This is a genomic window from Nostoc sp. JL23 (assembly GCF_017115065.1).
Classification (GTDB): Bacteria; Cyanobacteriota; Cyanobacteriia; order Cyanobacteriales; family Nostocaceae; genus Nostoc; species Nostoc punctiforme_A.
The window spans coordinates 1-99,978 of record NZ_JABXKN010000037.1 but is presented as its reverse complement, the minus strand read 5'-3'; the positions used below and the strand labels follow the sequence as shown (position 1 = coordinate 99,978).

The window sequence follows — 99,978 nt, the reverse complement described above, 5'->3', positions numbered from 1 at the left end:
TTATTGTCGAAGTAGTGTTCTAAGGAAATAACCTTCAAGTCATCGGTAACTTTTGCAATGCTCATGCCGATAATTTCTATTGTCTCTCCAGTAGGTGCATGGCCTTTATATTCTCCGTTAAAATGTCCCCAATGCCGCCATTTAAATGTGACATTTGGGGGCCCTGAGAAAACTTCCAAAACTTCCCAAGGAAATCCTTGGGGGAATGTTGTGTGGAAGACTTTTGCGGATGATTCAAAGGTTTCTTCTGAAGCTTTGTAATGCTCTGAATCAGGCATAAATAGATTGTAAGTACCTTGGGCTGATACATCTGCTGCGGTATACTCTACTCCACCATTGGTACTGACGCGAAACTGTTCATTCACAATAGATAACCACTCTTGCGGGTTAGCTTTGAAGGATACCTCCATCTCAAAGGTTCTCACTAAGTTTTGGACGATCGCTTCCAGTGTACCTTCAAGGTGATTGTGGATACTTTCTTGGGCAAGATTCTCATTTGAACGGGAATAATCAGGCGGTGTCTGATAGCGCCACTCGACATCAGTGCTTTCTGCCATCACTTTATCTCTATTCTGTACCCAAAGTGGCAGGTTGTTAGACTCTGTTGCGCTCATAGAAGTTTTTGCTGAAGATTTGATCCCAATTTCTAGATTTCGCAGTGACAACCCCTCTTTTAAAATGCAGGAGTGGGGGGCAGGGGGCAGGGGGAGAATTCGTAACTCCTAACTCTTCACTCAGCACTCGGAACTGTTTTGCCCAATGCCCAATGCCCCATGCCCTATGCCCCATTCTCCCTTATAGCTTGCTTCATCTCGCGGACTGCCCTTTCTATACCTACTAATGCTGCCCGACTGATGATGGTATGACCAATGTTCAGTTCTTCCATGCCTGGAAGCGCAGCTACCGGATAGACGTTCCAATAGGTGAGTCCATGACCAGCGTTAACTCGCAATCCGGCTTGAATCGCTTGCTCACACCCCTTAGCTAATATGGCTAATTCTCGCTGGCGATTTGTTTCATTCTTAGCCTCAGCATATTGTCCGGTGTGCAATTCAATAAACTGCGCCTGTATCTTGACAGATGCTTCAATTTGTGCTGCTTCGGCATCGATAAATAAACTAACTGGAATGCTAGCGCTTTGCAATTTATCGACTATTTCACCTATTCTAGCAATTTGGCCGATAATATCTAGTCCGCCTTCTGTTGTAACTTCTTCGCGCTTTTCGGGGACTAAAGTCACGTAATCTGGTTTGATATCGAGAGCGATCGCTAGCATTTCATCTGTAGCGGCCATTTCTAAATTAAGATGCGATCGCACTGTTTGCCGTAATATCCGCACATCCCGATCTTGGATATGTCGCCGATCTTCACGCAGATGCACCGTAATTCCATCTGCACCTGCTAATTCTGCCAGTACCGCCGCCGCTACTGGATCTGGTTCCACCGTCCGACGCGCTTGCCGGATAGTGGCGATGTGGTCAATGTTAACGCCAAGTGTAGGCACCCCAAGTTTCTCCCAAATCCACAGTCTTCAGAACTTGATTTTACCGGAAATAGCGGTAGTTTTGCTTAATAAGCTACAGACAGATTACACATGTAAAATGCGATGCCTACGACGGGCTTTTCGGTGTTCCCCAAAAGAAAACTGAGTTAGCAAAAGCTGATCTTTGGGCAAACTACTTTAAATAAGTAGCTGATTTAACAAGAGTTGATGAAGTATGAATACAGCAGTTGAGCCGATGGACAAGCTTTTAAACTATCGAATTAGCGAACAACTTTATGCAGGCTCTAGAACCTTAGTTTATCGTGCTATTCGAGAGTCCGATCAACTTCCAGTGGTCATCAAACTGCTCCAGCAGGAGTATCCTACCTTCAATGAACTGCTGCTATTTTGTAATCAGTACACGATTGCTAAAAATCTCGATCTACCCGGTATTGTTCATCCCTACAGCCTGGAACCTTACCGCAACAGCTATGCTTTGGTGATGGAGGATTTTGGTGGTATTTCTCTCAGAGATTGGCTCAACAAAAAAATGGCAAGCAACCAATATACTCTGGCAGAGTTCTTGGATATTGCGATCGCTCTGAGCAATATTCTTGACGGACTTTATCGCCATCGAATTATCCACAAAGATATCAAGCCTGCCAACATCCTCATCAACCCGGAAACTAAGCAAGTCAAGTTGATTGACTTTAGTATTGCCTCTCTTTTACCTAGAGAAACCCAGGAAATTCACAGTCCTAATATCTTAGAAGGTACTCTCGCCTACCTTTCTCCAGAACAAACCGGACGCATGAATCGCGGAATCGACTATCGCAGTGATTACTATTCCCTCGGCGTTACGTTCTATGAATTGCTGGCTGGACACCTACCCTTTGAGTCTAACGATCCGATGGAGTTAGTTCACTGTCATATTGCCAAGCAACCAAATCAATTCAAAATTCAAAATTCAAAATTCAAAAATGAAGAACCTATTCCCGAAGTTCTTTGTGGGATTGTGATGAAGTTGATGGCGAAAAATGCTGAAGACCGCTATCAGAGTGCATTAGGGCTGAAATTTGATTTAGAAAAATGTTTGTCTCAATTGCAGGAAATTGGCTCGATTAAATCTTTTGAATTAGGTGAACGGGATATTTGCGATCGCTTTATCATCCCAGAAAAACTTTACGGTCGCCAAACTGAAGTTAAAAGCTTGCTGGATGCCTTTGAGAGAGTCAGTCAGGGAAGCACTGAAATTATGTTGGTAGCAGGCTTCTCTGGTATTGGCAAAACTGCTGTGGTGAACGAAGTCTACAAGCCAATTGTGCGACAACGGGGTTATTTCATTAAAGGTAAATTTGACCAGTTCCAGCGCAACATCCCTTTCTCTGCCTTTGTGCAAGCTTTTCGAGACTTAATCGGGCAACTGCTGAGTGAAACTGACGCCCAATTCGAGCAGTGGAAGTCCAAAATTCTCTCTGCTTTGGGTGAGAACGGACAAGTGATGATTGAGGTGATTCCAGAACTGGAAAGTATGATTGGTAAACAGCCGCCTGCGCCGGAACTCTCTGGTAGTGCGGCACAAAATCGCTTCAATTTGCTGTTTTTGAAGTTCACTCAAGTCTTCACTGCATCAGAACATCCATTGGCGATCTTTATTGACGATCTGCAATGGGCAGATTCTGCTTCTTTAAACTTAATGCACTTGTTAATGAGTGAAGCTGACATCGGCTATTTATTGTTAATTGGTGCTTATCGAGATAACGAAGTCAACCCAGTACATCCGTTGATGCTGACTTTGGAAGAGATTCAGAAATTAGATGCCACAGTCAATAAAATTACCTTATTACCCCTCGTTCGGGTTTCTATCAATTATTTGGTTGCAGATACATTGAGTTGCTCTTTAGCTTTAGCCACACCCTTAACAGAATTAGTATTCAGCAAAACTAAAGGGAATCCTTTCTTCAGTAACCAGTTTCTCAAAGCGCTATATCAAGATCAATTAATTACATTTAATTTTGATGGTGGTTATTGGGAATGTGATATTGCTCAGGTGCGATCGCTCACTCTTACTGATGATGTAGTAGAGTTTATGGCAATTCAGCTTGAAAAGTTGTCAATAGAAACTCAAGAAATTTTGAAATTAGCGGCTTGTGTAGGAAACTCTTTTGATTTAGCCACATTAGCGATCGTCTATGAACAGTCTGAGGCAACAAGGGCAGATGAATTATGGAAAGCACTCCAAGAAGGATTGATCATTCCTACCAGTGATGTTTACAAGTTTTATCAACAGCATTCTTTGGTAAATAGCCAGAATGACTATGGACAAATAACCATCACCTACAAATTTCTTCACGATCGCATTCAGCAAGCTGCCTATTCACTAATTCCTGACAATCAAAAGCAAGTTACTCACCTGCACATTGGGCGTTTGCTGCAACAAACCACGACTGCAAATGAACGTGATGAGAAAATTTTTGCGATCGTCAACCACCTCAATCAAGGGGCCGCTTTGATTAGTGATGAGTTGGAGCAACAGGAACTCGCGCAGTTAAACTTGGCGGCTGGACATAAAGCCAAGAGTGCAACAGCTTATGCAGCAGCTTTAGACTATTTCAACACAGGTATTGCCATGCTGACGAGTAATTGCTGGCACAGCCAATACAATCTCGCCCTGATCTTGTATGAAGGAGCAACAGAATCAGCTTACCTCTGCACCGATTTTGAACAGATGGAACAGTTAGCTGATGTGGTACTGAATCATGCCCAATCATGGCTGGAGCGGGTAAATATCTACAGTATTAAAATCCAGGCTTGCATGGCACAACATCAGCAGCTAGAAGCCTTGCAATCTAGCACGAAAAATCCTCAAGCATCTGGGAGTACATTTGCCGGAACAACTCACCCCAGCAGACATCCAACAGGCACTGAGACACACCCAAACCTTGCTCAATGGTAGGTCAATCGAATCTTTGTTGGAATTACCGCAAATAGCCGCACCGGATAAAAAAGCGGCAATGGTTATTTTATCCAGCATTATTTCTGCCGCCTATCAAGCTGCTCCCGATCTTTTGCCCCTGGTGATCTTTGCCGAATTCGATTTATCAGTAGAATACGGCAATGCTCCAGAATCGACTCATAGCTACGTAATGTATGGGTTGACCTTGGCTGCCATATTGGGAGATATTGACGCAGGCTATCGGTTTGGGCAACTGGGGATGAATCTTATGCAACGCATTCATGCCCCCAAGTTAACTGCTAAAACCATTTTTGCCTTTAACTGCTTCCTTAGACATTGGCAAGAACCAGCAAAATATACCTTGGAAGGATATTTGCAAGCCTACTCCAGTGGGCTAGAAATCGGTGATATCGAGTATGTCGCTCTCAGCTTGATGTGTTATTGCTACACAGCTTACTGGAGTGGTCAAGAACTATCTGCCTTAAGACAAACGATAGAAGCTCATCGCAAGGTCATTCAGCAATTGCGCCAGGATACCTGTCTGCACACACAAAGTATTTATTATCAGGTTGTAGTGAATTTGTTCGAGGTTGTGCTTGAACCTGAGCGGTTGCTTGGCGAATACTGCCATGAGGATGAAATAATTCAGCTTTACCTCAAAACGAATCAGGGAGCAGGACTATATCAGATTTATTTCAATAAACTGTTCCTCTCCTACCTTTTCCAAAACTATGAACAAGCTCTACAAAACGCCAAACTTGCAGAACCGTATTTGGGTGCAGTCACAGGACTAGTAATGCTTCCTCTGTTTTACTTCTACGATGCACTAGTTCGATTAGCGGTTTACCCAACAGCCAGTGAGACAGACCAAATCAGCATTATAGAACGGGTGAGGGGTCATGAAGAAAAACTCAGCACTTGGGCGGCTCATGCACCAAGTAATCAGGCTCACCGCCATGCTTTAGTGATCGCAGAAAAATGTCGAGTATTGGGGGCAAAAGCCGAGGCAATTGAGTATTACGATCGCGCCATTGCTAAAGCCAAAGAAAACGAATACCTCAATGAAGAAGCTCTTGCTAATGAACTTGCAGCCAAGTTTTATTTAGAATGGGGCAAAAAACGGATTGCCCAAGAATATTTGATTAATGCTTACTATTGTTATACTCGCTGGGGTGCTAAAGCCAAAGTCGATGATTTAGAACAACGTTATTCACGGCTTCTAGCCCCGATTTTACAACAGACGCGTTCACGAAGTGACTTTGAAAGAGTATCGCTACTCACGCCCAATGAAACGATCGCAAATATTGACAGCATTACGACTTTCCACCCAAGCGTTAATAAATCAGTAACCTCTAGCAGCAACACATCAGTAATGCTAGATTTTGCAACAGTTTTAAAAGCCTCTCAGACTCTCTCTAGTGAAATTGAACTTGATAAATTACTTACGAAGCTGCTGCAAGTGGTGATTGAAAATGCTGGAGCAGATAAGTGTGCGTTACTACTGCTCAAAGAAGGTAGATTGGTAGTTGAGGCGACGGCTCAAGTTGGGCAGCAATCAACGGTGTTACAGTCCATTTTTGTGGAAGATAGTGCAGATGTTCCTCATAGCCTAATTTACGCTGTCAAACGCAGCCTGCAACCTACCGTTATCTTTGATACAACATTACATTCAGTGCTGATAGCCGATCCCTACATCATTAGTCAGCAACCCAAAAGCTTGCTATGTACACCAATTTTCTATCAAGGAAAACTCTTAGGGATTTTATACTTAGAAAACAATCTGATGACTGGGGCATTTACTAGCGATCGCGTCGAAATTCTCAATCTATTATGCACTCAAGCTGCAATCTCCCTGGAAAATGCCCGACTTTATCAGCAAGCACAAAATACTCTAGAAAACTTGGGACAGACGGAACAATTCTTGCGGTTAATTATGGACAATATCCCCCAATCTGTTTTCTGGAAAGACCGCAATAGTGTTTATTTAGGCTGTAATCATAAGTTTGCTCAAGCTTCGGGTGTAGGAATACCAAAAAATGTTGTTGCTAAAACAGACTACGATTTATCTTGGACTCGCGAGGAATCAGATTGGTATGTAGAGTGCGATCGCCGCATTATGGAATCTGGACAAGCTGAACTCAATATTATTGAAACATTACAGCAAGCAGACGGAAAACAAATCTGGTCGAATACAAATAAAATTCCCCTAAAAGATAGAGAAGGAAACGTTTTTGGTATCCTTGGAACGTCTGAAGACATTACCAAATACCAGCAATCGCAAAAATTGCTACAACAGCAAAAGCAACAATTAGAACAAGCATTGCAAGAACTCCAAACGATGCAATTGCAATTAGTACAAGGTGAAAAAATGTCTGCTCTTGGTAACTTGGTAGCAGGTGTTGCCCATGAAATCAACAATCCCGTCGGCTTCATTGCTGGCAACTTAGAACCAGCAAAAGATTATGTCAAAGATTTATTGGGTCTAATTAATCTTTATCAAGAAAAGTTTCCTAATCCCGGCTCACATATTCAAGATGAAATTGATGCCATCGACCTGAATTATTTACGCGAAGATTTACCTAAATTGCTGGAATCGATGAAATTGGGTGTTAGCCGTATCCGCAGTATTAGTACCAGTTTGCGAACATTCTCCAGAGCAGATAAGGATTATAAAGTTCCCTTTGATATTCACGAAGGCATTGACAGCAGTATTCTGATTCTGAGACACCGTTTAAAAGCTAACGAAAATCGTCCGGCAATTGAGGTGGTGAAGAATTATGGCAAACTCCCCCTAGTGGAATGCTTTGCTGGACAACTTAATCAGGTATTTATGAACTTGTTAGCAAATGCCATTGATGCACTTGAACAATACAATACAGAACGGAGTTTGGAAGCGATTCTTGCCAACCCCAATTGCATCACCATTCAAACTCGTGTAGCAGACTCAGGTCAGGATGTTTTGATTAAGATTGCTGATAACGGGGTGGGAATGTCACCGGAGGTTAAACAAAAAGTATTTGACCATTTGTTCACCACCAAACCTGTAGGAAAAGGCACTGGATTAGGATTAGCGATCGCTCGTCAAATTGTTGTAGAAGCACATGGCGGTTCGCTCTCTTGTACTTCCGAACTTGGAAAGGGTACAGAGTTTGTCATTCAAATCTCTACTCAACAACAATAATTAATGCTGAGTGCTGTTAGCGGTAGCGGGGCGTTTAGCCCGTGCTGAGTAATTTCCATTTTACTCAGCACTTTTCATTTTTGCTTTTTAAATTTTAGTTTGGAGTCAAGTAACGATGATGCTTAAATTGCGGAAAGTATGGTTGAAAATTAATCCCCGATGGAATGCCCAGATCAACAAAAAATACTACTCATTTAAATGGCGATCGCGAAACTTACTATTATTATTAATTGTGGTGATTCTATCCATTAGCATTAGTGCCACAGCTGTTACTAGTTACAAGATTGTTAAGGGATTGCTGCTCGATAGTATCAAGGAGCAAGCACTGTTAAAAACACGGCAAGGTGAGGATGATATTGATAACTGGTTAGCCATTCGTAAGACAGAAATTAAGACTTTGGCAAATTCTGTTGTCGTGCGATCGCTAGATTGGCCTGTGATGGAACCACCAAGATCATCTTAATGTTAAAGACCGAGAATTTTTTCAGCGAAGTATAGCGGGTGAAACAGTAGCAGCCGATCCAATTATTGGACGCACAACCAAACAGTTACAGATTCAGATTAGTTCGCCGATTCCTGCCAACACAGGTACAAAGCCAGCAGGTGTTTTAATGGGAGGAATTCCAATTAACCGGGTAGTTGAAGTCATCAGCAATTTACATCAAGGTAAGAGCAGCTATGCCTTTGCGCTAAATTCTCAAGGAGTTCCCATCGCTCATCCCAATACAGAACTAATTGGTACACCCGAAAAAGCTGCCCAGAGTTTCCTTAACTCACCCAATCTTCGGTTAGCTGAAATTACTCAAAAAATGGTAGCTAAACGCACAAATATTGAATTACTTCAACTGGATGGTAAGTGGAGTTATATTGCTTACACTCCCCTCAGAGAAGCAAATTGGTCAGTAGCGTTAATTGTGCCAAAAGAAAATATTGAATCGCCATTACAGGCGTTGAACCTATTGGCTACAGTTTTGGGAGGATTGCTATTGATTGGGTTAATTAGTGCATGGCGACAGGTGCAGCTATATGAACAGATTCGCGATCGTGCCTTTGTTTCCAGCCAGCAGGCGCAGGAACTCAGCAAAACCTTGAAAGAATTGCAAAATACCCAAGCTCAACTTATCCAGACCGAAAAAATGTCTAGCCTGGGACAACTAGTGGCTGGAGTGGCACATGAAATCAATAATCCTGCTAATTTTATCCATGCCAATCTCAACCATGCCAGCATTTACAGCCAAGACATCCTTGATTTGCTCAAGCTTTATCAACAAACCTACCCAAATCCTACCCCAGAAATTAGCGATCGCGCCCAAGACCTTGATATTGAGTTTCTGGCAGAAGATTTACCCAAATTAATGGCATCAATGCAAGTGGGAACCGAGCGCATTCGTCAGATTGTACTATCGTTGCGTAATTTCTCACGCCTTGATGAGGCAGACATGAAATTTGTAGACATTAATGAAGGATTAGACAACACTCTGATGATTCTGAATCATCGCCTGACAGCCACGCCTAATCAACCAGAAATTCAGATCGTTAAGAAATATGGTGATTTACCTTTAGTAGAATGCTATGCAGGGCAAGTCAATCAGGTGTTTATGAATGTTCTAGTGAATGCAATTGATGCTATAGAAGAGTCATTAGTAAAGAATGAAGGACAAATTCGCATTCAGACTGAACTCACTGATGAAAAACAAGTGATTATTCAGATTTCCGATAATGGTATTGGGATGTCAGAAGAGGTAAAGCAACGAGTATTTGACTATATGTTCACTACTAAACCTGTGGGTAAAGGAATCGGATTAGGAATGGCGATCGCTTATCAAATTGTCGTAGATAAACATCGAGGAACTATTGAAGTTGATTCTACTCCAGGATATGGAACAGAGTTTACTATCCGTATTCCTTTAACAAGTAACAAGTAAAAATTACTTATAACATTGAAATAGGCAAAGTTTATATTGATGATTTATTTTAGCTAATTTATACACTCATACTCAGAGGCGATATACTTTAATAAAGTTGATTTGTAAGTTCTATCGACTACATAAATTAATACATCAACTCTCTGAGGTGATATGCTTTTAAAACTGCAACAAATTATTGTTAAACCTGGCCAACAGATGTTGCTCAAAGATATTAGTTGGCAGCAGTTAGAAAATATTTTAGAAGAAATGGGAGAAAGGCGTGCTGCACGTATTTCTTATAGTCATGGTTGGTTAGAAATTATGGTTCCCCTACCAGAACACGAAAAAGATAAAGAACTTATTGGTGATTTAGTCAAAATCTTGTTAGAAATACTCCAAATTGATTTTGAGCCTTTTGGTTCCACAACACTTAAAAATGAGCAAATGCGGCAAGCAGTAGAACCAGATACCAGCTTTTATATTCAAAATCAAGCTGCTGTAATTGGGAAAAATCGCATTGATTTAAATATAGACCCACCACCAGATTTAGCAATCGAAATTGATATTACTTCTCGGACTCGATTTGATAATTATGAAATTTTGGGAGTCCCTGAACTTTGGCGGCATACACAACAAGGGTTAGAAATTTCCTTGCTAAAAGAAGGGAAGTATATAAAGTCTGAATCTAGTCCTAATTTTCCTAATATCCCAATAGTTGAATTAGTTAATGAATATGTTCAGCAGTGTTTAACAATTGGTAGAAGTCAAGCTATGCGTAATTTTAGAGATTGGGTGAAGAATAATTTATGATAGAAATCTAAGGCTTTCTGAGAAGGGCGATCGCTCATGACTATCGAAAACAACCCAAGAGCCATTCTAGACTGGGAACACCCTACACCGCCTACAGATTTAATTTTTGATGACGGAGAACCCTTGGAATCAAATCGCCACCGTATTGCTATGAATGTGTTGATTCGGTCATTGCAGCAAGCTTGGGCTGACCGAAATGATTTTTTTACTGGTGGCAATATGTTTATTTATTACAGCAGCGCCCAAGTACCTTACCAGGATTTCCGTGGCCCCGATTTCTTTGCTGTCCTGAATGTGGACGGGACTAATTCTCGTCAAGGTTGAGTAGTGTGGGAAGAAAACGGTCGTTATCCTGATGTGATTGTAGAATTAATGTCACCATCTACAGCCAAAATAGATAAGACTGTTAAAAAAGACCTTTACGAACAAACTTTTCATACTTCAGATTATTTTGTCTATGACCCCTTTGACCCGACTTCTTTGCAAGGGTGGCATTTAGATCATAATCAGCAATATCAATCTTTGACACCAAATGAGCGTGGTTGGTTGTGGTGTCAAAAGTTAGGTTTATGGTTGGGAACGAATGAAGGAACAATAGACAGAGAAACGGCGGTATGGTTGCGGTTTTATGATGTAGCTGGCAATTTGGTTTTGTTACCAGACGAGGCTGCTGTTGCACAAGCACAAGCCGCAGTTGCACAAGCAGAAGCAGCCGCTGTACGAGAAGAAGCGGCTGCTGCACAGGTGGCTCGTTTAGCGGCTAGATTGAGAGAAATGGGGGAAAATCCAGATATGTTGTGAATTTTGGCTTTTTTGATGAATTTATCGAGTTGTTATAAATAAAAAACTGAGTGCGAGCGCTATTTTTAAATGTCAGAATGGGTAAGTGCGATCGCTATTAAGTCAAGCTGCAAAACTTAGAGGCAATCAATAGTATTTCATCTGACAAGTTGTTTCGATACAGCAATTTGTTTTACCACGCTTGCGATCGCAAAGTAAGTTACGAGTTTGTCTTTGCAACTTCTTTAGAAGCGATCGCTAGATCAAACTATTACAGGACGGCATAAATCCAGCGACCATCTCAAATAACCAGACAAGGGGCTGAAGCCCCTTGTTAAAGGTAGGCAAACTTGCGCCACAGTTGTTAGGTTAACTAAAACAAGTCCAAATCTGTCACAGCACCAATACTGCTAGAAGATACCAATTTGGCATATTTCGCCAACACGCCTTTAGTGTAACGTGGAGCCGGAGGTTGCCAGTTAGCACGACGACGGGCCAATTCTTCTTCAGATATATTCAACTGCAATAAACGAGCCGGTGCATCAATAGTAATACTATCGCCTTCTTCTACAAGCGCGATCGCCCCACCAACTGCGGCTTCTGGTGCAACATGACCAACCACCATGCCGTAAGTACCGCCAGAAAAACGTCCGTCGGTAATTAATCCCACCGCATCACCCAAACCTGCACCGATAATTGCTGAGGTGGGAGCCAACATTTCTCGCATTCCAGGGCCGCCTTTAGGTCCTTCGTAGCGGATTATGAGAATATCACCAGCTTGAATCTTACCAGCCAAAATTGCATCTAAAGAGGCTTCTTCTGATTCAAACACCCGTGCAGGCCCAGTAATTACTGGTTTTTTCACGCCGGTAATTTTGGCGACAGCCCCTTCTGTTGCCAAATTACCTCTGAGGATGGCTAAATGTCCTTGAGGATACATTGGGTTATTCCAAGGACGAATCACATCTTGATTGGCAGATGGTTCTTCTGGTATGTCTGCTAATATCTCTGCAATGGTTTGACCGCTGATGGTTAGGCTATCACCGTGTAATAAATCATGCACAAGTAACATCTTCATTACTTGCGGAATGCCGCCAGCTTTGTGTAAATCTGTAGCAACATATTTACCACTTGGTTTCAAATCACACAAAACGGGAACGCGAGCGCGGATAGTTTCAAAGTCATCTATAGTTAAATCTACCTCAGCGGCGCGGGCGATCGCTAAAAAGTGCAACACTGCATTGGTCGAACCACCGACTGCCATAATCACAGAGATGGCATTCTCTATAGATTTGCGGGTGATAATTTGACGGGGCAAGATTTGTTTACGAATGGCTTCGACTAAGACGAATGCTGATTTCTCCGTGCTGTCGGCTTTTTCGGCATCTTCCGCCGCCATTGTCGAAGAATATGGTAAACTCATCCCCAGCGCTTCAAATGCTGAAGACATGGTGTTAGCTGTGAACATTCCCCCACACGAACCAGCACCCGGACAAGCCCGACCTTCAACCTCTAATAATTCCTTTTCGTCAATTTTTCCAGCGCTGTATTGACCAACAGCTTCAAAAGAACTGACAACAGTCAAATCGCGTCCGTTGTAATGACCGGGTTTAATTGTGCCACCGTAAACAAAGATAGCCGGGATATTCATCCGAGCCATTGCAATCATTGCCCCTGGCATATTTTTATCACAACCGCCGATGGCCAGCACACCATCCATACTTTGTCCAGTACAGGCGGTTTCAATGGAATCAGCAATCACTTCCCGCGACACTAGGGAATATTTCATCCCTTCAGTTCCCATTGAAATCCCATCGCTAATGGTAATCGTACCGAATACTTGCGGCATCGCCCCAGCAGTTTTAATGCCCACCTCGGCCCTTTGCGCCAGTTGATTTATCCCCATATTACAGGGAGTGATCGTGCTGTAGCCATTGGCAATGCCCACAATGGCTTTATTGAAATCTTCATCTTTAAAACCAACTGCACGCAGCATAGCTCGATTAGGCGATCGCTGCACTCCTTGCGTCACAATTTGGCTTCTCAAATTCTCCGACATCTTTTTTCCTTCCGTGCCATTATCGCAACAGTTGCGATTGTATTACCTGATGATTTTCTCATGCCTGGGCGGTGCGATCGAACATGAGTAATTCTCTATGTTTCACCGTGTCTTTTGGTCAGCCCTAATTAGCATAAATCTTCATCTAAACGTTTGTATAAAATAGGAATGATTCTTCTGTGTTAGGCATCTAGAGTGCCGGGAAGTACTAAGTATAGCAAGAAGAATTGAGATATGAAAAAAAGCCATTGCCCCAAGCTGAGGCTCTGACTTTCCACATTTATAGCTTAGTATATTGATATTGATTCCGGCGCAAAAGTGGAGACACTCTAACTTTGCACTAGAGTTCTTCAAAATTATATCTGCCTTGAAAATAGTGACTAGGGACTGAGGACTGGGAAAGAGATGTTTTCATTCTCTAGTGCTTTCTGCCTTCTCCCTTGGCGCTAGCCTCTCCCTTTGGGAGAAGGGTAGACGCTAAAAGCGATCTGCCTGCTGCCTTATTTTCAAGGCAGGAATATTAAATTAAAGAATAAAGTCACTTGACACTACTTGTGGTGCTCCTATAAGCCGAATTTGAAACTCAGCCGACCGATCCCCATCAATGCTACCTTCGAGAATACCTCCTGAATAACGGATTTGGCCGGGTGCGGAGAATTGGGCACTCCCAATGAAAGTGAAACCTTGATTGCCCCCAATAGTGGAGTTGGCATCGATATTAGATAGATCAATTCGATCGCCTGGCAAATTACCGTTTCCACGAAAGTCAGTGATTAAGTCGCGTGACGAAAGTGGACTATCAGAAATTGAGTTGTACTTGAAAATATCATTACCTGATCCTCCAGTGAGGATATCATTCCCACTACCGCCAATCAGAACATCATCCCCATCACCACCGATGAGATTATCAGTCCCAGTACCGCCAAAAAGAATATCTTTGCCAGTACCGCCATTGAGCCTATCGTTGCCACTACCACCGTTAAGAGTATCGTTGCCAGCATTACCAAAGAGGCTATCATTGCCACTACCAGCGTTAAGGATACTGTTGCCACTACCACCTATAAGGGTACTGTTGCCACCACTAGTGTTAACAATATCGCTCTGACTATTATTGCTACTAATGCTACCGCTCTGACTACTAGAATTGGCAGTAACACTGCCGCTCCCGAAAGAAATTGATATTGAAGTTGCCATTGATGAATTTCTCCTAAAACTTTAGAGGGAAAAAATTACGTCTTTACTTCCCCATTATAAAACGCCATTGCTGATTAAGAGTATAAATTTGATTTCCTTCAAAGGCATAAAATAAACATTTTCAAACATGGAATTTGGGAATTTCATACTTTCATTCCGCAATGCCGAAAAAGCAAGGTAAAAATATCAAGAGTGGGAATATTATTCTTGAACAAACCTGATTGAAACAGGTCTTTACTATTAAGTTTGAATATTTGAGAATATTTGAAAATATTTAAGAAGTACTAGATGTATTTGATGATGTTTACATCAAAACTGTAATCAAAATCATCTGATGTCCTTGTACCTTATGTTTTCGGTTGTTTCAGTTGCAAAATACTAAAGAATAAGTAGATTTTTCCTACGTAATTATATAGATTTAAGGACGTTGGTACTGTATTCATAATAACAATACTATGGCATTACCCTCCAGCAGACTTTTTTCTATTTGTAAAAAATAATTAACTTTCTTTTATCCTCTGACCAGAATAAAATCGGAAGCCTTTGTACAGATAGAGTTGGTTTTGCATATTGGTATTTGTTTAGTGGTTTCTGTAGTTATATATAACAAATAATTGCCAAGAAGTTAAAAGCTTTGTTAGACGCATAGCACGAAGAAAAGCCTAAAGATTTGTGTAACTTGAATTCGTTCCCAGGCTTAAGACTGGAAATGTATTTCGAGAGGGCTGCTGCCTCTGGTAAAACCACTGGAGGCGGAGCCTTCCAGGATCGGGGCTGTATTTTAACTTAGTGCATTCCCTTGTTAGATAGTGCGTAGGCGTAGCCCGTCGTAGACATCGCTGCACCCCTAGCGTTACCATTTGGCTATTGTGGCATCATCACAACTGTTGCGATTGTATCAACTGATTTTCCCATGCATACGCGGCACGATCAAACCTTGGCAAGCATTGGTAATTTTCTATTTTTTAGATGTGCTTCTGTTAGGTGCAGCTAATAGGAGCAACTTTGTTAATATTTAACTGTGCTTGATTATGGCAATACCAATCTTGACAGTTTAAAGCCGAGTATATTTTCTCACAGTTGGAGTATGTTTGGCTTTGCACCTAAATTATTCTTCAATATTAGACTTCTTGCATAAATCATAAATAAGAACCCCACTCCTAAGCGCTTGCTCTTAGAAGTAGGGTGTTCAGCGCTTTTGCAAGAGGTGTATTAGATCAGAGGATGATATCGCTTGCTATTAGTGGTGGTGCTCCTGTCAGTCCAATCTCCAACTCAGCCGACAGATCCCCATCAATGTTAGCTTGAAGAATACCTCCTGAATAACGAACCTGACGAGCTGCTGAGAATGCGCCAGCACCGATGAAAATAAAGGCTTGGTTGCCCGCTACACTGGAGTTAGCATCAATGCTAGATAGATCGATTTGATCGCCTGTAAAGATACCGTTTGCAACGAAGTCAGCGATAACATCTCGTGACAAACCAGTAGGACTATCTGAAACTGAATTGAAATCGAAAATATCGTTGCCAGCACCGCCAATGAGAGAATCAGTGCCAGCACCGCCAGTGAGGATATCGCTGCCAGCACCGCCATTTAGGGTATCGTTGCCAGCACCGCCAGTAAGGAGATCGCTGCCAGCATTACCGTTAAGGATATCACTGCCAGCACCGCCAGTAAGGGTATCGCTGCCAGCATTACCGTTAAGGATATCGCTGCCAGCACCCCCATTTAGACTATCGTCGCCGGCATTGCCGTTAAGGATATCGCTACCAGCACCTCCATTTAAGATATCGTCGCCGGCATTGCCGTTAAGGATATCGCTGCCAGCACCCCCATTTAGGGCAGGGCGAAAGATTAGTGGGAAACCGTTGATGGTATTGTTGTCATTAAAAATGGTACCGTTGATAATTGCCATTAGTAAGTTTCTCCTGACTTAGAGGGTAAAAAATAACCTCGTCACTTTCCCATCAGAAAACAGTGTTGCTGATTAAGAGTATGAATTTGGTTTCCCCCAAAGGTGTAAAGGAAACAGTTTCAAAGATTGAATTTTTAAATTTCACACTGTCATTCAGCAACGCCGAGAAAACAAGGCAAAGAAATAACGAGTGGGAAGAGAGAACTGAACCACAACTGATTGGAACAGGTCTTTGCTGTTAAGTTTGAAGATTTGACAAGCACCAGATGTATTGATGATGCTGGCATCAAAATTATGCCAAGAGTAATGTGATGTCCTTAATCTTTACTGGTTGCAGTAGTAGGATGGTATGAAACAAGCTGATTTCCTCCTACAGAAGCGCATAGTTTTTAGAACGTTTCGATTTTAGCCACAATCACAAGACTATACTATTACTTTCAAGCCTAGTTTTTCCTATCTATAAGAAAGAGTAATTAGCCCTTTTTTATTCCTCTCGCTAAAGCAAAATCTGAAACCTTTGTTCAGATAGGGTTAGTTTTGGTTTTTGAGATTTATTTGGTGATTTATTTGGTGATTTATCTAGTTATGTATAAGGGAGTAATTACCAATAACTTAAAAGCCTTGTTAACCAGTGCGAGCGCGACATCCCTTGCGTTACAATATGCCTTCTCAAATTCTCTGATATCTTTGGAATTAAGTGGCATTATCGCAATATTGCGATTGTATTATCTGATTTTCTGATGTAGACGCGGCGCAATTTAATAACTATAAACTATCAGAAAGGCAAGCTAAACTTATCTTTATTTGCGACTATTCAATTATTAAAATTCTGCATTTTGCCTTATTTTCAAGGCAGATAATATTAAATTAAAGGATAATGTCGCTTTCCACTAGTTGTGGCGCTCTTGTAAGCCGAATTTCAAACTCAGCCGACAGATCCCCATCAGTACTACCTTGGAAAATACCTCCTGAATAACGGATTTGACCGATTGCAGAGAATGCACGGCTCCCGATGAAAGTGAAAGCTTGGCTGCCCTCTGTAGTGGAGTTGGCATCGATATCGATTTGATCCCCTGCAAGGACACCATTTCCAACAAAATCAGCGATCGCATCCTGTAACAAACTAGGTTGACTCTCTGAAACAAAGTTGAAATCGAAAACATCGTTACCCGATCCTCCAGTGAGAACATCAGTGCCACCAACACGAGTGAGGATAAGTAGATAAACAAAATTAATTACACAATGTCATTGCGAATGCATCGTACCCCTACGGGGAAGCAAGCTACGCGGTAGCGTCTCCAAGAGTAGTGTGGCTTGCTTGCGCCCCTACCGCGTGGTCTATTTACCTGAAAATAGCTGTAATATCACGGTACTTTTTTTATAAATCAAAAAAGTGGCATTCATTTATAAAGACTGAATGCCACTTTATATTTCTCAAAATTTCTGATGACAGAGATATTTTACCCTGGTAGAGTTATCCCAGTCACAGCGATCGCACCTGCGATCGCACTGGCGCAAAGGGAAGTAATCGCTGTGCCAAATATCCACCACGCAGCATTTGCAACGGTTTTCTTGGTTTCTTCGGCTTGCTTTTTAGCTTGCTCTTGAATCGCTTTCAGGCGTTTTTGAGTTTCTTTCTGAATGCGTTCGGCTCGTTGCAATACGCCATCCCGCGCCGCTTCGATTTGGTTAATAATGCGGTTAGCGTCCGCCTCGGAAATATCTTCACGAGAACTCAATACAGCTACTAAGGTGTCACGATCGAATTCACTGAGGCGATCGCGCAATGCTTCAAATCCGGCTTGGGGATCGTCAAACACTTTTGCAAAGTCTTGCTTAATCCCTTCATAGTTGAGTTCGGAACGATTCAGGGAGTTGAGATAGTTGCGAACCTTGGCAAAAACTCCATCTAGCACTGATTGCACTCTCTGCTGAATCTGCTGGAATTGTTCGACAATGGAGCTACGAACAGAATCAATTTGATCCACAATTCGGTTAGCTTCTTCTTCTGAGATATCCTCACGTTGAGATAGTAGCGCCACAATTGTCGAACGGTCAAATTTCGAGGCGCGATCGCTTAAATTGCCAATTCCAGCGCGGGGAGAAGACAGCAGCAATTGTAAATCGCGTTTGATTCCTTCGGGGTTGAGTTCTTCTTTATTGGTATTACGCAGATATTCTTCGAGATTTGCTTCAAAATCTAAAGCCTGTTGAGTGGTGCGCTTCGCTAAACGTCGTGGCGCTCTCAGGATATCACCAATGGCATCTTGAGCGCGATCAATGATTTGATTAACTTGCTCTTGGCTCAAGTCGCCGCGTTGACTCACGAGTTTAACTAAAGTTTCTCGATCAACATTAGATAAGCGATCGCGCAGTGCTAAGGCTCCAGCTTGAGGATCGTCGAGTAATTTTTCCAAATCGGCTCTGATACCTTCTGGATTAAGTTCTTCCAAGTTGGTATTGCGGAGATATTCAGCGATCGCTTTTGTAGTTTTCTCGTACTGTTCTTTCGCTTGCTGCGGTACTTGTAAAATATTATCTCGGACTGCTTCAAGTTGATCGAGAGTTTCGTTTACCTGTTCTTCGCTCAAATCTTGACGCTGACTAAGCAATTGTACCAAGGTATCGCGGTCAAATTGCGATAGGCGCGATTGTAAAAGGCTAATTCCGGCTTGCGGATCGTCTAGTAAAACTCTAAACTCACGTTTGATCGCTTCGGGATTGAGTTCGTCTTTGTTAGTATTCCGCAGATATTCTTCAACTCTTTGGCGCAGTTCATCGGCTTTCGCTTTTGCTTGCTCTTGCAATTCCCTAGCACGATTCAAGAGATTGTCGCGGTTGCGTTCGAGTTGACTAACAATATTATTAGCTTCCTCTTCGCTGATATCTTGACGCTGTTGCAGCAATTGTACAAAAGTATCGCGGTCAAATTGCCCGAAGCGGTTACTTAAATCTTCAAAACCAGCTTGTGGATCGTCCAGCAACTTGCCAAAGTCTCGTTCAATACCTTCAGGATTGAGTTCCTCTTTACCCGTCGAACGCAGATAATCTTCAATGCGGCTGCGGAAATCTTGCCCTTTTTCGCGAGTTTGAGCCTGTTTGACAGTTTCTAAAACTTCCAGGCGATCGCTTTCCATTTGTTCGGAAATTTCTTTTACCCTAGCTTCGCTAATATCACCGCGCTGCTTCAACAAGTTGCTGAAATATTCTTGATTAATTTCTTCCAACTCTCGTCTGACAGTTGTCGGATCTGCATTTATGTCATAGATGACTTCTTTAAATTCATCTACTAGGGTAATTCGGTTAAAGTGCCAAGGAAACGAATGCAATATGTAATCTTCTACATCTGCCTTAATTGCATTTTCCAGTGATATGGGTAATTTTGCAGATACTTGCTCAGTTGCCTGTTCTCTAAACTTTTGAAATTGTTCTGTGACTTGATCGACATCGACATCTTGAACTTTTTCTTTCAGTTTTTGCAACTGAGTTGTAATTTTGTTCACATCGATATTAGAAAGGTTTACCCGTTCCAGAACTGCTGGCGCAGCTGCACTTAAGCCATACCTAATAGCTTGTTTGATTACACCACTGCCATTACCGCCTCCGATTGTAACCAGTTCTTGAAGCCGTTCACCTAATTTCTCAGAATTAAGTTCTTCAGGAGTGGCGGACTTGAGTAAATTAATTACTTGTTCTGTGGGATTTTTGCGATTTAAAGCTTGTTGCCATGCACCTTCAAATTGATCAGTAATGTTATTGATATCTTCTTTAGATAAATCGCCGCTGCTGCTGATTAAATCAACAAATGTTTGGCGATTAACGTTTTGCAATAGGTCGCTATTAGCAACGGATTGCAAATCTGTATCTTTAAGAAGCTGGTCAAATTGACTCCGAATTTCTTTGATATCCAGCTTTGGCAATTGCAGAGAACCTAAAGAACTTTGGAGCGTATTTCTAATCCCTTCCGAATCAAAACCTGAAGTTAATTCCCGCCGGACTGCGGCTGTAATATCTTCAGCAGTAGAAACTAACTGTCTTTTCGCAGTATTCGCGCCGATGCCAGCAGTTGCCGTGCCCATCAGAGTTTGAAAACCAGAAGTAACAGTATTAGATATAGAACCAATTAAAGAACCTACTGCGGATGAACCCAACCAAATTACTAGTGAAAAATAGGTAGACCAAATGACTACACCAATAATTGCTCCTAAAAATGCGCTTTCGATTAGGCTAAGTTTTACTGCTAAAAAACAAGCAATAAATAATGCAATGCTAACGGTTATTAACGCCCAAGCACCAACCTTAGCTTGACCTTTACGAATTGTCTTACCTAAACCTTCAGACTCGTCATCAGAATCTAAGTCAATTTCCCAAGATGAAATTCCGACAGCAACTGAAAGGTTTGTCAATAACAATTGAAACGCAAAGACCATCAAAACCCCAGCTAGCAGTGCTACCAACAATTTAGGCCCAGAAAAAACAACTGATGCTTCTTCTGGAGTTAGTACTTCCTGAGCTAAAGTTATCGGCGCTAACCCAAAAGGTAGCCGATTCCATCCCAAAATAGTTAAAACATCTTGAAACATAAGATTTTCTCGCTTTTACTCAATTCAATACCCATTTATAAAAAAATGGCTTATTTCTCAGCTTAATTATCATCTATATAAGCTGTCACTTTCTTGGGTAATAGGTTGATTTGCCAAAAGTCGTATTTAAAAAAATTAATATTTTTCTTATTTTTTCTAAATATAAAAATATATGTTTTATGATTTAGTGAAATTTTCTCAATAAAAGTTTATTCAAAAAAAAGAAATTTCATAAAATTGTATCTACTGATATAGCAGGTTAACAAAGGGTAAGTTACAGTATCAAGCGGTAGAAAACAATATTTTTCGCTATCAACTATTGTTGAGATAATTCAAAAATAGAATAATTAATATATAAATTTTATAAAAATAAAATATCTTTTTTGTTGAGATTTTGTTACTAACTTTAGATAAAACCACCTATGTCTAATGATAGAGGTAAAAATTCTTCCAAGCGATTGATGAAAATAAAACAGAAAAATGTATTAATAAAGGTCATTACGAGCTATGAATTAGTGAATAATTAATTTTTGCTGAGGAGAAAAAATAATGGTAGTAGGTCTACATAAACGTGCTGTAGGTGTATTTTCTCATCGTCGAGATGTTGAACATGCCCTACATGAATTAAAAAAAGTTGGCTTTGACATGAACAGAGTTTCTGTCATTACCCAAGATGGAGACAAAGAGGATATTGCTGGTGCGGATGTGAGCGATCGCGTCGGCGATCAGTCTGACGAAGGTGCTAAAGTCGGAGCAGCTACAGGCGGTGCTTTGGGCGGATTGGCTGGTTTATTAGTCGGTCTTGGCACTTTAGCAATTCCTGGAATCGGACCCATTATGTTGGCTGGAGCCGCAGCAACTACCCTAGCTACAACTCTTGCTGGCGCCGGTATTGGTGCAGTAGCTGGTAGTTTGCTTGGTGCATTAATTGGTTTAGGAATTCCTGAAGAACGAGCTAAAGTTTACGACGAACGTGTTAAACGAGGACACTATTTAGTCATTCTCGATGGTACAGAGGCAGAAATACTTAGAGCAGAAGCAATTTTAAATCATCAGGGTGTGGAAGAGTTTGGCATTTACGACCACCCAGATGCGACAAATGCAACCACTGGTTATGTGACTCCAACTTCTACTGCTGGTCATAGTGGTGTTGCAAAACGTGCGATCGGGGTATTTTCTCATCGTCGAGATGCTGAAGTAGCAATTACAGAATTGCGAGATGCAGGTTTTTCCTTGAATCAAGTCTCCATCATTGCCAAAGATACGAACGGTCAGGGGATCGGTGGTGTAGATGTAGACAAAAATGTTGGTAGTGGTAATAAAGCAGATGATGGCGCAAAAACTGGAGCAGCTACAGGTGGTCTTTTAGGCGGCTTGACTGGCTTATTAGTTGGACTTGGGAGTTTAGCAATTCCAGGAATTGGGCCCGTGATTGCAGGTGGCGCAGTTGCAACAGCTTTGGCGACAACATTAGCTGGTGGTGCGATCGGTGCAGCAGCGGGGAGTATTGTTGGCGCACTCGTTGGCTTGGGAATTCCTGAAGACAAGGCGCGAGTATATAGCGATCGCTTCCAAAGAGGTGACTACTTAGTAATTCTCGATGGTACGGAAGCTGAAATCCACCAAGCTGAAGCTATTCTCAAACGTCGAGGTATTGAAGAATTTGCAATCTATGATGCAACTGAAATTAGTGAATATCGCCCAGGTTCCGACCGAGTAACGCATAATGACGCAGCTGTAGTCGATCCCATTCGCCCCAATTACTCAACAGAACCTCATAGAAACGATCCTGCTGTAGTTATTGTTGATCGTCGTGATGAAGTACTTTAACCTAAAGTAGTTTTCACTCGCACAAAATTGCAGGAGCAATAATTTGAAAACTTTGCTCCTGACTAAAAAAACTTGCTCCTCACTTTTGCCGTAAATATCAATAGATTTCACTTTCTGATTCAGAATTAAACCAATGAAAAAGCTAACCCCCTTCGTAATTAGTTGCCTTTTAGTGTTTGGTGTTGCTGCTTGTGATAACGCTTCTAAAACAAGTGAATCTGCACCCAATAATCCTAATGAGGCTCCCCAAACACCAACTGCAAAAACAACAGAAGCTTCTCAAAAAGACGCGCAAAGTGAAGTTCGTAGAAGACAACTAAATGAAGATATTCGCGCCCGCGAACAGCGCAACAATACCACTGGTGGCGATACAAAAAGAGCTAAAGCTGACTTAGAAAGTGAAGTTCGCTCCAAATTAGAGGCTAATATCCCCAAGAGTCAACTAACAGTTAATGCCGCAGACGGTGGTGTTGTTACTGTGGCTGGAACTGTCACCAATCAGCAGGAGTTGGCTAAAATTGAAAAATTAGCTAAGGAAATTAAAGGTGTCAATAGTGTAGTTGTAAAAGCAACTGTTGCCAAAGTAACTAACTAAGGCAATTAATAAATCCAAGTGAGCAGGTAAGCATAAAGAGATTTAAATGCTTCTGCTAAATCTCAGTGGTCAGTAACAAGTTTAACTGACCACTAATAATTGACAACTGACGACCTTAATAACTATATTTGTTGATGCTCAGTTCAGTTATACAAAGTCTTGTAGTTACCAAACATAAAAACTATGGAAACCGAACAACAGCAACGTGAATCTATCAATGCTTCCTTATCACAAGGTACGCTAGCACTTGAAGGTACTGATACCGCCAACTTACCAAAGTTACCGCCAGCACCTGAACCTGAATCTCAATGGCAGCAAATTAGCAGACAAATTTCTCAATTTTTAGAGCAACTCCCCCAATACTTAAGTGGCTTTTTTCAGGACTACAAGCAGCCTCTAATAACTGTTGCTTTAATTTTGGCGGCCATTGTTACAGTTAGAGTAGTACTGACGGTACTAGCTGCAATCAATGATATTCCATTACTATCACCACTTTTTGAGTTAGTTGGAATTAGTTACACCAGTTGGTTTGTTTTCCGTTATTTACTGAAGGCTTCAACTCGGCAAGAATTAGCCGATGAAATTCAATCACTGAAAAGCCAATTCGTGGGCGAGTAAATTTACTAAGCATTAAATTAAGATTTACACGGGCAAATAGAATGACTCTGTTGGCGAATTCATGTAAACCACAATTTACGGAGTGAGGCGCTACGACATCTCAATGCTTTGAAAGTAGCGATCGCAATTCGCCAACAGTCTCATAGAATTCACAGCTACACACACTCACGTCCGCCTCTACAGACTGGGTAAAGCCTTGTATCGTTGCGGTTTCTAGTTGCCCTTTTAATTTTAAGTTGACTTCAACCAAAACCCTTGTTCTACCAATAAATGTAAATCAACAGTATTTAACCGGATTCCATTTTAGTCTTTTGGATACATCAAAAGATAGAGAATATAACATTATTTTAATTTTAAGTCACTTCTCAAGATAGTAGCTCAGAGATAAAAAACAGCCTAATCTAGTTTTTGAAGTTATTTAATAGATTCTTTAACGAGGACATAAATTATGGCTAATGAAGCAGTTAAGAGAGATACAGATTCATCCGATCGCGCGGAAGTCGATACTTATGATCGCGGCATTATCCCTGCTGAAACCGCCGCTAGAATGGAAAGAGAAGGAGATCGTTACAAAACCCGCCCCACAGAAGAACGGGAAGCAGATGCACCTACTGACGATCAAACCGATCCAGAAAGCATACGCACCACTGATGGCTATACCGTAGACAAAGAAGGTTTGTTAAACAACTATGCAGTTGAACCAGAAATGTACTACGAAGAACCAGGTGATGCACGCCAGCAAGCGGCAGAAGATACGGAAGAACGTATTGAAGAACTTGGAGAAATTAATCAGGATGAGGAAGGCAAGTTGACAGATAAGGGTGACAGCCGCGGTAGAGGCCCAGGAGTAATTTAATTAACAACTATCCTTTTTCCGGGTGCAATTACACGTAAAAAGGCTAAATAGGTAGTTTTTAGAGACGCAATTATTGCGTCTCTAATTTTTTATATTGTGTCCGGTTAAAGACTCACCATTAAGACCACAGAGGGGCAGGTTTTTTGGGCTTTCTGCATAGGATTTGGGAATTAGAACTCAATACGCTTGGGTTAAGCAAAGCTCAACTTAGCAAAGCCCTGGAAGTGTTGGTTTACCCTTGGGGAAGCAAGCTACACAGTTTAAGGTTTTTGGCGCTAACCTAAGCGTGTTGAATTATAACTAATTAGCTGGACATCATATCACATATAACGTCTCTACATTTATTGTGAGTCGAAACAATGGCATTGTGAGTCGAAACAATGGCATTGTGAGTCGAAACAATCGCATTGTCAGCCGAAACAATGGCATTGTCAGTTAAAACAATCGCATTGCGAGTCGAAACAATGGCATTGTCAGTCAAAACAATCGTATTGTCACTTAAAACAATCGCATTGTCAGTCAAAACAATCGCATTGTTAGCCGAAACACTCCTGTGTACACCGTAAGCAAACTCTAAAGGCTAGACAAAGCGTAGCTTTGTCTCTTTGGGGTTCTACGGGTTTAATACAGCAGTATTACTAGATAATCAGTGGTTCAAGTTCACGATTATGCCATTGCCGCTGATGCCATTCGGCAACCAAAGGACGAACAATAAACTTAGGCTGTCCATCGCCTTTAACGTCAATACGCAAACCTGAATAAGGTCGTCGCTTCTGAAAACCTTGACCGTTGCGACCAATGAATAGATGCGATCGCGCTACTAACCTATTCTCCTCCATCAAATCTGCTCCCTCAATCCGCTGGCGTCGCAAACTAAACCCGCTACCGCCACAAACAATCCAGTGGATATGAGAATCAGCGTGTCCCGTATCCATTGTTTCCAGGTGTTCCAAGCAGTGGGCGTGACCGTTTAATACCAAATCGACCAAAGGACGACCCTGATTTAAGGAACGGATTTCTTTAGCTACCGCATCCAACACGCCACGCAAGCGATCGCGAACGATTAGAGTTTGTGCTTGTTGCCACTTCGTCGCCTCAGTTACATAAGGAGGATGATGGAAATAAATTATTCTTCCCCGAACTTCAGGATTATTCCAAGATTCAATTAATCTTTGCTTGAGCCAATCCAGTTGTTCAATGTCAGTCAGCGTTGTTTTATTAGTGGCTAGTTGCTTATCGATATCAACAATAATTTCTTCAATTTGTGACAGCTTGGCATGGAAGTCGTCTAATTGATCGGCTTCATTCGGATTTTCTGGGCGAAGTTTGGCTGAAGTTTCAATAATTTCCTGCTTTTCTTGCTCGAAATCTTCACGGCGTTTTTCTAAGAGTTTGCGATCGGCATCACCTTTTTTTGTTTTCGGTAGCGGTGGTGGATCGTTAAATGTATTAGAATCCAAAGCAAAGAAATCAATACCGCCATAACGAAAAGTGTAATAGCGATTGGGAAGGCGGGTAAATTGCCCAGGTTGATATGAAAGACAACGACCTGTATCTGTCTTGGCTGTGTAGTGCCGATCTAAGTGACTGGCTAACTCTCCTGGAAGCTGAAACGCCTGAAGATAGTCGAGAAATGCCTTTGCGTAAGCGTCACCGCATCCTGAGCCATGTAAGCCCACATCTAGGTCTAACCGCGATCGCAACAGGTGACGAATGGGTAATGTTGTTAGAGATGCCAAGCTCAATAAAATTGGCAAGTTATAGTAATCATGATTTCCCGGCACAGGTAAAATGGGCAGCTTAAAAACCATCTGGTCATAAGCAATCCGTTTGCGATGCTCTGCGCCCAAGAGAAACTCTCGGTAAGGCTGGATGAAATTTTGCTGGTAATATTCACTCGATCCCACTAAATAGATCACATCCCCCGTATGCAGCATAAAACGGGATTCGTTGTGATGGGGCAGCATAAGTTCCGCTACTTGTCGCTGAGGATTGTGTCCTCTGTGTCTACCGGAACCACTATCACCTATGACTAAAAATGAGAACTCAGAATTGTCTGTTTGACCATCTTCCAACACCAGCCGGGTTTGGTCGATATCCCGTTCCACAATTAACGGATCTTGCCACCGCACCCGCTGATTCATTTTCCGAATTTTCTTAGCGATCGCTGGATCAGATACAAGTTTCAATGCAACCTACTCCTGAGTTTTCAATTGAAGGGGAGCAGGGGGGCAGAGGAGCAAAAATTATTCCTAATCCCCAATGCCCCATGCCCAATGCCCCATGCCCAATGCCCCATACCCTCATTCTTCTACTGTGTCTTTCATCTTAATAGTCAGATTAGGTAGCCCCTCTAGTTTTTCGGTAGGCTCAACTTCTTCTACTAATGGCACAAAAATTCTTAAGCCTGCTGGTACACACTTAATTTCTACAGGTGTTGTGCCGACTATTTCACCATCTAGAACAACTTTTTGTGGTGGCTCAGTGGTAATTTTAAATTGTTTGGCTCGCAGGAAACCAATATCATCTCGGTCAACGGCGTTACCTGTCGAAGCCGTTTGAAATAGATGAAACGTGGCTGCGATCGCTCCTGCCTTGTTAGCTGGAGCTACAATCGTTAAATCTAGTAACCCATCATCATAAATCAGACCTGCTGGGCCTTGGGCCAAAACTGAAGTTGGAGGCGCGGCATTGGCTACCGTTACTGCACAGGCACTAGTTTTAATTATCCTGTCTTCAGTTTCAATTTCAACATCAAAGTTATGTAAGCTTCTTAATTGCTGGATTCCTGCCAAAACGTAGGCCATCATCCCAAAGCGATTTTTGGCGTCTCGGTCTGCCAATTCTACAGTGTCAGCTTCAAAGCCAATACCTGCCAAAAGTACCATTGGGCGATCGTTGCAATAAGCTACGTCTACATGAGTAGTTGCTCCCTGCAAAATTGTCTGACACGCACCTGCGATCGTGTCAGGAATTCCTAAAGCTGTGGCAAAAGCGTTTGCTGTTCCTCTGGAAATGATCCCAAATGGGATATCAGTTCCCACAATAGCTGCCGCCGCTATTGAGAGAGTACCATCCCCTCCGGAAGCAATGATTGCATCTACTCCTCGCTCTACAGCTTGATATGCCAGTTGGTCAGCATCGATTTCTTCAGTTGTAAAATGAATATCTAGATCAATATCTGGCTCTAATATTGCCCGAATTTCTGCTAGCTCTGTATCTGGGTCGCCCTGACCCGCAACAGGATTGAAGATGAGACAGGCGGAACGATTCATAATGTATAATAACTAAGCTTGGATAACTAATGAAGATAACAAATTATTCTTAGCATTCCTGTAAATTTTCAACTTCCCTTTTGGGGCTGAATTTTCTAGATATATTGACTAAGTTGAGCGCGATATGCGATCGCATCATACACCAAGAAAAGGCAAGAACCTTTAAAACCTTCCCAAAGAAGTCTATTTTTAGCCGCCTGTTTAAAAAGACTCACTCAACTGGAAGGTTATTTAGTTAGTCGGTAGAAAAATTTAAAGCCATCATCAGAATTGTATATAGACAGGTTTTAGGAAATTCCTATATTATGGGAAGTGAGCAAATTACTGGTCTTGAATCGTAGTTTCAGCAAAGTGAAATCAGCGATCGCAAGTTTATCCGTTTGGTAGCGAAGTTTGAGTTGTATTGTTGTCTATTTTTTAGCAGTTGCCCTCGTTATCGGGCAATTGAATTGAACTTTAGGCATCTTTTTAGTTGCGCTCCCATCAATGCGTAAATCCAGCTACCATCTCAATTAATCAAACAAGTTGCTTGAGCAACTTGTTAAAGGTATTGTAAAGTTCCACTACAGCCTACTAGTACAATGTCTAAGTTAATCTTGAAGGTTTGTAGTAAGCACTTTAGTGCTTAGAAAATAAGGACTGAAGTCCTTACTACGAACTTAACGCGATGTGCAACTTATTCTTGAAACCCCACTTCCATTCTTCTCCCCCACAGGGAGAGAGGCTTTGATTCTTACTCCCCTTCCCTTGTAGGGAAGGGGTTGGGGGTTAGGTTTGAGAGAAAGTTCCACACGGCGTAACTTAAATTTGACAGACTACTAGTCTGTTTTGTGGCAATTAAACAACTCAAAGGGCTAGAAACTGGGGATAAGGGAGACAAAAGCAACAATAAATTCCCTTCAAGAATGCTGAGTTGGGAATCTTCAGGACTCGGAACTGTTTTGCCTCATACATAATGCCCAATCCCTTCAAATTTATAGTTCTAATATGTCTATTCCTTTGTTAAGCTATTCCCCTTCATCTCGAAATCACCGTGTATCTGGATATGAGATTCTTGGCGACGAGCAACCTAGAATTTATACAGCCGAATATCTGCAATCATCACTAGAAATGGATGCCTTGATTAAGGCAGCCTATCGCCAGATTTTCCACGAACAACAGATGCTAGATAGCAACCGTCAAACCTGTCTAGAATCCCAACTGAGAACTGGTCAAATTACAGTCAGAGATTTCATTCGAGGGTTAGCAATATCTGATGCATTCCGGCGACTCAATTACGAAAGCAACAACAATTACCGCTTTGTGCAGATATGCGTACAGCGCTTATTGGGTCGCGAGGTTTACAATGAACGCGAAAAGCTAGCCTGGTCAATTGTGCTAGCAAGTAAAGGACTGCACAGGTTTATCGACGATTTGGTAGATAGTGAGGAGTATATGAGTAACTTTGGTTACAATACAGTTCCCTATCAACGGCGACGGATTTTACAAGGACACTCTCTAGGGGAATTACCTTTTGCCAGAATGGCTCGTTATGGCGAAGATTATCGCGATAAATTACCGCTTCCCATGACAAGAAAGCAGGTTGAGCCTTTTAATTTACAAACCTTCTTACGCAGTTCTGACAGAGATGTGGTGTTATTGCTATTAGCTTCGACACTGGCACTGATTGTCTTGTTTAGTTTGCTGACTACATTTGGTTATTTGCCAAAATTTGGTGGGTACTAGCTGAAACTTGAGGATGTTGCGATCGCCATTGTGAGCGATCGCAACATCCTCAGTGCATAAAAATTCTATTATTTAAAAAAATTCCTCAAACAAGCTTTTGGTAAAGAATTGTAATTCAAAATCCCAAATCCAAAACCCAAAATTCGCATGAGTCCCTGACTACGGTAGTCTAGATGAGAGTGAATTTATCGCGTGCGATATTATATTGTTTTATGACTTCAGTTGTTTCTAGTCCCCCACGCACTATTCGGATCGGCTCACGTAAAAGCCAACTTGCTCTGGTTCAGACCTACTGGGTACAAGAGCAACTACAGAAAAGCTATCCTAATATCACTTTTGAAGTCCACACCATGTCTACCCAAGGCGATAAAATCTTGGATGTAGCATTAGCTAAGATTGGCGATAAAGGACTTTTTACTAAAGAACTTGAACTCGGAATGCTCAATCAAGAGATTGACTTTGCGGTTCATTCTCTCAAGGATCTGCCGACTCACTTACCAGAAGGGTTAACGTTAGCAGTAATTACTGAACGAGAAAACCCAGCAGATGCATTAGTGGTGCATGAAAAGCACAAAGATAAACAAATCGATACGTTGCCAGAAGGTGCGGTAATTGGTACATCTTCTCTACGGCGTTTAGCACAGTTACGCCATCATTTTCCTCACTTTACCTTTAAGGATGTGCGGGGAAACTTAATTACACGGTTGGCAAAACTGGATGCAGGCGAATACGATGCTTTGATTTTGGCAGCAGCAGGGTTAGAGAGATTGGGAATGGGCGATCGCGTTCATCAAATCTTACCCAAAGAAATCTCCCTCCACGCCGTTGGACAAGGTGCTTTAGGGATAGAATGCCGTGCTGATGATAGTGAAGTGCTATCTCTACTCAAAGCAATTGAACATACCGAAACACGCGATCGCTGTCTCGCCGAACGATCTTTTCTCCGCTCTTTAGAGGGTGGATGTCAAGTACCTATCGGTGTAAATACAGAAATATCTGGTGATAATTTGACCTTAACCGGGATAGTCGCCAGTGTAGATGGTCAAAAGTTCGTCAAAGATACCGTCACCGGACTTGCCAACAACGCCGAAGCGCTAGGCCAAGAACTAGCAGAACTGTTGCGACAACAGGGAGCGCAAGAAATTCTCGAAGAAATTTTTGCGGTGATTCAGCGCGGTTCCTAAGCAATTGGGCAAGCCAATGTGATTAGATAAGAATTGATCGCCGTTGCACTCAAGATGTGCCAGACGCGACAAGTCGCGTTGGTCGGGATTTAGAACGTTAATTTGACAATATAGACTCGGGGAAGCAAAAATTACCATGCGGATTCTATTTGTTGCAGCAGAAGCAGCACCCATTGCCAAAGTAGGAGGAATGGGTGATGTTGTCGGGGCATTACCCAAATTTCTGAGAGAAATGGGGCATGATGTGCGAATCTTCTTGCCTTACTATGGCTTCCTGCCAGACAAAATGGAAATTCCCAAAGAACCCATCTGGCGGGGATCTGCCATGTTCCAGGAATTTGCTGTTTATGAAAGCATTCTGCCTGGTACTGATGTTCCCTTGTACTTATTTGGACATCCTGTATTCCTACCCCGCCGGATTTATTCTGGAGATGATGAAGACTGGCGGTTCACCTTTTTTTCCAATGGTGCAGCCGAATTTGCCTGGAATTACTGGAAACCAGACATTATCCACTGTCATGATTGGCATACGGGGATGATTCCCGTGTGGATGCACCAAGATCCTGATATCACCACAGTGTTCACCATTCATAACCTGGCTTATCAAGGACCGTGGCGTTGGTATTTAGAGAAAATTACTTGGTGTCCCTGGTATATGCAAGGACACAACGTCATGGCGGCGGCTGTACAATTTGCCAACAAGGTAAATACAGTTTCGCCCACCTATGCCGAGCAAATCAAGACTCCTACTTACGGTGAAACATTAGAAGGTTTGCTGTCTTTTATTAGCGGTAAATTATCCGGGATTATCAACGGTATTGATACTGAGGTTTATAATCCAGAAAATGACAAATACATTGCTCAAACCTTTACTGCTGATACTTTAGATCAACGCAAAGCCAACAAAATTGCTTTGCAAGAAGAAGTAGGATTAGAAGTTAACTCCAAAGCCTTTTTAATTGGGATTGTGACACGACTAGTGGAACAAAAAGGCATTGATTTGATATTGCAAATCCTCGATCGCTTCCTATCTTATACAGATGCACAGTTTGTACTGTTAGGGACAGGCGATCGCTACTATGAAACTCAGATGTGGCAATTAGCATCGCGCTTTCCCGGACGCATGGCAACTTACTTGCTGTATAACGATGCCCTGTCTCGCCGGATCTACGCCGGTACTGATGCTTTCTTGATGCCTAGCCGTTTTGAACCATGCGGTATTAGTCAAATGATGGCTTTGCGCTATGGTTCTGTGCCCATTGTCCGCCGTACAGGTGGATTAGTTGACACCGTAACCCATCATGATCCTGAAAATGCTGCTGGTACTGGTTATTGCTTTGATCGCTATGAACCGCTAGACCTTTTCACCTCGATGATCCGGGCTTGGGAAGGCTTCCGTTTCAAACCGCAGTGGGGAGAACTACAAAAACGCGGCATGAGTCAAGATTTTAGTTGGTATCAATCTGCCAAGCAGTATGTGAAGTTATACAGATCAATTTACGGTTTGCCAGAAGAAGAAGAAACACCAAAACCAAAGTTAGTTTTAAACGAAGCAGTCACCACTAGTAAATAAAAGGGCGGTTAGAAACCGTGTCTACACAGGCAAAACCCACCTCCGTGGGTTTACAAACCCTTAATTTTTCCTTAGTCCGCGGAGGCGGACTACCCTGCGGGAAGCCGCAAAGCGTCTATGTTTGTGTAGCCGCGACTTCCAGTCGCCAGCGCTATTGCTTAGTGGTGGCTTTCGCCCTAATTAGCCAGTCGCGATCGCTAGTGCAAATTTCCCGACCAGAGGAGTCTCCTAAGCGGTCTAGCGCTAATAAACAAGCGTATTTCAAATCCCAAATCGGTGTATTCAGGCAAATTTTGATTTCAGGAATCGCTCGTGAATCACCCAATTCACCAAGAGCGATCGCACATGCAGCACGAGATTTCTGAAACTGAGGTTCGCGATTGTGTAGATTTTCTATTAATAAATCGTAGGCGGGAGCATATTTCAGCCAGCCGAAAAGTTTCATGACATGATAATGAGCACCATAATCGTTATATGCTTTATCTCCATAAGTTGCTAAGAGTGCTGCTGGTGCTTCTTGTGAATAGATATCCAGTAAGGTTTTTGTCGCCAAATAGCAACGTCCAAAATCAGTTTCGTAAAGCTCATTAATCACAAAATCTAGAACAGGGGTGGCATCATACTCATGTACTAAATCAAGATCGTTGGGATGGTCATAGAGTACTTGCTCTAAGTAAGGTTGAATTTCTGTAAAGCTAATTTCACCACTGGGAACACCTACATCCAAAAGCATCCGCAATCCTCGCAACCGAAACACCAGAGATACAGGACAACGGGCAATTTCTGGGATGGCTTTGTAGTAGCGAGAATCAATCAAATCTTGAATGCAACCGCGCCGTGCATTCACACTAGAACTTTGTAGTAGCGCTATCACTTCAGTTATTTGGGAATAATCACCCGTGAAGCGACAAAGTGTAGCGATCGCTGCACTACGAGTAGGTTCATCCTCAGATAAAGTAAATTTTCGTACACGTTCTAGAGACGGTTGATAGTCTGCGTTAGCTAGAGTATGAATAATGACTCGATATATTTGACCTGCTTTATCAAGCAGTTGTGCTATTTCTTCGAGAATTTCTGGCTCTTTAGTGCCAATTTCCCCGATTGCCCACACAGTATTTTCAACAGTATAAATATCATCATCTTTAAGACATTGCCGAATTACAGGTAAAGCTGATTGTGCCTGCAATCGCCCCAGACTTTCTACAGCTTTGCGTCGAACAATGCGGTGGTCTAACTCCTCAGGGTTACTGTTTTCAATCGCTCGCACCAAAGCCGCGATCGATTGCTCAGTGGGGAAGTTAATTAAATGGGAAACAGCAATATATTTATCAGAAGCGTCTTCGAGTTGTTCTAATGGTGTATCGATAATTGCGATCGCTTCTTCTTCTGTTAGCCCAAACATTTTAAAAAAACGTTTATCCATTGATCTGTAAATTGCTCTTGGATAATTGCTTGCAGGTCACTTTTACTATCGTACTAGGGACTGGCTACTAGTGATTGGGGACTGGGAAGATGAGGCGAGTACAAAATACAAATGTTTGGCCGAGGTAGAGCCAAACAAACCAAAAGAAAGCATCATTGCCCTCAAAAAAGCTGTACAAAAAAGCTATTCATCTTCATCTCCTGATGGTCGTTCGCTGTCGCTTTGTTGGGTGTTCCACTCTAAAACAATACGCTCTAGCATTTCAGCCTGCGTACAGTTATTTACAGCAGCATACTGCTTAATTAGCTCTCTTACTGTAGGACTAATGTGGCGTATATCTAGTGAGTTATTTCTTGTCGTTTCCACAATCTTCTTCCAGAATGTTTAAGCAGTTTTGCTGTTTTTATTACCATTGCAGCCGCTACGTTGGTTAGGACATACAGCAGAATCCAGAAGTCAGAAGTAAAACAGACTTTATACCTGGCTTTGAGACGAATCTTTGTCTACTTTATTAACTTGACCTCCGCTGTAATTGTAAGGGTTTGCCATAGGAATGCCCAAATCAATGACTTCTTTATATTCTAAATCCTAACTAAGATAGCGACTGCTTATACTTGTGGGGAGATACTTTACCACTGGAGGAAACATGTTGAGCAGTTTTTGCAAAGTGCTAAACTATGCTATAACTACACACTTGCAATCTAAAAAGCTTAAAAGACTTATCAGAAATGTAGTTGGGTTTATCTTTTGAAGATTTGCGTCAAAAAGCTTTACCAGTGGTAACGCGATCTGAGAAGATCATAATATATGCGTTTGTCAGCTATTAGTTCAGTTACCTCTTGCAAATTGCTCCGTTTTATGTAACAGCTAAGTGCCAGTCTTTAGCGAGTAAGCAAATACAAACATTCTTGGAAACACTCACCAGACATCATTCATATAAACACGCATTTAGGAAACAAAACTTATGGATGAAACCTCAGAATTCACAACAACCAATAACGTCACCGCTCAAGATGTTGCAGAAGTGATTGCAGAACTTGAGCAATATCGGGAACGTCTAGTTCAAGAAACTACGGAAACAGCAAAACGGGCTAAGTTGATGAGAGTAAGCGTCATGGCAAAACTGGAGCCTGAGCTTGCCAAAATTGATTCTGCCCTCCAGGAACTCCGTAATCAACAAGCTGCCCTGAGTGTCAGCAACTAGTGGACTTCCAAAAAAATAAATTATTCCAAATTATTTCTAGATTTGTAGGGGCGCAAGGTCTTGCGCCCCTACGTACCCTGCGGGACGTTTACGCGAACCCGGAGCGTCCCGCAGGGGTGGGATATTTATTTTTAACTGGAAGTCCCTAGTACAGGTCGGCGGAAATAAACCACCCATTCCAAATCAATGAAATGCTTACGCTGTATTCATTTTTAATTTTTAATTCCGCCTTGCGGTACTAGTCATTCATCTTGATAATTCAACTAGAAGTTATATGCTCAACTCCGAAACTCAATCTGGGGAAGATTCGTTAAATCTATCTCATGCAGAAACCGATGCTTTATTTAAAGCGGTGAGTGAGCAATTAGCCTTAAACACCTTCAACTCAGATGACCAAGAGCTACTAAAGCGGATGGTTGAGAGTATGGCGGACTCACGGGGCATGGTTAGGTTGAGTTTTGCAGAGGCTTTGGGTAAAATCGGCAAACCAGCAACCCCTTTATTGATGGAAGCTGTGGCAAATCATCTCAACCCAGTTGTGCGGAGAGCCAGCGCTAAAACTTTGACACTCATTGCTGACCCGATCGCAGTTCCAACTTTGGTCAATGCCCTGTTAAATGATGAAGATATGGTGGTCAAAACCTCGTCGGTGGGGGGGCTTGCCAAAATAGGTGAAGCAGCTGTGCCAGCGTTGCTGAAAATCTTAGCGTCAACAGAGTATCCAGAAAGTGCCAAAGGTCATGCAGTATGGGCGTTGGGATTTATTGGGGCAGAAGCGAAGGAGCATTTATATCGAGAGATTAACTCCGACTCCGCTGAAGTTCGGGCTGCGGTGGTGGGTGCGATCGCTAAAATTGCTCAAGAAGGCACTCAAGAAGGAGCATATAATATTTTAATTAATGCCCTCAACGATCCATCTGAAATTGTCCGGTGTGAAGCCGCAGCAGCTTTGGGTAGCCTCACCTATCGTTCGGCAATTCCTAGCCTTGTGGAATTACTACATCATCCCGATTGTGAAACTCGAAAAGCAGCGGCTTTGGCATTGATGAAGATTGGCGACGGTGCTGCTTTAGAACCCCTGCAAGCCGCATTAACTGAGGAAGAAGAAGCAGGGGTTCAGGCAGTGATTAAGTTGGCGATTTCTCAAATTGAGAGGCAGTTAGAGGAGGAAGCTTGGGAATAAGGCGATGGACATTTCCAATTTGAGCGCATAATTAGCGATCGCTACTCTCCGTTATATTTCATCACTTGATCTAATCGGGGCAAAGCGCTCACCGCTGACTCTCGAACATACGGATCAACAGATTCATCATTTGTCAATGCCGTCAGCACTTCCACCCCGCGCATATCACCCATCGAACCGAGTGCATTGACGATCGCCACAGCCACCGCAACATTATCTATTTTTTTCAAAGCTTCAGTCAAAATCTCAAAGGCAGGAGAACCAATCTCACCCAGTGCCATTACGGATGCAATATAAACAACGGGATTTGGGTCATTGAGCGCTGTTTGCAATCCTTGTAAGCCCTCATTGGGGAAGGGAACATCAGGATGATTAGCAGCAACCTGTGCTAGAGCTTTAGCACAACTACCCCGAATGGTGGCATTATCACTATTTACTAATGACTCTACCAATAGCGGTACAGCATCTGTACCAATAGCACCCAGTGCTTTTACCGCAGCTCGACGATAGGTGACATCTTCTTCATCTAAAATACCCATCAGCCGAGGAATGGTATTCTCATCACGGACATCAGCCAGTTCCCACATGGCTCGTTCCCGCAAATTGGGGTTGGGGTGTTTTAACTGTGCAAATAGAGAATCTATTGTCATAAAAGAAAATTTCCCTGTTTAAATCCCCCAAGTTCAATCATTAATTACGAATTACGTTAGCGACGCAGGAGCGTCATTACGAATTATTAACAACAGAGGGACTCTTGGTCAATCACTCAACCTGATACAGGCAAAGCAACAGACTGAGAGTCCCTGAGTTTTAGAGTATGACGATCGCTCGTTTACGTCTAGTCAATCCCTATTACTATGAAAGGGAGTTGATTACGTAGTCGAGGAGATTGCGGAACTCAACCAACGCTTGAGGAGACAAGTCGCGAGGAGAGCAAGCGCGATCGCGAGTATGAGTCAACGCGGTAACGTAGGGAGCGGTGGGCAGATTCAAAGAGCGATAAACTTCGCGAGCACCTGCAATACCCCACTCATCTAGAGGCCCAGTACCGCCCACAACTAAGCTGTAGTTGATCAAGCGTAAGTAGTGCTTGATGTCGCGCAGGCACTTGTCTTTCTTAACTTGAGTGTCGCCAGCTTCACCTTCTTGGCTTAGGTAAGGATATTTCTTGAACGCAGCATCATAACCTTCCTTAGCTACGGCATCGATGCCAGAAGCTAGCTTTTCAGCAGCTTCTAGACGAGCATTAGCACGCTGAATGCTACCTTGAACTGATTCTAGATCGGAGGTGGTTGGAAAACGACCTGCTGCATCAGCAGATCCAATAACTGTAGTGATAACTGATTTCATTGCTTTTTATACTCCAGATTAGATTTGATCGAGTTTTAATTTCAGTTTGCTTGGCTAATAGCCTTTAGCTATGAGTGATTAGCTCAAAGCAGAAATAACGCGATCGAAGTAACTAGCAGCTTCAGCAGCTAGAGCAGAGCAGTCGCCTTGAACAACTTCTTGTTTACGGAATTTTTTACCAGCGTTAGCTTCAGTATTGGTGTTGGTGATGTGAGCGACACTAATAGCCTTCAATATCTGGAAAGCCCGTACAGAAGACCCAGTGGGTACGCCCAAAGCTGTGTAGGTTTCTTTCAAACCGTTCAAAGCACGATCATCCAATACGGAAGAATCACCAGCCAACAGCGCGTATGTTACATAGCGCAGAACGATTTCAGCATCACGTAAACAAGCAGCCATCCGGCGAGTGGGGTACAAGTTACCACCAGATTGAATCAAACCTGTGTTTTCACAAGCAATCCCAGCAATAGCATCAGAAACCGCGCAGCTAGCGTTGCTGGCGATCGCATTCACTGCATCAAGGCGCTTGTTGCCTTCAGCGATGAAAGACTTCAAGGCTGCCAAGTCAGTACCACCGATAGGAGCGGTTTTGGCATCAGCCGCAATTACAGCTCTGGAAAAAGCATCAAGAACCATGAGTTCTCCTTAATATTCACAAATGGCGGATATTATTTTTGGCGTGTTCTCGATCAGGTTAACTGCGAGTAGCCAAACAAAAACATAGGGGATCAATAGTACCCTAGTCTTTACTATGAGAGACAAAGTAATAATCTGTAATATTTACCTATAATTTGGCTTTCCCGATCAAAAAATCAAAATTTAGCCGAAATTGGGCAAAAAATTAAGACTTACGCATTTTTATGGAACTCTCCATTGCGTAAGTCTTAAGGAAAAAATTTTGTTTTCTACTCTATCAAGCTTCTTTTAACAGATGTTTGACCAAATTATCTTTCACCATCATCTGCCGTAAAACTTCTAGTAAAAATTCTTGAGCCTCTTGTTGACTCAAATTTTTTACCTGGTCTTTCAAATTTTGTAAGCGAAATTGTTGTTCTAAAGTTAATTCGACTGGAAAGTCCATCATTCACTCCTGTGATTGACTGAATCGAAGGTTATTCGTTGTTAGTGGAAGACGATCGCTTTTTATTAATTTTAGCACTCAGATATTAAAATGTCCACATTGTCAAGCCAGAATAAATCACACTCATAAAACTTTACAATTAGATAACAACACCTCACTCTTCCCCTTTTCTAGGGTGTTTATTGAAGCTGACCACTAATCGCTGTAATGTTTAGAATATTTATATACCAACTACTCTAAAAACAAAGAACTCGTAAAACATCATCCGCAGGAGTAATAAGTAGGAGTCAGAAGATTGATAGACGCAATGGAATTTTTTCAGCTAAGTGCTGGTAAGTGGCGATCGCAACGTGCAACTCATCATCTGGCGTTCAAGCGCTCAGAGACAGGAGAATCGGATATACAGGTAGAAACTCTGGATGCCGATCATCCAGAAATCATTGAACTGTGCCAGTATCATGAGATTGACCCCAGCCTTTCAGTCGGTGGTTCGCGCGTGCGTTGGTTAGGGACAATGGCTTGGGATCGAGAGGACGAGGAGAATCATCAGGGGAAAACCATATTTGCGATCGTGCCTGATGGCGATAATCCAAGGCAAGGCAAATTACTCCGCGAAAGAGGCTACGCCGAAATTGTGCCTGTAGTCGGTCTTTTTCACATGGATGATGAAGATGGACTGGTGTTGACAACCGAATACGAAACAATGAGTTCCATTGAGCGATTCTGGTTCGCCAGCCCAAATATGCGACTACGAACTAGTACAGTCAAACGGTTTGGCGGCTTTAGCACCGCATCGTTTTGTACTGAAAGCCGTATTGAAACTTCTGTTGAGGTTGCCAGCCCAGAAGAAGTAACAGAAAAACTTGGGCCGGATATTTTGGAAAAAAGACAGTTTTATTCAGTTTTGGGGTGGTGAATTATCTCAAGCAGAGCGATGCTTTTACTCGTGGGCAAGATTATCTGCGTCTGGTACAGGGACTTGCCCTAGAACCGGGTATGGTGGATGTGTTTGATAACCTGCGCGATCGCATCCCCATTTGCACTTGGATCGGCGAGAATATTAACGCCGTAAACGCTCAGATCAACTCCTATCTACAGGTTTGTCATGAGTGCTTTCATCCCCAACAGCGTCGCCAAATCCAAATTTTTGCAGTCCCCATAGCTCAATCCTTCGGCATAGATGGGCTGTGCAACATTCTTACAAACCCAATCACTATTTTGGTAGATGTTGGTCGAGTTGCACCTAGAGATTGGTTTGGTGTAGTCGTCCATGAATACGCCCATGCCCATCTAGGAGAGTTTGGTCATAATGAGCAGTTTGCTAGCATCCTATCTCATCTATGCTTAGGACTGGGATTGGAACCACCCTACTGGGAGGCAGGAATGGAAGCAACTTTGCGTAGCTGGCCCTACTGTAAATCAACCATAGATCCTCTGGAATTTTGGATAGGTCGCTGACGCCGAGGGAGGCAAGCGAGCAGGGGAGCAGGGGAAGTTGCAGTAAATTTTCCCTCTGTACCTTTGCACCTCTGCCTTTTATGCCCAATGCCCAATGCCCCATTAATTTCTTTTGCTAAATGTTAAAAATTATTGCTTCAGTTCAAAAAGGTGAAACTGAATCTCCTAATCTAAAATATGTGAATAAAATTTTTTAATCATTTACGTAGTCTATTAAGCTGAAAGCCCAAATCCTTATTTATTGATTAGCTATGGGTTGAATACAGTAGCCTAATCATTTATCCTACGAATACTTAAATTCCCCTTAGTTAAGTTTCGTGAAATTTTATCAGAATCTGAAGTTCTGATACAACTACTCCCTTAATATGTGATTAAAAGTTGTTAACTTTAATTAAGAACATGGAGGCTTTAGAGTGCCACTTCCTCTGTTAGAATATGAACCTTCAAGTCAAAACCAGCGTGTAGCTGGATACGAAGTACCGGGTGATGAACAGCCCAGGATTTTTAATACCGACAATATACTTTCTCCGTCAGATTTAGGCGATCTGATCGAAGCAGCATATCGTCAAATTTTCTTTTACGCTTTTGCTGCCGATCGCGAAACATATTTAGAGTCTCAACTCCGTAATGGACAAATTACAGTACGGGACTTTATTCGTGGATTGGTGCTTTCCAATACCTTTAAGAAAAGCTTCTACGACCTCAACAATAATTATCGCTTTGTTGAGCAAGTAATTCAGCGGGTTCTAGGACGCGATCCATACAACGAGCGGGAAAAAATCGCCTGGTCAATTGTAGTCGCTACCAAGGGTATTGTAGGCTTTATTGATGAAGTGCTCAACACTGAAGAGTACCTGAGCAATTTTGGATACTCCACAGTGCCTTATCAGCGCCGTCGGATACTACCATCCCAATCTGCGGGTGAGTTGCCATTCAACATCAAATCTCCGCGATACGAAGATTATCACCGTGCTAAACTGGGTTTCCCCCAAATCATTTGGCAGGTCGAAGTACGCAGATTCCTCCCACAAGAGCAAAAAGCAAAGGCTGGAGATCCATCTCTATTCCTGAGTATGGCACAAAATATCAATGCAACTGGCAATGCTCCACAACGGATCTCGCCATACAACATCGATATCGAAAAGTCTGTACCTTATCGGCAACTGGCAGGAATTAAATAACGATTTTTGGTCGGTGGCTGGCTAGTACATCCATTTGATCGTTTTATAGCGTGCATAAGTCTTGGGTTATGTAGGAGTTTTATTTAGATAGAACTAAGTGAAACAGACTCTATCCCATGTCTAATGCACGCTAGTTGTTAATTGGTATTGGGCATTGGGCATTGGGCATTGGGCATTGGGCATTGGGTATGGTTTTTTTCAATGCTCGTCGATGTGTTTAAAATTGGGGTAGTTTCAGACGTGGATGAGCTTAAAGTGTAGTTCGTCTTTTTAGCATCTCCAAAAGTTTTGTAAAGTGGGCGGGAGGAGTAGCTGTCACTTCAATCAACTCCTCGGATATGGGATGCCGCAATTTGAGTCGCCAAGCGTGTAATGCTTGACCAGGCAAATTTACCCCAACGGAATGGCCAGAACTATAAACTGGGTCGCCGACAATGGGATGACCCATTTTGGCGCTGTGGACACGAATTTGATGGGTGCGTCCAGTTTCTAATTGAAAGTGAATTAAAGTGAAGTTACCAAGGCGTTCTAATACTTTCCAGTGAGTGACGGCGACTCGTCCGCCTTGTTCAACAGGCATAACAGCCATTTTTTTGCGGTCTTGGGGATGGCGACCAATAGGCAAGTCGATAGTGCCACTTTCAGTTTTTGGCGCACCGTAAACTACGCCCAAGTATTCTCGTCGTGCAGTTTTTGCTTTGAGTTGTGCTTGTAGATGATGGTGGGCAATATCTGTTTTAGCGATCGCGATCGCGCCTGTAGTATCCTTATCCAATCGATGGACGATTCCTGGACGTTGTACTCCACCAATTCCTGGTAAATTGGGACAGTGAGCCAATAGAGCATTTACTAAAGTACCATCTGGATGACCGGGTGCAGGATGGACAACCAAGCCTGCGGGTTTGTTGAGAATAAGTAACTGGTCGTCTTCGTAAAGGATATCTAAAGGGATATCTTCTGCTTGCAGTTCTAAAGGTTGAACTTCTGGTATTTCCAGAGTGATGCGATCGCCTACCTTGACATTGATCTTCTTGGATGTACAAACTTGATCGTTAAGTTGGACGTTGCCCTGTTCGATTAACTGTTGGATGCGGGAACGGGATAAGTCTGGTAATTCTTGGGAAAGGTAACGGTCGATGCGATCGCCCTTGGTGTTAATGCAGTGTATCGTACTCTTAAGGGGAAGCAAGCTAGGTAAAGCATCCTCCAGTGGAGTTGATAAGCGTTCGCTATTTTCTTGGATTTGTAAATTAAATTCGGTCACAATTGCTCTAGATTAATTCCCGTTCTTTAAGTAAAGCGCGAAATACTTTAAAAGGGCGTTATAAATCGCGTCTACCGAGGCAAAACCTTGATTTTACCTTAGCGAACGAGAGTTCGTGTACCCGCGAATTTCATTACCTTAGCTGTCTTGTATTTGTTCTCTTACCGATTGTTGAAACGCGCTAAGTGCTGAACTCATTCCTATAGTTCGCGCCATTTCTACAAATCGAGGAATAAGTTCTGTAATAGAAAAAGTAGGGAATGTGGGGCTGATAAGATACTTCACATATTGCTCACCTTGCAGCAAGCTAATTTCTAGGTTTTTGCTTTCATATCGCCAAATTTCAGGTACTTTCAACGCTTCGTAGGCACTAATTTGGGTTTTAGAGGTGACATCAATTTCAATAACGAGACGCTGCGCGTAGCTTGCTTCTCCGTAGGAGTATGCGGTTCGTTTTTTCATGATTTTGTGTAAGTCCTGGTTTAAATTCTCTGCATTTTTCCACCTCCGCGTCCTCCGCGCCTCTGTGGTTCATAATTCTAAATCTATAACTTCTTGCGGCAACTCAAATAAACCATCTTTCCCAGCTTCAAAATCTATCACCTGATACACAGCATCAATATTTAACTCACCATAAATGTGAGGAAATAATTCCCCTATTTCAGCAGGTTCATAGCGAATTTCAGCTTGGACTTTTTCAGAATCAATCAAAAGTAGTACTAATTCTTTTTGATTATCAAAAAATCTCTTTGCAACCTTGAGTATTTGCGTTGATTTTGAACAATGTATAAAACCTTCACTGTTTAACGAATCAGCACGATATGTACCAAGATTTTTTGCTTGTTCCCATTGTTGACGTTTGGTAATATGGAGAATGGTGTTCATAGAAAATCTAGGAATTTCTGCGTATTGTAATATTGTCATAAATTCGTCTAAGTTTGTAAAGTCTTGAATAACTTTTGTAGCGCCTATATTTATTAATTTATTATTACCTATTCTAATAAAAGCAATATTTAACTTATAGGCTGCTTTTACATCCCAAGCACCATCACCGACAAAAACAACTTTCTGGAATTTTTCAACTTGATAAATATTCTCTGCTTTGATAATAGCTGTTTTAATAATCTCTTTTCGCGAAAGTGCATCATTAGCTGAAGCCAATGGAATGCCTTCTATTTCTATATTAACTTTTTGAAGTTTTAGTTTAGCAGACTCACGCCAACCACCAGTTGCGATCGCAACACACCAATCAGAGTCTAGCTGTAATTTAGCTAATATATTTGCAGAACCAGGAATTTCGCTGAATAAATCTTGGTTATTAATAAACGCTTTCTGAAGTAGACTAACAAAACGCGCTTTGATTCTGATTAACTCTTCATCTGAAGGAAGACGTTCTAATTTTTCTTGGAAAATTTGCTGGGTAATTCCAGAATCTGTGGTGTATGTGTATTCAGTCCAATTTGTATTTATACCAAAAATTCCAAATTCCAATTCAAAAGCACGTACAAAACAATTTTCATCAATTTTGTTTGTATTTGTTAGTGTCCCATCAATATCAAAAACGACTAATTGCATACAAGCAATCGCTCAACAACATTGTTTTTTTTGTGCCTTTGCGTGAGATTCTCATTTTATAAATTTGGCGGAATACAAACATCTGGCGAACACAAACCAGGAAACTCCAGCGTTGTCACCTCAAAGCTATCCCAATCTACGCAACGAATAGCATGGTTATTAGTATCAGCAATATATAAATAAGAACTCAAAGCACTCAATCCCGAAGGTTCAAAAAACTGAGTGTTTTTACCCTGGCCATTTTGTAAACCAGCAGAACCATCTCCCAAAACTGTTTGGCAATTCCCGCTAGGACTAACTAATTTAATTTTATGGTTATAGGTATCTGCTACCCACAAAAAATTCTGAGCGTATTCCACTCCTAAACAGTGTTGTAAACGGACATCTTCACCTTGTCCATCTACATCGCCAAAACCAAATAAACCGCCACTACCGCAAACAGTTCTTACTTGGTAGGGTTCGACAATTCCCACACCACGAATTGAACTAACTTCACTGTCAGCTATATATAATTCTGGCCCATTATTAGTAATACCACTAGGTTGAGCAAAAGCAGATTCAGTAAGTGAACCATCAATACACGCTTCTGCACCATTACCAGCATAAGTTTTGATGATGCCAGTTTCTAAATCCATTTGCCAAATTTGATGCGGCCCAGCCATTGCAATAAATAAGGTATTTCCCACTATCACTAAATCCCAAGGGGAATTCAGAGCGGTTTCTAACCCAGCACCGCCATGAGGATGGATATTACAACTTTGTTCACCAGTTCCCGCAATAGTTTTGACTACTTGGCGCTTTAAATCAACTCGCCGCAGTGCATGATTTTCTGTATCAGCAACGTAAAGAATCTGATTTTCGGCATCAGAAGCCATTCCTTGCGGCCCAAAAAATTGCGCTTCGTGAAAAGCACCATCGGTTAAGCCAGATTTTCCAGTCCCAATCAACTGTAAAATTTCTCCGTTCAAGCTACTCATAACCAGGCGGTGATGTCCAGAGTCAGCGATAAATAAACCTATTGGAGTAGCTAGAACTTTACCAGGAAAAGCTAGAGGTGTGATTAATGGTTGGCGCTGTTTTTCTAAAGTTAAGCTTATTTCTTGGAAATTAATTGTGCCTTTGTCTTGGTGTTGCTGAATTAACTTTTGAATCAACTCGTCTAAAGTGTTACGGTTTCCCTCACCAGAAATCTGGCCAATCACGTAACCTTCTGGATCGATAATTATTAACGTAGGCCAAGCACGCACAGCATACTCTTCCCAAATCCGAAAACCTCTGTCAACTATAACTGGATGTTCAATGTCATAGCGCAGGATAGCTTGGCGAATATTTTCTGTTTCCTTTTCGTTATCAAATTTGGCAGAATGGACACCGATAATAGTAAGACTATCTTTATATTTTTGTTCTAAATATTTCAGGTTTGGCAGAATATGCAGACAATTTATACAGCAATATGTCCAAAAATCTAAAATTACGACTCTACCCTTAAGTTGTTTAAGAGACAATGGTTTATCGGTATTGAGCCAAAAGTAATTTTGCGGTAATTCTGGCGCTCTGACACGGGGAATCATACTAATTTGTAATTCGTAATTAAGCTCGACTTTATCCATTTTCTAGCAACGCGATACTCTTGCGGAGTCGTTGCACGAACGCTAATGCTAAAACCTATATGGGGTATTAGTTATACTTATTCGATTTCACCGTGAATCAGTGACATAGAAAAAGTTTTTGCTAATAAGTTAGGGTTTTTGCTTTATTAAGCAGAACCAAGTTCTTAATTTTGGATAAAGTCGAGTTAAAAAGATATTTGAAAAGTCTTAAAGTATACCAGAAATAAACCCCACTTAAATTCCTCTCAAAGCATCGGGGATATGACGCAGGCATTGGAGTTATATTCTATGCAGCTTCATAAAGAAATGGTATCAACAAGGCAGCTTATCTGTTGGTATTTGTTGCCCATACAGGAACATTAGAACCTGTATAAATTACCAAGTTTCCATTATTTTGAACTTCGAGACGACAATTAGAACCAAGCCCACCTGTATTACTTGCCCACAGAGGGGTTTCACTATAATTATAGCTGACTAAATTGCAGTCGGTTTGCATAACGGTGTAGTAAACTGATGTGTCAAGAATGTTTGATGCCCACAGAGGAGTGCTGTCAGCATAAAGAACAAAGTTTCCATCAGATTGCTGGATAGCTTTATATACCCCATTAGGTGAAATCAAGTATTGATTAGTGGCAGCGAATAAGTATTCGCCTGTATAAAGGATAGATTTAAGAGATGTAAGGATAGATATACCAGTAACCGCTAGAGCCTTGTTTTCTTGAATCAGCAACGTAGCTTGTGATGAAATTGCAAATGCTGCTGTTAAACCTAGAATTGTGGACAGTTTAGATAATTTCACAAACCTACCTCCAATACAGTTCTCTTGTTTATAGACAATGCTGAGGTGTATAAGTGGTAGTGTAAAATTAAATACTGAGGTTCCCGGTCTGGTGAGGTACGTTTTTAAAGCTGCTTATTTATTTTGTTATAAAAGATTTAGGTGTACCTCAGTTGCTTAGGAAACGCTATATACATTTGTCATTATGAATGAAGCGAAGCAAAATGAAGAAATTCGCTTGCAGTTTGGAATTGCTTCTCTACGAGACGCTACCGCGAACGCTACATTTCATTCCGCTCGCAATGACATAAATAATTTAATTTTGCGTAACCACTTAGGGGCAAAGTCAGCCTTGATTAACATCAGACTATACTGTTAGTTGCCGTTTAAAAAAGAAATTGTTAAAAAGTTTACACTTTGAAAGGACTTGAAAAACTAACTACTACGAAGTTATCAGCCTGGGTGCAGCTAGCTAAAACCCAAGTTGAACGAGGACAAGTTGCCGATCGAATTCCGCAATTAGCTTTAGCCGATTCTGCTTGGTTTGCAGTTCACATCTGCTGTGAATCGGGGAAAAATATCAGCTTTGGGGATACCGCTTGTGTCTTCCCGTTAATGAGCGTGATTAAGACATTTTCTCTACTTTATCTGCTAGAACATCTAGGAGCAGAAAAGATTTTTAGGTGGGTTGGGGTGGAACCATCAGATGCACCCTTCAATTCTTTAGAACAATTAATTAGCGATCGCGGTCATCCCCGCAACCCCATGATTAATAGTGGGGCAATTACCCTGTCTGATAAGTTACCAGGAAAGGACGCTAGCGATCGCACTTTCTTATTTTGTCAATGGCTGAACCAATTAGCAGGTTGCCAGCTAAGGTTAGATGAGGTAATGCTGGCTTCAGTGCGATTAACCCGTTCAACAGCTAATGAAGCGATCGCTAATTATCTCGCCCAAGTCGGTCATTTAGAAAATATTGAAACAGCACTTGACACTTATGAGCAAATATGCTGTATTTCTGGGCGAGTTGAAGATTTAGCCCTGTTAGGAAAACTCCTAGCTTGTGAAAATAGCTGTTTATCAGCACAAAATCGCCGGATTGTCAACGCTGTAATGTCAACTTGTGGACTTTATGAAGCTTCTGCCGAGTTTGCAGTCAGAATTGGTTTACCGATGAAATCAGGCATTGGTGGTGGACTTGTAGCAATAGTACCAGGAGAGGGAGCGATCGCTTGTTACAGTCCTGGTTTGGATAATATCGGAAATCCTGTAGGAGCGATCGCATTTGTTGAGGCTTTAGCGCAAGAGTTACAGTTGAGTATTTTTGGTTAATTCTGGTTTTTCTGGATCGGGAGCGGTTGTTTTAGATAACGGCGTAGATTCAGAATTTGGCATTACCTCTGGCTCTGGTTCTGCTGGTGGCGTAATTATTTTTGGTACAGGAGACTCAATAATTTCTGGTAGTGTAGGTGACGAACTAGGAGATGGTGCAATTGTTACTTGTGGAGTTGGTGTCTTACCCGTTAGACGATTAAAAAATCCACCAAATCTAGATTTTGTTGGCTGAGGTGTTACTTTTTCGGGTAACGGCGTTGATTCAGGAGTTGGCGTTACCTCTGGCTGTGGTTCTGGTGTTGGCGGAATAATTTCTGGTACAGGAGACTCAATAATCTCTGGCAGTGTGGGTGGCAAACTAGGAGATGGTGCAACTGGTGCTTCTGGGGTGGGAACTTTACCAGCCCCACGGTTAAAAAATCCACCAAATCTAGGTTTTCTTGGCTGAGGCGTTACTTTTTCGGGTAACGGTGTTGATTCGGGAGTTGGTATTACCTCCGGCTGTGGTTCTGATGCTGGGGACTCAATAATTTCTGGTAGTGTCGGGGATACGCTAGGAGATGGTGCAGCCATTGGAACTTCTAATTTTGGTTTTTCTGGCTGTGTTTTGGATTTTTCTGGAACTTCAGTTTCAGGAATAGGCTGTTTTTCTACCTTCGGTTGGGTTTGGGGTGTTTTTTCAACAGAAGGTGTGGGTTTAGGTGCAAGTTTATAATTCGGGTCTACAATACCGCGTACCTCATCTGCTGTGAGTTCTCCTCTGACAATTCTCGACAGAGTATCTTTACCATTTGGCTGGTAGTCAATCAATCTAACTGTAGTATTAAAAGCATTTTTGACAGGATTTCCCTGATTATCAAGAAATTCTAGCTTTACCCAGTTTTTCCCTGGACGGAAGCCTTTAAGGTAAACTGCCTGCCAGCGATCGAAAATAAAGCTTTCACCATTAATAGTGGAGCGGATGCGCCAATCACTGAACTCGTCATTGGCGTTTTCTTTGCCGACGAGGTGGAGAGGAGCATTAGTTAGGTAGAAGTCCAGTAAGATTGGTTCTGCTCCGTAGCTGCTTTGAGGACGGCTGTAAGTTAGCAGGGGTAATTTAGGATCTGGGGTGTTGTCGTCGGTTTTAGTGAAGACGTGAAATGTTGTTTGGGCATAAGCGCCTTCATTCTTAAAGCTTTCATGCCAAGGACGAGAGGCAAAGACGCGCAGGGTATGACTACCTGGAGACAAGTCTGGCAAAACCAAGGGCTGATTCAGGTCGTAAACAGGTATATAAGGTTGATTATCCAGAATTACGTGTAAATGTGGTCCCAGTTGTAATTGTGGGTCTTTAAATATTGGTAGATCCTTAACCTGAAAACTAGCTGTAACTTTGTTGTCTTGAAGAACTTCATCAAATTTTGGAGTAACAATTGTCACTTGTGGCTGATAAACTTCCAAAATTGGACGCAGTTCTTGAATAACAGATGGAGGGGAAACTTCCGAAAATTGCTTTGAAATTTGAGAAATCTGTGGGGAGTTTTCTCTATAGCCAGTAGATACTTCCTGGCTGTCGGCTTTCTCGCCGCAACTGGTCAAGCTTAATACCAGCACCAATGTCATTACCCACCTGAAAATCGGGAACCTCTGAGGGAGGAGCTTCTCTAACACCCTTTTCTGCCACGAGTTCATGCGTTGCACCCAGTGATAGTCTTCGACAATTGACAGATTATTTTGGCTCAAACTGTCCATCTGGAACTATAGCCCAAAAGGTGAAATCTGCCTCAGATCCCATAAGTTTTCCTTTATATCTCATAAAATTCTAAAATAAGTCATATTCTTTACAGGGTTTTACTTGCAAAAATTGAAATATGACATAAATGTTCATGAGTAATAAGAGTAAAAGCTGCGACATTCGCTACATACAGCCAAACCATAAATTTTACGAATTGTTATTCTTTGTAAATTAAATAGATAAACTATTGACTTTTGGACAAAAAGTTTGAAGTTAAAAGCCAGTTAAGGCATGAATTTCAGCAATATTTGAGCAAGTTTGAATTATTGTTAAAATATCTCCAACAATGTACAAGTGAAGACTCTATAATTCAACGAGAAACAACTCTCCACATCGGGTCTTGATCGCGGCTTCAGTAAAATTCTGGAGTATGCGGTAATGGTTCATTTTGTGGTATACATGATTCCTCATTCCTTATCAAGAGAGGAGGTCGAATGACAATAAGTCCTCCGGAGCGAGAGGAAAAAAAGGCAAGAGTAATCGTCGATAACGATCCAGTTCCAACCTCATTCGAGAGATGGGCGCAACCTGGACACTTTGACAGATCCTTAGCCAGAGGTCCCAAAACCACCACATGGATTTGGAACCTGCACGCACTCGCCCATGATTTTGATACACATACAAGCGATTTAGAAGACATCTCCCGCAAGATATTCTCAGCCCACTTCGGCCACTTGGCAGTAGTGACAATCTGGTTGAGTGGGATGATTTTCCACGGCGCGAAGTTTTCTAACTACGAAGCTTGGCTAAGTGACCCGTTAAACGTTAAGCCTAGCGCTCAAGTCGTTTGGCCCATTGTCGGACAAGACATTCTAAACGGTGATGTTGGCGGTGGTTTCCACGGTATTCAAATCACCTCCGGTTTGTTCCAAGTATGGCGTGGCTGGGGAATCACAAACTCCTTCCAGCTTTACTGCACAGCGATTGGTGGATTGGTATTAGCAGGCTTATTCTTATTTGCCGGCTGGTTCCACTACCACAAGCGCGCTCCCAAACTGGAATGGTTCCAGAATGTGGAGTCGATGCTGAATCATCACTTGCAAGTACTGCTAGGTTGTGGTTCCTTGGGATGGGCAGGTCACTTAATCCACGTGTCCGCACCGACCAACAAGCTTTTGGATGCAGGTGTTGCTCTCAAAGACATACCTCTGCCCCACGAGTTCATCTTGAACAAAGACTTGTTGACCGAACTGTACCCTGGCTTTGCAGCTGGTTTAGCACCTTTCTTCACCTTGAACTGGGGTCAGTATGCTGACTTCCTAACCTTCAAGGGCGGTCTGAACCCGGTAACAGGCGGCTTGTGGTTGACTGATATTTCTCATCACCACTTAGCGATCGCAGTTCTCTTTATCGTTGCTGGTCATCAGTACCGTACCAACTGGGGTATTGGTCACAGCATTAAAGAGATCCTAGAAAACCACAAAGGCCCTTTCACTGGTGAAGGTCACAAAGGTCTGTACGAAAACCTGACCACATCTTGGCACGCTCAGTTGGCTACTAACCTAGCCTTCTTGGGTTCGCTAACCATCATCATCGCGCATCACATGTACGCGATGCCCCCCTATCCATATTTGGCAACTGATTACGCTACACAGTTGTGCATATTCACTCACCATATTTGGATTGGCGGCTTCTTGATTGTTGGTGGAGCAGCTCACGCTGCGATCTTCATGGTGCGGGATTACGATCCAGTTGTGAATCAAAATAACTTGCTGGATCGGGTGATTCGTCATCGTGACGCGATTATTTCTCACCTGAACTGGGTGTGTATTTTCCTCGGTTTCCATAGCTTTGGACTTTACATCCACAACGACACAATGCGTGCATTGGGTCGTCCTCAAGACTTGTTCTCTGATACAGGGATTCAATTGCAGCCAGTATTTGCCCAGTGGATACAAAATATCCACGCTTTGGCTCCTGGTACAACTGCACCCAATGCCCTAGAACCAGTTAGCTATGTCTTTGGCGGCGGTGTCTTGGCTGTTGGCGGTAAAGTGGCAGCTGCACCCATTGTTTTGGGCACAGCGGACTTCCTAATTCACCACATTCACGCTTTCACCATTCACGTCACCGTCCTAATTCTGCTCAAAGGTGTGCTGTACGCCCGTAGCTCTCGTCTGATTCCAGACAAAGCAAACTTGGGCTTCCGCTTCCCTTGCGACGGCCCTGGTCGTGGCGGTACCTGTCAAGTCTCTGGTTGGGATCACGTATTCCTTGGACTTTTCTGGATGTACAACTCCCTGTCTATTGTAATTTTCCACTTCAGCTGGAAGATGCAATCAGATGTTTGGGGAACCGTAGATGCAGATGGGACTGTAACTCACATCACTGGTGGTAACTTTGCTCAAAGTGCTATTACCATCAACGGTTGGTTACGAGACTTCTTGTGGGCACAAGCTACACAAGTCATCAATTCCTATGGCAGCGCGCTATCTGCCTATGGTCTACTCTTCTTAGGCGCTCACTTTGTCTGGGCATTCAGCTTGATGTTCCTGTTCAGTGGTCGCGGCTACTGGCAAGAACTGATTGAGTCCATTGTTTGGGCGCATAACAAACTGAAGGTAGCACCAGCAATTCAGCCTCGCGCTCTGAGCATTATTCAGGGTCGGGCTGTAGGGGTAGCTCACTACCTCTTGGGAGGAATTGCCACAACCTGGGCATTCTTCCATGCACACATCCTTTCAGTAGGGTAGCAATCAGTTGTGGAGTGCTGAGTGCTGAGTGCTGAGAAAATACTCAAAACTTGGTACTCAGAACTCAGGACTCTAGACGCTGGTATTTGATGGCTAAAGGTCAGAGGATTTATTAAACCTATGGCGACAAAATTTCCGAAATTTAGCCAGGATCTCGCACAGGACCCGACGACTCGTCGGATATGGTATGCGATCGCTACAGGCAACGATTTTGAAACCCATGATGGCATGACGGAAGAAAATCTTTACCAAAAGATTTTCGCAACTCACTTCGGTCACTTGGCAATCATCTTCCTGTGGGCATCCAGCCTCCTGTTCCACGTAGCCTGGCAAGGTAACTTTGAACAGTGGATTAAAGATCCCCTTCACATCCGTCCCATCGCCCATGCGATTTGGGACCCCCACTTTGGTAAACCAGCGATCGAAGCTTTTACCCAAGCGGGCGCTAGTAATCCGGTAAACATTACCTACTCTGGTCTTTACCATTGGTGGTATACCATCGGTATGCGGAATAACGGCGAACTGTACAACGGTTCAGTTTTCTTGTTGTTATTCGCTGCTGTAATGTTGTTTGCTGGTTGGCTGCACTTGCAACCCAAGTACCGTCCTAGCTTGGCATGGTTTAAGAGCGCTGAACATCGCCTAAACCACCACTTAGCAGGTTTGTTTGGTGTTAGTTCCTTGGCGTGGGCTGGTCACTTAATTCACGTTGCTGTTCCCGAATCTCGCGGTCAGCACGTAGGTTGGGATAACTTCCTGAATACCCCACCCCACCCAGCAGGTTTAACACCATTCTTTACAGGCAACTGGGGTGTTTACTCTCAAAACCCTGACACTCCTGGACATATCTTCGGGACATCGCAAGGTGCAGGAACTGCAATTCTGAGTTTCTTGGGTGGTTTCCATCCCCAGACAGAAGCTTTGTGGCTGACTGACATAGCTCATCACCACCTAGCGATCGCAGTTTTATTCATCGTTGCTGGTCATATGTACCGGACAAACTTTGGGATTGGTCACAGTCTCAAGGAAGCCTTGAATGCCAAGAGTTTCTTCGGCATTCCTGTTGAAGGACCGTTCAACTTACCTCACCAAGGTATCTACGACACCTACAACAACTCCCTGCACTTCCAATTGGGTTGGCACTTAGCAGCGCTAGGTGTTGTAACCTCCCTGGTCGCGCAGCACATGTACTCCATGCCTTCCTACGCATTTATTGCGAAGGACTACACAACTCAGGCAGCGTTGTATACGCATCACCAGTATATTGCTGGATTCCTGATGCTTGGTGCATTTGCCCACGGAGCAATCTTCTGGGTTCGTGATTACGATCCAGAGCAAAATAAGGGCAACGTCCTTGAGCGCGTGTTGAAGCACAAAGAAGCGATTATTTCCCACCTTAGCTGGGTATCCCTTTTCTTAGGCTTCCACACCCTTGGTCTGTACGTACACAACGACGTGGTAGTTGCTTTCGGCACTCCTGAAAAGCAAATCTTGATTGAGCCAGTGTTTGCTCAATTTGTCCAAGCTGCTAACGGTAAGGTATTGTACGGTTTAGATACATTGCTATCTAACCCCGATAGTATTGCTTACACAGCATGGCCTAACTACGCTAACGTTTGGCTTCCAGGTTGGTTAGATGCCATCAATGCTGGTACTAACTCCCTGTTCTTGACAATTGGCCCTGGCGACTTCTTGGTACACCATGCGATCGCTTTAGGTCTGCACACCACCACCTTGATTTTGGTCAAAGGTGCTTTGGATGCCCGTGGTTCTAAGCTGATGCCCGATAAAAAGGACTTCGGCTATGCCTTCCCTTGCGACGGCCCCGGTCGTGGCGGTACTTGCGACATCTCAGCATGGGATTCCTTCTACCTCGCTACATTCTGGATGCTCAACACCATTGGTTGGTTGACCTTCTACTGGCATTGGAAACATCTAGGTATTTGGCAAGGCAACGTAGCTCAGTTCAATGAGAACTCTACATATCTCATGGGCTGGTTCCGCGATTACCTCTGGGCTAACTCTGCTCAGTTGATTAACGGTTACAACCCCTACGGCGTGAATAACCTGTCTGTCTGGGCTTGGATGTTCTTATTTGGACACCTAGTTTGGGCTACTGGCTTCATGTTCTTAATCTCCTGGAGAGGTTACTGGCAAGAGTTGATTGAAACCCTTGTTTGGGCACACGAACGCACTCCTCTGGCTAACTTGGTTCGCTGGAAAGACAAGCCCGTGGCTCTGTCCATCGTTCAAGCTCGTGTAGTTGGTCTAGCTCACTTCACTGTTGGCTACGTCGTAACTTACGCAGCATTCTTGATTGCTTCTACTGCTGGTAAGTTCGGTTAATTTCGGCTCCTAGTTTTGTAGATAAGTAATAAAAATCCCCTGCCGCAAGGTGGGGGATTTTTTGTAGAATTAGTTAATAAAATTACAGTAATGGAAGTTGAAGGTGCTATAAAAATAAATGGAAAGAAAATGCAATTCAAACAAAAATCTATTATCAAAGAAAATTGGTGGCTGATGTCATGTAGTTTTCCTAACTTAAATTGGGCAAGGTTAAGAACTTACGATGATTTATCCGCTGAAATATTAGATTGTGATGGTTCTAAATACACATTTTCTAATGAAGAAGAAGCACGTTACTTCTTAATGGAGGATGAATTCACGCAATTTGAATCACTTGATCGAGAAGATGAACAAGAAATTGGTATCTCGTTATCTCTTATACATATCCCAAAAGAAAAAAACGAAAAGGAGTTAATAGAAAAAATGTATGTAAAATAAACCGAAATACGAAATGAACACTAAACTTGTTGAATCACTGTTGCAAGTTATATTATCTCTCTCTAATGATGAGCGATCACTTTTGGAAGAAAAACTATTTTTTGATTTATCAGAGCCTTTAACCAGTGACTTAATGCAACTTGCCCAGACTGGAGGAGCCTTTAACTTTCTTGAAAATGAACCAGATATATACTCACTTGACGATGGAGAACCTATCTAATGTCTCTCCAAAAAAGTGATATCGTCTTGGTTCCATTTCCATTTACAGACTTGAATGGAACAAAGCTACGCCCTGGTTTAGTTTTATGGATAGACACTATAGGCGATGATGTCACTTTATGTTTTATTTCATCTCAAAATATAAGTAGTTTGAGTCCAGAAGAGTTCATTTTAAAACCTTCAGATTCAGATTTTACTAGTACTGGATTACGGGTTGCTTCTAAAGTTAGGGTGACTCGAATAACTACCATAGAGCGTAGACTAATCACCAGAAGGATAGGTAAATTAGGAGCAAGTCAAGTCCAGCAGTTGAATACAGTAATTCTTCAAGCTCTGAAATTGACGTAATCTCAAGTGTGTTATGAAGAAGCGGGAAAATTGCGTAGTTTACCGCCGTATGCATCACCTAACGATGAGAAAGTGACAAGAACGCATTATGGAACCCCGAAATATATATATGTCACGGGAAACCGTCCATCAAGGCATCCAAAGTTAATATGCCCCTCTGCGTTACTTGGCGCTTTCCTCTGTGTCCCTTTGCGTTAAAAAAATAACTGTTAAAATTAAATCCTTGAACAATACCAAAACAAGTTAATTTTATAAATTTTGCAAGAAGAACCAATAACACCACCAAAAGAAATAAATTTGAATCCTTTTTATACCCAGCAGAACGGAGCCGCATATTTAGGTGATAGCCTTAAACTTATTAAATTTATTGATGATAATAGTATTAATTTAATTATCACCTCACCTCCATTCGCACTCACTCGCAAAAAAGAATACGGTAACGAAACTGCTGACAAATATATTGAGTGGTTCCTACCTTTTGCTTATGAATTTAAAAGAGTACTGGCAGATAATGGCTCATTCGTATTAGATTTAGGCGGCGCTTACTTACCTGGCAATCCCGTGCGAAGTATCTATCAATACGAACTTTTAGTCAAATTATGCAAAGAAGTAGGTTTCTTTCTTGCTCAAGAATTTTACCACTATAATCCGGCTCGACTGCCAAGCCCTGCGGAGTGGGTGACAATCAGGCGGATTCGTGTGAAAGATTCAGTAAATACAGTTTGGTGGTTGTCTAAAACACCCCATCCTAAAGCAGATAACAGAAAAGTTTTAAAGCCCTATAGCCAAAGTATGAAACAGTTACTCAAAAATGGCTATAAAGCAAAAATACGTCCTAGCGGACATGATATTTCTGATAAATTCCAAAAGGATAACCAGGGTGCAATCCCGCCAAATTTGCTAGAAATTGCTAATACTGAATCTAATAGTGCTTATTTACGCCGCTGCAAAACAGCAGAAACTAGACCCCATCCAGCACGTTTTCCTCAAGGGTTCGCTGAGTTCTTTATCAAATTCTTAACTGATGAAGGTGATATGGTATTAGATCCATTTGCAGGTTCTAATACAACCGGCTTTGTTGCTGAAACTCTGCAACGCCGATGGATATCTTTTGAAATTAATGAGCATTATGTAATGGGAAGTCGTTATCGATTTAGCCAATAACCAAATTAAGTAAAGAGTCAGGAGTGAGAAGTTAAAATTTATAACTCATAACTCTTAACTCATAACTACTCAATTAAATTTCTCCATTCACCTGCATTTGATGAACTTGATCTGCTAGTTCTTGACGACCTCGATCATCGAGTTTATCAATAGCTAACATCCCCATGAGAATAACTTCTTTCAGGGTCAAACGTGTGGAATGTGCCTGTTTTTGCACAATCTCTTTAATAATGGGACTGACACCAATCGCTGTACTAGCTCTTGCCACAGAAGAAAAGGAAACACTAATGATTCAGCCTAAATCTTAGCACTTTCAATGAGGTTATTCTCTAGAGTTAAAACTTAATTTAAATGTGTTTCAACTCATACTTCAATGAGTAAACATAAATTTTAAATTACGTCTAGTGAGTTATCAAATTCTCAGTATGGCAAACCTGATACTTGCTCATTGAGGACACGTTATCGTATGATATCAATAATATCAACAGTTAAAATTTTGCCTATTTTTTCCTAAATTTCCACTAAGTCCTCAATCGGCATATTAAAGATATGAGCTAATTTGGATATAGCAGGAAAGTCAACTGTTGTCGTTTTGTGACGACGCGCATAAATTGTAACTGTGCTGCAAATGACCCTATAATGGTCGGAAATTTATTTTAGTGACCACACTTCCACTTGTGCTAGTTCTCGAAGCTGTAATTTGAACTAATCACATCTTTAATAACTGGTGCAAATGCACTGCTTAATTTCAGATGACAAAACGAAAATGTATACGTATTCCCCTAGCGTTCTCGGTCTAGCCAACTCTCACGCGATCGCGACAATTAACTGAAATTTAGAAACCTAAAATCTGATGTTTATTTCACATATTAGCAATACCAAAAGCAAAAACCTCTGTCCTGAGATCCTCAAAAATCACTCACTAATCGCCTAGTTTGCAAAGACTTGCAATATTTGTGACAACTGAGTTATGAAAAGTAGTCGGCTGAAGAAAACAGTGCCCTCAGTAGAAGTATTCACATAAACGAGACTTGTATACCACCGGGAAAACCGTACTTTAAAGAGATCGTAAATTGTCAAATATAATCTCATGAACACGCTTTACAGAACTATACAGCGTAAATAAGAATAATAACTTAACCGAAGTAAAATTTTCCTGAATACAGGCAATTAATGCCGTCATAAGGAAAAGCAGTGAGTAGAGGAGAGAGAAAGCGATGAGGGACCCCTATCTGTTGGCAGCAGGCTTGTTAACAGGATTAGCAATACCAGCATCGGCTCTTCCACATCTGTCAATTGTCCTGCCAGAAAGTTCTAGATTCCTGTGGGATTTAAAACAAGGTTCACAGACAATAGTCAGTACAAAAATTATCCCCAGCGTTGATCTCTCCTTACCCGAACTCAGCGGCCAAGCGTTCCAACCCCTAAAAAGTTCGCGGCCAATAGTAAGTGAGAAAAACGTCCCTAGCGTACCAGAATTTAGCAGTCAGGCATTACCAGTATCAACAGAGTCATCACTCAATCCCAGCACCCAAGCAACTAGCCTCTTATTGACATCTGGAAATCAACTTTACTACCAAAGATTGGCAGCTCTGAAAACAGGTCAGATTTATACACGCGTAGATAGTGATAATTTGCAATCATTGTGGGAGTCGATCAAGAAACGTCAACTAACTTACGACGACTGGAAAAGTTTACTAGCTTTAGAAGCTAGAGCGATCGCTCAAGGTCAAGGTGCCAATCATCTAAGTATTTTAGTTGGTGATTCTTTGAGCATGTGGTTTCCGAGAGAAAAACTGCCTGCTGGTAAATTGTGGCTGAATCAAGGCATATCTGGAGATACTTCTACTGGCGTTTTAAAAAGATTGGGGGCATTTTCAGCAACGCGGCCAGATGTTATTTACATCATGGCTGGGATTAACGACCTACGAAAAGGTGCTAGTGATGAAACAATTTTGCATAATTATCGCCGGATTGTCCGGCGTTTACGCCAGACTCACCCCAAAGCTCAAATCATTGTCCAATCAATTTTGCCTACTCGTCTACCAAAAATTTCCAATAGCCGTATTCGTCACCTCAACATCCAGCTAACCGTGATTGCCAAACAAGAAGGCGCTAATTATCTCAATATTTATAGCTGGTTTACCGATATGGAAGGCAATTTGCGCCCAGAATTAACCACAGATGGGTTGCACCTGTCTCAAGAAGGATATGATGTGTGGCGAACAGCACTACAGCAGATAGAATACAAACTCACTCAGCGTGAGAATTGAGCGATCGCTTTGCCGACACTTGGAGCGATATCTACGACGGGCTGCGCCTACGCAATTTTTAAATTTATGGAAGTTACTTATACTGACGCCATCAACATACGTTCTGTAATTGAATACCAATTGGCAGCCTTTAAAAAAGATGATGCCCAAGGGGCTTTTGCCTTTGCTAGTCCGGCGATTCAGGCGCAATTAGGAACGCCAGAAAATTTTATGCAGATGGTAAAGACAAGCTACCCAGCAGTATACCGTCCTCGTTCTGTCTTTTTTGAGAAGATAACAACCATCCAAGAAAACATAACTCAACCAGTGCTGCTACTTGCTCCTGATGGAGTTCCCTTGAGGGCTTTATATTTTATGGAAAAACAGCCCAATAATATCTGGAGGATTAACGGTTGCTTTCTAGTTTCTCTAGAAGGTAAATAAACTTTATATTTATAGAACTAAAATCCTATACTTTAACGTCCAAAGCTTCCCTATTTAAAACCTGATTTAACTTACCGCTACGATAACCTTCTAAATCTAAGGTTACGTAGATAAATCCAAAATCTTGAAATACCGAAACTAGTGTTTGTAAATCGTTAGTTAATACAAAATCTTTGATTTGTTCTGGTGGTAATTCAATACGTGCTGTATCCCCTTCCGATCGCACGCGCAAATTCTGCCAACCTAGCTTTCGTAGATAAATTTCTCCTCTACCGACTCGTTGCAACTTAGCCACAGTAATCTCTTCACCGTAAGGAAACCGAGAACTGAGGCAAGGTTGAGCCGGTTTATCCCACCAAGGTAAACCGAGTTGTTGCGAAAGTTGGCGAACTTCTACTTTGGTGACACCTACTTCTGCTAAAGGCGATCGCGCCCCTCTTTCTTTCGCCGCTTGAATTCCTGGGCGATAATCATGCAAATCATCAGCATTCACCCCATCCACCACGTAAGGATAACCCAACTCTAAAGCTAAAGGTTTGAGAGTGTCGTGCAACTCACTTTTGCAGAAATAACAGCGATTAACAGGGTTAGAAGTGTAATTGGGATTTTCCATCTCGTGAGTCTGGACAATTTTATGAGGAATCCCAATCGTTGCAGCTTGAATTTTTGCGTCTTCCAACTCTTCTGGTAACAGCGAAGGAGAAAGAGCCGTGACAGCCAAAGCGCGATCGCCCAACACATCATAAACAATTTTGGCAACCAAAGTGCTATCAACGCCACCAGAGTAGGCAATCAACGCTTGCTCCATTTCTCTAAATAAGGCTCTTAATTGCTCAAATTTTTCTGTCAGCATCATTTCCCAATCCTGCCAAAACCCTATAGCACCCAATCATTTATATTGTAGTCATTACTTATGGAGCATTGGGCATTGGGAATGGGTTATTTATTCTCTTCGCCTCCCCTGCCTCCCCTGCTTTCTCGTCTCCCCCTGCCTCTCTGCCTCTCTATATTGGCGGTTTACTGTACTTGGCCACCAGACTAGCTAAAAGTGGTAAATCAATCGGTTTAGAAATATAGTCATTTACTCCAGCCGCTAGACAGGTTTCGCGATCGCCTTTCATCGCCATTGCTGTTTGAACAATTACCGGAATCTTCCGATATTGCTGATTTTCTCGCAGTTGTTGCACCAAGTTAAGACCATTTCCATCTGTCAGACAAACATCCATTAAAATTACTGCTGGATCTAACTGTGTTAGAGCTTCCCACATCTCGGCAGCATTCTTAACCCAAGTCACTTGATATCCCAAATTACGTAGATAAATTTGTATCAAATTGGCATTGGGTAAATCATTTTCTACCAGCAAAACTTCTACAGAATAACTAGGTGTCAAAGGCAGAGGAAATGAGGAAAATTCTGCTTCTCCTGCTTCCTCATCTTCCTTATCTCCTCCTACTCCCAGTTCTTGCTTAAGGGGAAGTACAAGAGTAAAACGGGAGCCACGATCTATTTGCGATTCTACTTTCACCGAACCACCGTGAATTTGGGCGAGTTTCTGAGTCACTGCTAAACCCAAACCAGTACCTTCAATACCATCTGCTACGGCCTTGGCAATTTGGAAATATGGCTGAAACAGTTGAACTTGGTCTTCTTGGGAAATGCCAGTGCCAGTATCCCAAACTGTAAAATGCACAAATACACCTTTGGAAGCAATCTGTAAGCCAACACTTCCTTTACTGGTAAACTTTAGGGCGTTGAAGAGTAAATTCAACAACATTTGTTTGAGTCGTAAGGGGTCAGCTACTAGGGTTGTAATATCAGGTTCAAGTTCTAGGCACAGTCTCAAACCCTTATTAGCGGCTTTCTCTTTCACCAATGCTAAAACATTGCTACATAGCAGTTGCACATCTACTGTTTCCCACTGTACTTCTAGCTGATTTGCTTCAATTTTGGAGAGATCCAAAATATCATTAATCAAAGCTAGTAAGTGTTTACCGCTAGACTGAATAATATTTAAATACTCTTGCTGACGTTCTTTAGTTGGTTCGTACCCTGGAGCTAAAAGCAGATGGGTAAACCCAATAATGGAACTAAGCGGTGTGCGAATTTCGTGGCTGGTGTTTGCCAGAAATTGATTTTTCAGTTGATTAGTGCGCTCCAATTCTTGATTAGAGTTACTTAACTGTTGACATCGTTGCGCCCAAGACAGGATGTGTCTAAGTTGTATTAAGGCTGTAGTACAGCATTTGGCAGACCTTGCCATCAATTGCGATCTGAGTTGAACTTGTGATTCTACAAGCGACTCACAATGAGAGCTTAGGGGCGTTGTAGCGATAATTAGCCAGCCCATAACACTGCCAGAATCATCAGCTAACCGCCAAGCGCTCGGTAGTTGTTGATTCTCAAGTTGTTGCAAATCTTCAAGTTTTATGACTTCTTGCAATCTCAACAGCAGCTTGTTTTCTGCTGTCAGCACTTCTAGAAACAAAGGTGGTGAATTTGGGGATGGAGAATGAGAAACATAGCAAACTGTGGCAACAGCTTCTTGTGGTTGACACATAGCGATGCCTACGGCACATTCTGTAAGTGCCAGATTACTGCTATGAACAGCACTGTTAATCTCGTTAACTACGATTTGGAAAATTTCCGCTTGTGCGATTTCTGGCTGTGGGACAGTGTTACAAGCAGAAAGCAAGCAATCATTAAGGCGACTTTGCAACTGGTTTAAGCTGCTCTCCAGCCACAGCTGCGCGCGAAGTTGCTCAATTGTTATCAAAAGTTTTGGCGTTGCATCTATCAGTGAGTTCTGGTCTGGTAAGCTTGAATACTGCTGCATGGTCAACTAGACCGCTGAACAAGTTTAGCTTCGCATAAAAATCCCAACAGGATTTTATGTATATTAGCGGACAATTCTTTTTTATTTATAAACTACAACTTATGTTGTTATAAACCATAACTTATGATGTCGAGTTTAGCTGCTAGTCCAAAAAAAATTATTGTATGAACCACTAACCTAAAGTTTTTAAACGCAACTGAAGACTTATGGATACACAATTCGCCCAACTAATCGTTAATGGGATTGCGGTGGGGAGCATTATTGCTTTAGCCGCAGTCGGACTGACTCTTACTTATGGCATTTTACGGCTATCGAACTTTGCTCATGGTGACTTTCTCACTTTAGGAGCATATCTGACTTGGCTGATAAACACCATTGGAGTCAATATTTGGCTGTCGATGATCCTAGCGGCGGCGGGAACAGTAGCAGCAATGCTGTTATCGGAAAAGTTACTGTGGTCAAAGATGCGCTCTATTCGTGCTACTTCGACTACGCTAATTATTATTTCTATTGGACTTGCCTTATTTCTTCGCAATGGAATTATCTTTATCTGGGGTGGTAAGAACCAAAATTATAATTTACCTGTTACTCAGGCTTTAGATATTTTGGGTTTAAAGATACCGCAAAATCAATTATTGGTATTAGGATTGGCGGTGCTAGCAATTTTGGCGCTGCATTACCTGCTGCAAAATACCAAAATTGGTAAGGCGATGCGAGCAGTTGCCGACGATCTGGACTTAGCCAGAGTTTCAGGTATCAATGTCGATCGAGTAATTTTCTGGACTTGGGTAATTGCTGGCACTCTTACGTCATTGGGCGGCAGTATGTATGGATTAATTACAGCCGTGCGCCCGAATATGGGATGGTTCCTAATATTACCATTATTTGCCTCAGTAATACTTGGTGGAATTGGCAATCCCTACGGTGCGATCGCAGCAGCTTTTATCATTGGCATTGTCCAAGAAGTCAGCACTCCTTGGCTGGGTTCACAATACAAACAAGGTGTAGCACTGTTAATCATGATTTTGGTGCTGCTCATTCGTCCCAAAGGTTTATTCAAAGGAACGATTTGAGCAGCACCTATCCACTTCTAACTACTCAATAATGTGGAAATACCAGGCTGCTACCAGGAAATTGATAGCTAACAAGAACAGTGCCCAGCCTGTGCGATAGGCGTAGGGAGGTTTAGCTCCACTGTCGGCAACTGGTAAATCTTTGCTTTTAGAAGTCATAATGCGATTCTCCTTATGTCAGGACTTTTTAAGAAATACCAAACTGGCGTACCAAATACTCAAATTCTTTAAGAATATTTGTGTGAACTTGGGGACTGGGGATTGGGGATTGGGGAGATATTCTCCCTTGTCTCCCTACTCCCCACTCCCTACTCCTTCCTCTCCAGCATGATAGGAACTGCGAACCAGAGGCCCAGAACGAACATGGTTGAATCCCATTTCCCATGCTAATCTGCCAAGCCGATCGAATTCCTCTGGAGTCCAATATTTTTGGACTGGCAAATGTTCTAAAGAAGGACGCATATACTGCCCAATAGTCAAGCGATCGCACCCCACAGCCCTTAAATCAGCCATTGCTTCAATCACTTCATCAACTGTTTCTCCATGTCCCAGCATCAAACCTGATTTGGTGGGAATTGTCGGATCGATTTCTTTAACCATAGCCAGCACCAAGAGCGAGCGATCGTACTTGGCTCCCCGGCGTACTGGCCCAGTTAACCGTTGCACTGTCTCGATATTGTGGTTGAAACAAGCTGGTTTAGCTTTGACAATCATCCCTATCCGCTGGCGTTGACCTGACTCTCCAACACCAGCACCACCCCAAAAATCTGGAGTCAGCACTTCTATTTGAGTCTCTGGGTTCAATTGGCGAATAGTCGCGATCGTCTTTACAAAATGCCTTGCACCCTGATCGGGCAAGTCATCACGAGCTACAGAAGTCAGCACCACATAACGCAATCCCAAAAGCTGCACCGCCTGGGCGACCTTTTCGGGTTCCTCTAAATCAAGAGGCATCGGTGCATGACCTTTATCTACTTGACAAAAAGCACAAGACCGTGTACACGTAGGCCCCATTAGTAAGAAAGTCGCAGTTTTTTGGGCATAGCACTCCCCCCGGTTGGGACAGCGACCCTCTTCGCAAATCGTGTGAATTTGGCGCTGCTTAATAATGCGTTGTACCGTAGAGATTTCACTGGCCTTGCCAATCGGGCGACGTAACCAGCTAGGCATTGCCTTAATTTCAGACTTTAGTTCGGCTTGTTCTGACGAAATCATAGACATCCAAGCAAGATGCGGATATAGATGTAGTGGTCTGTTGATTAAATATCACAATGACACAAATTTAAAAGAGCGCGAGCAAAAGTTTTACAAAACACCTCTAGTAATGTCATTTATACCGAAATATACTATCCCCCAATTGCTAGAAATTTTGTATATAGTGGGAGGATTCTCAAGGACAATCGGCAAAGCCGCTATTTACACTTATAGTTTCTGTTAGAGCAAACAGTCGTGGCAAGCAACAAGATTTTAGTTATCGATGACACTACAGTTGTCAGGGTAAAAGTACGAGAAATGTTGCCTCCGGGCAATTTTGAGGTACTGGAAGCGAAAGACGGTGTGGAAGGACTGAATTTCATCCTTCAGGAAAAACTCAGCCTGATTATGCTGGATTTCCTGTTACCCAAAATGAGTGGCTGGGAAGTTTTTCAGCAAGTTCAAGCCCACCCAGAATTAAGGAAAATTCCTTTAGTGATTATGTCTGGTCGCAAGGAAGAGGTGACTGAGAAAATCACAGAACCATTTGAATATTTTGAATTTCTGGGCAAGCCTTTTGATCAGAAGCAATTAATTGGCGCGATTAAGTTAGCTATGGCTAAGGCCAAACAGCCACGCCCAGAACTAGTTTCAGTAGGAGCAGGAGCTTCTGTAAAAAATGGCACATTATTAAATTCTGGTGTCGCCAATAGTACGGTAGTAACCCCTAGTGTCGCAACCCCTAGCGTCGTAACCCCTAGCGTCGTAACCCCTAGCGTCGTAACCCCTAGCGTCGTAACCCCCAGTACTGGAGGAGTCTCCGAGGCAGAAATTAATGCATTGAATGAGAAAATTGTCAAAATGCAAGCAGAAATTGATGGTTTGAAGAAACAGCTAACTCAGGTTGTGACTTTTATTAAACAAAAAATCAAGTAGTATTTGTGCTCGTTATTATTATCGCAGCCAAAAATACACCATATATACTGGTGTCCGATTAAAAGCGGGTAAAAATAGTTAGTTCAAAAACACTTATGTTGACAAATCATCATTATTTAGTGAGGTACAGCTTTACCTTAGCCCGGTAAAGCTGTGCTTTATCTTCCCTTTTCGTAAGTTCGGAGAAGGGTTGTAGTTGAGGTTTTGATATGTACTTAAGTTGATAAGGAAACTTTACAGTTCAAGATTCAGATATTTAGTAAAAAAAATATATTAAAAGTCATATTTTCTAATACAAATTAAACAAAAAAATCCTATTCCATGATGAGGATAGTCTTTGCGCGGAAATAACAGGATGTTTGAAAAGTTTTGAGGCGTCAAGCGAGAAACTTTGTCACTCATTTTTTTTGACACGCTTGAGTAATTGTTTGCCACCTGACCGCTCTGACACACTGGCGGCAGAGTGACGAACACCCGCAGCACTAACCCCAATGTATCAACATTCATAAACCATCAATATGCTTATTGAGATGGGATGAAAATGGACAATATAAATTATTGTTTTTAGCGCTAATTTTCTAAAAAACAAGGGTAATAGTAAGTAATTTCAGAGCAATCGCCTTCATAAAAAAGGATTTTAAACTTTGGTGAAAATTAAAATTGGTGATTGATGTCCATTAGCGATCACCTCAGCAAAAAGCTGTAGATAATTTAGTGTGAGAATGTTGCTGTTATCAGACTTTTTGGGAACTATAGGGTTGTCAGACGATAAATTTGCAGTCAGTCTGCCAATAAAATAGAGGTGACTTAGCGGCGATCGCAGGGCAAATAGGGAATAAATAACAATAAATAAAATTAATTTAAATATATGAATGAGCAACCAGATATAAAAATGCTTTATATCCCAGAAGATAGTTTAATTTTAGTGGTAGATGATACTACTACTAATTTAGAAATTGTCTTCGATATATTAACTAATGTCGGCTTTAAAGTTATAACAGAAAATGATGGAGAAAGAGCAATTAAACAGGTTGAATTCCAACTTCCTGATTTAATTCTATTAGATGTTATGATGCCAGGAATCGATGGGTTTGAAACTTGTAAAAGATTGAAAGAAAATTCAGCTACTTGTGATATACCCGTAATTTTTATGACAGCCAATTCGGATACTCCTAGTAAGGTAAAGGGTCTAAACATAGGAGCAGTCGATTACATCACAAAACCTTTTCATGAAGAAGAATTATTAGCTAGAATTAAAACCCATCTTCAATTACGAAATCTCACAAAAACTTTAGAAAAAAGAGTTTTAGAAAGGACATCAGCATTATCGAGAGCATTAAAAGACCTACAAGAGTCTCAACTTCAGCTTGTACAGACAGAAAAAATGTCTGCCCTTGGTCAATTAGTAGCAGGAGTTGCTCATGAAATTAATAATCCAGTTGGTTTCATTCATGGCAATCTTGGACACGCTTCAGTATATTTCCAAGACATGATTAAGATTATTGACCTTTATCAGCAGTACTATCCTAATCCAGTTGCAGAAATTCAAGAGGAAATTGCAACGATAGATTTGAAGTATATACTTGCCGATCTACCTAATTTAATTACCTCAATGAAAGAGGGAGTTCAGCGCATTCGCAACATTAGTAATAGTTTGAGAACCTTTTCTCGAGCAGATAGCGATCGCAAAGTGTCTTGCAATATTCATGATGGCATAGACAGTACAATTATGATTCTTAAACACCGTTTAAAAGCATCCGAAGTTCGACCTGATATTCAAGTAATTAGAGATTACCATATATTGCCAGAATTAGAATGTTTTATCGGACAACTAAATCAGGTATTTATGAATTTATTAGCTAATGCTATTGATGCTTTGGAGGAGTCTAATGTAGGACTTACCTATATTGAGATTGAAGCAAATCCTAATCAAATTTTGATTCAAACCACTCTCACTGAAGATAAAAATTATATCTTGATTAGGATTAAAGATAATGGCGTCGGAATGTCGGCTGATGTTCAACAAAAAATCTTTGACTATTTATTCACCACCAAGTCTGTGGGTCAAGGTACAGGATTAGGATTATCAATTGCCCGTCAAATTGTTGTCGAAAAACATGGAGGAACTCTAGAGGTAAATTCATCAATAGGGCAAGGTTCAGAATTTATCATTAAACTTCCCATTTAATAATTATAGTAAGTTGCGTTTGTTAATATAATAAATAAATAAATTTATGTTTAAGGCAGTAGTAGGTCATAGTAACGATCCAAATTCTCTATCAGCAGTTGAATAAGTTCTTCAGCAACGTGCTACTTCTCTTGCAGGAGATATACCAAAAGCTGGGATTATCTTCGCTGCAATTGACTTTGATCATTCTTTGATTTTGCAGCAAATCGATCGGACTTTTTCGGGAATTGAGTTGATTGGTGGAACAACAGATGGAGAAATTTCTTCAGTCTTAGACTTTCAGCAGGACTCAATCACTTTGATGTTGTTTTGCTCAGATGAAGTTGAAATTTATGCAGGAGTTGGACGAAAAGTTTCAGACGATCCAATTACTGCAACTAAACAAGCTGTGGAGCAAGCGAAAGCAAAAAGTACCGCACCTCCAAAGCTATGCTTAACTCATCCAGAGAGCCTCACAACTAGTGGTGTCTCTATATTGAATGGCTTAAAGCTAGCTGGGAAACACTTAATATTTTGCTGGCTAACCTTTTTAAGACTTCCTCTAATTCCCCACTTTTTAAGGAGGGTTAGACAGGTAATGGGGACGTACCCTAGAAGAGACTATGCAATAACCATGAACTGTCACAATGATAAGGCTCAGAATTTATTATGGACATTATTTTTCATTAGAATCGAAAACAAACATCAAATTCTCAGAAGAAAAAGATTAAGTAGTTACTTTAGAGATATTTTGGGGAACTCTATAACTGTACTTACAAAATTGTATCCTCAAAATTTATGATCAATGTACCCAAGCACTCAATAGCTACGCTTAATCTTTCTTTAGAACGCGACATATTTTTACGTACACTAATCAGAGAATTATCTGGTACTTTGCAGGATGTAGTTGGTTTAGAAGAAGCTTCGGGATTTATTAGCGTTGTTGGTGAAAGGATGGGAAGGCAGATTAACCAAGATTATAAATCTGCCCTGGAAATCTCTAACCTTTCTCGTAGGCAGGTAGCTGATGTCCTGATTGATTTAAAAAAACGAATCCAGGGCGATTTTTATATCATTGAGCAGAATGATGAAAAAATTGTCTTTGGCAACCGTGTTTGCCCATTTGGCGACAAAGTACTTAATCGCCCTGCCATGTGCATGATGACTTCAAACGTTTTTGGAACGATCGCAGCCAATAATCTAGGATATGCGAAAGTAGAATTGCAAGAAACGATAGCACAAGGTTATTCTGGATGTAAAGTTATTGTTTACTTAAAACTTACAGAAGAGGCAGAAGATGCAGAAGGTAGAGAATATTTTAGGGGACTAGAATCTGTGTAAATCTTCAGCATCAAACAAAATAACTCCAGGATATAAGCTTAGTGCAGATATGTAAAGTAGAGTCAAACCGTGAAAGTTAAAGCTCCATGACTCCTGAACAATTTCTTGAATTTGCCAGAGTTTTACCAGAACCTTTACTTATGGTAAGTGGAGAGGGTGAGTTGTTAGCGACGAATCAACCAGTAGCAGATATGCTGGGGTTACGCCGTCAAGAACTGCGGGGAAGAATGCTCTTTGAACTCGTAACTGAGTCTAGCAACGATATTGTAAAGTATTTACAAGCTTGTTCAAGTAGTAGGGCAATGGTAATTGGCTCTTTGACTTTACGAATGAATGATGGACAAACCTTAATATGTCGTAGTCAAGGAGCAGTTATTCAACCTTGGTCTCCTGAATCTTCAGCTTTAATTCTCTTACGCTTGGAAAATAGAGTTTTAGCCAGTAGTAATTTCGTTTTGTTGAACGAAAAAATTGATGAGTTAGCCAAAGAAGTTCAGAGACGAAAACAAGCAGAGGAAGCGCTTAAGAAAGCGAATCAAGAGCTAGAAATTCGGGTTGAGGAACGTACAACTGCTTTACAAGACACACTAAATGAACTACAACTTACCCAAACTCAGCTTATCCAAGCTGAGAAAATGTCTAGTTTAGGTCAGATGGTCGCTGGTATTGCCCATGAAATTAATAACCCCGTGAGTTTTATTTATGGAAACCTTCACCACGCTCATAAATACACTCAGGATTTACTGAAATTAGTACAAGTTTATCAACAAAATTTTCCAAATACTCTTCCAGAAATCCAACAGCAAGTAGAAGAAATAGATTTAGATTTTTTGATTCAAGATATAACTAAACTCTTCCAGTCCATGAAAGTGGGAACAGAACGCATTCAGGAAATTGTTAAATCACTACGTAATTTTTCCAGGCTGGATGAAGCAGAACTTAAGCAAGTCAATATTCATGAAGGAATTGATAGTACTTTAATGATTTTGGAGCATCGCCTGCAAGCTAGGCATGAGTATCCAGAAATCAAAGTCATCAAAAAATATAGTCAACTACCGAATGTCACTTGCTATCCTGGTCAACTCAATCAAGTGTTTATGAATATTCTGGCTAATGCGATTGATGCATTGGAAGCATCGGCACTCAAGAGTCAGTATTCAGAAGTAAATACACAAAAAATTGAAAGTCAAAAACTGATAAATAATAATCCCCAAATTCAAATTAAAACTGAGCTAATCGATGAAAAATGGATAGCGGTTAGTATTGCCGATAATGGTTTGGGGATAAATGAACAAGTTCGCTCAAAGCTATTCGATCCGTTTTTCACCACTAAAACTGTGGGCAAAGGTACTGGACTAGGGCTATATATAAGTTATCAGATTATAGTTGAAAAACATAACGGGCAACTTAATTGTTTTTCTGTTCCAGGAAAAGGTGCAGAATTTGTAATTAAGATACCTATTCAATCAGTCTCATCAAATTTCAGTTAAAAGATATGACAACGCCTGTCTGCTAATTTGCAAACAGGCGTGTCTTTGAGTACAAAGTTTAGTTGAGACTCGGTTAAATCTTAGCAGTAGAATCAACTGAAGATTGAGACTGACTAACCGAATCTAATTTTGGCAAAAGCAGGAGATTTTGTGCTTTTACATTACTGTTGATTGTTGCTTGCAAAAATGGAGTATTGGAGATGGAATTGTTAGCCAATGTAAACAGTGGATTTGACAAAATCCCTGCTAGGGTAGTGGCAATTAATGTTACTACCAACCCGACTTGCAAAGGTCTTAGCCCAGGCAAATCCCAACGCACTTGTGGATAATTTTTCACCGCGTCGGACATTTCATGAGGTTCTTTGACTACCATCATCTTAACTACGCGAATGTAGTAGTAGATGGAGACGACGCTGGTAACTAAGCCCAGCAAAACTAACCAATAAAGTCCTGCTTGCCAACCAGCCCAGAATAAGTAAATCTTGCCGAAAAACCCAGCCAATGGTGGAATACCACCCAAGGAAAGCAGGGAGATACTCAACGCCAGTGTTAGGAGTGGGTCTTTTTGATATAAACCAGAGTATTCGGCAATCTGGTCGGTTCCGGTGCGTAGTGAGAACAGGATAATGCAGGTAAAACCGCACAGGTTCATGAACAGGTAAACCAGTAGGTAAAATATCATACTGGCATATCCTGCTTGTGTACCAGCAATCAAGCCAATCATCACAAACCCAGCTTGGGCAATGGATGAATAGGCTAGCATCCGTTTCATGCTGGTTTGAGCTAGGGCGACTACGTTACCCAAGATCATGCTGAGAACGGCTAGAGCAGTGAAGACAAACCTCCACTCGTCAGCAACAAGGGGGAAGGCTGTTGTCAGCAAGCGGATAGCTAGGGCAAACCCAGCTGCTTTGGAACCGACAGATAAAAAGGCGATGACTGGGGTGGGAGCGCCTTCGTAAACGTCTGGTGTCCACTGGTGGAAGGGTGCAGCGGAGATTTTGAAGCCAATACCTGCGATCGCAAAAACCAAGGCAATCACTAAACCTAAAGATTGTCCCACTTTCGCTGTGGCAATGCCATTTGCGATCGCACTTAGTTCGGTTTGTCCTCCAGATAGTCCATACAGCAGGGATACACCGTACAAAAATATTGCCGTACTGGAAGCTCCAATTAACAAGTATTTCAGCGCCGCTTCGTTGGAGCGGGGGTCACGCTTGGTATAACCTGTCAACAAGTAAGAGGAGATACTCAGGGTTTCTAGGGAGATGAAAATCATCACCAACTCACTAGCCCCGGATAAAAACATCCCTCCTAATGTAGCACTCAGCAAAATAGCGATGAATTCGGCTAAAGCGGTGCCGCTCTGCTCAACGTAGCGAATTGACATCAGTATAGTGGCAATCGCAGACAAGGCAATAATACCGCGAAAGACAATACTCAGGTCGTCACTATTAAAGCTACCAGTAAAACCGATGGGATTAGGAGCGTCCCATTGAAAATAGAGGGCGACAATCGAAGCAAATAAACCTGCGATCGCTAGATATCCAATCCAGCGTGCGGATGTACGCCCCAAAATCAAATCAACAATCAAAACCCCCAAGAGGGTGAGAATAACAATCCCCTCTGGCAAAATCGTTCCAGCGTTTAGCTGGGATGCAATATTAGCAAAATCCATGAGATGTATAGGTTTTGGCGATTAGACATTAAGGCTAACTCTGTTCACTCTAGCAAGTTTTCTAATCCCCGGACTAGCTCTTTTAACAAGAGCTTAACAGCTTGGATGCAGATGGCGATTGCACCAACCTTACTACTTTACCAGCAGCTTTCTCAGTATCCAGGGATTCACTTAACAACTTTCCTACCTCGTTTTTCAGGCGTGACTTTTAGCAAATATCATTAATAATTATGCTGCAATCAGTGCAATAGTTACGTACAAAAAGCTGATAAAATTAATAAGGGCACAGCATAGCTGTGCCCCAACAATATTCATAACTCCTAACTTTATTAAAAACCGACTGATGGCAGCTTGCCTTGTAGCGACTGAAATTTAGACTGAACACAGTTGGCACAATTGCAACCAAGTTGATCAATTATCGGATTTGATGTTTGAATCAAAGTTGGTGTTGCCAGATCGGGAATTTGTTGTGTAGATACCACCATCATAATTTGGGTAGCAGAAACAGATTTTAGGCTAGATGCGTTTGCTGGATTAACTACCAGCAGCATGGATACCATAAATGCGGGACAGGCAAGTAAAATCAGTTTGACAATGTTCATAATTAACACAAAGATAGCTTTGCTGATACAGCATAGCTAATAAATTGCCCAGCTTCAATTTTAATTACCAGGTATTGCTTAACTACGCCCGAATCCTTGACCACGCAAAACCTTTGACCATACAAGTAATTCGCCCTGTTCACCGCCTGCGGACAATAACTTGCCTTGGGGATGCCAAGCTAGGGTAGAAAATCCTGCTGAGACACCTGTGATAATTTGGGATACTTCCTTAGCTTTGTTCCACAAACATAACCAGCCATCAGCAGCAGCAGAAGCAAGCAAGAAGCTTTTAGGTGCAAAGGCGATCGCATTAATCACGCCCACATGATTTGTTAATACTCGCGCTTCCCAACCTAAAGTATCATCCTCTAACTTCTCCCACACGACAATACCTTCAACGCTAGAAGATGCCAGTATTGGCGCACCCACTTTTGTAGTAGCTTCTGACCATGCTAATTGGCGAATTTTTCCAGGAAAGCCGCGCATCACCCAAGGATCGGGGTTGTTCCATTCCAAAACGGTGACGCTACGATCCATGTTGCCAGAAGCCAGAAATTTGCCATCAGGCGACCAAGCCATCGCTAAACTGACAGTAGTCATATCTAAGCTGTATGGTTCTTCATCCCAGTTTTGACTATGCCAAATTTTGACTCCTTTATAACCACTAATGGCTAAGTATTGTCCGTCAATGCGCCAATCTATACCCAATACTGAAGAATTGTCAAAATTCAGTGTCACGACAATTTCACGAGTATCTGCATCCCAAACTTGGACGTAACGCCCCAAACTAAAAGCCAGTTGGTTACTGGTGTAATTCCAAGCTAGCTTGTCAACCCATGCGGGGGCATTTTCCAAGGTGGCGATTAATTCAGTGTCACGCCAAATTTTTACCTGTCCATCTTGTCCACCAACGGCTAAAAATTTCCCATCTGGCGAAAAAGCTAGACAGTCTACTGATTTACCATTACCAGTTTGTAAACTTGTGAGTTCGCCATCATTCCACAAAACTACTTCCCCCGCCGCGGAAGTTGCTGCTAAAGTTTGACCTTGTGGCGACCAAGCGATCGCAGTTACATAATCTGAAAGTGTCCCCGAATAGTGTTGTTCAAATTCCTTAGATTTGGTTGTGGAGTTCATAGTTATGTATAGAAGTTAGGAGTTAGGAGTTAGGAGTTAGAAGTTAGGAGTTAGGAATTTTTAACTCATAACTCATCACTCATAACTCCTAACCCGCTTTTTAAGCTAGACAAGCGAGAAAATCTTGCTTGAGTTGGACTGCATCAAGGTTACGACCGATGAAGACTAGTTCGTTTTTGGGGGTTTCACTTGCTTTCCAGGGGCGATCGGGTTTGCCATCGAATATCATGTGTACTCCTTGGAATACAAATCGATTCTCTTCTCCAGCAATATTTAAAATGCCTTTCATCCGAAAAATATCTGGGCCTTGGGTACGCAGTAACTCGGAAATCCAAGCGTTTAATTTTTCTCCATCGACTGCACCTGCTTCTACTAAAGCCACAGAAAAAACACTTTCATCGTGTACGTGGGCATCTTCGCCTAAAAAATCTGGATCAATTTCTAATGCACGATCTAAATCAAAGGCTTTTACACCCAACAAAGCATCCATTCCTAGTTCAGAATTTTGGGTACGGTAGATTTTTGCGATCGCATTCATCGCCCGAATCCGTTTTTCTAATTCATCTAACTCTTCTGGTGCTACCAAATCTGTTTTATTAAGTAAAATTACATCGGCAAAAGCAATCTGTTCTTGTGCTTCGTCGGCATCCCAATGCTGCCAAATATGCTTCGCATCTACAACTGTCACCACTGCATCTAGAGACAGTTGGCTTTGTAAATCTTCATCAACAAAAAATGTCTGAATCACTGGTGCAGGATCGGCTAATCCAGTTGTTTCAATTACTAAATGATCAAATTTATCGCGCCGCTTCATCAAATTGCCAATGATCCGAATTAAATCGCCGCGCACTGTACAACAGATACAGCCATTATTCATTTCAAAAATTTCTTCATCAGCATCGATAATCAATTGATTATCAATACCCACTTCCCCAAATTCATTGACAATCACAGCAACTTTTTTGCCGTGTTCGTAGGTGAGGATGTGATTGAGTAGAGTCGTTTTACCTGCTCCCAAATAGCCTGTAAGAACAGTAACGGGAACTGAATTGTTGATTACGTCAGCCACCATACTCTAAATTCCCCTTATCTCACCTTATGGATAATCATTATCACATATCATAAATCTTTTTATATTTTTGTGCGAGCTTGCTATTATTTTGGCTTTCAGGAAAATCATCACATAATTTAATCTAAAAACATTTTATTTTTCTGCATCTGTAATAAGTCATAAATATTCACAAATTTATTAGCCTGATAGGAATATTGCATACAAGCAAAACTACTCCTTTGGAGTACTCTTAGAGTAGCAACAGAAACTTCTACAGACTTATCGAAAGTCGCAGGTAGGAGCTTGACAATGCCACATTCAGCTATGCTGTTTGTTCTTTGCAATTTCTATAAAAGATAAAAGCGGCAAAAATAATAAAGGCAATAGCTATAAATATCTGAGAATATGTCCCATTACTGCGGTTACTCAAATTAACTCCAGGGATGATAGTCCAGTAACTATCGGCAATGGCAACTCCTTGCTTCTCTAACCACGTTCTCACTTCTCCTTCTCCACCCTCAGTCACAAATCCACTGACCGTTACTGTTTCACTTTTTGGATCTTTGTGAACATACTCTTCAATATCATCCTTGTCTAATGAAATAATCAAATGAACCGGGGTGTTAGACTGAGAGTTCTCTCTCAATGCAATATAGACTCTGGGCATTTTATTGCCCTTTTGTGTTACTAACACATTGGGATCTGGATAGCCTGAAATATTAGCATAAAAACTGTGTTCAGCAATTTTACCGGAACTTAGTTGAGCGATGTTAATTGTACCGATATCTTTGCCGAATGATTGCGCTAATGTAATATTTAGCATAATCAACCCGATTATTATAATAATTATCGGCATGAGGGCATTTTTTAGAAGTCGGTTATTTGTCAAATCATCAATTACATTCCACTTAGCAGAAAATTCTTTATCTGGATTTTGACTTTGAACTCGATTGCGTAAATAAGTCCCTAACAATATAATTGGAAGATTAAGGATCATTATACTTACAGATTGCCACTGCTTACCAAACAGACTCATCTGCATTTCTCCCAAAAATTTAACTGGGCCAGTATAGTGAAAAAGCCAATATATTGTCAGCGCAAGATACGCACAATACGCTAGAGATAAATATTTTAATTTTTGATTGTTACTCATTTCTAAAACTTTTATTTCCGCTCACTTTTTAACCTAAGAGAGATTAAACAGAGATCCGTACTTAAACGGAAATAGGGGCAGGTGTAGCAGTGCAATATAGCGATCGCTAATTTCACACCATTTACTACATCGCCCTTAGCTTTAGTAGCGTCCTAACCACAATCTCAAGGATATGGAGAAGAATTAAATATTACTGATACCGGGTAAGATTTAAAGCCTCTCTCCTAAGAGGAGAGAGGTCAGAGTATATTGCATACAAGCGAGAAGTGCTATGCAATAATAATTATCACAAACAAGAAAATTATACTTTGATGGATAAGTGAAGATTTAATTTTCTGAAGAGAACAAAAAATCTTGAACTACTTCTAAAACAACTGCTGGATGTTCTTCATGTAGTCCCAAAGAACCGGGAATAACAACGCTTTTCACTCCTGGTAAAGCTACCAACGCGTTCATTTCTTCTCGTGATTTAGGGGGGCTGGATTCTCCAATTACTACCATGAGCGGTACGGTTAAAGACTGTACAAGTTCCAAAAAAGCAGATTGTTCGCGTACAGCATCAAGATTACCAGTTACAAAGGCAGCAGATGCAAATCGCGCTCCTGGTTGTTGAGTTGTCTGCCACTTCTTCTCAATGAAACTGGGTGTAATTTTAGCCGCATCAGTAAAGACATGACGGCGGTACATAAAACTTAAGAAAGATTGGGTAGTGTTGAGTTTGTAGAGAGCTTGACCAAGTATAGGCGATCGCACCAATTCTCTCACAATGCCAGCTATCTGTTGACTTGCCCCCATTGTCGGCAAAGGCCCACGCCAAGTAGGAGCTAACAATACAATCCTTGAGAAAGCAGCCTGCTTCACAGCTAATTGTAAAACGTATGTAGCAGCATGACCAGCCGCCACCACAGTAACAGGAGTATTAAAAACAGCTTTGACAAAATCTTCCAGAAATTGCTGATATATTTCCGGTCGATAATTCAAACTAGGGCGAGAAGATTCACCAAATCCAGGCCAGTCTAAGGCTACAACTTGAAAATTGGGAGCTAGTAACTTGGCAAGTTCGCCGACTTCCAAACGCGTCGAAACACTGCTGAAAGATGGTAGTAGCAATAGCGGTGAACCTTTACCGAGGGTTTCATAAACAACCCGCAATTGCTGATTTTCAAAATTCCAGAGATATTCTTGAACTACTCCACCAAAGCCAATAGCAGCAGAGGTAGATAATACATTGGTTGACATGACACTAAATTTTGGTAGTTGTACCTTCTTTGTCATTTGTCATTTGTCCTTTGTCCTTTGCAAATGACCAATGACTAATGACTAATGACCAAGTTTAGTTAGGCAAATCTAACTTACATTCCAATGCTTTTTTTTGCATGGTTTTAAAAATGTTGTAAAACCCATTAGCACGGGAAGGTGTCAGGCTAACATTTAAACCTGTTTCTTGAATAAAATCTGGAGTAAGTTGGACAATCTCAGTTGGCGTGAGTCCCTGCAATCCTTCAACCAGAAGCCCTACTAATCCTTTGGTTAACTGGGAATCGGAATCGCCCTGAAATACAACCTTACCGTCATCCAAGGCTGCGGTGATAAAAACTTGAGACACGCAACCAGGAACTTTATTTTCGGGTAATTTATCAGCTTCTGGGAACTCATTGAGCTTCTGAGCATACCAGATTAGCTGTTCGTAGCGTCGCTTCGGTTCGGAAGCGCGTTGAAAGCGCTGGACAATTTTAGCGAGCGCAGGTGGCAAAGAATCTAGAGTTGAGGACATAACAGAAGCTGAAAACGATCGGTATCTCTTTGAGTGTAGATTATCTTTAGAGCGATTGCGCCTCCGCTTCTCTTGGCATTATCAAGCTTGCCATTACTGACTCTAATTTATCAAATCCAGCTAATTACTGCGATCGCATTGATAAAGATCAGGTTTTTTTATGTGTATCGAACAGAAATTTACGCTAAGGCTGTAGCCCTTACTGGATAAGCATTATATCAATCAATATTTTTGGCAATTCTCAATGTACCAATTAAGCTATTATAAGCACTGCTGCAATTTTTTGTTTTCACGCTGTCTGCCATGATTTTTTTATATAACAAATCATGGCAGACTAGTATTTTAAAAAATATTTGCAACTAAGAAGCGTTGCATTAGATGAGACTTAGTATCCCATTGGAACCTAAGACAAAAGCATAATTTCCAGGAGCGTTGACAGTAGTTTTATTTAGTTGAATACCAGCTGTGTTCAAATCTCCATCAAACCTAACATCAGCTATTATTGCTTGGTCTGTAAAGACTATTGAATTACCGGGTTTTAGTTGAAGGTCTTGCGAAATTGTATTACCAAAGCTTAAATCAAAATAGAGCGGAGAAGAAGTCCCATTGTATATGTCAAGTGAATTTTTCGATCCGTTTGGATTGGGATTGGCGAGTATTGGGTTTGGGTTGGCTAGGAGTGCAAGGGCTAAGTCTCCACCGCTAATAACTTGAGAGGTCTCGTTATCTAACTTTTTGATTAAACCTAGAGCTTCTAAATCTGTTTTATTGTCTGAACTAAATTGCGAGTGTTGAGAATTCATACGTAATACTCCAATTAAATGCAATATCCAATGCTAGGGATATATTTATTCATCCCACATTGTTTAGTACGATGCATTTTCTGATTTATGCACTCAATAGAAATATATCCCCACACCCCTCCTATTTGTTACAAGTTAAAAATAAGTGAATTTTATCAATACATCTTTGAGCATAAATTTGTAGGGGATTGCGGTAGGGGTAGTGAGTGCGATCGCCCTCTAACACGGTATTACTACTCATTTGACCCCAATCACAAAAACTTAATTTTATTTTTTTATAAGCAAGCTTTAACAATAAGTCTACAGAAACTATAGTTGCATCAATATATACTTTTTTATTGCGCAAGTATGATAAATTCGTGAAACTTATATGTCGTTTGATTTGATTAAAATCCAGATAGATTTTATGGAGGTTGGGCGGTTTGCACGCTCCTAACTGCTAACTCTCAGGTATGCTTTAGTGTGACTAGTGGCGATGAGATACTACGGCGGGCTGCGCCTACGTACTTACAAAATTAGCTGCAAGTTCATTAAACTAAGCAGCTACATAATTATCAACAATTAAAAATTAAAAATCAAAAAAAATTCTGATTTTTAATTTTTAATTTCTCTCCCTTGAGGATTAATTCGTAGTTTGTGCAGCTAGCATCTGCTTCAGCTTTTCTAATTCCGAAGCCCAACGGGGATCTGGACGAATAGCGTCTGAATCGGTGGTTGTAGTGCTGCTTTCGCGAGAACCTCCGCCACCGCCGCCACGACGAGGCTTCTTAGAGCTTTTCTCACGACGGCTACCTTCTCTGGTGGGGCTAGGAGTTGGGGTACTATTACTAGCAAGAGTAACTGGTTTAGGAGCTTGCTCGTCGCCCTCTTCACCCTTTGTCCGAGGTAATGCCTTCTCTAGCTTAATGGGAGTGTCTTTGAACATCTGACCATTATACTTTTCAATAATTTCGTCAGCTTGTTCGTCATTGTTGACTGTAAGAAAACCGAAACCACGGCATTTGCCAGTTTTGCGGTCTTTAATTAATTTAGTAGTTACAGCATCACCTTCTGCTGCAAAAACGGCTTGCAGATCTTGACGATCTATTTCATCTTTAGGCAAATTACCTATATATAGGCGAACGGACATGAACTATACCTCCAGAGTTGAATGAACATGGCAAGGCAAGAAAACAATCACTTAGCTTTGGCTTTTAAATAGATGCTATTGACCAAGACTGCCATAAACCAATTTTTTTGCTCGAAACTGTCAACCTATACAACAATACAGTTTTTCGTCGGGATCAAGCTTGTTTAATCCAAAGGCTCACACTATGGTGAGCTAATAACACCTTAATTCTAAGAATTGTAAATTTAATAGCCTATTGCCTGCTAAAGTACACGCTTTCTTCTATGCCCTTTTTCGCAGAATCAAATACCATTCCTTACATTACCACGGTATTTTCTACGTAGCTAGTTTAGCGCATATCTTTTCGGCATTAGTATTACTGCATCGTAACATAAAACACATTTTTTTATTCAAGTGAGCATATTTTGAAACAAAAACCAGCCACTGGCTGGTTAATTTGCTGCTGTGTTGGGAGGATAAAAAGGTATAGAGAGGGGAAAAAGCACCTAAATTCATAACTAAGCGGTGATGCTGAGTTATGTCGGTTGCTATTGTTTGTGTAAATAAATGTAACACTTGTTAAGAAAACCTGCAACTTTTGTTTAGATTCCAATTTGTCCTTTGTCCTTTGTCCTTTGCTAATGACCAATGACCAATGACTAATGACTAAACTAATGACTAATGACTAACCAGTGAGAAAGACGTATGCGCCCCAAGCCTGTGCTGCAACAGCTAAAAAAGTAGACCAAATGGGATGAGGGCTATGAATGGTTTTACCACTTTGAGTTTCTAGGGTTTGGATATCGATCCAAGGTGTTGCTCCTCGCCGGAACCAACCTGTGACGATAATTTGCCGACCGATTAGATCCTGGTGATTGACTGACTGTCCTAGCCAAGAAATGTGGTGTAATTTTATCAAACCCGCGCTGGATTGCAAGATTAAATCTTGCGCTAGGGTGTTACTAGTACCTTGACGACCTAATAATTTACCCACAAGACACACGCTGACGCTATCAATAGGTAAGGCAGAAGGGTCAGCTAACAGGTTAGGTAAGCTGTCGTCAGTTTGCACGGTAGCAGGTTTTATATCGGGAAAAAAAGAATTAATCCGCATCACAGTACCGATGCTAAAGCCAATCAGAAGGCAGCCTGTAATAAAAGACCAATCTTCATATATCCACTTTAGATTTAAAAACTTGAGTGTAAATGCTAGTTGCCAGGTTAGCCAAACTAAAGCTGCAAACAGAACCCCTAAAGGAATTCCCAACCAGGGAGCGACTTGTAATAGAAAAGACTGACGCTTAACCTTTGATGGAACGCTAGCAAAATGTAGTTCGGTGTCTAGATGCCAGTGACGGGCTATTTGGCAGAGGCGTTCGATGCGATCGCCCATTAAAGGATGGCTATTATTAATCGTAAACCATCGGCGATAGGGATTGGCAGTATCCCACTTCAAAAAGGATTCAAAAGATAGATTACTGGTAATAGTACCCAAAGATAAACTCTGTTGGTAGCTGACTGGTGTTAAAAGATTTAAGCTTTCTAGTTGCCAACTGGTGTGTTCTTGTTTTTGGATATCAGCGGCAATGCCAATGGCGATTTTGAGTAAAGCGCGAATCAGAGCATTGGGATTACCAGTAATTTCAGCGGCGACGCGATCGCTATAATAAAGCCGCAACCGCGACAACCACAATCCAGTTCCAGTCAGCAAACACCAAACTCCATAAATTAGACTCGCCAGAATTGTCACTGGCCAGCGCCAAATTTTTGCTGATATTTTGTCTCCCAACTCCGACACTTGCTGATATAGCTTATGAGTTGGTAGTGTCACCAGCAGCAACAAAGACATTACAGCAAAATCCCAGTGAGCAATATGCCCTAGTTGCGTGGCGTAAATAATGGCGATTTCATCATCTGCCAGCTGCTCTAATAGCCCTTGACTGACAACAATCCTGGCATTACGTGGTAAACTACCATAAGTCAGAATAATTGGTGCAGCCGTTGGTAAAATCCGCAGTTTGGGTAACGGCCAGTGCCGCTGTTGGCAACAACGTTGTAGCACTCGAACAGCTTCGCGGCTATGGGTATTCAATACATCTTTCGGAAATTCTCGCTGACCATACAAGTTCGCCAATAGCAGATCCAGCAACCAAGGTGATACTCCGATTAAAATCACCAATGCGATCAGCAACAGTTGAGTAGGATCGTGGTATAAAAGCTGTATTGGCTCCAGATAAGGTAGTTTGACTAAAGTCTGGTTGATGAATCCCAATGCTAACTTGAGGATTTCTCGGATCACCCAAAACAGGGCGATGAATGTTCCTACTGACAGTAGCCGCAAGGGAATTAATTTTGGTTTACGTAGTGGTTGCCATGCTCTAGCGCGTTGTGCTTGTCGCCAATAAATAACGCCGAATAATTTGGCTTGGGTGCGGGTAACAGAACCCATGAAACCGTGTAGGGGCGCAGGCAGTGGTGGTGGTGGCGGTGTGGCTAATGTAGCTTTGAGTCTAGCTAGTGGCACCATCGGCGGGATGTCGTCGCTTTTGGTTTCTATGACTTGATCGTTCGGCTTTTCCTCTAATGTAGAAGTTTCCGGGGGAGTAACTGGGGTTGAATCTGGTGTTGAATCTGGGGTTGAATTCTCAAAAGCAACAAATCCAGTTTCGACTTTTTTTGATTCTTGCTCGGTTTTTTTACGTTTTGTCAGGTGTTCGAGAGCGCGTGTTGCCCACTCTTGAACTTGCGGATTGTTACTCTCAATGAGATTCTGGGAAATAGCGATCGCTTTGGGAACTTCGCCAGTGCGAGCATAAGCCATCACTAAACCAACCTGGGCTTGTAAGCTAGCAGTACCATTATTTTGGCTGCTAGCAATAGGTTCTAGTTGAGCGATCGCGGTTTGGTAATTTCCCTGTTTGAGGGCAACTAAACCAGCCTCCAAAGACGGTTTGGCATGTGAAGGCATACAAATTCTGGCACTCCAATCTCTTCTAAATGATCCACGTTTGTGCGAAAGCGCGAACCTCGGATGCCGTGGAAATCAACCGCGCTCAAGTTTTGTTTGTCAAGTGAACGATAAAGGTTGAATAAAGGTGTCAGTCGTCAGAATTCAGTTGAGTCCTGGATTCTGAATTCTGTATTCTTCTTCATTCGTCCACTGGTTGTTGACTAGAAAATACTGGAGCGATCGCGCTTAATTTTAACTCTGGATGGTCGCCCAATAACTGTTGACAATTCCATTCATTGCGGAATAGCAACACTGGTCGTCCCATACTGTCTTTAACTGTAGTGGTATTGAATATTCGTCCCACTTTTTCTAATGCTTCCCAACCACCCTCAACCCAACGGGCGACACTGTAGGGCAATAAATCTAATATGGTTTCTACACCATACTCATTTTGTAAGCGAAACTGTACTACTTCGAATTGCAACTGACCCACCGCCGCCAAAATTGGATCGCGCTTGGCTTCATCAATTGAATACATAATTTGCACAGCACCTTCTTCTCGCAATTCCGCAACGCCTTTTTGGAATTGTTTAGACTTCGAGGGGTTGGGATTCCTCAGAGATGCGAACAGTTCCGGCGAGAAATACGGAATCCCCTCATATTCGAGCTTTTGTCCCGTGTAAATTGTATCCCCGATCGCAAAAACACCGGGATTATTCAAACCAATCACATCGCCAGGATAAGCCACATCAATCGATTCTCGCTCTTGAGCAAAGAGTTTTTGCGGGCGAGATAGACGGATGAGTTTACCAATGCGAGCGTGATTCACCATCATATCTTTTTCAAACTTACCAGTGCAAACCCGGATAAATGCGACGCGATCGCGGTGCTTCGGGTCCATATTCGCTTGCAGTTTAAAGACAAACCCCGAAAACTCTGGGTATGTAGGGGGAACTTCGCCAACACTGCTGATATGAGAACCGGGTTTGAGGGCATAGTCGAGGAAATACTTCAGGAATAACTCTACCCCGAAGTTGGTCATGGCACTACCAAAGAACACAGGTGTCATTTTGCCTTCGTGTACCAACTGCAAATCTAGTTCTGGCCCAACTCCTTCTAGCAGTTCTAAATCATTTTTCAGTTGGTAGTACAGGCTTTGTTCTAGCTTCTCTTCTATTCTTGGATCGCCTAATTCGACTATCGTATCACGGGCTTCTCGGCTACCGTGGGCGCTGCGTTCAAACAGGTGTATTTGTTGCTTGTGTCGATCAAAAACTCCTTTAAAGCGATCGCCCATACCAATTGGCCAGTTTACCGCATAGGTTTGCAATCCCAATTCTTGCTCAATTTCATCCAACAGTTCCAGAGGTTCCCTTCCTGGGCGATCGAGCTTGTTGATAAAAGTAAAAATTGGGATACCGCGCAACTTACACACTTCAAACAATTTGCGGGTTTGGGGTTCCAAACCTTTTGCCGCATCAATCAGCATTACTGCATTATCGGCGGCGGCGAGAGTGCGATAAGTATCTTCACTGAAGTCTTGGTGTCCGGGAGTGTCTAATAGATTGATTTGACAATTCCGGTATTCAAATTGCAACACTGTGGAAGTAATAGAAATACCCCGTTGTTGTTCCATCGCCATCCAGTCAGAAGTAGCCTTTCGCTGTGCCCGTCGCGCTTTGACTGCCCCAGCTTCGTGAATTGCACCCCCGTACAGGAGTAGCTTTTCAGTTAGTGTAGTTTTACCTGCATCGGGGTGAGATATAATCGCAAAGTTGCGGCGAAGTTCAACTGCTTGAATAAGTTCAGACTGAAGTTCAGTAGACATAAATGTATTTGTTTGTTAGCTAGCTTAATTTTTTTTGACTCTGGCAAGTCTTTTAATCTTAAGACAACGATGCTCATGATAGGGTCGTAGTATAACGAACAATCTGACTAAATAGGAGAAAGCAATGTACGACACAGACAAGCGAAAGCTTCTATCTGCCTTGTCTCATGGAGCGATTTTTTTCAGCACGACGTTAATATCTGTAGGTATACCTATCGCCATACTGTTTGTATCTGACGATCCTGTTGTTAAAGAAAACGCCAAAGAATCGATCAATTTCCACTTTAATGTCTGGCTTTACGGAGGAATTCTGGGAGCGTTGTTTTTTCTATTCGGTTGGTTAGTATTACCTCTATTATTGCTGGGGCCACTAGCCGGTCTGGGATATCTATTGCACTGGGGATTAACAATTTGGGCACTCATTGGAGTTTTCAGCAATCCTGATATACCCTTCCGTTATCCTTATATTTTCCGAGTTTTTTAGCATAGATTATGGCTATGGGCATTGGTAATTGTCAGTTATTTGCTACCAAATACAAATTTAATTAATTTGTAGCGAATTCTCTGCGTGCCTCTGCGTTTACCTCTGCGCCACTACCCTGCGGGAAGGCGTACCACTTAGTGGAAGCAAGCTACGCGTAGCGTCTCGTAGAGAAGGGCCTATGCGTTTAAATTTCAACCCTCAATTCCCCAAAATTTTGCTAACAGACAATTTTATCATTATTGAATTTTGAATTGCTTCATAATGTTGTTTTTTTTCCAGTCCGTCGGATAGGTGCAACCAAGCTGTAGAATACAAAATTGCCCCACAACTTGATTAAGAGTAGGGCAAAGGACAGTTAAGCACTGTTTTTAGTCTGTCTGACGGCAGGAAAATTTTAGCCTGCTTTTGTGACGCTTTGTTTTGTGTCTATCTGCGTTGTTTCTCTTCATAAAATTTTATGTTTCCTATACATCGCCCCCGTCGTCTGCGTACTCATCCTCAACTGCGCCGGATGGTTCGTGAAACTGTTTTAACAACAAGCGATTTAATCTACCCACTATTTGCTGTGCCGGGTGAGGGAATTGCTAATGAGGTGAAATCGATGCCCGGAGTCTACCAACTTTCGGTAGATAAAATCGTTGAAGAAGCAAAAGAAGTTTACGACTTAGGAATTCCTTCTATTATTTTATTTGGTATTCCGGCTGATAAAGATGTCGATGCCACTGGTGCTTGGCATGATTGCGGAATTGTCCAAAAAGCGGCGACGGCGGTAAAAGCAGCAGTGCCAGATTTGATTGTAATTGCTGATACTTGTTTATGTGAGTATACTAGCCACGGTCATTGTGGTTATCTGCAAGTTGGTGATTTAACAGGACGAGTTTTAAATGACCCAACTCTGGAATTGTTGAAGAAAACAGCGGTTTCTCAAGCAAAAGCCGGTGCCGATATCATCGCGCCTTCTGGGATGATGGATGGTTTTGTCCAGGCAATTCGTCAGGGTTTGGATGAAGCAGGATTTCAAGATACGCCGATTTTATCTTATGCTGCTAAGTATGCTTCGGGTTATTATGGCCCATTTCGGGATGCAGCAGACTCGACACCACAATTTGGGGACAGAAGAACTTACCAAATGGACCCAGGTAACGCCCGCGAAGCGATTAAAGAGATTGAATTAGATATCGCTGAAGGTGCTGATATGCTCATGGTTAAGCCAGCCTTGGCATATATGGATATTATTTGGCGGGTGAAGGAAGCGAGTAACTTACCAGTTGCAGCTTACAATGTTTCTGGTGAGTATGCGATGGTGAAAGCTGCGGCTCTCAATGGTTGGATTGATGAAGAGCGAGTGGTTTTGGAAACTTTAACTGGGTTTAAACGCGCTGGTGCAGATTTGATTTTGACTTATCATGCCAAAGATGCGGCGCGATGGTTAAAGTAGGCTAGGCATATTAGATACTAATTTAGGGGGAAATCTCACGCAGAGGCGCGAAGACGCATAGTTGTGTTTTGGTGTTTGGGCGTGAGATTCTTTGTATTTTGGGTTTGGCTGGTGCGAAATTCAAACAAAATTTAACTAATCGGCGTTATAACTGTCATACGTGTATTACAAGGATGATAAAAGTTATGCTTAGTGTCAGGCTGGATGAAGAAACAGAAAGGCAGCTAGCCGATATTTTAGCTCACGAGCAAACGGAAAAAAGTGAATTGATCAGACGCTTGATTACTGAACGCTGGCTAACCTTACAAGCGGGTAAAACTTTGGTAGAGAGGCGGGGTGGACACCCTGAACATCTGCTACAAGATGCACCAAGGGATTTATCGGAACGCTCAAACCGTAAGAAAGCGATCGCTCAATATCTCAACAAGCGGCATTCATGACCTATTATCCGCTTATACTCGCAGATAGCGGGTTTTTGTTTGCGTACTACAGCGCTAGAGATCAGTATCACCAACTGGTGCGTCGTTTTTTTGAAAACTGTACTTCTAGGCTGGTGACTACGCCCATTTATATTGCAGAAGTGGTGTGGTTGCTCAACTTTGATTGGCGTACACAAAACGAGTTTCTTCTAGATGTTGCGAAACAACTCTATGAGTGTGAGCAAATATTGCCACAAGATTTTTCGCGCATTGCTGAGTTGAATACTCAGTACAGAGATTTACCAGGGGATTTTGCAGATTTATCCTTGATTGTCATTTTGGAACGCTTAGATATTGCTGCCATAGCTACTTTAGACAGTGATTTTGATATTTATCGGCGTTATCGGAAAAAACCTTTTGAGCGGGTGTTTTAGGGATGCGATCGCTACTTAATGATAATTTTTTCACCGGACACCACTAGCTAAGATTCCTAAAATTTTATTGACATCTTTAAGATAATATTCACTTAAATCAATCTGGATAGATTGACCTTCTAATTTTAAAAATTGCCAAATACTTCCAGTGGTGACAGTTCCATAAATTATCAAATTTTCATTACCTGCTCGTTCGTTAAATATTCTTGCTGCTAACATTTCGGCTACACATTGTCCTAAACCAGCAGGAATGTTTTCTTTTTTAGCTTCCACAATAATAATAACTGGTGCAGTGATAATTAGTCTTTCTGGAGAACGGGTAATTAGAAAATCACAAATTCCATTTAAACCTTGTGCCGGATCAACATTGAATTCAACACCAGAGAATAAATTTATCTGGTCATTTAATTGTCGTCTCAAATCTAGTAAAATTGGAGAAATAATCATCTCAGAGCGAGCTTTTTCACTATTACTGGCAATAGCTATAGGTGAATTATATTGAAGAATTTCTTTTAATAACTCACTGCATTCTATATCAGCTGTATTAGCAAAAATCTCAGTTCTTTCAATAGTATTTATTTGAAAGTTCTGTTTGACTTTCTCTAAAGTGAAATCACTATATGGCATATCAGGAAACGTTTTCACGCAATAAAGTCTTACCAGGAACACCACCCCATAATAACGCTGAGATTCAAAGATTGACATCCAGAATAACTCTCTTTACTTCTAATTTGAATAAAGCCTGCATCTAATAAGAGTTTTTCAGCTTCTGTTGCAGTAATACGTGGCAGTTTAGGCAACTTTCACCTCCAAGGTTATTGTGAATATTTCCTTGTTATAGGACTCCGATTTGATTTCTGAAAACATACTGAGACTGAAAAGCCGGTTTTACCAGGGTTTTATCTGAAATCTTGTTCAGAAATCAGATATGAGTCCTATATGAAGCGCCTGTTTTTCTGAATTTGACAAGGTTTCTATATAAATATTGTCCAGGAGCAGCAAGAAGTACTGTTACATGATTGTGATACTACAGGTGGTTCTTCTGGTGGACCAATCATCGGTTTAGTTGGAGGTGAACCACATATTATGGCTCTGAATAATGCTGAAATTACGGACGCTGCTACAAATCGAGGGATAATTAACCTGGCAGTAAAAATTGATTTTTTGGATCGTTTGTTTGCTAAAAATTAATTTTTAGTGAATTTGTGGGTTATGACTGCGCCTAACCCAGATCCCCGACTTCTTGCCAGAAGTCGGGGATCTATCTTGATAAGCCTCGTTTGCCAAAGGAGGAGGCGATCGCTGATAAAATTTGGAGAGCTTAAGCTTGCTTTCGTAGTCTTTCTAAATTCTGTTGATGTAACTCTGGGAAGTTTTCTAAATCATCTATTGACTGCGGTGCAGGATAGATTATAGCGTCTTCAGAGGTGAATCTATCTAAATAAGTTTCAAAGGCTTGATCATCTTCTCTATGCTCAAGGATATATTGACGCAATTGGGCACGGGGCATTGTCATAAAATCTGGTTTACTCATACATATCTCCACTTCCCGTCTAGGTAAATTATAATTTCATTTTCTTCACCGGCGAGAATTACAACATTTTTTGTTCGTTCATCGATTCGCACTAAAAACACAGGTAAATACATTTTAGTAGCCCAAAAACTTAAGATAAACAACGTTTTCAATTGTTCTACAGTAGGCATATTTAAATTATTGCTACAACAAATTTTTACTCTAGTAGAGTACGGCGTAAATAAACCACCCATTCCAAACTAATGAAACGCTTACGCTGTATTAATTTTGAATTTTGAATTCCGCCTTGCGGTACTAGTGTGATTGGAGTAATTTAGTATCTTTCAATCGGAAACTACTGGGTAATTATTATACCTAATTAGCGGTTTTTTTACATAGATAAATCAGCCGCATTTGCTAGAGTGTCAGGCGATCACTCATAAAACATCTAAAATCGAAATTAACTAGCTTTGATATAGTTATGGCAATTACTCGCTCTATGTTTGGGGCAGTTCGTTTAAAAAACCCAATCTCTAACTAGTGCGATCGCTCACTGTATTTGCGACAGCAGCACGATAAAATTCTAAAACCATAATCGTACTAAAAGGTCTAAATGGCAGAAACACTATTCTTCAACGCCTTACGGGAAGCCATTGATGAAGAAATGGCGCGTGATTCCAGCGTATTCGTTCTCGGTGAAGATGTTGGACACTACGGCGGTTCCTATAAAGTTACCAAAGACCTGTACCAAAAATATGGCGAACTCCGCATTCTAGACACCCCCATTGCTGAAAATAGCTTTACTGGGATGGCTGTGGGAGCCGCAATGACTGGGTTACGTCCGATCATTGAAGGCATGAACATGGGCTTTTTACTGCTCGCCTTCAACCAAATATCCAACAACGCTGGGATGCTCCGCTATACTTCTGGCGGTAACTTTAAAATTCCGATGGTAATTCGCGGACCTGGAGGTGTGGGACGGCAGCTAGGCGCAGAACATTCCCAGCGCCTAGAAACTTACTTCCAAGCTGTGCCAGGGTTGAAAATTGTTGCCTGCTCCACACCAAGAAACGCTAAAGGACTGCTGAAATCCGCTATCCGCGATGATAATCCAGTATTGTTCTTTGAACACGTTTTGCTTTACAACTTGAAAGAAGATTTACCAGAAGAAGAATATTTACTACCACTAGATAAAGCAGAAATTGTGCGTGAGGGGAAAGATGTCACAATTATCACTTATTCCCGAATGCGGCATCATGTGCTACAAGCGGTAAAAACTCTTGAAAAACAAGGATACGATCCAGAAGTTATCGATTTAATATCCCTCAAACCATTAGATTTTGATACCATTGGTGCATCAATACGTAAAACCCATAAAGTCATTGTTGTGGAAGAATCGATGCGCACTGCGGGTATTGGAGCAGAAGTCATCGCTTCAATAAACGATCGCTTATTCGATGAATTGGATGCGCCAGTACTCCGCCTTTCTTCCCAAGATATTCCCACACCTTACAACGGCAATCTGGAACGACTAACAATCATCCAACCAGAGCAAATCGTAGAAGCTGTGGAAAAAATGGTGGCGTTACGAGTTTAAAAGTTAGGAGTTAAAAGTTAGGAGTGAGGAGTTAAGAATTCAATATTGAATTTACAACTCCTAACTTCTAACTCTCAACTACTAACTCCTAACTCTCAACTCCTAACTCATAACTCCTCAAAAGAGCGCTATTATAGCGTTTGTCAGTTGCGAGTTATGGTATGCAAAGACAGCGATCGCTATTAGTTTTGATTTTAGTCCTGATAATCGCCGCTATTACGGTGATTGCCACAATTCCGATACCCCTTGGGCTGGACTTGCGCGGAGGTTCACAGCTCACAATTCAGGTGAAACCATCAGCCGATATTCCCAAAATCACCGAACGAGAATTGGAAGGTGTGAAAAAAGTTGTCGAAGGCCGGATTAATGGTTTAGGCGTTTCTGAGCCAGTAATCCAAACAGTCGGCGCAGATAAAATACTGGTGCAACTACCAGGAGTCAACGATCCAGAGCAAGCTGAACGGGTGCTAGGGGGTACAGCACAGTTAGAATTTCGTACCCAAAAGGCGAATACAGAAACTCAACTGCTTGCTTTTCAAGCATCAAGAGCCGAATTGAAATTTAAGCAAGAAGAATTAAGAAAGAGTACCGACAAAGCGGCAATTGTCAAGAATCAAGAAGACTTACAAAAAAATAATCAAGCGATCGCAGAATTGTTTGAAAGCACCGATCCACCGCTAATTGGCAAATACCTCAAGGATGCCTATGGTGAACCCACTCAAGGTAACAACTGGAATGTTGCCATTCGCTTCGACCAAAAGGGTGGTGAACTGTTTGCCAATTTGACGAAAAACCTCGCCGGTACTGGGCGTAGCATTGGTGTTTTTCTGGACAATGAACTGATCAGCGCTCCCACCGTGGGTATAGAATTTGCCGCTACTGGCATTACTGGTGGTTCTGCCGTGATTACAGGACGTTTTACCGCCCAGCAAGCCAATGACTTAGGCGTGCAGTTACGCGGTGGTGCATTACCCGTACCAGTAGAAATCGCAGAAAGACGGACAGTCGGAGCAACCTTGGGTAAAGATAGCATTCAAAGTAGTATTTATGCTGGAGTCGGTGGTTTGACTTTAGTATTAATATTCATGGTGGTTTACTATCGACTACCAGGATTGATTGCGGATGTATCACTAGTGATCTACTCCCTCTTAACTTGGGCAACCTTTGCTTTGTTGGGCGTTACCCTGACTTTGCCAGGAATTGCTGGTTTTATTCTCAGTATTGGGATGGCAGTTGATGCCAATGTGCTAATTTTTGAACGGACGCGGGAAGAATTGCGGGCGGGTAAATCTCTGTATCGTTCCGTGGAATCTGGTTTTTACCGAGCATTTTCTAGTATTTTAGATAGCAACGTCACTACATGGATTGCTTGCGCTGCCCTGTTTTGGCTAGGGTCTGGTTTAGTTAAAGGCTTTGCTCTAACCTTAGCTTTGGGGGTAGCTGTGAGTATGTTTACCGCAATTACCTGTAGTCGGACATTGCTATTTTTGGCAATTTCAATTCACTCCTTGCGGAAGACAGAACTTTTCTGTCCAAACCTGCCAGCATCAAATAAGGCAGAGGTGACTCAATGAAACTAAGTATTAATAAATCGCGATCGCTTTGGTGGAGTATTTCTGCTGCTATCATCATCGCTGGTATCATCTCAATGGTGATTTCTTGGCAACAACCCAATATTCGTTCCCCCTTACGCCCCGGTTTAGATTTTATCGGTGGTACGCGGTTGCAGTTTGTCCGAGATTGCACCAAACCCGGTAACTGCGACAAACCAATTGATATCAACGCTGTTCGGGAAGTAGCAAAAGCACAGGGACTAGGTGATAGCAGTATCCAACTTGTCTCAGAAAATGGTGTAGAAAATGGTGTACTAATTCGGTCAAAAGATTTGGGTGTTGATCAGCGTACCAAATTACAAAACGCTTTGAGCGAAGAAATCGGCGTTTTTGACCCACAAAAGAACCAGATTGACTCTGTTGGCCCCACCTTGGGAAAAGAACTGTTTACATCTGGGATGTTAGCTCTGATAGTTTCCTTCATCGGTATTACTATCTACATGAGTTTCCGCTTCCAGTTAGATTATGCTGTGTTTGCAATCGTTGCCCTATTTCACGATATCTTGATTACAGTAGGGTCTTTTTCATTTTTGGGTTTGGTAGCAGGCATCGAAGTAGATAGCCTTTTTATCGTCGCCTTACTTACGATCACAGGTTTTTCAGTCAACGACACAGTAGTGATTTACGATCGCATTCGGGAAACCCTTAAAATCCATCCCGAACAGCCGATTGCCGAAATTGTAGATGATGCGGTTAACCAAACATTGACCAGATCGATCAACACTACCTTAACCGTATTACTGACATTATCTGCAATCTTTCTATTTGGCGGGGAAACACTGAAATACTTTTCCCTTGCTTTGATTATTGGCTTCACAATGGGAGCTTATTCGAGTATTTTCATCGCCAGTACTCTTCTAACTTGGTGGCGAGAGCGTAAAGGGGAATCCCAGGTGTTAGACAACCCTGATTCGATTGATACATCTCCCAGTTCCCAGGATAGTTAAACTTGTGTATATTTCACAATTGGGTGAAAGCATTTTGAATTGCTCACCCACGCCTTGCACTCTTATTCCCCTATGGATCAACCGGAAGAACGATTAAATAGTGTCCCAGACTTGGAGAAATCTGACCCATCGTTTGCTCAACAAGTACAAAGGCTACATCAGCTAACAGTATATGGCAGGTGGCTATTTGTGGGCTGTTTATGGCTGACCATTGCGCCTGTCTCCTTGTGGGGTCTACGTGGAGAAATTGCTCTGTGGCAACAATATTTTACCTGGGTAGCAGTGAGATTTGGATTATTCTACCATCCGCTGTCTACCTTCGGTCTAGCTTTTTGTTTTGGAATGACTGCCGCTGTTTTAGTTTGGCAAAGTCGGAATATTCTACTCGGACTACCACAGCAGGAAAAACAACGTTTAGAAAAACAAGTTTATCGGATACGTCAACAGGGAGCAACTCATCCTCTATGGAAGTGGGTTTGTCATTAAATTTTCTTTCTCTACACGTACAGCAATTTATAGCAAAATATGACTTAACCATACTAGACATCTGTTGAAAAAGAATGTAGAGACTTAGCAGTGCTAAGTCTCTACAAGATTTCTGGATCATGCATATTTAATTTCACCAAATGTCTGCTCAAAGATACTGCCAAAAGTGGATGCCATACATGAACGATCTTCAGATTAAATTTAGCGATCGCAAGTCTGAAATTGACCTTTACCAACTCCAAGAACTGTTAAACGTTTCCGCTTTCTGGGCAAAGGGACGCAGTATTGAGGATTTAGGTATAGCTATTGCCAATAGTGAGCCAGTGATTTCTGTTTGCGATCGCGATCGACTTATTGGCTTTGCAAGAGCAACATCTGATGGCATCTATCGCGCCACAATTTGGGATGTTGTGATTCATCCAGAGTATCAACATAGTGGCTTGGGAAGCAATTTAGTAGAAACTGTTTTGAGACATCCCCGCATGAAGTGGGTTGAGCGTATTTACCTAATGACTACTCACCACCAAGGTTTCTACGAAAAGATTGGTTTTCAAACCAACAGCACCACTACTATGGTGCTACACAATCAAGCTAACCATGCTTTCATTTCTGCTACAGAAGTTCAGCTTCAGGAATCACTAGGGGGATAGAGATTTGTAGTCTGGTAAGCTGTTGAAGTGGTTCCTTCACAATGGTCAAAGGCAATATTTCTAACTTTCCTCCCATAACTTCCACCAGAGTCTGATTGATTAATAGCCTCATTCCTGGAGAAAGAACAGCGTTTTTTTGGTCAATCTGAGTCAACCGATCTTCAAATTTGAGCAAATCAATCGGCTCGCTTTGGGGTACAGCATGGGTTGGTAAATCTAGCCAAATGTTTACAAAATTGTTTGTAGGTAAAGTGCTACTGGAAATACAAATGCTGCCTTCCTCCATCTGAGTAATGGCAGTGTCTATTAAACTTATCAATACTTGGCGGAGCCAGAGGTAATCTGTCAAAACATAAATTTCTGGTTCGGTGGGTAATAATTGCAAGGGAAAATTGCGATTTGCCGCCAGCATATAAGTTAAGCCATGAACCTCATCTAAAATTTCGGCTAAGGGTCTGGGCTGAATATCTAATTTATTGGTGCCATGTTCAGCTCTTGCAACGTTGAGAATTTCATCCATGAGCTTCAGCAACTTCAGCGTTCGCTCGTGAGCTTGGGCAATAAATTCTCGCTCTTCAGCTGGATTTTCACACAAATCTGACAAAATTAACTGATGTAAGCCAATCAAACCATTAAAAGGCGATCGCAATTCATGGGTAGTCCGCGCCAAAAAACCAGCTTTAAACTGGCTCATTTCCCTTGCCATCAGGTATGCCAGCTGTGTTTGCTGTAGCTGTTGTGATATTAGTGACATATCCTGTTGAGCTAATGGCGCTACTGGGGATGAGCTAGATGAAACATTTGGCGATGCCTGCTTTGGGCGTAGCCATCGCCCAAATATCTGACGGAAAACTATACCTAGTGCTATTCCTGCTCCTAGATATATCCAGTTGCTCCAATTCATATCTGGCAATTATTAATTTGCTAATTAAGTACAACAGCGCAAACTAAAGTTTCAGATTTCTCTGTTGTTAAGACCACGAAAACAACATTATAGCTACCTATACTTGGTTATCACTCGAAATCTCTAACTCGATCGCACCTTGTCGCAAAATTTGCCAATTTATCCCTGTCCATTTCGCAACGGTGGAAGGTACACCCATCCCTGGTATTTCACCCTGGTATTCTGTCGTTGCTAAAGTCAAAATCTGGGGAAACTGAGTCTCAATTTCTGTCATTGTTTGCAAAGGTGGCTGACCAGAAAAATTGGCGCTAGTGGTGGCAAGAGGGCCTGTTTGCGCCAAAATAGTTTGAGCGATCGCACTGTTTGGTACTCGAATCCCAATTGTTGTTGGATCGATGGGATTCATAACTTTTGGTAAGCGTTCACTCGCTGGCAAAACTAATGTCAGTCCTCCTGGCCAATATTTATCTGCTAATTTTTGCCAAACTTTATATTCATTCTCACTACCCTTGACATACGGCCACAAATCTTCAGCACTAGCTGCCATCAAAATCAAAGGTTTGTCTTGACTGCGTTGCTTCGCTGCAAAAATTAATGCTGCTTCTTCTGGTATCGCTGCAAGTGCAGGAACAGTATCGGTGGGAAAGCTCACCAACAAGCCAGCGCGTGCACCAGCTATCAGGTCTGTGAGGGAAACTTGCGTCATCTTACTAAGTAAGTCGGCGAGAATAATTCAATATATATAAAGAAATATAACTTTTAAATAACTTCCCAAAAAATTATCTATCTTGTGGGGTGAGTATCCTTGCCCACCGTGAATATGGGACGGGTGTCCTCACCCGTCCCAATAGCACAGCAATTCAGTTACTCGCTTAAATGTTGTGAGAGAGATGTGATCGTGGGGTAATCCCAAATTACCCTTAAATCTTAGATGCAACTCTGATACACAGATGCTCTCCCCCATTAAAAAAATCCTTACTTTAACATCTATCAAAAGTTAGAAATAATTTAAAGCGCTTAAAATTGATATCTACTGAAGTTATTAATAATAATTTTCTATTAATCTTCGCTTGCTAAATTGTAGATGTTGTCATTATATTTAAGTCTATAGGCGAGAATAAATCAAATTACAAAAATTGCTTGTAGTAAGCTTTAAAGCGCTTAAGCGCTTTAAAGCTTACTACAAGTTTTTAATTATTTATGCTCACCTACTTAAGCGTTAAGAAGTACTAAAAACCTTACAATCATTCGTAAGAATTTAAATTTAGCCGGAATTGAGGGATGAAGCTATACTTCATCCCTGGAGTGCGATCGATTCGCTTATTGATAATTTTTCAATACTTGTGTGTGTTGTTTGACTCGATATTGAACGTTTAATTCTGTTAAACAGAGTCTGTTTTAGCAGTCACTGAACTTTCTTGGCAATAATGCGTAGTTTGGAAAAATTAGGGAGTGTATAAACATGACGACTACTGACGTAATTTCTAACCAATACAAACAAAAATTTGAATTTATCAATTTTAGAAATGGCAGAATTTTTGATTTTTCAGTATTGCTGATTTGCTGCTTAAGTTTTGGATTTAGCTGGATTGAATCAATTCTTAATTATGATAGCCATCATTGGGGATTTATGTATGTACAAGCTCTCGATCTAAAAAGAGGTTTAATTCCTTATAAAGAAACATTCCCTGCTTATGGAATTATGACAACTTGGATTCAGAGTCTTTCTCTAACTTTATTTGGAGAGAGGTTGATATCTATAGGTATAGCTACTGGTATATTTTATTCATTCAGTCTTTTTTTGTCATATCAACTCTTTTTAAAATTTCTGCCGAAATATGCAGCATTTTTTTCAACTCTTTTAATCTTTCTTTTAAATGGATATATTGTATTTCCCTGGTCAAATTACTTCTGCTATACATTTTTTTTATTGTCATTTTTAATGTTTTTTAGTAAAAAAAATAATAAAAATGTGTTTGGATCGGGACTATTCTTAGGATTCTCTTTATTATGTAGATATACATCATTTCAAGCTATATTACCTCCCTTTGTATTCTTTTTTATTTACGAAATTATTTTTCAAAAGAATACTAAAAAAACTACTAATTCAAGACTTTTATTTTTTGGTTTGGGGTTCCTATTTCCGATCTTATTATTTTTATTATTTTTATTCTCTAATAGTCTTCTGGATGACTTTTGGATTCAGAATCAAATTATGACGTTACAATCTAAACATGAATTAACAATTTCAAACTTTTTACTAAACTTATTTAAATCAATATTTATTACATTTGTAGATGATGTACATGACTCTAGAATGATTTTCTTTACAATCATCTTTTGTTGGAATTTTGTAACACTATTTTATTTCTTAAAAAAATTGTTTTTGAATAAAAATTTAGCTCCAAATGAAGCGATTGTAATGGAATTTTGTCTAGTTACTCTTTTTGGATACTTAAATGCAATTCACTCATATGATTTTTTTAGACTAATCAATGGTTCATCCCTCGGCGTAGGAGTCATTATTTATTCCGTTATTCAAACATCTCAACGGCTTAGTCGCAAGATTAAAATAATTATACTTTTACCATTAATTTCTATTTGTTTTATTTTGGCAAATAGTCTTATCTTCTCAGCCTCACCAACAAGCGCTGTTTATACTCCTTGGAGATTAGATATAAACCTCTTACAGAGATTATTAGGCAAGCTAAGGTACGGTTACTTAGGATGCACTTTGAAAGTAGTGTTGGTCATATTGGCGGTAACTTGTCATCACTAGATTTAGTAATGGTTTTATACCACAAAGTTTTGAACGAAGGTGATGCATTTGTTCTCTCTAAAGGTCATGCTGCTGGAGCACTCTATGTTACATTATGGTCTTTAGGGCACTTGAGTGATGAAGATCTACAAAAGTTTCATCAAGATGGCACAAAGCTAAGTGGACATCCCCCTGCCGGTTGGATACCTGAAATTATTTTTGCTACAGGAAGTTTAGGTCATGGCTTGTCTTTATCCAATGGATTAGCTCTAGCAAAGAAGCTAAAGAGTGAATCAGGGAGGATCTTTTGTCTACTGTCAGATGGTGAATGGAATGAAGGTTCTAATTGGGAAGCTCTAATTTTTGCAGTGCATCAAAAGCTGCATCAATTAATAATGATTATTGACTGTAATGGGTTACAAGGCTTTGGGACTACGCAAGAAGTAGCTAATTTAGAGCCATTGGCAGACAAGTTTCGTGCTTTTGGTTGTGCTGTAACTGAGATTAATGGTCATAATCTAGATGCGATTGTAGAAGCTTTTTCATCTACTCCCAACAAGCCTCACGTCATTATTGCTCATACCAAAAAGGGGAATGGTGTTTCCTTTATGGAGAACAAGATGGAGTGGCACTATCTACCAATGACTTCAGTGCAGTATCAACAGGCGCTAAAAGAGGTAGGGATATGAGAAACATCTTTTGTGAAACCCTTGTCAAGTGTGCGACTAATCCTAAGTTAGTATTTCTCAGTGGTGACTTGGGATACAAAGCTCTAGAACCTTTACAAGAGAGTTTGGGCGAACGTTTTATCAATGCAGGTGTAGCAGAACAAAATATGGTATCTGCGGCTGCGGGTTTAGCTCAAGAAGGTTTTCAACCTTGGGTTTATAGTATTGCTCCCTTTGTTTATGCCCGACCTTTTGAGCAAATCCGTAATGATGTCTGTATGCATGATCTCCCTGTGCGGCTGGTTGGTAATGGAGGTGGTTATGGCTATGGAGTTATGGGAGCAACACATCATGCACTTGAAGACTATGGAACTATGCTCTGTCTGAGCAATATGCATGTCTTTGTGCCGGCTTTTGCCGCAGAGGTTCCAGAAATTATCAATCAGCTTACTAACTTTGAGCATCCTGCTTATTTACGCCTCGGTAGGTGTGAAAAGCCAAAGGATTTAGAGCTTCCGAAGTATTCTTCATGGCGGCGATTGATGAGGGGTAAAGGAGCCACGATTTTAGTCGTTGGTCCCTTAGCTGGAAGTATCCTTGAGGCGGCGAAGCAATTGAGTGAGTGCGATCGTCCAGACATCTGGGTTTTAACTGAATTGCCAATAGAGGCGGCTAAAATCCCAAAAGATTTCCTTGATGACTTACAGAAATCACGTCATTTGTTCGTAGTTGAAGAACATGTGGCTCAGGGAAGTGTTGGTCAGATAATTGCCCATTGTCTTTTGAAGATGAATTGTGCACCACCGCAGTTTACGCACCGCCATGCTTTGGGGTATATATCTGGACTTTATGGCTCTCAGAATTTTCATCGTCAAGAATGTGGCTTAGATGCTGCGAACCTTGTTAGAGAGTTGAAGAGAAATACAAGATTAAGCTATCCAGCCAGAGGTGGGTTAAAACTGACCTCTGGTTAGGAGGTTAAAACATGACAGAACGTCTGATTTCAATTGTTCTTCGTCCTCTGGTACCAGTGCGATCGTGCTTCTTCCCAGGCTGTCTTTACATACATGATCTGGCATTAATTGGAGGTGCTTTGTACGCCAATACCGTTGGGGAGAATGTGGTTGTACGCCTAGACGACGATGGTTGCTCTCATCGCGTTTGGTGGCCATTGCTCAGAGTGGTGTTGAGCAAATGATTGCCCAGGGTGTCTCTTAGGGACTTCCAGAAAATAAACTATTCCACCAACAGTAATGATAATCATTTTAAAGGGGGGATGAAGGGGCTGCCGACGGCAGCC

General features: G+C 41.6%; 86 protein-coding genes and 4 pseudogenes. 48 read left to right on the top strand and 42 right to left on the bottom strand.

Features of this window, described 5'->3' with window-relative positions:
* A partial coding sequence (locus HWQ42_RS07940) for a SnoaL-like polyketide cyclase (protein ID WP_292810785.1) occupies positions 1–614 on the bottom strand: 614 nt, incomplete at its 3' end.
* 164 nt (positions 615–778) lie between these two features.
* Positions 779–1,504 (bottom strand): pyridoxine 5'-phosphate synthase, encoded by a 726-nt coding sequence (locus HWQ42_RS07935; RefSeq protein WP_292810783.1) that lies wholly within the window; start codon positions 1,502–1,504, stop codon positions 779–781.
* 214 nt (positions 1,505–1,718) lie between these two features.
* Between HWQ42_RS07935 and HWQ42_RS35470 the strand changes: the two genes are divergently transcribed.
* The 6 genes and pseudogenes from HWQ42_RS35470 (at position 1,719) to HWQ42_RS07910 (ending at position 11,138) form a co-directional block, all read left to right on the top strand.
* Positions 1,719–4,439 carry an AAA family ATPase gene (locus HWQ42_RS35470; RefSeq protein WP_367119043.1) on the top strand — a complete coding sequence of 907 codons (2,721 nt, stop codon included), beginning with the start codon at positions 1,719–1,721 and terminating at the stop codon, positions 4,437–4,439.
* Positions 4,369–7,620, top strand: coding sequence for an ATP-binding protein (locus HWQ42_RS35465; protein ID WP_367119042.1), 3,252 nt, complete (start codon positions 4,369–4,371; stop codon positions 7,618–7,620). Before HWQ42_RS35470 ends, HWQ42_RS35465 begins: the two co-directional genes overlap by 71 nt.
* A gap of 115 nt (positions 7,621–7,735) precedes the next feature.
* Positions 7,736–8,083: a hypothetical protein gene (locus HWQ42_RS07925; protein ID WP_292810780.1), complete on the top strand. Its 348-nt coding sequence runs from the start codon at positions 7,736–7,738 to the stop codon at positions 8,081–8,083.
* A gap of 31 nt (positions 8,084–8,114) precedes the next feature.
* A complete protein-coding gene (locus HWQ42_RS07920; protein WP_292810802.1) occupies positions 8,115–9,545 on the top strand; it encodes an ATP-binding protein in 1,431 nt (476 codons plus the stop codon).
* Positions 9,546–9,698: 153 nt separating this feature from the next.
* Positions 9,699–10,337: a Uma2 family endonuclease gene (locus tag HWQ42_RS07915; RefSeq protein WP_292741729.1), complete on the top strand. Its 639-nt coding sequence runs from the start codon at positions 9,699–9,701 to the stop codon at positions 10,335–10,337.
* A 36-nt stretch (positions 10,338–10,373) separates the two neighbouring features.
* Positions 10,374–11,138: pseudogene (locus HWQ42_RS07910) on the top strand (Uma2 family endonuclease).
* Between the two features lie 352 nt (positions 11,139–11,490).
* On the opposite strand, the gene ilvD reads toward HWQ42_RS07910, so the two are convergent.
* The 5 genes from ilvD to HWQ42_RS07885 all read right to left on the bottom strand — a co-directional run bounded on the left by ilvD (position 11,491) and on the right by HWQ42_RS07885 (position 20,869).
* Complete coding sequence (gene ilvD, locus HWQ42_RS07905; protein ID WP_292810778.1) at positions 11,491–13,176, bottom strand: dihydroxy-acid dehydratase; 1,686 nt, start codon at positions 13,174–13,176, stop codon at positions 11,491–11,493.
* Between the two features lie 525 nt (positions 13,177–13,701).
* A complete protein-coding gene (locus tag HWQ42_RS07900) occupies positions 13,702–14,370 on the bottom strand; it encodes a M10 family metallopeptidase C-terminal domain-containing protein (protein WP_292741738.1) in 669 nt (222 codons plus the stop codon).
* Positions 14,371–15,587: 1,217 nt separating this feature from the next.
* Positions 15,588–16,286 carry a calcium-binding protein gene (locus tag HWQ42_RS07895; protein ID WP_292810776.1) on the bottom strand — a complete coding sequence of 233 codons (699 nt, stop codon included), beginning with the start codon at positions 16,284–16,286 and terminating at the stop codon, positions 15,588–15,590.
* A gap of 867 nt (positions 16,287–17,153) precedes the next feature.
* On the bottom strand, positions 17,154–17,408 hold the full coding sequence (locus HWQ42_RS07890) for a hypothetical protein (RefSeq protein WP_292810774.1): 255 nt from the start codon (positions 17,406–17,408) through the stop codon (positions 17,154–17,156).
* 338 nt (positions 17,409–17,746) lie between these two features.
* Positions 17,747–20,869: an MFS transporter gene (locus tag HWQ42_RS07885; protein WP_292810772.1), complete on the bottom strand. Its 3,123-nt coding sequence runs from the start codon at positions 20,867–20,869 to the stop codon at positions 17,747–17,749.
* A gap of 549 nt (positions 20,870–21,418) precedes the next feature.
* Between HWQ42_RS07885 and HWQ42_RS07880 the strand changes: the two genes are divergently transcribed.
* From HWQ42_RS07880 to HWQ42_RS07860, 5 genes are all read left to right on the top strand, one after another.
* Entirely contained in the window at positions 21,419–22,699 is a 1,281-nt protein-coding gene (locus HWQ42_RS07880; protein WP_292810770.1) for a histidine kinase, read from the top strand.
* A 133-nt stretch (positions 22,700–22,832) separates the two neighbouring features.
* Entirely contained in the window at positions 22,833–23,294 is a 462-nt protein-coding gene (locus HWQ42_RS07875; RefSeq protein WP_292741746.1) for a BON domain-containing protein, read from the top strand.
* A 183-nt stretch (positions 23,295–23,477) separates the two neighbouring features.
* On the top strand, positions 23,478–23,912 hold the full coding sequence (locus tag HWQ42_RS07870; protein ID WP_292810767.1) for a CAAD domain-containing protein: 435 nt from the start codon (positions 23,478–23,480) through the stop codon (positions 23,910–23,912).
* A 448-nt stretch (positions 23,913–24,360) separates the two neighbouring features.
* Entirely contained in the window at positions 24,361–24,768 is a 408-nt protein-coding gene (locus HWQ42_RS07865) for a hypothetical protein (protein WP_292741750.1), read from the top strand.
* Between the two features lie 407 nt (positions 24,769–25,175).
* Positions 25,176–25,334 (top strand): hypothetical protein, encoded by a 159-nt coding sequence (locus tag HWQ42_RS07860; protein ID WP_292810765.1) that lies wholly within the window; start codon positions 25,176–25,178, stop codon positions 25,332–25,334.
* Positions 25,335–25,406: 72 nt separating this feature from the next.
* On the opposite strand, the gene HWQ42_RS07855 is transcribed toward HWQ42_RS07860, so the two are convergent.
* Together HWQ42_RS07855 and HWQ42_RS07850 are read right to left on the bottom strand one after the other, a co-directional pair.
* Positions 25,407–26,957: a metallophosphoesterase gene (locus tag HWQ42_RS07855; protein ID WP_292810763.1), complete on the bottom strand. Its 1,551-nt coding sequence runs from the start codon at positions 26,955–26,957 to the stop codon at positions 25,407–25,409.
* Positions 26,958–27,071: 114 nt separating this feature from the next.
* On the bottom strand, positions 27,072–28,043 hold the full coding sequence (locus HWQ42_RS07850) for a YegS/Rv2252/BmrU family lipid kinase (RefSeq protein ID WP_292810761.1): 972 nt from the start codon (positions 28,041–28,043) through the stop codon (positions 27,072–27,074).
* A 353-nt stretch (positions 28,044–28,396) separates the two neighbouring features.
* On the opposite strand from HWQ42_RS07850, the pseudogene HWQ42_RS07845 reads away from it, so the two are divergent.
* The 4 genes and pseudogenes from HWQ42_RS07845 to glgA form a co-directional block, all read left to right on the top strand.
* Positions 28,397–28,537: pseudogene (locus HWQ42_RS07845) on the top strand (phycobilisome rod-core linker polypeptide); the annotation flags it as partial.
* Between the two features lie 493 nt (positions 28,538–29,030).
* Entirely contained in the window at positions 29,031–29,768 is a 738-nt protein-coding gene (locus HWQ42_RS07840; protein WP_292810759.1) for a phycobilisome rod-core linker polypeptide, read from the top strand.
* Positions 29,769–29,980: 212 nt separating this feature from the next.
* On the top strand, positions 29,981–30,952 hold the full coding sequence (hemC, locus tag HWQ42_RS07835) for a hydroxymethylbilane synthase (protein ID WP_292810756.1): 972 nt from the start codon (positions 29,981–29,983) through the stop codon (positions 30,950–30,952).
* 136 nt (positions 30,953–31,088) lie between these two features.
* On the top strand, positions 31,089–32,525 hold the full coding sequence (gene glgA, locus HWQ42_RS07830) for a glycogen synthase GlgA (RefSeq protein ID WP_292810754.1): 1,437 nt from the start codon (positions 31,089–31,091) through the stop codon (positions 32,523–32,525).
* Between the two features lie 151 nt (positions 32,526–32,676).
* Here glgA and HWQ42_RS07825 read toward each other — a convergent pair whose 3' ends face one another.
* Complete coding sequence (locus tag HWQ42_RS07825) at positions 32,677–33,948, bottom strand: HEAT repeat domain-containing protein (protein WP_292810752.1); 1,272 nt, start codon at positions 33,946–33,948, stop codon at positions 32,677–32,679.
* A 183-nt stretch (positions 33,949–34,131) separates the two neighbouring features.
* On the bottom strand, positions 34,132–34,314 hold the full coding sequence (locus HWQ42_RS07820; protein WP_292810750.1) for a hypothetical protein: 183 nt from the start codon (positions 34,312–34,314) through the stop codon (positions 34,132–34,134).
* A gap of 598 nt (positions 34,315–34,912) precedes the next feature.
* Between HWQ42_RS07820 and HWQ42_RS07815 the strand changes: the two genes are divergently transcribed.
* Both HWQ42_RS07815 and HWQ42_RS07810 read left to right on the top strand, forming a co-directional pair.
* On the top strand, positions 34,913–35,152 hold the full coding sequence (locus HWQ42_RS07815; RefSeq protein ID WP_292810748.1) for a hypothetical protein: 240 nt from the start codon (positions 34,913–34,915) through the stop codon (positions 35,150–35,152).
* A gap of 274 nt (positions 35,153–35,426) precedes the next feature.
* Positions 35,427–36,335, top strand: a complete 909-nt coding sequence (locus HWQ42_RS07810; RefSeq protein WP_292810746.1) for a HEAT repeat domain-containing protein — start codon at positions 35,427–35,429, stop codon at positions 36,333–36,335.
* Between the two features lie 41 nt (positions 36,336–36,376).
* Here the strand turns inward: HWQ42_RS07810 and HWQ42_RS07805 are convergent, their stop codons facing one another.
* From HWQ42_RS07805 to HWQ42_RS07790, 4 genes are all read right to left on the bottom strand, one after another.
* Entirely contained in the window at positions 36,377–36,985 is a 609-nt protein-coding gene (locus tag HWQ42_RS07805; RefSeq protein WP_292810744.1) for a HEAT repeat domain-containing protein, read from the bottom strand.
* A gap of 205 nt (positions 36,986–37,190) precedes the next feature.
* Positions 37,191–37,685: a bleomycin hydrolase gene (locus tag HWQ42_RS07800; protein WP_292740275.1), complete on the bottom strand. Its 495-nt coding sequence runs from the start codon at positions 37,683–37,685 to the stop codon at positions 37,191–37,193.
* A 78-nt stretch (positions 37,686–37,763) separates the two neighbouring features.
* A complete protein-coding gene (locus tag HWQ42_RS07795) occupies positions 37,764–38,321 on the bottom strand; it encodes a bleomycin hydrolase (RefSeq protein ID WP_292740273.1) in 558 nt (185 codons plus the stop codon).
* Between the two features lie 277 nt (positions 38,322–38,598).
* Positions 38,599–38,766, bottom strand: a complete 168-nt coding sequence (locus tag HWQ42_RS07790; protein WP_292810800.1) for an NblA/ycf18 family protein — start codon at positions 38,764–38,766, stop codon at positions 38,599–38,601.
* Between the two features lie 298 nt (positions 38,767–39,064).
* Here HWQ42_RS07790 and HWQ42_RS07785 point away from each other — a divergent pair, with 298 nt between their 5' ends.
* From HWQ42_RS07785 to HWQ42_RS07775, 3 genes are all read left to right on the top strand, one after another.
* Positions 39,065–39,682 (top strand): phycobiliprotein lyase, encoded by a 618-nt coding sequence (locus HWQ42_RS07785; protein ID WP_292740326.1) that lies wholly within the window; start codon positions 39,065–39,067, stop codon positions 39,680–39,682.
* A complete protein-coding gene (locus tag HWQ42_RS07780) occupies positions 39,676–40,224 on the top strand; it encodes a hypothetical protein (protein WP_292740271.1) in 549 nt (182 codons plus the stop codon). The genes HWQ42_RS07785 and HWQ42_RS07780 overlap by 7 nt, the downstream gene beginning before the upstream one ends.
* 413 nt (positions 40,225–40,637) lie before the next feature.
* Positions 40,638–41,405, top strand: a complete 768-nt coding sequence (locus tag HWQ42_RS07775) for a phycobilisome rod-core linker polypeptide (protein WP_292740269.1) — start codon at positions 40,638–40,640, stop codon at positions 41,403–41,405.
* A 250-nt stretch (positions 41,406–41,655) separates the two neighbouring features.
* Here the strand turns inward: HWQ42_RS07775 and HWQ42_RS07770 are convergent, their stop codons facing one another.
* From HWQ42_RS07770 to HWQ42_RS07745, 6 genes and pseudogenes are all read right to left on the bottom strand, one after another.
* On the bottom strand, positions 41,656–42,573 hold the full coding sequence (locus HWQ42_RS07770) for an RluA family pseudouridine synthase (protein ID WP_292810798.1): 918 nt from the start codon (positions 42,571–42,573) through the stop codon (positions 41,656–41,658).
* A gap of 234 nt (positions 42,574–42,807) precedes the next feature.
* Positions 42,808–43,131: a hypothetical protein gene (locus HWQ42_RS07765; RefSeq protein ID WP_292810742.1), complete on the bottom strand. Its 324-nt coding sequence runs from the start codon at positions 43,129–43,131 to the stop codon at positions 42,808–42,810.
* Positions 43,132–43,200: 69 nt separating this feature from the next.
* Entirely contained in the window at positions 43,201–43,554 is a 354-nt protein-coding gene (locus HWQ42_RS07760; protein WP_292740322.1) for a DUF952 domain-containing protein, read from the bottom strand.
* Positions 43,555–43,677: 123 nt separating this feature from the next.
* A pseudogene (locus HWQ42_RS07755) lies at positions 43,678–44,244 on the bottom strand (HAD family hydrolase); the annotation flags it as partial.
* A 56-nt stretch (positions 44,245–44,300) separates the two neighbouring features.
* The gene (locus HWQ42_RS07750; protein WP_292810795.1) at positions 44,301–45,815 is read right to left on the bottom strand and encodes a thioredoxin-like domain-containing protein; all 1,515 of its coding nucleotides are present in this window, start codon (positions 45,813–45,815) and stop codon (positions 44,301–44,303) included.
* 364 nt (positions 45,816–46,179) lie between these two features.
* Entirely contained in the window at positions 46,180–46,653 is a 474-nt protein-coding gene (locus tag HWQ42_RS07745; RefSeq protein WP_292810739.1) for a hypothetical protein, read from the bottom strand.
* 396 nt (positions 46,654–47,049) lie between these two features.
* Here HWQ42_RS07745 and glsA point away from each other — a divergent pair, with 396 nt between their 5' ends.
* Positions 47,050–47,964 (top strand): glutaminase A, encoded by a 915-nt coding sequence (gene glsA / locus HWQ42_RS07740; protein ID WP_292810737.1) that lies wholly within the window; start codon positions 47,050–47,052, stop codon positions 47,962–47,964.
* Here glsA and HWQ42_RS07735 read toward each other — a convergent pair.
* Entirely contained in the window at positions 47,941–49,641 is a 1,701-nt protein-coding gene (locus HWQ42_RS07735; RefSeq protein WP_292810793.1) for a hypothetical protein, read from the bottom strand. The genes glsA and HWQ42_RS07735 overlap by 24 nt on opposite strands.
* Positions 49,642–50,178: 537 nt before the next feature.
* Here HWQ42_RS07735 and psaA point away from each other — a divergent pair.
* The 6 genes from psaA (at position 50,179) to HWQ42_RS07705 (ending at position 56,952) form a co-directional block, all read left to right on the top strand.
* Positions 50,179–52,437 (top strand): photosystem I core protein PsaA, encoded by a 2,259-nt coding sequence (gene psaA / locus HWQ42_RS07730; RefSeq protein ID WP_292810734.1) that lies wholly within the window; start codon positions 50,179–50,181, stop codon positions 52,435–52,437.
* A 120-nt stretch (positions 52,438–52,557) separates the two neighbouring features.
* A complete protein-coding gene (gene psaB / locus HWQ42_RS07725) occupies positions 52,558–54,783 on the top strand; it encodes a photosystem I core protein PsaB (protein WP_292810732.1) in 2,226 nt (741 codons plus the stop codon).
* Positions 54,784–54,873: 90 nt separating this feature from the next.
* Positions 54,874–55,221, top strand: a complete 348-nt coding sequence (locus HWQ42_RS07720) for a hypothetical protein (protein WP_292810731.1) — start codon at positions 54,874–54,876, stop codon at positions 55,219–55,221.
* A 13-nt stretch (positions 55,222–55,234) separates the two neighbouring features.
* The gene (locus tag HWQ42_RS07715; RefSeq protein ID WP_194142884.1) at positions 55,235–55,441 is read left to right on the top strand and encodes a hypothetical protein; all 207 of its coding nucleotides are present in this window, start codon (positions 55,235–55,237) and stop codon (positions 55,439–55,441) included.
* Positions 55,441–55,788, top strand: a complete 348-nt coding sequence (locus HWQ42_RS07710; RefSeq protein ID WP_292740252.1) for a type II toxin-antitoxin system PemK/MazF family toxin — start codon at positions 55,441–55,443, stop codon at positions 55,786–55,788. The genes HWQ42_RS07715 and HWQ42_RS07710 overlap by 1 nt, the downstream gene beginning before the upstream one ends.
* Positions 55,789–56,046: 258 nt before the next feature.
* Entirely contained in the window at positions 56,047–56,952 is a 906-nt protein-coding gene (locus HWQ42_RS07705) for a site-specific DNA-methyltransferase (protein WP_292740250.1), read from the top strand.
* 73 nt (positions 56,953–57,025) lie between these two features.
* On the opposite strand, the gene HWQ42_RS07700 is transcribed toward HWQ42_RS07705, so the two are convergent.
* Positions 57,026–57,220 carry a hypothetical protein gene (locus tag HWQ42_RS07700; RefSeq protein WP_292740248.1) on the bottom strand — a complete coding sequence of 65 codons (195 nt, stop codon included), beginning with the start codon at positions 57,218–57,220 and terminating at the stop codon, positions 57,026–57,028.
* A 949-nt stretch (positions 57,221–58,169) separates the two neighbouring features.
* Between HWQ42_RS07700 and HWQ42_RS07695 the strand changes: the two genes are divergently transcribed.
* Together HWQ42_RS07695 and HWQ42_RS07690 are read left to right on the top strand one after the other, a co-directional pair.
* Positions 58,170–59,225 carry an SGNH/GDSL hydrolase family protein gene (locus HWQ42_RS07695; RefSeq protein WP_292740246.1) on the top strand — a complete coding sequence of 352 codons (1,056 nt, stop codon included), beginning with the start codon at positions 58,170–58,172 and terminating at the stop codon, positions 59,223–59,225.
* 66 nt (positions 59,226–59,291) lie between these two features.
* Complete coding sequence (locus HWQ42_RS07690; RefSeq protein WP_292810729.1) at positions 59,292–59,648, top strand: DUF4864 domain-containing protein; 357 nt, start codon at positions 59,292–59,294, stop codon at positions 59,646–59,648.
* A gap of 25 nt (positions 59,649–59,673) precedes the next feature.
* Here the strand turns inward: HWQ42_RS07690 and larE are convergent, their stop codons facing one another.
* Both larE and hrmK read right to left on the bottom strand, forming a co-directional pair.
* Positions 59,674–60,504, bottom strand: coding sequence for an ATP-dependent sacrificial sulfur transferase LarE (larE, locus tag HWQ42_RS07685; protein ID WP_292810726.1), 831 nt, complete (start codon positions 60,502–60,504; stop codon positions 59,674–59,676).
* A gap of 148 nt (positions 60,505–60,652) precedes the next feature.
* Positions 60,653–62,482, bottom strand: coding sequence for a hybrid histidine kinase/response regulator HrmK (hrmK, locus tag HWQ42_RS07680; protein ID WP_292810724.1), 1,830 nt, complete (start codon positions 62,480–62,482; stop codon positions 60,653–60,655).
* A 206-nt stretch (positions 62,483–62,688) separates the two neighbouring features.
* On the opposite strand from hrmK, the gene HWQ42_RS07675 reads away from it, so the two are divergent.
* Positions 62,689–63,555 carry a branched-chain amino acid ABC transporter permease gene (locus HWQ42_RS07675; RefSeq protein ID WP_292740240.1) on the top strand — a complete coding sequence of 289 codons (867 nt, stop codon included), beginning with the start codon at positions 62,689–62,691 and terminating at the stop codon, positions 63,553–63,555.
* Between the two features lie 21 nt (positions 63,556–63,576).
* Here the strand turns inward: HWQ42_RS07675 and HWQ42_RS07670 are convergent, their stop codons facing one another.
* Positions 63,577–63,714: a photosystem I protein PsaX gene (locus HWQ42_RS07670; RefSeq protein WP_292810722.1), complete on the bottom strand. Its 138-nt coding sequence runs from the start codon at positions 63,712–63,714 to the stop codon at positions 63,577–63,579.
* A 135-nt stretch (positions 63,715–63,849) separates the two neighbouring features.
* Complete coding sequence (gene lipA / locus HWQ42_RS07665; protein WP_292810791.1) at positions 63,850–64,770, bottom strand: lipoyl synthase; 921 nt, start codon at positions 64,768–64,770, stop codon at positions 63,850–63,852.
* A 234-nt stretch (positions 64,771–65,004) separates the two neighbouring features.
* Between lipA and HWQ42_RS07660 the strand changes: the two genes are divergently transcribed.
* The 5 genes and pseudogenes from HWQ42_RS07660 (at position 65,005) to HWQ42_RS07640 (ending at position 70,683) form a co-directional block, all read left to right on the top strand.
* On the top strand, positions 65,005–65,685 hold the full coding sequence (locus HWQ42_RS07660; RefSeq protein WP_292810720.1) for a response regulator: 681 nt from the start codon (positions 65,005–65,007) through the stop codon (positions 65,683–65,685).
* An 868-nt stretch (positions 65,686–66,553) separates the two neighbouring features.
* Positions 66,554–67,873, top strand: coding sequence for a response regulator (locus HWQ42_RS07655; protein WP_292810718.1), 1,320 nt, complete (start codon positions 66,554–66,556; stop codon positions 67,871–67,873).
* A gap of 46 nt (positions 67,874–67,919) precedes the next feature.
* Positions 67,920–68,369, top strand: a pseudogene (locus HWQ42_RS07650) (FIST N-terminal domain-containing protein); the annotation flags it as partial.
* A 281-nt stretch (positions 68,370–68,650) separates the two neighbouring features.
* A complete protein-coding gene (locus HWQ42_RS07645) occupies positions 68,651–69,193 on the top strand; it encodes a methanogen output domain 1-containing protein (protein ID WP_292740230.1) in 543 nt (180 codons plus the stop codon).
* Between the two features lie 86 nt (positions 69,194–69,279).
* The gene (locus tag HWQ42_RS07640) at positions 69,280–70,683 is read left to right on the top strand and encodes an ATP-binding protein (RefSeq protein WP_292810715.1); all 1,404 of its coding nucleotides are present in this window, start codon (positions 69,280–69,282) and stop codon (positions 70,681–70,683) included.
* A gap of 73 nt (positions 70,684–70,756) precedes the next feature.
* On the opposite strand, the gene HWQ42_RS07635 is transcribed toward HWQ42_RS07640, so the two are convergent.
* The 11 genes from HWQ42_RS07635 to prfC all read right to left on the bottom strand — a co-directional run bounded on the left by HWQ42_RS07635 (position 70,757) and on the right by prfC (position 84,767).
* On the bottom strand, positions 70,757–72,361 hold the full coding sequence (locus HWQ42_RS07635; protein WP_292810713.1) for an NAD(P)H-quinone oxidoreductase subunit N: 1,605 nt from the start codon (positions 72,359–72,361) through the stop codon (positions 70,757–70,759).
* Between the two features lie 329 nt (positions 72,362–72,690).
* A complete protein-coding gene (locus tag HWQ42_RS07630; RefSeq protein ID WP_292810711.1) occupies positions 72,691–72,963 on the bottom strand; it encodes a hypothetical protein in 273 nt (90 codons plus the stop codon).
* A gap of 78 nt (positions 72,964–73,041) precedes the next feature.
* A complete protein-coding gene (locus tag HWQ42_RS07625) occupies positions 73,042–74,100 on the bottom strand; it encodes a hypothetical protein (protein ID WP_292810709.1) in 1,059 nt (352 codons plus the stop codon).
* A gap of 100 nt (positions 74,101–74,200) precedes the next feature.
* Positions 74,201–75,172 (bottom strand): GTP-binding protein, encoded by a 972-nt coding sequence (locus tag HWQ42_RS07620; RefSeq protein WP_292810706.1) that lies wholly within the window; start codon positions 75,170–75,172, stop codon positions 74,201–74,203.
* Positions 75,173–75,473: 301 nt separating this feature from the next.
* A complete protein-coding gene (locus tag HWQ42_RS07615) occupies positions 75,474–76,304 on the bottom strand; it encodes a hypothetical protein (RefSeq protein ID WP_292810704.1) in 831 nt (276 codons plus the stop codon).
* A gap of 327 nt (positions 76,305–76,631) precedes the next feature.
* Positions 76,632–77,543 carry an alpha/beta hydrolase gene (locus HWQ42_RS07610; RefSeq protein WP_292810789.1) on the bottom strand — a complete coding sequence of 304 codons (912 nt, stop codon included), beginning with the start codon at positions 77,541–77,543 and terminating at the stop codon, positions 76,632–76,634.
* A gap of 94 nt (positions 77,544–77,637) precedes the next feature.
* Positions 77,638–78,078, bottom strand: a complete 441-nt coding sequence (locus HWQ42_RS07605; RefSeq protein WP_292810702.1) for a SufE family protein — start codon at positions 78,076–78,078, stop codon at positions 77,638–77,640.
* Between the two features lie 374 nt (positions 78,079–78,452).
* Positions 78,453–78,881, bottom strand: coding sequence for a hypothetical protein (locus tag HWQ42_RS07600; protein ID WP_292810700.1), 429 nt, complete (start codon positions 78,879–78,881; stop codon positions 78,453–78,455).
* A 622-nt stretch (positions 78,882–79,503) separates the two neighbouring features.
* Complete coding sequence (locus HWQ42_RS07595) at positions 79,504–80,010, bottom strand: RNA-binding protein (protein ID WP_292810698.1); 507 nt, start codon at positions 80,008–80,010, stop codon at positions 79,504–79,506.
* Between the two features lie 664 nt (positions 80,011–80,674).
* A complete protein-coding gene (locus tag HWQ42_RS07590; protein ID WP_292810696.1) occupies positions 80,675–82,957 on the bottom strand; it encodes a M48 family metalloprotease in 2,283 nt (760 codons plus the stop codon).
* Between the two features lie 181 nt (positions 82,958–83,138).
* Positions 83,139–84,767, bottom strand: a complete 1,629-nt coding sequence (gene prfC / locus HWQ42_RS07585; RefSeq protein ID WP_292740211.1) for a peptide chain release factor 3 — start codon at positions 84,765–84,767, stop codon at positions 83,139–83,141.
* Positions 84,768–84,891: 124 nt separating this feature from the next.
* Here prfC and HWQ42_RS07580 point away from each other — a divergent pair, with 124 nt between their 5' ends.
* The 4 genes from HWQ42_RS07580 to HWQ42_RS07565 all read left to right on the top strand — a co-directional run bounded on the left by HWQ42_RS07580 (position 84,892) and on the right by HWQ42_RS07565 (position 87,542).
* The gene (locus HWQ42_RS07580) at positions 84,892–85,251 is read left to right on the top strand and encodes a DUF4870 domain-containing protein (RefSeq protein WP_292810694.1); all 360 of its coding nucleotides are present in this window, start codon (positions 84,892–84,894) and stop codon (positions 85,249–85,251) included.
* A 457-nt stretch (positions 85,252–85,708) separates the two neighbouring features.
* Positions 85,709–86,689, top strand: a complete 981-nt coding sequence (gene hemB, locus HWQ42_RS07575; RefSeq protein ID WP_292740208.1) for a porphobilinogen synthase — start codon at positions 85,709–85,711, stop codon at positions 86,687–86,689.
* A gap of 185 nt (positions 86,690–86,874) precedes the next feature.
* Entirely contained in the window at positions 86,875–87,129 is a 255-nt protein-coding gene (locus HWQ42_RS07570; RefSeq protein ID WP_292740206.1) for a hypothetical protein, read from the top strand.
* A complete protein-coding gene (locus HWQ42_RS07565) occupies positions 87,126–87,542 on the top strand; it encodes a PIN domain-containing protein (RefSeq protein ID WP_292810692.1) in 417 nt (138 codons plus the stop codon). Before HWQ42_RS07570 ends, HWQ42_RS07565 begins: the two co-directional genes overlap by 4 nt.
* 30 nt (positions 87,543–87,572) lie before the next feature.
* Here the strand turns inward: HWQ42_RS07565 and HWQ42_RS07560 are convergent, their stop codons facing one another.
* Complete coding sequence (locus HWQ42_RS07560; protein WP_292810787.1) at positions 87,573–88,169, bottom strand: hypothetical protein; 597 nt, start codon at positions 88,167–88,169, stop codon at positions 87,573–87,575.
* Between the two features lie 694 nt (positions 88,170–88,863).
* Positions 88,864–89,076 (bottom strand): hypothetical protein, encoded by a 213-nt coding sequence (locus HWQ42_RS07555; protein WP_292740201.1) that lies wholly within the window; start codon positions 89,074–89,076, stop codon positions 88,864–88,866.
* Between the two features lie 592 nt (positions 89,077–89,668).
* On the opposite strand from HWQ42_RS07555, the gene HWQ42_RS07550 reads away from it, so the two are divergent.
* From HWQ42_RS07550 to HWQ42_RS07530, 5 genes are all read left to right on the top strand, one after another.
* Entirely contained in the window at positions 89,669–90,652 is a 984-nt protein-coding gene (locus tag HWQ42_RS07550) for an alpha-ketoacid dehydrogenase subunit beta (RefSeq protein ID WP_099100369.1), read from the top strand.
* Positions 90,653–90,813: 161 nt separating this feature from the next.
* Positions 90,814–92,226, top strand: coding sequence for a protein translocase subunit SecD (gene secD / locus HWQ42_RS07545; RefSeq protein ID WP_099100380.1), 1,413 nt, complete (start codon positions 90,814–90,816; stop codon positions 92,224–92,226).
* The gene (secF, locus tag HWQ42_RS07540; RefSeq protein WP_292810689.1) at positions 92,223–93,212 is read left to right on the top strand and encodes a protein translocase subunit SecF; all 990 of its coding nucleotides are present in this window, start codon (positions 92,223–92,225) and stop codon (positions 93,210–93,212) included. Before secD ends, secF begins: the two co-directional genes overlap by 4 nt.
* Before the next feature lie 72 nt (positions 93,213–93,284).
* Positions 93,285–93,698 carry a hypothetical protein gene (locus HWQ42_RS07535; RefSeq protein WP_292810687.1) on the top strand — a complete coding sequence of 138 codons (414 nt, stop codon included), beginning with the start codon at positions 93,285–93,287 and terminating at the stop codon, positions 93,696–93,698.
* Between the two features lie 179 nt (positions 93,699–93,877).
* Positions 93,878–94,348, top strand: a complete 471-nt coding sequence (locus HWQ42_RS07530; protein WP_292810685.1) for a GNAT family N-acetyltransferase — start codon at positions 93,878–93,880, stop codon at positions 94,346–94,348.
* Here the strand turns inward: HWQ42_RS07530 and HWQ42_RS07525 are convergent.
* Positions 94,311–95,252: a HAMP domain-containing sensor histidine kinase gene (locus tag HWQ42_RS07525; RefSeq protein WP_292810683.1), complete on the bottom strand. Its 942-nt coding sequence runs from the start codon at positions 95,250–95,252 to the stop codon at positions 94,311–94,313. The genes HWQ42_RS07530 and HWQ42_RS07525 overlap by 38 nt on opposite strands.
* 97 nt (positions 95,253–95,349) lie before the next feature.
* A complete protein-coding gene (locus HWQ42_RS07520; RefSeq protein ID WP_292810681.1) occupies positions 95,350–95,958 on the bottom strand; it encodes an L-threonylcarbamoyladenylate synthase in 609 nt (202 codons plus the stop codon).
* A gap of 756 nt (positions 95,959–96,714) precedes the next feature.
* Between HWQ42_RS07520 and HWQ42_RS07515 the strand changes: the two genes are divergently transcribed.
* The 4 genes from HWQ42_RS07515 to HWQ42_RS07500 are packed head-to-tail and all read left to right on the top strand — an operon-like array spanning position 96,715 to position 99,876.
* Complete coding sequence (locus HWQ42_RS07515; RefSeq protein ID WP_292810679.1) at positions 96,715–98,031, top strand: glycosyltransferase family 39 protein; 1,317 nt, start codon at positions 96,715–96,717, stop codon at positions 98,029–98,031.
* Positions 97,980–98,699: a transketolase gene (locus tag HWQ42_RS07510; protein ID WP_292810676.1), complete on the top strand. Its 720-nt coding sequence runs from the start codon at positions 97,980–97,982 to the stop codon at positions 98,697–98,699. Before HWQ42_RS07515 ends, HWQ42_RS07510 begins: the two co-directional genes overlap by 52 nt.
* Complete coding sequence (locus HWQ42_RS07505; RefSeq protein ID WP_292810674.1) at positions 98,696–99,652, top strand: hypothetical protein; 957 nt, start codon at positions 98,696–98,698, stop codon at positions 99,650–99,652. Before HWQ42_RS07510 ends, HWQ42_RS07505 begins: the two co-directional genes overlap by 4 nt.
* 11 nt (positions 99,653–99,663) lie before the next feature.
* Positions 99,664–99,876: a hypothetical protein gene (locus HWQ42_RS07500; protein ID WP_292740184.1), complete on the top strand. Its 213-nt coding sequence runs from the start codon at positions 99,664–99,666 to the stop codon at positions 99,874–99,876.
* Positions 99,877–99,978: the final 102 nt, after the last annotated feature.

Bases quoted from the DNA above. Each gene is read 5' to 3' on its own strand.
- secD (WP_099100380.1), top strand. From the start codon at position 90,814: ATGCAAAGACAGCGATCGCTATTAGTTTTGATTTTAGTCCTGATAATC.
- HWQ42_RS07555 (WP_292740201.1), bottom strand. From the start codon at position 89,076: ATGAGTAAACCAGATTTTATGACAATGCCCCGTGCCCAATTGCGTCAA.
- HWQ42_RS07615 (WP_292810704.1), bottom strand. From the start codon at position 76,304: ATGAGTAACAATCAAAAATTAAAATATTTATCTCTAGCGTATTGTGCG.
- hemB (WP_292740208.1), top strand. From the start codon at position 85,709: ATGTTTCCTATACATCGCCCCCGTCGTCTGCGTACTCATCCTCAACTG.
- HWQ42_RS07655 (WP_292810718.1), top strand. From the start codon at position 66,554: ATGAATGAGCAACCAGATATAAAAATGCTTTATATCCCAGAAGATAGT.
- HWQ42_RS07765 (WP_292810742.1), bottom strand. From the start codon at position 43,131: ATGAAAAAACGAACCGCATACTCCTACGGAGAAGCAAGCTACGCGCAG.
- HWQ42_RS07675 (WP_292740240.1), top strand. From the start codon at position 62,689: ATGGATACACAATTCGCCCAACTAATCGTTAATGGGATTGCGGTGGGG.
- HWQ42_RS07645 (WP_292740230.1), top strand. From the start codon at position 68,651: ATGATCAATGTACCCAAGCACTCAATAGCTACGCTTAATCTTTCTTTA.
- HWQ42_RS07695 (WP_292740246.1), top strand. From the start codon at position 58,170: ATGAGGGACCCCTATCTGTTGGCAGCAGGCTTGTTAACAGGATTAGCA.
- psaA (WP_292810734.1), top strand. From the start codon at position 50,179: ATGACAATAAGTCCTCCGGAGCGAGAGGAAAAAAAGGCAAGAGTAATC.
- HWQ42_RS07715 (WP_194142884.1), top strand. From the start codon at position 55,235: ATGAACACTAAACTTGTTGAATCACTGTTGCAAGTTATATTATCTCTC.
- HWQ42_RS07595 (WP_292810698.1), bottom strand. From the start codon at position 80,010: ATGTCCGTTCGCCTATATATAGGTAATTTGCCTAAAGATGAAATAGAT.
- HWQ42_RS07580 (WP_292810694.1), top strand. From the start codon at position 84,892: ATGTACGACACAGACAAGCGAAAGCTTCTATCTGCCTTGTCTCATGGA.
- HWQ42_RS07885 (WP_292810772.1), bottom strand. From the start codon at position 20,869: ATGTTTCAAGATGTTTTAACTATTTTGGGATGGAATCGGCTACCTTTT.
- HWQ42_RS07640 (WP_292810715.1), top strand. From the start codon at position 69,280: ATGACTCCTGAACAATTTCTTGAATTTGCCAGAGTTTTACCAGAACCT.
- HWQ42_RS07690 (WP_292810729.1), top strand. From the start codon at position 59,292: ATGGAAGTTACTTATACTGACGCCATCAACATACGTTCTGTAATTGAA.
- HWQ42_RS07625 (WP_292810709.1), bottom strand. From the start codon at position 74,100: ATGAACTCCACAACCAAATCTAAGGAATTTGAACAACACTATTCGGGG.
- HWQ42_RS07735 (WP_292810793.1), bottom strand. From the start codon at position 49,641: ATGAACTCGTGGCAGAAAAGGGTGTTAGAGAAGCTCCTCCCTCAGAGG.
- HWQ42_RS07500 (WP_292740184.1), top strand. From the start codon at position 99,664: ATGACAGAACGTCTGATTTCAATTGTTCTTCGTCCTCTGGTACCAGTG.
- secF (WP_292810689.1), top strand. From the start codon at position 92,223: ATGAAACTAAGTATTAATAAATCGCGATCGCTTTGGTGGAGTATTTCT.
- HWQ42_RS07750 (WP_292810795.1), bottom strand. From the start codon at position 45,815: ATGATTCCCCGTGTCAGAGCGCCAGAATTACCGCAAAATTACTTTTGG.
- HWQ42_RS07565 (WP_292810692.1), top strand. From the start codon at position 87,126: ATGACCTATTATCCGCTTATACTCGCAGATAGCGGGTTTTTGTTTGCG.
- HWQ42_RS07925 (WP_292810780.1), top strand. From the start codon at position 7,736: ATGATGCTTAAATTGCGGAAAGTATGGTTGAAAATTAATCCCCGATGG.
- HWQ42_RS07530 (WP_292810685.1), top strand. From the start codon at position 93,878: ATGAACGATCTTCAGATTAAATTTAGCGATCGCAAGTCTGAAATTGAC.
- HWQ42_RS07710 (WP_292740252.1), top strand. From the start codon at position 55,441: ATGTCTCTCCAAAAAAGTGATATCGTCTTGGTTCCATTTCCATTTACA.
- HWQ42_RS35470 (WP_367119043.1), top strand. From the start codon at position 1,719: ATGAATACAGCAGTTGAGCCGATGGACAAGCTTTTAAACTATCGAATT.
- HWQ42_RS07840 (WP_292810759.1), top strand. From the start codon at position 29,031: ATGTCTATTCCTTTGTTAAGCTATTCCCCTTCATCTCGAAATCACCGT.
- HWQ42_RS07720 (WP_292810731.1), top strand. From the start codon at position 54,874: ATGGAAGTTGAAGGTGCTATAAAAATAAATGGAAAGAAAATGCAATTC.
- HWQ42_RS07505 (WP_292810674.1), top strand. From the start codon at position 98,696: ATGAGAAACATCTTTTGTGAAACCCTTGTCAAGTGTGCGACTAATCCT.
- HWQ42_RS07510 (WP_292810676.1), top strand. From the start codon at position 97,980: ATGCACTTTGAAAGTAGTGTTGGTCATATTGGCGGTAACTTGTCATCA.
- HWQ42_RS07600 (WP_292810700.1), bottom strand. From the start codon at position 78,881: ATGAATTCTCAACACTCGCAATTTAGTTCAGACAATAAAACAGATTTA.
- HWQ42_RS07865 (WP_292741750.1), top strand. From the start codon at position 24,361: ATGGCTAATGAAGCAGTTAAGAGAGATACAGATTCATCCGATCGCGCG.
- HWQ42_RS07795 (WP_292740273.1), bottom strand. From the start codon at position 38,321: ATGGTTCTTGATGCTTTTTCCAGAGCTGTAATTGCGGCTGATGCCAAA.
- HWQ42_RS07790 (WP_292810800.1), bottom strand. From the start codon at position 38,766: ATGGACTTTCCAGTCGAATTAACTTTAGAACAACAATTTCGCTTACAA.
- lipA (WP_292810791.1), bottom strand. From the start codon at position 64,770: ATGATTTCGTCAGAACAAGCCGAACTAAAGTCTGAAATTAAGGCAATG.
- HWQ42_RS07870 (WP_292810767.1), top strand. From the start codon at position 23,478: ATGGAAACCGAACAACAGCAACGTGAATCTATCAATGCTTCCTTATCA.
- HWQ42_RS07620 (WP_292810706.1), bottom strand. From the start codon at position 75,172: ATGGTGGCTGACGTAATCAACAATTCAGTTCCCGTTACTGTTCTTACA.
- HWQ42_RS07880 (WP_292810770.1), top strand. From the start codon at position 21,419: ATGGTAGTAGGTCTACATAAACGTGCTGTAGGTGTATTTTCTCATCGT.
- HWQ42_RS07590 (WP_292810696.1), bottom strand. From the start codon at position 82,957: ATGCCTTCACATGCCAAACCGTCTTTGGAGGCTGGTTTAGTTGCCCTC.
- HWQ42_RS07605 (WP_292810702.1), bottom strand. From the start codon at position 78,078: ATGTCCTCAACTCTAGATTCTTTGCCACCTGCGCTCGCTAAAATTGTC.
- larE (WP_292810726.1), bottom strand. From the start codon at position 60,504: ATGATGCTGACAGAAAAATTTGAGCAATTAAGAGCCTTATTTAGAGAA.
- HWQ42_RS07900 (WP_292741738.1), bottom strand. From the start codon at position 14,370: ATGGCAACTTCAATATCAATTTCTTTCGGGAGCGGCAGTGTTACTGCC.
- HWQ42_RS07810 (WP_292810746.1), top strand. From the start codon at position 35,427: ATGCTCAACTCCGAAACTCAATCTGGGGAAGATTCGTTAAATCTATCT.
- HWQ42_RS07915 (WP_292741729.1), top strand. From the start codon at position 9,699: ATGCTTTTAAAACTGCAACAAATTATTGTTAAACCTGGCCAACAGATG.
- HWQ42_RS07805 (WP_292810744.1), bottom strand. From the start codon at position 36,985: ATGACAATAGATTCTCTATTTGCACAGTTAAAACACCCCAACCCCAAT.
- HWQ42_RS07850 (WP_292810761.1), bottom strand. From the start codon at position 28,043: ATGAATCGTTCCGCCTGTCTCATCTTCAATCCTGTTGCGGGTCAGGGC.
- HWQ42_RS07895 (WP_292810776.1), bottom strand. From the start codon at position 16,286: ATGGCAATTATCAACGGTACCATTTTTAATGACAACAATACCATCAAC.
- prfC (WP_292740211.1), bottom strand. From the start codon at position 84,767: ATGTCTACTGAACTTCAGTCTGAACTTATTCAAGCAGTTGAACTTCGC.
- HWQ42_RS07825 (WP_292810752.1), bottom strand. From the start codon at position 33,948: ATGGATAAACGTTTTTTTAAAATGTTTGGGCTAACAGAAGAAGAAGCG.
- glgA (WP_292810754.1), top strand. From the start codon at position 31,089: ATGCGGATTCTATTTGTTGCAGCAGAAGCAGCACCCATTGCCAAAGTA.
- HWQ42_RS07760 (WP_292740322.1), bottom strand. From the start codon at position 43,554: ATGAACACCATTCTCCATATTACCAAACGTCAACAATGGGAACAAGCA.
- HWQ42_RS07570 (WP_292740206.1), top strand. From the start codon at position 86,875: ATGCTTAGTGTCAGGCTGGATGAAGAAACAGAAAGGCAGCTAGCCGAT.
- HWQ42_RS07550 (WP_099100369.1), top strand. From the start codon at position 89,669: ATGGCAGAAACACTATTCTTCAACGCCTTACGGGAAGCCATTGATGAA.
- HWQ42_RS07875 (WP_292741746.1), top strand. From the start codon at position 22,833: ATGAAAAAGCTAACCCCCTTCGTAATTAGTTGCCTTTTAGTGTTTGGT.
- HWQ42_RS07515 (WP_292810679.1), top strand. From the start codon at position 96,715: ATGACGACTACTGACGTAATTTCTAACCAATACAAACAAAAATTTGAA.
- HWQ42_RS07635 (WP_292810713.1), bottom strand. From the start codon at position 72,361: ATGGATTTTGCTAATATTGCATCCCAGCTAAACGCTGGAACGATTTTG.
- HWQ42_RS07610 (WP_292810789.1), bottom strand. From the start codon at position 77,543: ATGTCAACCAATGTATTATCTACCTCTGCTGCTATTGGCTTTGGTGGA.
- hemC (WP_292810756.1), top strand. From the start codon at position 29,981: ATGACTTCAGTTGTTTCTAGTCCCCCACGCACTATTCGGATCGGCTCA.
- HWQ42_RS07670 (WP_292810722.1), bottom strand. From the start codon at position 63,714: ATGACTTCTAAAAGCAAAGATTTACCAGTTGCCGACAGTGGAGCTAAA.
- ilvD (WP_292810778.1), bottom strand. From the start codon at position 13,176: ATGTCGGAGAATTTGAGAAGCCAAATTGTGACGCAAGGAGTGCAGCGA.
- HWQ42_RS07535 (WP_292810687.1), top strand. From the start codon at position 93,285: ATGGATCAACCGGAAGAACGATTAAATAGTGTCCCAGACTTGGAGAAA.
- hrmK (WP_292810724.1), bottom strand. From the start codon at position 62,482: ATGCAGCAGTATTCAAGCTTACCAGACCAGAACTCACTGATAGATGCA.
- HWQ42_RS07815 (WP_292810748.1), top strand. From the start codon at position 34,913: ATGGATGAAACCTCAGAATTCACAACAACCAATAACGTCACCGCTCAA.
- HWQ42_RS07520 (WP_292810681.1), bottom strand. From the start codon at position 95,958: ATGACGCAAGTTTCCCTCACAGACCTGATAGCTGGTGCACGCGCTGGC.
- HWQ42_RS07560 (WP_292810787.1), bottom strand. From the start codon at position 88,169: ATGCCATATAGTGATTTCACTTTAGAGAAAGTCAAACAGAACTTTCAA.
- HWQ42_RS07630 (WP_292810711.1), bottom strand. From the start codon at position 72,963: ATGAACATTGTCAAACTGATTTTACTTGCCTGTCCCGCATTTATGGTA.
- HWQ42_RS07800 (WP_292740275.1), bottom strand. From the start codon at position 37,685: ATGAAATCAGTTATCACTACAGTTATTGGATCTGCTGATGCAGCAGGT.
- psaB (WP_292810732.1), top strand. From the start codon at position 52,558: ATGGCGACAAAATTTCCGAAATTTAGCCAGGATCTCGCACAGGACCCG.
- HWQ42_RS07525 (WP_292810683.1), bottom strand. From the start codon at position 95,252: ATGAATTGGAGCAACTGGATATATCTAGGAGCAGGAATAGCACTAGGT.